Origin of the sequence: Vibrio sp. 10N.261.51.F11, assembly GCF_041471665.1 — a bacterium.
GTDB lineage: Bacteria > Pseudomonadota > Gammaproteobacteria > Enterobacterales > Vibrionaceae > Vibrio > Vibrio crassostreae_C.
Map to the genome: position 1 here is coordinate 1 of NZ_JBFROW010000004.1, position 109,909 is coordinate 109,909.

Annotated in this window: 86 protein-coding genes and 2 tRNA genes; 40 read left to right on the forward strand and 48 right to left on the reverse strand. The window is 45.1% G+C overall.

Going from position 1 to position 109,909, the window contains the following annotated elements; genetic code table 11:
• Both AB4351_RS01570 and AB4351_RS01575 read left to right on the forward strand, forming a co-directional pair.
• Positions 1–504 (forward strand): hypothetical protein (locus tag AB4351_RS01570; protein ID WP_372111985.1); only part of this gene is annotated, 504 nt, incomplete at its 5' end.
• A gap of 96 nt (positions 505–600) precedes the next feature.
• On the forward strand, positions 601–1,314 hold the full coding sequence (locus AB4351_RS01575; protein WP_372111984.1) for a hypothetical protein: 714 nt from the start codon (positions 601–603) through the stop codon (positions 1,312–1,314).
• On the opposite strand, the gene AB4351_RS01580 is transcribed toward AB4351_RS01575, so the two are convergent.
• From AB4351_RS01580 to AB4351_RS01605, 6 genes are all read right to left on the reverse strand, one after another.
• Positions 1,311–2,141, reverse strand: coding sequence for a LysR family transcriptional regulator (locus AB4351_RS01580; protein ID WP_136989294.1), 831 nt, complete (start codon positions 2,139–2,141; stop codon positions 1,311–1,313). The genes AB4351_RS01575 and AB4351_RS01580 overlap by 4 nt on opposite strands.
• A gap of 106 nt (positions 2,142–2,247) precedes the next feature.
• The gene (prfC, locus tag AB4351_RS01585) at positions 2,248–3,828 is read right to left on the reverse strand and encodes a peptide chain release factor 3 (protein ID WP_017059244.1); all 1,581 of its coding nucleotides are present in this window, start codon (positions 3,826–3,828) and stop codon (positions 2,248–2,250) included.
• Positions 3,829–4,000: 172 nt separating this feature from the next.
• The gene (gene rimI, locus AB4351_RS01590; RefSeq protein ID WP_017063281.1) at positions 4,001–4,456 is read right to left on the reverse strand and encodes a ribosomal protein S18-alanine N-acetyltransferase; all 456 of its coding nucleotides are present in this window, start codon (positions 4,454–4,456) and stop codon (positions 4,001–4,003) included.
• Positions 4,449–4,847: a DNA polymerase III subunit psi gene (locus AB4351_RS01595; protein ID WP_017063280.1), complete on the reverse strand. Its 399-nt coding sequence runs from the start codon at positions 4,845–4,847 to the stop codon at positions 4,449–4,451. Before AB4351_RS01595 ends, rimI begins: the two co-directional genes overlap by 8 nt.
• 198 nt (positions 4,848–5,045) lie before the next feature.
• The gene (locus AB4351_RS01600; RefSeq protein ID WP_017063279.1) at positions 5,046–5,549 is read right to left on the reverse strand and encodes a GNAT family N-acetyltransferase; all 504 of its coding nucleotides are present in this window, start codon (positions 5,547–5,549) and stop codon (positions 5,046–5,048) included.
• Positions 5,533–6,060 carry an SCP2 domain-containing protein gene (locus tag AB4351_RS01605; protein ID WP_029235120.1) on the reverse strand — a complete coding sequence of 176 codons (528 nt, stop codon included), beginning with the start codon at positions 6,058–6,060 and terminating at the stop codon, positions 5,533–5,535. The genes AB4351_RS01600 and AB4351_RS01605 overlap by 17 nt, the downstream gene beginning before the upstream one ends.
• Positions 6,061–6,318: 258 nt before the next feature.
• Here AB4351_RS01605 and AB4351_RS01610 point away from each other — a divergent pair, with 258 nt between their 5' ends.
• From AB4351_RS01610 to AB4351_RS01625, 3 genes are all read left to right on the forward strand, one after another.
• Positions 6,319–8,358 (forward strand): bifunctional diguanylate cyclase/phosphodiesterase, encoded by a 2,040-nt coding sequence (locus AB4351_RS01610; protein WP_017068226.1) that lies wholly within the window; start codon positions 6,319–6,321, stop codon positions 8,356–8,358.
• 168 nt (positions 8,359–8,526) lie between these two features.
• On the forward strand, positions 8,527–9,540 hold the full coding sequence (locus tag AB4351_RS01620; RefSeq protein WP_017068227.1) for a peptidase U32 family protein: 1,014 nt from the start codon (positions 8,527–8,529) through the stop codon (positions 9,538–9,540).
• Between the two features lie 18 nt (positions 9,541–9,558).
• Complete coding sequence (locus AB4351_RS01625; RefSeq protein WP_016767826.1) at positions 9,559–10,437, forward strand: U32 family peptidase; 879 nt, start codon at positions 9,559–9,561, stop codon at positions 10,435–10,437.
• 84 nt (positions 10,438–10,521) lie between these two features.
• On the opposite strand, the gene AB4351_RS01630 is transcribed toward AB4351_RS01625, so the two are convergent.
• The 17 genes from AB4351_RS01630 to rlmE form a co-directional block, all read right to left on the reverse strand.
• On the reverse strand, positions 10,522–11,859 hold the full coding sequence (locus AB4351_RS01630; RefSeq protein ID WP_136981643.1) for an MATE family efflux transporter: 1,338 nt from the start codon (positions 11,857–11,859) through the stop codon (positions 10,522–10,524).
• An 89-nt stretch (positions 11,860–11,948) separates the two neighbouring features.
• Positions 11,949–12,356, reverse strand: a complete 408-nt coding sequence (locus tag AB4351_RS01635; RefSeq protein WP_017056675.1) for a MarR family winged helix-turn-helix transcriptional regulator — start codon at positions 12,354–12,356, stop codon at positions 11,949–11,951.
• Positions 12,357–12,509: 153 nt separating this feature from the next.
• Positions 12,510–13,433, reverse strand: coding sequence for a lipoprotein NlpI (gene nlpI / locus AB4351_RS01640; protein WP_017059235.1), 924 nt, complete (start codon positions 13,431–13,433; stop codon positions 12,510–12,512).
• Between the two features lie 124 nt (positions 13,434–13,557).
• On the reverse strand, positions 13,558–15,678 hold the full coding sequence (gene pnp / locus AB4351_RS01645) for a polyribonucleotide nucleotidyltransferase (protein ID WP_017059234.1): 2,121 nt from the start codon (positions 15,676–15,678) through the stop codon (positions 13,558–13,560).
• Positions 15,679–16,056: 378 nt separating this feature from the next.
• Complete coding sequence (rpsO, locus tag AB4351_RS01650; protein WP_010436144.1) at positions 16,057–16,326, reverse strand: 30S ribosomal protein S15; 270 nt, start codon at positions 16,324–16,326, stop codon at positions 16,057–16,059.
• Positions 16,327–16,539: 213 nt separating this feature from the next.
• The gene (gene truB, locus AB4351_RS01655; protein WP_017059233.1) at positions 16,540–17,493 is read right to left on the reverse strand and encodes a tRNA pseudouridine(55) synthase TruB; all 954 of its coding nucleotides are present in this window, start codon (positions 17,491–17,493) and stop codon (positions 16,540–16,542) included.
• Positions 17,493–17,906, reverse strand: coding sequence for a 30S ribosome-binding factor RbfA (gene rbfA / locus AB4351_RS01660; protein WP_017065964.1), 414 nt, complete (start codon positions 17,904–17,906; stop codon positions 17,493–17,495). The genes truB and rbfA overlap by 1 nt, the downstream gene beginning before the upstream one ends.
• 134 nt (positions 17,907–18,040) lie before the next feature.
• Positions 18,041–20,731, reverse strand: coding sequence for a translation initiation factor IF-2 (gene infB / locus AB4351_RS01665; RefSeq protein ID WP_017059231.1), 2,691 nt, complete (start codon positions 20,729–20,731; stop codon positions 18,041–18,043).
• Between the two features lie 22 nt (positions 20,732–20,753).
• On the reverse strand, positions 20,754–22,241 hold the full coding sequence (gene nusA, locus AB4351_RS01670) for a transcription termination factor NusA (protein WP_017059230.1): 1,488 nt from the start codon (positions 22,239–22,241) through the stop codon (positions 20,754–20,756).
• A gap of 35 nt (positions 22,242–22,276) precedes the next feature.
• The gene (gene rimP / locus AB4351_RS01675; RefSeq protein ID WP_004738265.1) at positions 22,277–22,732 is read right to left on the reverse strand and encodes a ribosome maturation factor RimP; all 456 of its coding nucleotides are present in this window, start codon (positions 22,730–22,732) and stop codon (positions 22,277–22,279) included.
• A 234-nt stretch (positions 22,733–22,966) separates the two neighbouring features.
• Positions 22,967–23,043, reverse strand: a tRNA-Met gene (locus AB4351_RS01680).
• 53 nt (positions 23,044–23,096) lie between these two features.
• Positions 23,097–23,181 (reverse strand) — tRNA-Leu (locus AB4351_RS01685).
• Between the two features lie 16 nt (positions 23,182–23,197).
• A complete protein-coding gene (secG, locus tag AB4351_RS01690) occupies positions 23,198–23,530 on the reverse strand; it encodes a preprotein translocase subunit SecG (RefSeq protein ID WP_017059392.1) in 333 nt (110 codons plus the stop codon).
• A 294-nt stretch (positions 23,531–23,824) separates the two neighbouring features.
• Positions 23,825–25,165: a phosphoglucosamine mutase gene (glmM, locus tag AB4351_RS01695; protein WP_102393176.1), complete on the reverse strand. Its 1,341-nt coding sequence runs from the start codon at positions 25,163–25,165 to the stop codon at positions 23,825–23,827.
• A gap of 21 nt (positions 25,166–25,186) precedes the next feature.
• Positions 25,187–26,017: a dihydropteroate synthase gene (folP, locus tag AB4351_RS01700; RefSeq protein ID WP_102319906.1), complete on the reverse strand. Its 831-nt coding sequence runs from the start codon at positions 26,015–26,017 to the stop codon at positions 25,187–25,189.
• A gap of 88 nt (positions 26,018–26,105) precedes the next feature.
• Positions 26,106–28,073 carry an ATP-dependent zinc metalloprotease FtsH gene (gene ftsH, locus AB4351_RS01705; protein WP_017068905.1) on the reverse strand — a complete coding sequence of 656 codons (1,968 nt, stop codon included), beginning with the start codon at positions 28,071–28,073 and terminating at the stop codon, positions 26,106–26,108.
• 107 nt (positions 28,074–28,180) lie between these two features.
• Positions 28,181–28,810, reverse strand: coding sequence for a 23S rRNA (uridine(2552)-2'-O)-methyltransferase RlmE (rlmE, locus tag AB4351_RS01710; RefSeq protein ID WP_017059396.1), 630 nt, complete (start codon positions 28,808–28,810; stop codon positions 28,181–28,183).
• 114 nt (positions 28,811–28,924) lie between these two features.
• On the opposite strand from rlmE, the gene yhbY reads away from it, so the two are divergent.
• Positions 28,925–29,221: a ribosome assembly RNA-binding protein YhbY gene (gene yhbY, locus AB4351_RS01715; RefSeq protein WP_004738252.1), complete on the forward strand. Its 297-nt coding sequence runs from the start codon at positions 28,925–28,927 to the stop codon at positions 29,219–29,221.
• 125 nt (positions 29,222–29,346) lie between these two features.
• Here the strand turns inward: yhbY and greA are convergent, their stop codons facing one another.
• Positions 29,347–29,820, reverse strand: coding sequence for a transcription elongation factor GreA (gene greA / locus AB4351_RS01720; RefSeq protein ID WP_017059397.1), 474 nt, complete (start codon positions 29,818–29,820; stop codon positions 29,347–29,349).
• 511 nt (positions 29,821–30,331) lie between these two features.
• Here greA and AB4351_RS01725 point away from each other — a divergent pair.
• Together AB4351_RS01725 and dacB are read left to right on the forward strand one after the other, a co-directional pair.
• Positions 30,332–31,387 (forward strand): porin, encoded by a 1,056-nt coding sequence (locus tag AB4351_RS01725; RefSeq protein WP_372124919.1) that lies wholly within the window; start codon positions 30,332–30,334, stop codon positions 31,385–31,387.
• 111 nt (positions 31,388–31,498) lie between these two features.
• Complete coding sequence (dacB, locus tag AB4351_RS01730; protein WP_372124921.1) at positions 31,499–32,932, forward strand: serine-type D-Ala-D-Ala carboxypeptidase; 1,434 nt, start codon at positions 31,499–31,501, stop codon at positions 32,930–32,932.
• Positions 32,933–33,067: 135 nt separating this feature from the next.
• Here the strand turns inward: dacB and AB4351_RS01735 are convergent, their stop codons facing one another.
• Positions 33,068–33,913 carry a magnesium transporter gene (locus tag AB4351_RS01735; protein WP_102331940.1) on the reverse strand — a complete coding sequence of 282 codons (846 nt, stop codon included), beginning with the start codon at positions 33,911–33,913 and terminating at the stop codon, positions 33,068–33,070.
• A gap of 381 nt (positions 33,914–34,294) precedes the next feature.
• Positions 34,295–35,482, reverse strand: coding sequence for a tyrosine--tRNA ligase (gene tyrS, locus AB4351_RS01740; RefSeq protein WP_017059402.1), 1,188 nt, complete (start codon positions 35,480–35,482; stop codon positions 34,295–34,297).
• A 129-nt stretch (positions 35,483–35,611) separates the two neighbouring features.
• On the opposite strand from tyrS, the gene AB4351_RS01745 reads away from it, so the two are divergent.
• Positions 35,612–36,901 carry a peptidoglycan DD-metalloendopeptidase family protein gene (locus AB4351_RS01745; RefSeq protein ID WP_065584911.1) on the forward strand — a complete coding sequence of 430 codons (1,290 nt, stop codon included), beginning with the start codon at positions 35,612–35,614 and terminating at the stop codon, positions 36,899–36,901.
• An 84-nt stretch (positions 36,902–36,985) separates the two neighbouring features.
• On the opposite strand, the gene AB4351_RS01750 is transcribed toward AB4351_RS01745, so the two are convergent.
• The 3 genes from AB4351_RS01750 to erpA form a co-directional block, all read right to left on the reverse strand.
• The gene (locus tag AB4351_RS01750; protein WP_372124923.1) at positions 36,986–40,078 is read right to left on the reverse strand and encodes an efflux RND transporter permease subunit; all 3,093 of its coding nucleotides are present in this window, start codon (positions 40,076–40,078) and stop codon (positions 36,986–36,988) included.
• A gap of 10 nt (positions 40,079–40,088) precedes the next feature.
• Positions 40,089–41,213 (reverse strand): efflux RND transporter periplasmic adaptor subunit, encoded by a 1,125-nt coding sequence (locus tag AB4351_RS01755; protein WP_372124925.1) that lies wholly within the window; start codon positions 41,211–41,213, stop codon positions 40,089–40,091.
• Between the two features lie 271 nt (positions 41,214–41,484).
• Positions 41,485–41,826, reverse strand: coding sequence for an iron-sulfur cluster insertion protein ErpA (gene erpA / locus AB4351_RS01760; protein WP_004734539.1), 342 nt, complete (start codon positions 41,824–41,826; stop codon positions 41,485–41,487).
• Positions 41,827–42,122: 296 nt separating this feature from the next.
• Here erpA and hemL point away from each other — a divergent pair, with 296 nt between their 5' ends.
• The 14 genes from hemL (at position 42,123) to AB4351_RS01830 (ending at position 64,921) form a co-directional block, all read left to right on the forward strand.
• Entirely contained in the window at positions 42,123–43,418 is a 1,296-nt protein-coding gene (gene hemL / locus AB4351_RS01765) for a glutamate-1-semialdehyde 2,1-aminomutase (RefSeq protein ID WP_010436060.1), read from the forward strand.
• A 343-nt stretch (positions 43,419–43,761) separates the two neighbouring features.
• Complete coding sequence (locus AB4351_RS01770; protein ID WP_017059406.1) at positions 43,762–44,847, forward strand: AI-2E family transporter; 1,086 nt, start codon at positions 43,762–43,764, stop codon at positions 44,845–44,847.
• 110 nt (positions 44,848–44,957) lie between these two features.
• Complete coding sequence (gene rsmC / locus AB4351_RS01775) at positions 44,958–45,980, forward strand: 16S rRNA (guanine(1207)-N(2))-methyltransferase RsmC (protein ID WP_017066801.1); 1,023 nt, start codon at positions 44,958–44,960, stop codon at positions 45,978–45,980.
• A gap of 216 nt (positions 45,981–46,196) precedes the next feature.
• A complete protein-coding gene (locus tag AB4351_RS01780) occupies positions 46,197–49,586 on the forward strand; it encodes a response regulator (RefSeq protein ID WP_372124927.1) in 3,390 nt (1,129 codons plus the stop codon).
• Positions 49,587–50,297: 711 nt separating this feature from the next.
• Positions 50,298–51,980, forward strand: a complete 1,683-nt coding sequence (locus tag AB4351_RS01785) for an ABC transporter substrate-binding protein (RefSeq protein WP_017056650.1) — start codon at positions 50,298–50,300, stop codon at positions 51,978–51,980.
• Positions 51,981–52,149: 169 nt separating this feature from the next.
• Positions 52,150–53,136: an ABC transporter permease gene (locus AB4351_RS01790; protein WP_017059409.1), complete on the forward strand. Its 987-nt coding sequence runs from the start codon at positions 52,150–52,152 to the stop codon at positions 53,134–53,136.
• Positions 53,137–53,138: 2 nt separating this feature from the next.
• The gene (locus tag AB4351_RS01795) at positions 53,139–54,164 is read left to right on the forward strand and encodes an ABC transporter permease (RefSeq protein WP_017056648.1); all 1,026 of its coding nucleotides are present in this window, start codon (positions 53,139–53,141) and stop codon (positions 54,162–54,164) included.
• A gap of 2 nt (positions 54,165–54,166) precedes the next feature.
• On the forward strand, positions 54,167–55,150 hold the full coding sequence (locus AB4351_RS01800) for an ABC transporter ATP-binding protein (RefSeq protein WP_017063265.1): 984 nt from the start codon (positions 54,167–54,169) through the stop codon (positions 55,148–55,150).
• A 74-nt stretch (positions 55,151–55,224) separates the two neighbouring features.
• A complete protein-coding gene (locus AB4351_RS01805; RefSeq protein ID WP_372124929.1) occupies positions 55,225–56,220 on the forward strand; it encodes an ABC transporter ATP-binding protein in 996 nt (331 codons plus the stop codon).
• A gap of 98 nt (positions 56,221–56,318) precedes the next feature.
• Positions 56,319–58,040, forward strand: a complete 1,722-nt coding sequence (locus AB4351_RS01810) for a glycoside hydrolase family 9 protein (RefSeq protein WP_372124931.1) — start codon at positions 56,319–56,321, stop codon at positions 58,038–58,040.
• A 2-nt stretch (positions 58,041–58,042) separates the two neighbouring features.
• On the forward strand, positions 58,043–58,927 hold the full coding sequence (locus tag AB4351_RS01815; RefSeq protein WP_372123784.1) for a BadF/BadG/BcrA/BcrD ATPase family protein: 885 nt from the start codon (positions 58,043–58,045) through the stop codon (positions 58,925–58,927).
• A 12-nt stretch (positions 58,928–58,939) separates the two neighbouring features.
• A complete protein-coding gene (locus tag AB4351_RS01820; protein ID WP_372124933.1) occupies positions 58,940–60,901 on the forward strand; it encodes a beta-N-acetylhexosaminidase in 1,962 nt (653 codons plus the stop codon).
• A 127-nt stretch (positions 60,902–61,028) separates the two neighbouring features.
• On the forward strand, positions 61,029–63,434 hold the full coding sequence (locus AB4351_RS01825; RefSeq protein ID WP_017066806.1) for a GH36-type glycosyl hydrolase domain-containing protein: 2,406 nt from the start codon (positions 61,029–61,031) through the stop codon (positions 63,432–63,434).
• Positions 63,435–63,508: 74 nt separating this feature from the next.
• The gene (locus tag AB4351_RS01830; RefSeq protein WP_372124936.1) at positions 63,509–64,921 is read left to right on the forward strand and encodes a phosphoglucomutase/phosphomannomutase family protein; all 1,413 of its coding nucleotides are present in this window, start codon (positions 63,509–63,511) and stop codon (positions 64,919–64,921) included.
• Positions 64,922–65,071: 150 nt separating this feature from the next.
• Here the strand turns inward: AB4351_RS01830 and AB4351_RS01835 are convergent, their stop codons facing one another.
• From AB4351_RS01835 to hrpB, 10 genes are all read right to left on the reverse strand, one after another.
• A complete protein-coding gene (locus AB4351_RS01835; protein ID WP_372124937.1) occupies positions 65,072–66,100 on the reverse strand; it encodes an ABC transporter ATP-binding protein in 1,029 nt (342 codons plus the stop codon).
• Positions 66,100–67,725, reverse strand: a complete 1,626-nt coding sequence (locus AB4351_RS01840; protein WP_017059418.1) for an iron ABC transporter permease — start codon at positions 67,723–67,725, stop codon at positions 66,100–66,102. The genes AB4351_RS01835 and AB4351_RS01840 overlap by 1 nt, the downstream gene beginning before the upstream one ends.
• 244 nt (positions 67,726–67,969) lie before the next feature.
• Positions 67,970–68,983, reverse strand: coding sequence for a Fe(3+) ABC transporter substrate-binding protein (locus AB4351_RS01845; RefSeq protein ID WP_016790767.1), 1,014 nt, complete (start codon positions 68,981–68,983; stop codon positions 67,970–67,972).
• Positions 68,984–69,278: 295 nt separating this feature from the next.
• The gene (locus tag AB4351_RS01850) at positions 69,279–70,508 is read right to left on the reverse strand and encodes an ammonium transporter (RefSeq protein ID WP_017059420.1); all 1,230 of its coding nucleotides are present in this window, start codon (positions 70,506–70,508) and stop codon (positions 69,279–69,281) included.
• A gap of 27 nt (positions 70,509–70,535) precedes the next feature.
• A complete protein-coding gene (gene glnK, locus AB4351_RS01855; protein WP_004738200.1) occupies positions 70,536–70,874 on the reverse strand; it encodes a P-II family nitrogen regulator in 339 nt (112 codons plus the stop codon).
• 238 nt (positions 70,875–71,112) lie between these two features.
• Positions 71,113–71,481 (reverse strand): YacL family protein, encoded by a 369-nt coding sequence (locus tag AB4351_RS01860; protein WP_019824378.1) that lies wholly within the window; start codon positions 71,479–71,481, stop codon positions 71,113–71,115.
• A gap of 298 nt (positions 71,482–71,779) precedes the next feature.
• A complete protein-coding gene (gene acnB, locus AB4351_RS01865; RefSeq protein WP_017072021.1) occupies positions 71,780–74,368 on the reverse strand; it encodes a bifunctional aconitate hydratase 2/2-methylisocitrate dehydratase in 2,589 nt (862 codons plus the stop codon).
• Positions 74,369–74,640: 272 nt separating this feature from the next.
• Positions 74,641–76,974: a patatin-like phospholipase family protein gene (locus AB4351_RS01870; protein ID WP_372124939.1), complete on the reverse strand. Its 2,334-nt coding sequence runs from the start codon at positions 76,972–76,974 to the stop codon at positions 74,641–74,643.
• 38 nt (positions 76,975–77,012) lie between these two features.
• Entirely contained in the window at positions 77,013–79,412 is a 2,400-nt protein-coding gene (gene mrcB / locus AB4351_RS01875) for a penicillin-binding protein 1B (RefSeq protein ID WP_136977814.1), read from the reverse strand.
• The gene (gene hrpB / locus AB4351_RS01880; RefSeq protein ID WP_372124941.1) at positions 79,409–81,907 is read right to left on the reverse strand and encodes an ATP-dependent helicase HrpB; all 2,499 of its coding nucleotides are present in this window, start codon (positions 81,905–81,907) and stop codon (positions 79,409–79,411) included. The genes mrcB and hrpB overlap by 4 nt, the downstream gene beginning before the upstream one ends.
• A gap of 34 nt (positions 81,908–81,941) precedes the next feature.
• Between hrpB and sfsA the strand changes: the two genes are divergently transcribed.
• From sfsA to panC, 7 genes are all read left to right on the forward strand, one after another.
• On the forward strand, positions 81,942–82,667 hold the full coding sequence (gene sfsA, locus AB4351_RS01885) for a DNA/RNA nuclease SfsA (RefSeq protein ID WP_017066814.1): 726 nt from the start codon (positions 81,942–81,944) through the stop codon (positions 82,665–82,667).
• 135 nt (positions 82,668–82,802) lie between these two features.
• Positions 82,803–83,249 (forward strand): RNA polymerase-binding protein DksA, encoded by a 447-nt coding sequence (gene dksA, locus AB4351_RS01890; protein ID WP_004738189.1) that lies wholly within the window; start codon positions 82,803–82,805, stop codon positions 83,247–83,249.
• A gap of 218 nt (positions 83,250–83,467) precedes the next feature.
• Positions 83,468–84,343, forward strand: coding sequence for a tRNA glutamyl-Q(34) synthetase GluQRS (gene gluQRS / locus AB4351_RS01895; protein ID WP_017072017.1), 876 nt, complete (start codon positions 83,468–83,470; stop codon positions 84,341–84,343).
• Between the two features lie 183 nt (positions 84,344–84,526).
• The gene (pcnB, locus tag AB4351_RS01900; RefSeq protein ID WP_017059432.1) at positions 84,527–85,882 is read left to right on the forward strand and encodes a polynucleotide adenylyltransferase PcnB; all 1,356 of its coding nucleotides are present in this window, start codon (positions 84,527–84,529) and stop codon (positions 85,880–85,882) included.
• A complete protein-coding gene (folK, locus tag AB4351_RS01905; RefSeq protein WP_004735459.1) occupies positions 85,879–86,364 on the forward strand; it encodes a 2-amino-4-hydroxy-6-hydroxymethyldihydropteridine diphosphokinase in 486 nt (161 codons plus the stop codon). Before pcnB ends, folK begins: the two co-directional genes overlap by 4 nt.
• Positions 86,365–86,386: 22 nt before the next feature.
• The gene (panB, locus tag AB4351_RS01910) at positions 86,387–87,181 is read left to right on the forward strand and encodes a 3-methyl-2-oxobutanoate hydroxymethyltransferase (RefSeq protein ID WP_017059433.1); all 795 of its coding nucleotides are present in this window, start codon (positions 86,387–86,389) and stop codon (positions 87,179–87,181) included.
• A gap of 8 nt (positions 87,182–87,189) precedes the next feature.
• The gene (panC, locus tag AB4351_RS01915; RefSeq protein WP_372124943.1) at positions 87,190–88,080 is read left to right on the forward strand and encodes a pantoate--beta-alanine ligase; all 891 of its coding nucleotides are present in this window, start codon (positions 87,190–87,192) and stop codon (positions 88,078–88,080) included.
• Between the two features lie 86 nt (positions 88,081–88,166).
• Here the strand turns inward: panC and AB4351_RS01920 are convergent, their stop codons facing one another.
• The 3 genes from AB4351_RS01920 to AB4351_RS01930 form a co-directional block, all read right to left on the reverse strand.
• A complete protein-coding gene (locus AB4351_RS01920; protein ID WP_010435987.1) occupies positions 88,167–88,937 on the reverse strand; it encodes an ABC transporter permease in 771 nt (256 codons plus the stop codon).
• Between the two features lies 1 nt (position 88,938).
• Entirely contained in the window at positions 88,939–89,856 is a 918-nt protein-coding gene (locus AB4351_RS01925) for an ABC transporter ATP-binding protein (protein WP_017059435.1), read from the reverse strand.
• 350 nt (positions 89,857–90,206) lie between these two features.
• Complete coding sequence (locus AB4351_RS01930) at positions 90,207–91,838, reverse strand: SulP family inorganic anion transporter (protein WP_170960822.1); 1,632 nt, start codon at positions 91,836–91,838, stop codon at positions 90,207–90,209.
• A 286-nt stretch (positions 91,839–92,124) separates the two neighbouring features.
• Here AB4351_RS01930 and can point away from each other — a divergent pair, with 286 nt between their 5' ends.
• On the forward strand, positions 92,125–92,793 hold the full coding sequence (gene can, locus AB4351_RS01935) for a carbonate dehydratase (RefSeq protein ID WP_017063246.1): 669 nt from the start codon (positions 92,125–92,127) through the stop codon (positions 92,791–92,793).
• Between the two features lie 74 nt (positions 92,794–92,867).
• On the opposite strand, the gene hpt is transcribed toward can, so the two are convergent.
• On the reverse strand, positions 92,868–93,398 hold the full coding sequence (gene hpt, locus AB4351_RS01940) for a hypoxanthine phosphoribosyltransferase (protein WP_017059438.1): 531 nt from the start codon (positions 93,396–93,398) through the stop codon (positions 92,868–92,870).
• 337 nt (positions 93,399–93,735) lie between these two features.
• Here hpt and AB4351_RS01945 point away from each other — a divergent pair, with 337 nt between their 5' ends.
• A complete protein-coding gene (locus AB4351_RS01945) occupies positions 93,736–94,341 on the forward strand; it encodes a LuxR/HapR/OpaR family quorum-sensing transcriptional regulator (RefSeq protein WP_019824386.1) in 606 nt (201 codons plus the stop codon).
• A 203-nt stretch (positions 94,342–94,544) separates the two neighbouring features.
• Here AB4351_RS01945 and lpdA read toward each other — a convergent pair whose 3' ends face one another.
• From lpdA to ampD, 5 genes are all read right to left on the reverse strand, one after another.
• Positions 94,545–95,975 carry a dihydrolipoyl dehydrogenase gene (gene lpdA / locus AB4351_RS01950; RefSeq protein WP_017059440.1) on the reverse strand — a complete coding sequence of 477 codons (1,431 nt, stop codon included), beginning with the start codon at positions 95,973–95,975 and terminating at the stop codon, positions 94,545–94,547.
• Between the two features lie 242 nt (positions 95,976–96,217).
• Positions 96,218–98,122 (reverse strand): pyruvate dehydrogenase complex dihydrolipoyllysine-residue acetyltransferase, encoded by a 1,905-nt coding sequence (gene aceF, locus AB4351_RS01955; RefSeq protein WP_372124946.1) that lies wholly within the window; start codon positions 98,120–98,122, stop codon positions 96,218–96,220.
• Between the two features lie 26 nt (positions 98,123–98,148).
• Positions 98,149–100,812 carry a pyruvate dehydrogenase (acetyl-transferring), homodimeric type gene (gene aceE / locus AB4351_RS01960; protein WP_017059442.1) on the reverse strand — a complete coding sequence of 888 codons (2,664 nt, stop codon included), beginning with the start codon at positions 100,810–100,812 and terminating at the stop codon, positions 98,149–98,151.
• Positions 100,813–100,874: 62 nt separating this feature from the next.
• Entirely contained in the window at positions 100,875–101,636 is a 762-nt protein-coding gene (gene pdhR / locus AB4351_RS01965) for a pyruvate dehydrogenase complex transcriptional repressor PdhR (protein WP_372124947.1), read from the reverse strand.
• Between the two features lie 483 nt (positions 101,637–102,119).
• Positions 102,120–102,719: a 1,6-anhydro-N-acetylmuramyl-L-alanine amidase AmpD gene (gene ampD / locus AB4351_RS01970; RefSeq protein WP_372124949.1), complete on the reverse strand. Its 600-nt coding sequence runs from the start codon at positions 102,717–102,719 to the stop codon at positions 102,120–102,122.
• A gap of 83 nt (positions 102,720–102,802) precedes the next feature.
• On the opposite strand from ampD, the gene nadC reads away from it, so the two are divergent.
• The 8 genes from nadC to yacG all read left to right on the forward strand — a co-directional run bounded on the left by nadC (position 102,803) and on the right by yacG (position 109,890).
• On the forward strand, positions 102,803–103,693 hold the full coding sequence (nadC, locus tag AB4351_RS01975) for a carboxylating nicotinate-nucleotide diphosphorylase (RefSeq protein WP_372056204.1): 891 nt from the start codon (positions 102,803–102,805) through the stop codon (positions 103,691–103,693).
• A 252-nt stretch (positions 103,694–103,945) separates the two neighbouring features.
• A complete protein-coding gene (locus tag AB4351_RS01980) occupies positions 103,946–104,359 on the forward strand; it encodes a prepilin-type N-terminal cleavage/methylation domain-containing protein (RefSeq protein WP_372124951.1) in 414 nt (137 codons plus the stop codon).
• A 1-nt stretch (position 104,360) separates the two neighbouring features.
• On the forward strand, positions 104,361–106,046 hold the full coding sequence (pilB, locus tag AB4351_RS01985; RefSeq protein WP_372124953.1) for a type IV-A pilus assembly ATPase PilB: 1,686 nt from the start codon (positions 104,361–104,363) through the stop codon (positions 106,044–106,046).
• A 15-nt stretch (positions 106,047–106,061) separates the two neighbouring features.
• Entirely contained in the window at positions 106,062–107,291 is a 1,230-nt protein-coding gene (locus AB4351_RS01990; RefSeq protein ID WP_017065898.1) for a type II secretion system F family protein, read from the forward strand.
• 66 nt (positions 107,292–107,357) lie between these two features.
• Positions 107,358–108,227 carry an A24 family peptidase gene (locus AB4351_RS01995; protein WP_017058945.1) on the forward strand — a complete coding sequence of 290 codons (870 nt, stop codon included), beginning with the start codon at positions 107,358–107,360 and terminating at the stop codon, positions 108,225–108,227.
• A gap of 2 nt (positions 108,228–108,229) precedes the next feature.
• Positions 108,230–108,844, forward strand: a complete 615-nt coding sequence (coaE, locus tag AB4351_RS02000) for a dephospho-CoA kinase (protein ID WP_048612337.1) — start codon at positions 108,230–108,232, stop codon at positions 108,842–108,844.
• Between the two features lie 26 nt (positions 108,845–108,870).
• Positions 108,871–109,611 (forward strand): cell division protein ZapD, encoded by a 741-nt coding sequence (gene zapD / locus AB4351_RS02005; RefSeq protein ID WP_017063237.1) that lies wholly within the window; start codon positions 108,871–108,873, stop codon positions 109,609–109,611.
• A gap of 81 nt (positions 109,612–109,692) precedes the next feature.
• Positions 109,693–109,890: a DNA gyrase inhibitor YacG gene (yacG, locus tag AB4351_RS02010; RefSeq protein ID WP_004735515.1), complete on the forward strand. Its 198-nt coding sequence runs from the start codon at positions 109,693–109,695 to the stop codon at positions 109,888–109,890.
• Positions 109,891–109,909 lie beyond the last annotated feature (19 nt).

The following is a 109,909-nucleotide window of genomic DNA, read 5'->3' on the forward strand; positions in this document are numbered from 1 at the left end:
GTAGACGGGGAGACCGTGCGCGTTCCACAACATGAAATCTCGATTACCGATAACATCGTATATTACGACGGTAAAATGTATGGCTTTGATGGCAAATCTTTTTATCTAGTTTCTGGTGACCGTCCTATCACACCACCAACAGATGAACTCCCTTTAGAACCAACACCTCCAGGTCACGGTCATCACACTGTGTCAGTTGATATTAACGATGGCTATGTTGAAATCACGGTAAATGGCAGATCCCAAACGACTGACTACACAGCAGAGGCTGATGATCGTGGTGTGGTTCACATCAAAGATCGTCATGGAAATATTGTGGGTGAAGGCTACATAGATGAAGTAAATGGAACAGTCACTTTTGGGAACGGTATTGTTGTAAATGACCGAGGTGATGTAACACTTCCTCCAGCGGTTAAAAACAACGTAAAAGACAGAGTGCAATCTATCGACCCAACCAAGCTACAAAAAGCTAAATCAGCAATTCAACAGCGTTTGCGCGGTTAATCTAAAACCAAGTTAAATCCTCTCACCCGATAATAGTGAACGCTATTATCGGGTGTTTTTACTCACTAGCTAAGGAAAGCGATTCGGAATTTGAATATGAAACGCCTTCTATTAATACTTGCTTTGACTTTCCCTTTTTACTCGTCTGCAAATGACACCCTTATTGAATCTATTGAGCGTTTTACAGATATCTTTTCCGTCAGCTTATCTCAAAGCCCAGACAATGATAAGACAGTCGCCACACTTGATATAAACTATCAAATCAATGATAAATTGCGTGTTTTTGGAGAGGTTGATACTCAAGACTATTGGCAAGCAGGGTTGGGATATTCATTCTGGCAAGGGGACACGTACTACACTGAAAACACCGTAAAAGTCAGCGAACATGAGATCACAACAGGCATTTTTGTTGCTAAGTTGATTCATGAAAATTGGACACTGCTTGGCGATATCAACTACAACTATATGGACAGAGATTTCGATGCTTGTCTTCCAAACTTATGCATGGAATATAAAACCTCTGACACATTCGATTATAGTGCAGGCGCTCTGTGGAGCCCGATTCAATATGCTGACTTTCTTTACAAATTCAACCAAGAAATCGGATTCAAAAAAGATACCCAAGACTTTTATATTAAAGATGAGACTACTACGAGATCTAGACATATCAGAAATGAAACTAGGACCAACATTCATTATCACGAAGTAGCTGTATTCTTTAACTTGAAGTACGTAAAACCGTCCGTTACCTATACCATATACCCTGAAACCAAAAACTATGTGGAATTCGGTTTAGCCTTCGATTTCTAGCTATTTAATAACTGTTTAAGCTCATCTCGTAACTCTTGATGTTGCCCATTAGTTTGATACTTCTTGTGATAGAAAAACTCAAACTCCACGGGACGCATTGAGAATGGAGGCTCATGAATTTGTAAGCCAATGATTTTTGCTAAATGGATCATGCTAACCGGAACAGCTGCAATATAGTCAGTCCCTTTTACCGCCAATATCAAGTTAGTGATGTTTCTTACTTCGATAGCAACATCACGAGTAAAGCTCTTTTCGGAAAGAAAGTCGACTATTTGAGTATCTTGGCGAAGTAACTTCAAGGTTACATGCCGTGCTTCAAGAAACTCATCCATCGAAATCTTCTCACCAAATTGACTGTTTTCAGGATCACTCATAAGAAGCAATCTATCAGTAGTTGCAAATTCAGACGCTAAACTTGACTGTTTAGGTAAACCAGTATCGACCACTAAATCTACTCGATTGAGTCGGATATCCTCGACAACATTCTCTACAGAAATTGGGGATTCAACTAACTGAACACCATTGAGCATGGGCATTTTGTGGAGCAGATTCGCAGGCATATAAACCGTAAAATCACGCTTTCTTGATACTGCACCTTCCATCAACTCTAAAGCATCAGATAATTGACCAGCCAGTTTGTGAGACATTGACGTTGGTTCTATTGAACGCCCTACTCTTACGAACAACGCATAGCCTACCACCGCTTCAAACCTCTTGATTGCAGCACTAACCGCAGGTTGAGTTAGCTCTAACGATTCAGCCGCTTTGGTTATCGATCTTTGTTGATATACAGAGAGGAATGGCTTTACTAAATTGAGATCAAACACGCTTTACTCCATCAAAACGGTGTACTCTTAGTGTAACAAAAAAGCCGAATGCTAGAAGCAATTCGGCTTTAATATTATCCAACAATGTTATGTAGAACTGTCGCTATTAGTGCTCGCGCGTCGCTCGGAATTGAACTTCAGGGAAACGTTCAGAAGCTAGGTTCAAGTTCACCATAGTTGGTGCGATGTAAGACAGGTTGTCACCGCCATCTAGCGCAAGGTTAGATTGGTTCTTACGTTTGAATTCTTCTAGTTTCTTAGCGTCATCACATTCAACCCAGCGAGCTGTTGCAACGTTAACACCTTCGTAGATAGCTTCTACGTTGTATTCCGCTTTCAAGCGCGCTACAACCACGTCGAACTGAAGCACACCAACCGCACCAACGATCAGGTCGTTGTTTTGCATAGGACGGAATACTTGTACTGCGCCCTCTTCTGAAAGCTGAACTAATCCTTTTAGAAGTTGCTTCTGCTTCAGTGGATCGCGTAGACGGATACGACGGAATAGCTCAGGCGCGAAGTTAGGAATACCAGCGAACTTAAGGCTCTCACCTTGAGTAAAGGTATCACCAATCTGGATAGTACCGTGGTTATGTAGACCGATAATATCACCCGCGTATGCTTTTTCAGCACGTGCACGGTCACCCGCCATAAAGGTTACCGCATCAGAGATACTTACACTCTTGCCTGTACGAACATGGTTCATCTTCATACCTTGGTTGTAAGTACCCGAAACGATACGCATGAATGCGATACGGTCACGGTGTTTAGGGTCCATGTTTGCTTGGATCTTAAATACGAAACCAGAGAACTTCTCTTCTGTCGCTTCAACATCACGCTCGTTCGCTTGACGCGTTTGAGGTGCTGGAGCCCATTTCGTTAGACCATCAAGCATGTGGTCAACACCAAAGTTACCCAATGCAGTACCGAAGTAAACCGGCGTTAGTTCACCCGCTAGGAATAATTCATGGTCAAACTCAGGACAAGCACCGATAACAAGCTCTAGCTCTTCACGTACGCTTTCCGCAAGATCAGCACCTACTGCTTCATCTAGCTCAGGGTTATCTAGACCTTTGATGATACGAACTTCTTGGATCTCGTGGCCGTGGCCAGATTCATACAAGATCGTTTCATCACGGTGAATGTGGTAAACACCTTTAAACTCTTTACCGCAACCAATTGGCCATGAGATTGGAGCACAAGCCATACCTAGCTCGCTCTCTACTTCATCAAGCACTTCCATTGGGTCACGAACGTCACGGTCAAGTTTGTTCATAAACGTTACGATTGGCGTATCACGCAGACGTGTTACTTCCATTAGTTTACGAGTACGATCCTCGACACCTTTCGCAGCATCGATAACCATCAAACATGAATCAACCGCTGTTAGCGTACGGTACGTATCTTCCGAGAAATCTTCGTGTCCTGGAGTATCTAGTAGGTTTACTAGGCAATCATTGTATGGGAATTGCATTACCGACGTAGTTACCGAGATACCACGTTCTTTTTCCATCTCCATCCAGTCAGATTTAGCGTGCTGGTTAGAGCCACGGCCTTTTACGGTACCCGCTTTTTGAATCGCGTTTCCGAATAAAAGAACTTTTTCAGTAATCGTGGTTTTACCCGCATCCGGGTGAGAGATAATCGCAAACGTTCTACGTTTGCTCACTTCTTGTTGGAAAGACATAGTCGCCCTTTGCTGATCTAAAGCGTAAAAAGGGCAAGTAGATAATACTTGCCCTTGAATTCTGTGTGCGGATTATACAGAAAGCGTATCACTTTCTAAAGGGTCAGTTTACACCCTATTTTTTGGCTAATTTTGTGATTAGCTATCTAGTTAGCGAAAAGACGTAACATGACTAGCTAAAAGACATAAAAAGATAGCTCATAATGATGGCATCTTCGTTGCCTTGTTTAGTTGGATAGTAATTACGACGGCGATCAACTTCGTTGAAGCCTGCCTTTTCGTAAAGATTAAACGCGTTCACATTACTTTCGCGAACTTCTAGCCAAGCACTTTCCGCGTCAGCTTGCTCACACATATCAAGGAAATGTTCCGTTAACGCTTTTCCATACCCTTTGCCTTGCTGGCTTGGGTCTACCGCGATATTAAGCAATGTGACTTCGCCAACGATGTTTTGCGCGAAGAAATAGCCCACCACTTGTCCATCAACTTCAAGGACATGATGACAAGCGCCTCGGCTATCAAGATCTCGGATCATATTTTCAGACCAAGGGTGAGAATGCGCGGCCTGCTCTATCTTCCAAATGGCGTCTAGGTGTTGTTGTGAAGTCGGTAAAAATTGATTAGTCATAAGCACAAATTTGTTGCCATAAGTCGCGGCGGTGTTGGTTGTTACCGTTAATGTCAGACAGTAATGGCGATTGAAGTGTTTTAGCCTTCAGCTCTTGAGCCGACTCACAACCAGCAAACCATATCCACTCAACCGAACCTAAATCCACAGTAGACAAGTGTTGCGGTTGAAGGTGTAAAGCCTGAGATAAGTCGAGCTTGATACTTTTGAGTACTCGCTCAAACATCACGGCGAGATCTTCCTGAGGTTTTTCAGGCGAAACCAACAGTAACTTGCAATCGCTCGAGAGCGGAGTCAATTCAGATTCATAACCTGCTAAACGCTCTGGGTGACTTAGTTCCCATTGGCTAATGCCCATCTCATGTAGGTATTGCGCGTGTGTTTGTGACATATCTAGCGGTAGTAACCTTAAGTTTATTGGAGCCAAAGTTTATTGAAACCAGAAGTTTGTTAGAACTAGTTTTGTGAAAGCTGCCTCTATTGAAAGAGCGCTTATTAGAGCAGGGCTGATACTAACAAAAAATAAAGGAGCATCAAGCTCCTTTATTTAGACTAAATCAGTTTGTATCTTGTTGCGTGATAAATCAGCTTATAAGTCGTTGAACTCGGGGCTGTAAGCAATCTCACCAGCATGTCCAGCAAACGCACCGTTTACCAATTCAATCGCTTGGAAAGCACCTTCAGGCACATCCCAAACACAACTCAGGCCAAACTCGCTCGCAGCCTTGAAACCAAAGCGGCTGTAATAAGCAGGGTCACCCAACACAACGCAAGCTGGGTAACCAAAATCAACCAAAGTGGAAAACGCATCTTCAACTAGAGATTTGGCAATGCCTTGGTTGCGGAACTCTTCTTTCACAGCGAGAGGCGCAAGCCCTTGCCAGTTATGATCGTCGCCATCAAGAGTGATAGGGCTAAACATCAGGTGACCAACCACCTCGCCTTCATCAGAACAAGCCACCAGCGATAGCGTTAAATGGCTATTCTCACGCAAGCTCATAACCAAGTTAGCTTCTGCATCTGTTTCAAAAACAGATTTCAATAAACGATCAATGACAAGTATATCTGCCGGTGCTTCAGTTCGAATAAGCATTCATTACCTCACTTTGTGTATCTGGGGATTGTACTCCCTTCTGCACAAAATCAGCTAATTGATTTAACAAAGTTTTCATAGGAGTCGGCAATAAGTCCAAATCTACGCTATCCATCAAGTTTTTAACTTCTAAACCGAGCTCGGTATCGCCTTCAATAGACAGTCTACGTTGGAAGAAAAGCGTATCTGGGTCTTCTTTACGCCCCGCAATCAACACAAGATCGTTAAGATTGCCGCTAAAGCTTACATCTTCAACCACCTCTTTATCAGCTACAACCAGTTGCTCATTTTTGTAGCTAATACACCAACTTAACCCCATGTCTTTTATTGAGACTTTCAGCCATTTGTCTTCTAAAAACTCAAAGTCACCGTCCTCTAAAGCTTCCTTGAATACATTCTTAAGCGCCTCCAATAAGGCTCTTTTTTGTACTGTTTTAGGCAATAACTGGACTGGAGATCGCAAAATTGATGCGGCATTTTGAACTAGTTGAGTGCGAATCTTGTTTATCACGTGACTTATCCGTAACTTTGTCAATAATATGGAATGCATCATAGATGATGTTGAGATCTCAGTTACTGTTATGTATCAAATTAACTTCTGTTTGATACTCGACCTTTAATATCCTGAAAATCACAGTTATAGTAACTCAGGTAATGAGAATTACAGCGGATCGCTGCACTCACAGGTAAATATCGATAGCCACACAAAAAGTAATAAATATTTATCGATAGTGAATATTCAAGCTCTTGGAGAATTGGTAGTACTTTGATGCCTCCCCAACAACTACAACATTGGTTTACCCAGCTAACTGCAAATAGTCCGTTCTTTTTTGCAGTACTTGATGCTCAACATAACTATTTTATGGTGAATGAGCGTTACTGCGATATTGCTGGTTTGAGTCAAACAGAGCTTGCAGGCATGAATGATCGCCAAACATTGGGCGAACAGTTCTACCAACATCTCAAGCCTTACTATGAGCGTGCATTCAGTGGCGAAACGATTGAGGCCGAAGTCACCCTCAACGAAACAGACCTCGATACCAGCCTTCATTTCAGCCTATCTCCGCTTACCAATGGCAACAAAACCGACTACATCGTCTTTCACGCCTTCGACACATCAGAAAACCAAGTACTTGTCCGTTCTTTAGAAGAATCCGAAGCCAAATTCCACAAACTATCTCAACTACTTCCAGATGGATTACTGCTCGTTGAAAGTGACTACATCTTGTCATCTAACCCAGCAGCAGCGCGCTTGCTTGGCTTTAACTCAACCACAGAGTTAATTGGTGAAGAGTTGGGACGCCTATTTATCGATGAACAAACCAAAACAGTCTTCAATAATAACCTCAGCTCTATTATTTCTGAGTCTGGTTTGGTTTGCTTAACGGGTGCACGATGCGGCTTTGAACGTAAGGTCCAGCTCAACATCGACTCCACCACCGTTCTTGGAAGCAACACTCAGCTGGTGCTTATTCAAGACGCACAAGAAACCGCAAAACAATACACACCAGCAAACAGTGAAGATGCCTACATAGATGCACTGACCAAACTCTACAATCGAGTTGGGTTTACTAAGCGTCTTGAGCAGTTCATTCACAACGATACGCCGGTGGTGATGCTCTACTTAGACATTGATAACTTTAAAAATATCAATGACTCACTTGGTCATCACATCGGTGACAAGGTGATTAAAGAGGTCGCTTCGCGTCTTAAACGCTTACTGCCTCGTAAGGCCGTGATTGGACATTTAGGCGGGGATGAGTTTGGTATTATCCTTCCAGAACCTGAACATCAGCGAACACCTGAAATGCTCGCTGAAAAGATCATTTCCCTGATCAATCAACCCTTCGATCTTCACCACTTTAGCAAGCGCTTAGCCTGCTCTATTGGTAGTGTGAGCTTTCCTCAAGATGGTACTGATGCTCGTATCTTGCTGCAAAATGCAGACACAGCAATGTATGAAGCGAAAGATCGTGGTCGTAATCGTCTGATCAAGTTCAACGAACAGATGAATAAAGAAGCGCGTATGCGACTGTGGCTTGAGATAGAGCTCCAAAAAGCACTGCAACAAAATGGACTTGAGGTTTGGTATCAACCGAAAGTGAATGCCCGTGATTTCACCATCAACGGCGCTGAAGCTCTGGTACGTTGGAAGCATCCTGTCGAAGGTTATATCAGTCCGGCCGCGTTCATTCCTGTGGCGGAACGAGCAGGGCTTATTGAACAACTTGGCCGAGTGGTAATGCGTGAAGTATTTGCTACGGTTAAGCGCTGGAAGATGCAAGGTATCCTTCCAGGTCGAGTGGCTATCAACCTTTCACCAGAACAGTTTGGTAACCCGAAACTGATTGATTACATGGAAAAGCTACTGCGTTCGACCGAGCTTGATCCAAGTGCGATTACGTTCGAGCTAACGGAAAGTGCGGTGATGAGTGATAGTGAACACACACTCCAAATGCTTAACGCCATCAAGAAACTTGGCTTTGCTCTCTCCATTGATGATTTTGGTACAGGTTACTCTTCACTGTCTTACCTTGCTCGCTTCCCAATTGATGAGCTTAAGATAGACCGTGCTTTCATCTCTGATATCGATACCCTACCAAAGCAAATCACCGTAATTGAAAACATCATCAACCTAGGTAAATCTCTCGATTTGACCGTGGTTGCTGAAGGTGTCGAAACCAGTGAGCAAGCAACTCTGCTATCGAACCTCAACTGTAGTTCGATTCAAGGCTTCCACTTCTACCGTCCGCAACCAAAACAAGATGTCGAAGAGTTGTTTGCCCAAAACCGCCGTCATAAGAACTAATCAAGTACCTCATATTTAAACCAAGCCAACATGTAAAACGGTCACTCGTCAGTACCTCAAACGGAGTAAAAGCAGATTTATCCATCTAAACCTGCCTTACATCAATTCCGTCATTCACAATTCTTCATAAAATGCTCGCTTCAACTTAATTCTACTGGTAGTGAGCAAATGGAACTCTTATGCCCAGCGGGTAACTTACCTGCTTTGAAAACCGCTATTGATTGTGGTGCGGATGCTGTCTATATCGGATTCAAAGACGATACCAATGCCCGACACTTTGCAGGCCTAAACTTTGCGGGTAAAAAGCTCGATCGTGCTGTGCAGTATGTGCATGACCACAACAAGAAAATTCATGTTGCCCTAAATACGTTTGCTCACCCAAATGGCTTCGACCGTTGGACTAATGCCGTAGACAACGCCGCTGCTCTGGGTGTTGATGCGCTGATCATCGCAGACATCGCGGTGCTTGAGTACGCAGCAAATAAGTATCCAGATCTCGAACTGCACCTATCAGTGCAAGCATCTGCGACCAATGCGGCGGCTATCGACTTCTACCATAAAAACTTCAACGTTAAGCGTGTCGTACTACCGCGTGTGTTGTCGATTCATCAGGTCAAACAGCTTTCTCGTAACATCACTTCTGACGTTGACCTTGAAGTATTCGCTTTTGGTAGCTTGTGCATCATGGCAGAAGGCCGTTGCTACCTCTCTTCATACATGACAGGCGAATCACCAAATACCGTTGGTGCTTGTTCTCCCGCAAAATACGTTCGCTGGCAAGAAACAGAAACTGGCCTCGAGTCTCGCTTGAACGAAATCCTTATCGATAAGTATGAAGCAGGTGAGAACGCAGGTTACCCAACGCTGTGTAAAGGCCGCTTTGAAGCCGAGATCGATGGTGAACGTAAGCGCTATCACGCACTTGAAGAGCCCACCAGCCTCAACACGCTATCCATGTTGCCTGAGCTTTTCGCGGCAAACGTTGCCTCAGTGAAGATTGAAGGTCGCCAACGCAGCCCGGCTTATGTTGAACAAGTCACTCGCACTTGGCGCGCAGCTATCGATCGCTACTTAGCGAACCCAGAACAATACCAAGTGGAACAAGCTTGGAATGCGACACTGGCGAATGTATCTGAAGGTACACAAACCACGCTTGGCGCTTATCACCGTAAATGGCAATAGAGCCAAATGGAGAACTCAATGAAATACGCATTAGGCCCTCTACTTTATTTTTGGCCAAAACAAGATGTTGAAAGCTTCTATGAGCAAGCGAAATCAAGCTCTGCCGACATCATCTACCTAGGTGAAGCCGTGTGTTCAAAGCGTCGTGAGATGAAAGCAAAACACTGGATGGATATTGCCAAAGAGCTGTCGGCTTCAGGCAAGCAAGTCGTACTTTCCACCATGGCATTGCTAGAAGCACCAAGCGAAGTCAACATCATGAAGAAGTACATTGATAACGGTGACTTTGCGATCGAAGCCAACGACGTGTCTGCGATTCAATTAGCAAGCGAAAGCAAAGTGCCTTTTGTGGTTGGCCCGGCGGTTAATACCTACAACGCACGCACTCTGAACCTGTTCTTGAAACAAGGTATGACGCGTTGGTGTATGCCTGTTGAGCTTTCTCGCGAATGGCTAAGCAACGTAATGACACAGTGCGAAGATCTTAATATCCGTAATAAGTTCGAAGTAGAAGTATTTAGCCACGGCTACCTGCCGCTTGCTTACTCAGCACGCTGCTTTACCGCTCGCGCGGAAAACAAAGCTAAAGACGATTGCGAAACCTGCTGTATCAAGTACCCAACAGGGCTACAAGTAGAAAGCCAAGAAGGCCAATCAGTATTCAACCTTAATGGTATCCAGACGCAATCAGGCTACTGCTACAACCTAGTCAATGATTTGCCAAACATGCACGACCTGGTTGATGTGGTTCGTTTAAGCCCACTCGGTATCGATACCTTCTCTGAAATCAACAACTTCAGAGCGAACGAGCAAGGTCAAAAACCGATGAAGATTGAAAGCCGCCAATGTAATGGTTACTGGCATCAGCTTGCAGGTTTAGACGTTAAGAACATCTAGTTCCTCGCATTGAACTAACCAGCAACAGATACAAAAAAGGTCTAGCATTCGCTAGACCTTTTTAATTCGACTTAAGAAACAGACCTATGCCGTCGCTGTTTCCATCGGTGAGGCATCGAGCTTCTTTAAGTCTTTGTAGAGCATTACCATCACCACCACACTTAACGCGATGTTAGACAGTGGGTACGCAATCCAGATCCCCGGCACACCGTACAACTTAGGCATGATATACAGGAACGGCAGTTGGATTAGCATATTGCCTATCGTTACAAACATCGCCTTGCTGCCCTTGTTTACCGCTTGGTAATAAGCACCCGCTACCACTAAGAAACCGTCCAGCGCCAATGCAAACATGTGTAGTCGAATACCCAACACCGTGTACTCAACTAACTGAGGTTCGTCTGAGTTAAATACTGATACAAACTCCCGTGGGAACGCGTTCAGAAGTAGCACGAACGCCACACCAATCAATACTGAACTCATCATCGCTATCTTAAGTAACTTACGGATGTTCGCTTGGTTACGCGCACCATGGTTGTAGCTCACCAAAGGTTGCATGCCGTTGGCGATACCTTCAGCCGTGAGATAATAAACCGTCACGATATAGCCCAAAATCGCGTACGCACCAATCATCAACTGGTCGCCATATTGAGAGAACAACGCATTGTGAAGCGCCACCATCATCGAACCATAAGCGTACATAAAGAAGCTTGATGTACCAATGGCGAAGATTTGTGGAATCACATCCAGCTTCAATCTCAACTGATTCCAACGTAAACGTAGGTTTGCTCGACGCGAGAAGAAGTAAGCCAAGCCGAGAGCCGTTACTACAAACTGGGCAATCGCTGTTGCTAATGCTGCACCCATCAACTCCCAGCCATAGAGAGCGATAAACAGGTAATCGAGCACGATATTAATCACCGCACCAACGATCATCAGTATCGTCGCTAAGTTCGGACTGTCATCGTTACGCAGTAGAAACGGCATCGCAATCGAACCTAGCGTGAAGACACTAGCACCAATCAGAATGTGTAAGTACTGCAGACCAAGTTCATACACTCGCCCTTCAGCGCCCTGCCAAAGCAAGAAGTTATCAGCAAACAAGAACAGCAATGCAGAGACAATAGGCGTTATCGCTAACAACAAGGTTAAGCCCGTTGCTAAGATCTGCTTAGCGCCTTGAGTATCTTTTTCACCTTGGCGAATCGAGACAAGCGCACCTGTGCCCACACCCACCAACATACCAATACCAAGAATCGAACCAATCACAGGCCACGCAACATTGATACCTGCAAGTCCATCAGCCCCCACATAGCGGCCAATGAAGATGCCATCCACCACTTGGTACAGGCCATTAACCAACATGGCCGCCACGGTAGGGATTGTGTATCGCCAAAATTGACGACTAATTGAGTTACTCATTTCTTACTCTACTTTCATTTGTGAGTCGCATATCAACAAGATATGACTCGAAAAATTAGTTAACAAGGCTAACTAAATATCTAAATTATTTACTTTAAAGCTTTATTTAATAATAGGTTTAACTGCTGAGATTCTTGCTCAGACAAACGGCTTTCCAGTATCTGTGCCATGACCTGATAGATCTTACTTTCTTCTTCCAAGCCGACTTCCGCTTTGCTGGTCAGTACGACCAACTTAGACCTCGCATCTTCGAGCGAAGCTTTACGCTCAACGAGACCTTTTCTCTCTAACCTTTGAACCATAGTAGTTGCTGAAGGCTTGGTTACTTGCATTTCAATCGCCAGATCTGTCAATCGGATCGGTTCAGGAGAGGCTTGAATGACCTTCAAATAGTCATATTCATTGAAGCTCAATTGGCAAATAGGATCTTCATTTACCTGAGTGCGCCATATCTTAGAGGCGAAGCGCTCAATCTTTTCTAAATTCTGGTTCAGCATACTCACCTAATCAAAGAATGGCATTTAGTTAGCAAGACTAACTATTTTAGTGTTGTTTAAATAAAAAGCAATCAAAACGAGATGAAGATCATAAAAAATGAGCATAAAAAAACCGCTGACAGACAGCGGCTTTTCGGAATCAAAATGTGTTGCTTACTTAGCGTTGGCTTCTTCTTCGGCCTCAGCCAGCTTAACTTGCGCTAAGTGCTCAGCTTTAAGTGTGGTGAAGATACGGCTTAACTCTAAGAAAGAGTAACGATGTTCTACGTATTCATACACGTTAAAAGAAACCGCTAACTTGTACAAAGAGATAGCATTCGCGTAATCACCATTCATATGGTAACGCTTAGCAAGGTAGAAGTACGTCTCTGTTAGACGCTGCGCAAGTAACGTGTTGTCACGAGTACCGGTTAAGATCGCCTTGAAAGCCTGCTCTTCAGTAATGTCATCAAGCATAATCGCGACTAATACCCAACCCCACTGCTCATCACGGCTCTCGTAACGTTTTTGCAAATCAAGCTTAGCCTGCTCTGGCGTCAGCTCATGCTGAATGATGTACAACCACAGAGCGCGAAACGGATCGCTAGGATCGTCGGCATAGTGCTTCATCATCTCTTCATTGGCTAAGTCGTAACGCTCGCCATAGTAAAGCGCGATAGAGCGGTTCCTTTCTGCGTAAGAGTTTGCAGGATCAAGCTCTAACGTAGAATCAAAAGATTCATAAGCCGCATCAAACTCCCCTACCTGCGTAAAGTAAACACCCAAAAGATTGAAGATATCAGGTTGAGCAGGGTTCAATGAAAGAGATTGGTTGAAGTCGAGACGCGCGAGATCACGCAGGCCAACACTGTCGTAGTAGTTACCACGTTCAAACAGCATCTTAGCTCGAACTTCATCGTTCAAATCTGGGCGCTGTAATAACTGACTAAGACGTGCAATTTGAACTTCTTGCTGAACGCTTGGTTGCAGTGGCACAGCCATCGGTGGATAAACCCAACTTGAGGTGTTATCTGATGTTGTCGCACAACCTGTTAGTACAAGCAGTAAACACATACTCGCGGTTTGAAACCATTTCACAAATAATTACTCCTGTTATGACCGCAATAAAAAAGGGGAGCGATATGCTCCCCTTTATAACATGCTTTGTTGACGATAGGTTAGAAATCACTAAAAAGCGATATCACCATCGACACACTGAGAATTACTCAGCAGCAGGTGCTTCGCCTTCAGCTGGCGTTTCAACTGCTTCTTTCATGCTTAGACGTACACGGCCTTGACGGTCAATTTCAAGAACCTTAACAGGAACTTCTTGACCTTCAGTTAGGTAGTCAGACACTTTCTCAACGCGCTTGTCAGCGATTTGAGAGATGTGTACTAGACCATCTTTACCTGGAAGGATAGTAACGAATGCACCGAAGTCAGCTAGACGAGCAACTTTACCTTGGTAAATGCGGCCAACTTCAACTTCAGCTGTGATCTCTTCGATACGACGGATAGCTTCTTTAGCAGCTGCGCCTTCAGTAGCAGCAATCTTGATTGTGCCATCGTCTTCGATTTCGATTGTAGTACCCGTTTCTTCACAAAGAGCACGGATAACTGCGCCGCCTTTACCGATAACATCTTTGATCTTATCAGAGCTGATTTTCATTGTGTGGATACGTGGAGCGAATTCAGAGATATCTTCACGAGCACCAGAGATAGCTTCATCCATTACAGAAAGGATGTGCTTACGTGCACCTTGCGCTTGGTTAAGTGCAATTTGCATGATCTCTTTAGTGATACCTTCGATCTTGATGTCCATTTGAAGTGCAGTGATACCAGCGTTAGTACCTGCTACTTTAAAGTCCATGTCACCTAGGTGATCTTCGTCGCCAAGGATGTCAGAAAGAACAACGAAATCGTCGCCTTCTTTAACAAGACCCATTGCGATACCCGCAACAGAAGCTTTGATTGGAACACCAGCATCCATAAGAGCTAGAGATGTACCACATACAGAAGCCATTGAAGAAGAACCGTTAGATTCTGTGATTTCCGATACAACACGAACTGTGTATGGGAATTCTTCAACAGAAGGCATTACTGCTTGGATACCACGTTTAGCAAGCTTACCGTGACCAATTTCACGACGCTTAGGAGAACCAACGAAACCAGTTTCACCTACACAGTATGGAGGGAAGTTGTAGTGTAGAAGGAAGTTGTCTTTCTTCTCACCCATCAGGCTGTCGATGATTTGAGCATCACGTTGTGTGCCAAGCGTTGCAGTAACAAGTGCTTGAGTTTCACCACGAGTGAATAGAGAAGAACCGTGTGTACGTGGAAGAACACCAGTACGTACGTCTAGCGCACGAACCATGTCTTTTTCACGGCCATCGATACGTGGGTTGCCAGCGATGATGCGGCTACGTACTACGTTTTTCTCTAGAGAACCAAGCATGCCGCGGATTTCGCGCTCATCTAGGTTTTCGTCTTGTGCAATTAGAGCTTCAACAACGTCGTTCTTGATTACGCCAACTTGCTCGTAACGAGCCATTTTCTCAGTGATCTGGTACGCGTCAGATAGACGAGTTTCAGCAAGTTCAGCAACTTGAGCTTTAAGCTCAGTGTTAACTGCTGGTGCTTCCCAGTTCCAAGATGGAGTTGCAACTTCAGCAGCAAACTCGTTGATTGCTTTGATTACAACTTGCTGTTGGTCGTGACCGTAAACAACAGCTGAAAGCATTTCTTCTTCAGATAGGTTATCTGCTTCAGATTCAACCATAAGTACTGCGCCTTCTGTACCAGACACAACTAGGTCTAGTTTAGAGTTTTCAAGCTCAGTATTTGATGGGTTAAGAACAAGTTCGCCGTCGATGTGACCAACACGTGCAGCACCGATAGGACCATTGAATGGAGCACCAGAGATAGCAAGCGCAGCAGATGTTGCGATCATAGTGATCATGTCTGGGTTTACGTCAGGGTTGATAGAAACAACCGTAGCGATAACTTGAACTTCGTTTTTAAACGCACTTGGGAAAAGTGGACGAATTGGACGGTCAATCAGACGAGCTGTTAGTGTTTCGCCTTCAGATGGACGACCTTCACGCTTGAAGAAACCACCAGGGATTTTACCCGCAGCGTATGTACGCTCTTGGTAGTTTACTGTTAGTGGGAAGAAGTCTTGACCTGCAACTGCTTCTTTCTTAGCAACAACAGAAACGAATACTGAAGTATCGTCCATAGTCGCCATTACAGCAGCAGTAGCTTGACGTGCAATTACGCCCGTTTCTAGAGTAACGGTGTGGTTACCGTACTGGAACGATTTTACAACTGGTTTTTCAAACATTGTATATCCTTAGCTCTAAAGTCAGACTTTAGATTAAGTGAATAATGACTCAAGACATTACCAATCGCGACTAGTGAAAAGGGACTTAGGATGGTGACTCTTTGTATGTGTTCATACGCCGAATTAAGACCAAATCCGCCTTTGAATAGTCGCGACCTATTGGCCGACATCTGTGACTGTAATCTCTTGAGAGGTTGATTGCCAAACGCTGAAAACGCTATAGGCGGGCGTAGTATAAACTATTTTTATTAGGAGATATATTTCCTATCAGAAAAAGCCAGATGATATTCTGAGCATCCAGCCTAGCATTTTCTTACAGGCACAAAAAAAGGAGCATAAATGCTCCTTTTCTTCAAACTGTCTTTGCAGACATCGCTATTAGCGACGTAGGCCTAGACGCTTGATTAGGTCTTGGTAACGAGCAAGGTTTTTGCCTTTCAAGTAATCAAGAAGCTTACGACGGCTAGAAACCATACGTAGTAGACCACGACGGCTGTGGTGATCGTGTTTGTGCGCTTTGAAGTGACCTTGTAGGTGGTTGATAGAAGCAGTAAGTAGTGCTACTTGTACTTCTGGTGAACCTGTGTCGCCTTCAGATTGTGCGTATTCTGCAACGATTGCTGCTTTAGTTTCTGCATTCAGAGACATAATTCTCTCCTGATAAGAGTAAGTTTATATTTGTAGCAGCCAATCTCTGATTCAGCCGCTACGCGAGCCGAGGATTATAGGGAAGTTTGTCAGTTGGTGCAATAACAATCGAACCCATTAAAAACGAAAAAAGCGAACCACCTAAATTAGGCGTTCGCTTTCTATCTTATTTGCTCACTTTTCACGACTCAGCGCTAAGATCCGATGTAAGCGCTACGCTTGTGGCTCTTCATCTCTGAAAACAACCAAACGCTTCGGTGCAACTCGGCCATCTTCAGCAATCTGAGCTACGCCGACAAACAGCTTCTCTTCGCCACTTGTCATACGAACCGTGCCTTCAGTTGGCGCACCAGCAACCTGAACTGGCATACCGTGCTGAACTAGGTCAGTCAGTTCCGCGTTCAGGTTTACTTCTGGTAAGTCTTCAACGGCAGTGTCCATTGGCATCAGCAGTGGATCAAGCAGCTCTTTCGGTGCAATTTCTTGCGCCTGTGCTTGCTCTAGGATCTCGTTTAACTGCTCCAAAGTCACCATACGCTCGTATGGGTACTTTGCGACACCTGTACGACGAAGCATGGTCACGTGAGCACCACAACCTAGCATTTCACCAAGGTCGTCGGTAATTGTGCGGATGTATGTGCCTTTCGAACAATGCACTTCCATTTCAACTTCATCACCTTCAAAGCGAAGCAGTTCAATAGAGTACACAGTGATCTTACGAGACTCACGAGGAACCTCGATACCTGCACGTGCGTATTCGTACAAAGGCTTACCTTGATACTTCAATGCCGAAAACATTGATGGTATCTGATCGGTTTCACCCTTGAAGCTCGCAATGCAACGTTCAAGCTGTTCTTGAGTCACGTTAACATCACGTGTCTCTACCACTTCACCATCAGAGTCAGAGGTATTGGTACGCTCACCAAGCTTAGCGATAACAACGTAGCGCTTATCAGAATCTAGAAGAAACTGAGAGAACTTCGTTGCTTCACCAAGACAAATTGGCAGCATGCCAGTCGCAAGAGGATCCAGAGCACCGGTGTGCCCTGCCTTCTCTGCAAAGTAAATACGCTTTACTTTTTGCAGTGCATCATTAGACGAAATGCCAGTCGGCTTATCTAATAGAATTACCCCGTTGATAGGGCGACCTTTACGACGGCGAGCCATTACTCTTCGCCCTTAGACTGAGTTTCGTCAGTGCGGCCAGCTTCTTCTTGCTTACGCTTGTCGTCGTTCAGAACTTCACTTACTAGGTTAGACATACGCATGCCTTCTACTAGTGTGTTGTCGTAAGTAAAACGAACTTCAGGCGTTAGACGGTGGCGAATACGCTTACCAAGAGCCATACGAACTGGCACTTCATGCTCTTTAAGAGCTTTAAGGCATGATTCCGGTGTTTGCTCACCAACACATAGGAAAGTCACGAACACTTTTGCGTAAGCAAGGTCACGAGACACTTCTACGTCTGAGATAGTTACCATACCAATACGTGAGTCACGAACTTCACGTTGTAGGATAAGCGCAAGCTCTTTTTGAAGCTGCTGAGACACACGTTGTGTGCGGCTAAATTCTTTTGACATTTTCTTTTCTCACTTAGAAAGATGGGGGGCTTGGTAATAACCAGCCCCCCATGGTGTATTCAACAACCGATTACTTATTACCTTTACTAGTAAGGTTAGTAACCTTAGTCAATATGTCGAGTCGTACAGACTGATTAGTCTAGAGTACGTTTAACCTCAACGATTTCGAATACTTCGATCTGGTCACCAACGCGAACGTCGTTGTAGTTCTTAACGCCGACACCACACTCGTAACCGTTCTTAACTTCTTGAACGTCATCTTTAAAGCGACGAAGTGACTCTAGTTCACCTTCGTAGATAACAACGTTTTCACGAAGTACACGGATTGGGTTGCTACGCTTAATCGTACCTTCAGTCACGATACAACCAGCGATTGCACCAAGTTTAGGCGACTTAAATACGTCACGAACTTGTGCAAGACCAATGATCTCTTGACGGAATTCAGGAGCAAGCATACCGCCCATCGCCTGTTTAACTTCGTCAATTAGTTGGTAAATGATTGAGTAGTAACGTAGATCTAGGTTTTCGTTCTGAACCGTGTTACGCGCAGTTGCGTCAGCACGAACGTTGAAACCAAGGATGATAGCGTTAGAAGCTGCAGCAAGCGTTGCATCAGTTTCAGTAATACCACCAACACCAGAACCTACGATGTTCACTTTCACTTCGTCAGTTGACAGTTTCAGTAGAGAGTCAGCAATCGCTTCTACAGAACCTTGAACGTCAGCTTTAAGTACCACGTTAAGCTCAGCAACTTCGCCAGCCGTCATGTTCGCGAACATGTTCTCTAGTTTCGCTTTTTGTTGGCGAGCTAGTTTAACATCACGGAATTTACCTTGACGGTAGTTCGCAACTTCACGTGCTTTACGCTCATCACGTACAACAGTCGCTTCATCGCCTGACGAAGGAACACCAGAAAGACCTAGAATTTCTACAGGAATAGATGGACCTGCAGTTTCGATGTCTTTACCGTTTTCATCACGCATTGCACGAACACGGCCGTACTCTTGACCACAAAGAACGATATCGCCTTTGTTTAGAGTACCAGACTGTACTAGTACTGTTGCAACTGGACCACGACCTTTATCAAGACGAGATTCAACAACAACACCAGACGCCATGCCTTCTTTAACCGCTGTAAGTTCAAGAACTTCAGACTGAAGAAGGATTGCTTCTAGAAGACCATCGATGTTTGTACCCTGTTTAGCAGAGATGTGAACGAAGATGTTCTCACCACCCCATTCTTCAGGGATAACGTCGTATTGAGCTAGCTCATTCTTAACGTTGTCTGGGTTTGCACCCTCTTTATCGATCTTGTTCACAGCAACAATCAGAGGAACGCCTGCCGCTTTCGCGTGCTGGATTGCTTCGATTGTTTGTGGCATTACGCCATCGTCTGCTGCAACTACAAGTACAACGATATCTGTCGCTTGAGCACCACGAGCACGCATAGCTGTAAACGCCGCGTGTCCAGGAGTATCAAGGAAAGTGATCATACCGTTGTCAGTATCTACGTGGTAAGCACCAATGTGCTGCGTGATACCGCCAGCTTCGCCAGAAGCAACGTGTGCTTTACGAATGTAATCAAGTGTTGAAGTTTTACCGTGGTCAACGTGACCCATGATAGTAACAACAGGAGCACGACCTTCAGCGATAGCATCGCTATCACGGTCAGCTAGTACTGCTTCTTCAAGTTCGTTTTCTTTACGTAGGATTACCTTGTGACCCATTTCTTCAGCAACAAGTTGTGCTGTTTCTTGGTCGATCACTTGGTTGATAGTCGCCATAGCGCCCATCTTCATCATTACTTTGATAACTTCAGTTGCTTTAACTGACATTTTGCTAGCCAGTTCAGAAACAACGATAGTTTCGCCGATAGCAACGTCAGATTTAGCAACAGTTGCTGACTTATCGAAGCCTTGCTGCATTGAAGTTGGTTTAGCAAGCTTACCTTTACCGCCACGACCACGCTGGTTACGACCACCACGGTTGTTTGCAGGTTGGTTAGCAGGAGCTGCTTTCTTCTTGCGACGACGAGGTGCTTTCTCATCTTTCTTATCTGCCGCATCTTCAGCTTCACGAGCGTAAGTAGAAGTAGTCACATGGTAATCCGCAGATTTCTCTTGCTCTTTCTTCTTCTTCTCTTCTTCAGACCAACGTTCTTGGTTCTCTTCTGCTAACTTACGAGCTTCTTCAACAAGCTTAGCTGCTTCAGCTTCTGCTTTACGAGTTGCTTCTAGCTCTTGACGAGCTTTAAGTTCATCCGCTTCTTTTTTCGCTTGTGCGTTAGCGTCTGCATTTTTTGAATTCATGTCTTTTTTAGCCTTTTCAGCTTGTGCGCGTTGAGCCTTCTCTTCAGCTTCACGTTTTGCATCCGCTTCACGTGTTACTTTTTCTTCAGCTTCGCGCTGTGCTTTCTCTGCAGCATCACGTTTCGCTTGCTCTTCAGCATCGCGTTGTGCTTTCTCTTCCGCTTCACGATTAGCTACTTCCTCAGCTTCACGTTTCGCTTCATCTTCAATAGTGCTGCGCTTCACGTAAGTACGCTTTTTACGTACCTCTACTTGAACATCCTTACTCTTACCGCCTCCAGCGGCAACACTTAGCGTGCTGCGGGTCTTGCGTTGAAGAGTTAAACGAGTCGGTTCTGTTTCGCCTGAAGTATCGCCGTGCTCCTTTTTAAGGTGCGTTAGCAATGTTTGCTTCTCTGAATCAGTCACTTGATCCGACCCTGCTTTCTTCATGCCTGCATCAGCAAGTTGTTCAATTAAGCGGTCAACTGGCGTACCAATCTCTTCACTCAGTGCTTTAACTGTTAATTGTGTCATACCGCTTTCTCTCCTTGCTGAATTATTCTTCGTCGCCGAACCAACAGATGTTACGCGCAGCCATAATTAGCTCGCCTGCACGCTCTGCAGTTAGGTCTTCGATGCCTTCTAGTTCATCAACGCCTTGGTCAGCTAGGTCTTCCAGTGTCGCAACGCCTTTTGCTGCTAGCTTGTAAGCCATTTCACGCTCAAGACCTTCAAGTGCAAGTAAGTCTTCAGCAGGCTCAACACCGTCGAAAGTTTCTTCTTTCGCTAGCGCTAGAGTAGTCAGTGCGTCTTTTGCGCGGTTACGTAGTTCTTCAACGATACCTTCGTCTAGACCGTCTACTTCAAGAAGCTCGTTCACAGGAACGTATGCTACTTCTTCAAGCGTAGAGAAGCCTTCTTCAACAAGCATTTGAGCAAAGTCTTCTTCAATGTCTAGGTGCTTCATGAAGTTTTCAATAGAAGCAACTGCTTCTTCTTGGTGCTTCTTCTCAAGATCAGCAACAGTCATTACGTTCAGTTCCCAACCAGTAAGTTGAGACGCTAGACGTACGTTTTGACCGCTACGGCCAATCGCTTGTGCTAGGTTATCCGCTTCAACAGCGATATCCATAGAGTGTGCGTCTTCATCAACGATGATTGAAGCAACATCAGCAGGAGCCATTGCGTTGATTACGAATTGAGCCGGGTTATCATCCCAAAGAACGATATCAATACGCTCACCACCAAGATCGTTAGAAACAGCTTGTACACGTGCGCCACGCATACCAACACACGCACCAACTGGGTCAATACGTTTGTCGTTTGTTTTCACAGCGATTTTAGCACGAGAACCAGCGTCACGTGCAGCACCTTTAAGTTCAATTAGCTCTTCACCAATCTCAGGCACTTCAACACGGAATAGTTCAGCTAGCATTTCTGGCTTCGAACGAGTAACGAAAAGCTGGAAACCACGAGCTTCTGGTTTAACTGCGTAAAGAAGACCACGAACACGGTCACCTGGACGGAAGTTTTCACGAGGAAGTTGGTCATCACGAAGGATTACCGCTTCAGCGTTGTTACCTAGGTCTAGAATAATAGTGTCACGGTTAACTTTCTTAACTGCGCCAGTTACTAGCTCGCCTTCGTTATCGATGAACTGCTCAACGATTTGAGCGCGTTCAGCTTCACGTACTTTCTGTACGATAACTTGCTTAGCCGTTTGAGTCGTAATACGGTCAAACGTTACTGATTCGATATCATCTTCAATGAAACCGCCAAGTTCGATCTCTGGGTCATCGTACTTTGCAGCTTCAATAGAGATTTCTTTTGTTGGGAATTCAACTTCCTCAACAGCTTCCCAACGACGGAAAGTTTCGAAATCACCCGTTTTACGGTCAATTTCAACACGAACTTCAATTTCTAGTTCGCTTTTCTTTTTTGTTGCCGTTGCAAGCGCGATTTCAAGCGCTTCAAAAATACGCTCACGAGGAACTGCTTTCTCATTTGAAACAGCTTCTACTACCGCCAAAATTTCTTTGTTCATTAATCTAGCCTCTTAAGCTCTTCTCTCTAGGAGAACTAAAATTTAGGGATCAGGTTAGCTTTCGCAATATTGCTCAGGACGAATTCTTCTTCTTGTCCTTCAACCAATACTTTCACTGTCTCGCCTTCGATAGATTGGATATCACCTTTCCATTTACGACGGTTGCCGACAGCCATTTTCAAAACGATGCTTACCTCGTGACCAATAAATTGTTGGTAATGCTCTGCTTTGAACAGTGGTCTCTCTAAACCTGGTGAAGACACTTCAAGGTTATAAGCCACTGAAATTGGATCTTCAACGTCCATTACGGCACTTACTTGGTGGCTAACTTCAGCGCAATCATCTACATTGATACCGTTTGGTGAATCGATGTAAATACGTAGCGTTGAGTGCTCACCAGCACGAATAAATTCTAATCCAACTAACTCATAACCTGATGCTGCTACTGGAGCGTCAAGCATTTCAGTAAGTTGTCTTTCTAAACCAGTCATTTAACCACTCCAGAAACAAAAAAAGGGCTCAAAGCCCAATTTAAATTCCAAGCAAACATTATCTAAATACATTTACAAATGCTTAGATAACAAAAAACCCCGTATAAGCCGGGGTTTTTGTTGCTGGACCCTTATATGTTAAGTGCCATCACATTCGATATCGCACCTAACTCACAGTGAGGTTCACACTGTGCAAACTTGCTACCAATACAAGCTATATAATAGCATTGAAATTGGTTGCGGGAGCCGGATTTGAACCGACGACCTTCGGGTTATGAGCCCGACGAGCTACCAAACTGCTCCATCCCGCGTCCGACTTGCGAGCATTATACGCCCAACAAGATGTTTTACAAGTTTGTAAACATGGTGCCGAGAGAGGGACTCGAACCCTCACACCCTAAGGCACTAGCACCTCATGCTAGCGTGTCTACCAATTTCACCATCTCGGCATCAAATCTTTACAGATTATTGTGGAATTTCGTCGCCTTGCGCCGGAACTTCACTCACTGCATCATCAGCTTGTTGAATCACCTGACCTTGGGTCGGGTCAATCCATTGTGACTCAGTTTTATGTGTAGACATATTACCAAGCACTAAGCTAAGGATAAAAAATGTAGTTGCAAAAATTGCAGTCATTCGGGTAAGGAAATTTCCTGAGCCACCAGCACCAAACACAGTGTTTGAAGCGCCAGCACCGAAAGAGGCTCCCATATCTGCGCCTTTACCTTGTTGAATCAACACTAGGCCAATTACACCAAGCGCTGCCAACAGGTAAATCACAAGTAGAACTGTAAACATTTTTCCACCTATGTTCCTAATTGTTGAGCCAGCGCCGTTCAAAAAACTATTTTTAAGAACAAGGCTAGCGACCTCCTAACTGAAGGCCGAGCAATACTAGCGAATGCGACGATGGCTGACAAGGAGAATTTGCTAAAAAATAAGCCTTTACCAAGTGAGTGGTCAAAAAAAGGTCAAAAGCGACACAAAACTCATTTACGTCTCTCTTGACCGTTATATCTTTTGACCGTGAGATAACTCAATCACTTCTAATCACAGGCGCTATTCGTTACGCCGGCTAAGTAAAAGGTTAAATTAGCAGTTTGCTTTTACTGCATCTGCAATCTTAAGCGCTGATGCTTGAACAAGCTCTGCATCTTCGCCTTCAACCATGACACGCAGTAGTGGCTCGGTACCAGACTTGCGTAATAGCACACGACCTTTCTCGCCAAGCTCAGCTTCTACTTCAACAACCGCTGTTTTTACCGCTTCGGCTTCTAGTGGGTTTGAATCTCCGCTGAAACGAACGTTTTCTAGAACTTGAGGGTACAACGTCATGCCCTGAGACAACTCATTCAGTGTCATTTCGCTATCAACAACTGAAGCCAAAACTTGCAGAGCAGCAACGATAGCATCACCCGTCGTCACTTTATCTAGTAGGATAACGTGCCCCGAGTTTTCAGCGCCGATCTTCCAGCCTTTAGCAAGAAGCTGTTCCATTACGTAACGGTCACCAACAGCAGCACGTACAAACGGAATACCTAACTGCTTAAGGCCGTTTTCCATACCCAGGTTGGTCATTAGTGTACCAACAACGCCGCCTTTCAACTCACCGCGACGCAGTGCATCACGAGCAATAATGTAAGCGATTTGGTCGCCATCAACTTTGTTGCCTAGCTCGTCAACCATGATGATACGGTCACCATCACCATCAAAGCCAAGACCTAATGCCGCTTTTTCTTCAAGCACTTTTGCTTGCAGAGCACGTACATCCGTCGCACCGACTTCGTGGTTGATGTTAGTACCGTTTGGCTCAACACCAATCGCAACGACCTCAGCACCCAGTTCTTTAAATACAGCAGGCGCAATGTGGTAAGTCGCACCATGTGCACAATCGATAACGATCTTCATGCCAGCTAATGTCATTTTATGTGGGAACGTACTTTTACAGAACTCGATGTAACGGCCAGCCGCATCGTTCAAACGTACTGCTTTACCTAGCTCTGAAGAATCAACACATTCGATGTCTTTATCCAACTCTGCTTCAATTGCCAACTCGATATCGTCCGGCAGTTTTGTTCCTTCAGAAGAGAAGAACTTGATACCGTTATCGTAGTATGGGTTGTGTGATGCAGAGATAACAATACCGGCTTCAGCGCGGAAGGTTTGAGTTAGGTAAGCCACAGCAGGTGTTGGCATTGGGCCAGTAAACGTAGCCTGAAGACCAGCAGCAGCAAGGCCAGCTTCTAGCGCTGACTCAAGCATGTAACCAGAGATACGAGTATCTTTACCAATGATGACTTTCTTTGTGCCTTGCTTCGCAAGAACACGACCCGCAGCCCAGCCAAGCTTCAGAACAAAATCAGGTGTAATCGGGTACTGGCCTACTTTGCCACGTACACCATCTGTGCCGAAGTAACGTCTCTTATCAGACATATTGATTTTCCTTAATTATGATTAGTGATTGTTATTCATCACTTCGATTATCTTCATCGCTTCCAATGTATCTTCAACATCATGAACGCGAATAATTTGTGCGCCTTTGATTGCAGCGATGGTAGCGCAAGTGACGCTAGCAACCATGCAATCTGCTGGAGCTTTGTCTAGTAGCTTAAAGATCATCGACTTTCTCGACATCCCCGCTAAGACTGGCAACCCAAGCCTGTGAAACTTTTCAAGGTGCGCTAATAGGTGGTAATTATGCTCAATGGTTTTACCAAAACCAAAACCAGGATCCAGAATCAGCTGATCTTTTGATATACCAACAGCCTCACAAGCCTCCACCCTTTCTTTTAAGAACGCTTCAACATCCATTAGGACATCATCGTAATTAGGGTTAGCTTGCATGGTTCTTGGCTGACCTTTCATGTGCATCAGGCAAACGGGCACATTAGCATCGGCGGCCGCTTCTAAAGCTCCGGGCTCTTGCAGTGCGCGCACATCATTGATCAAATCAGCCCCCGCTTCAACGGCTTGGCGCATCACTTCAGCTTTACTGGTATCAATGGAGATCCACACATCAAACTTAGCGCGAATTGCTTTAATGGCAGGAATAACGCGAGCGAGCTCTTCTTCTAAAGGAACGTCAGGCGCTCCCGGGCGAGTTGATTCACCACCAATGTCAATAATGCTAACACCAGCTTGAATCATTCGCTCTGCTTGCAGTAAAGCATTATCTAATGAATTGAATTTTCCGCCATCAGAGAAAGAGTCAGGCGTAACATTGAGGATACCCATCACATGTGGGCGGTCTAAAACGAGCGTTTTATTATGTGCTTTTAATATCATGGAAGGTGGGTCTTAAAGGTAAAAACATCTAGGGCTAGAAACAGAAAAACCCTGAGCGTACTCAGGGTTTTAATTTAAAGCTTAGCAATTAAGAATCTTTGTTTTGAGCATCATCTGTTTCAGATTTAACTTCTTCAACTTTCGACTCTTCAGCTTTTGGTTCCGCTTTAGCTTCTTCTGCCTTAGCTTCAGGTTTTGCTTCTTCCTTTGTAGGTTCAGCTTTTACCTGATCACCCCAACCAGCTGGATCACGAATCTCTTGCTTACGCTCCATCAAGTCATCAATTTGACCTGCATCGATCGTTTCGAACTTCATTAGAGCGTCTTTCATCGAATGCATGATATCCATGTTATCTTCAAGAATCTTCTTAGCTCTATCGTAGTTACGGTCGATAAGGATACGAATCTCTTCATCGATAAGCTTAGTCGTGTCATCAGAAACGTGCTTAGCTTGGCTCATGCCGCGACCTAGGAAAACTTCACCTTCTTCTTCTGCGTAAAGAAGAGGACCCAATTTCTCAGAGAAGCCCCACTGCGTAACCATCTTACGAGCAATATCAGTTGCACGTTCGATATCGTTAGACGCACCAGTTGACACTTTGTCTTTACCGTAAATAAGTTCTTCAGCAAGACGACCACCGTACAGGCTAGAAATCATAGACTCTAGATGTTGGCGAGACATGCTCACACGATCTTGCTCTGGCAAGTACATGGTTACACCAAGCGCACGACCACGTGGAATGATTGACACCTTGTACACTGGATCGTGTTCAGGTACCAAACGACCAACAATTGCGTGACCCGCTTCGTGGTAAGCCGTTGACTCTTTCACTTCTTCAGACATAACCATTGAACGGCGCTCTGCACCCATCATAATTTTGTCTTTCGCAAGTTCAAACTCAACCATAGATACATTGCGCTTGTTACCACGAGCAGCAAATAGCGCCGCTTCGTTCACAAGGTTCGCAAGATCTGCACCAGAGAAGCCTGGAGTACCACGAGCGATCAGCGACGGTTCAACATCACCTGATAGTGGCACTTTACGCATGTGTACTTTAAGAATCTGTTCACGACCACGTACATCCGGTAGACCAACCACAACTTGACGGTCAAAACGACCAGGACGAAGTAATGCAGGGTCTAGTACGTCTGGACGGTTAGTCGCAGCGATAACGATAATACCTTCGTTACCTTCGAAACCATCCATCTCAACCAACATTTGGTTCAGTGTTTGTTCACGTTCATCGTGACCACCACCAACACCAGCGCCACGTTGACGACCTACAGCATCAATTTCATCGATAAAGATGATACAAGGTGCCGCTTTCTTCGCTTGTTCGAACATGTCACGCACACGAGATGCACCAACACCAACAAACATTTCAACGAAGTCAGAACCAGAGATAGTAAAGAACGGTACTTTCGCTTCACCGGCAATCGCTTTTGCAAGCAATGTTTTACCCGTACCAGGAGGACCAACCAACAGGATACCTGTCGGGATCTTACCACCTAGCTTTTGGAAGCGGCTTGGGTCACGAAGGTAGTCCACAAGCTCTTTCACGTCTTCTTTTGCTTCGTCACAACCAGCAACATCAGCAAACATGGTTTTGATTTGTTCTTCGCTCATCATTCGAGCTTTACTCTTACCGAAAGACATCGCGCCTTTACCGCCGCCGCCGCCTTGCATTTGACGCATGAAGAAAATCCATACACCAATCAGTAAGATCATTGGGAACCATGAGATGAAGATAGTGCCAAGCAGGCTCTGCTCTTCAGGTGGTGTACCCTGAACTTTTACGTTTTGATTAATTAAGTCATCAAGTAGCTTTTGATCATAAACAGGCATGTAAGTTACATACTTAGAACCACCACCACGACGTGTGAAAGTGATTTCGCTGTTATTGAACTGTGCGTCTTGAATCTGGCCTTGGCCAACTTCCTGTACAAACGTGGTGTAATCTACTGCTCTGCCGTTACTTTCCCCAGGGCCGAAGCTCTGGAATACCGACATCAACACTACCGCGATAACAAGCCACAGAATTAAATTTTTTGCCATGTCACTCAAGGTGTAAGCCTCTCGATAACTAATTGTAATTAAAGGTAGGGTACTACAGTTTGTAACCTGTAGCCATGTTGTTAACTCTCACTCTTGGAAGAGAATCGTTAACCTTTGTAACCAGTGGCTACGATAAACACTTCACGAGATCGAGCTCGAGAAGAGTCGGGTTTTCTAACTTTTACTGTTTTAAACATCTCACGGACGTCCTTAACGTATTGGTCAAACCCTTCGCCTTGGAATACTTTTACAACAAAACTACCATTGGTAGCTAGAACTTGTCGACACATATCCAAAGCTAATTCAACTAAATACATAGCTCTTGGCTGATCCACAGAATTGTTGCCTGCTATATTAGGTGCCATATCTGACATCACGACATCAACCATGTTTGGTTGTATACGTTCCAACAAGGCATCTAGCACAGCTTCTTCGCGGAAATCGCCTTGTAAAAAGCTAACACCAGCAATCGGATCCATTGGTAACAAGTCACACGCAATGATTTGTCCGTTGTCTCCAACAATCTTAGCAGCATATTGAGACCAACCGCCAGGTGCTGCACCCAAATCCACAATGGTCATCCCAGGAGACAGCAATTTATCTTTCGTTTGAATCTCTTCCATTTTGAAATAAGCACGTGAACGATAGCCTTTCTTTCTTGCTTCATTTGCGTACTTGTCGTCGAAGTGTTCCTTCAACCAACGGCCTGAACTGGCCGAGTGTTTCTGTTTGCTCATTGGATACCTAAATTGGAGGAAAGTACTAATTGCTGAATAAATTATAGTCTTCAGCTTTAGATGGCGTTAAAATAGGTTTTTTCAACCCTAATAGTAAAGAAAATTGGCCGCGTAATGAACCTAAGTACCAAACAAAAGCAGCATCTAAAGGGCCTAGCTCACAGTTTAAAACCTGTTGTGCTAATGGGCGCAAATGGACTTACTGAAGCTGTTCTAGCGGAAATCGAATTAGCTCTAGACCACCACGAACTGATCAAGATTAAAGTTGCATCAGAAGACCGTGAGACTAAGCAACTGATTATCGATGCAATTGTACGTGAAACTAAAGCTGAGAAAGTACAGACTATCGGTAAAGTTCTAGTACTGTTCCGCCAGTCAGAAGCACGTAAAATCGAGATTCCACGTAAATAAGCGAGTTTGATATAAGCTAACTTCACTAATAGGAAGCCACAGCGCTTATCTTTTAGTGTAGCGTGAGAAACGAAAAAGGTCGCATTTAGCGACCTTTTTACTTATCAGAAACAAAGAAAATTCAATTAGATATATTCTACTTTGTCGATTTCGAAGTCTTTGTCACCACCAGGGGTAGAGATCATGACTTCGTCGCCTTCCATTTTACCGATAAGACCGCGAGCAATTGGCGATTTCACAGAAATGCGACCCGTTTTGATGTCTGCTTCGTCTTCTGAAACGATTTGGTAGCGGAACTCATCATCGGTATCCACATCAATCAGTGTCACTGTCGTACCAAAGATAATCTTGCCCGTATTATCCATTTGCGTTACATCGATGATCTGAGCCAGTGATAGCTTATATTCAATATCACGGATCTGAGCTTCACAAATACCCTGCTCTTCACGAGCGGCGTGGTATTCAGCATTCTCTTTCAGGTCACCTAGTTCACGTGCTTCACCAATAGCTGCTGAGATAACAGGGCGTAGCTTAAGTAGGCGATCTAATTCGTCACGTAGCTGCTGAGCGCCACGTACTGTCATTGGAACCTTTTCCATTTTTTACCTCTATGCCAAAGCTTTCTTTGGCCAACATAAATACACCCAACGTATTTATTGGGTGATAGAAACAAAACGATTTGGCTTAGTGTAAACAAACTTTATGGCTAAATCACCTTTATTCCACTTTGCGTTATAAAAGCTTTATCTAGGTCTAAATTACAGACATCACAAAAATGAATAATAACCTCCCCATCAATAAGTGGAGAGCTAAATACCTAAAAAAACAAAAAACAAACAAAATAAACACAGATCACACTTTTATAAAATACACTCAAAAACAACCACTTAAACAAAAAAGATATAATAAAACAGTGTTCATTTTTTAGTTTTATATCATTTTACTAACTGACCATGGAACTTTAGAGGTAAAAAGTAACCCATGGATTGCACTGGCATTTTCAGACTTCTGTTCTAATCATGATTATGAAGCCTGATTAATACAGGCAATACACAAAAGGGTTCAAATCCTTAATAAAACTTCTATGGACAGTAATTAGGAAATAATAACATGAACAAGACTATGATCGCGCTTGCTGTATCTGCTGCAGCTCTTGCTACTAACGCAGTGGCAGCCGACGGTAAACAAGCTGGTGATATTGCCGGTACTTCTGTATACAGCTCAAACGGCACTTCTCTAGAAATCGGTGGTCGTGCTGAAGCTCGTCTATCTCTAAAAGATGGCAAAGCTGAAGACAAAACACGTGTACGTCTTAACTTCCTAGGTAAAGTTGAAATCCAAGACGGCCTATACGGCGTTGGTTTCTACGAAGGCGAATTCACAACTAACGAAGACGGCGGCGCGACTGATAACAGTGATAGCAGCGATATCACTAACCGTTACACATACGCAGGTATCGGCGGTGACTTCGGTGAAGTAACTTACGGTAAAAATGACGGTGCGCTAGGTGTTATCACTGACTTTACCGATATCATGTCTTACCACGGTAACTCAGCAGCACACAAAATTGCTGTAGCAGATCGTTCAGACAACATGGTTTCATACAAAGGTCAATTCCAAGACCTAGGCGTAAAAGCAAGCTACCGTTTTGCTGACCGTCAAGAAGGTGTTGTTAATGGTTGTAACATCGGTGAGTACTGTGACAACGACGCTGATGGCTACTCTCTATCTGGTATCTACGCTATCGGCGACTCTGGCTTTAAGCTAGGTGCTGGTTACGCAGACCAAGCTGACCAAAACGAATACATGCTAGCAGCTTCTTTCCGTACTGACGCTCTATACTTTGCTGGTACATTCACAGACGGTGAGCTAGCGAAAGATAACGGTGATTACACTGGTTACGAATTCGCAGCAGCATACACACTAGAAAAAACTGCATTCACACTAACGTACAACAACGCAGAAACTGACGGTGAAACTTCAGCTGACAACGTTGCAATCGATGCGACTTACTACTTCAAGCCGAACTTCCGTACGTACATCTCGTACAACTTCAACCTAATCAGTGAAAATGACACAATTGGTACTGTAGGTTTGGGTAACGGTACTGCATCTAAAGCAGACGCTGAAGACGAGCTAGCTCTAGGTCTACGTTACGACTTCTAATTCTGATTATCTAATTGATTAATTAGTTAATTGAGAATCAAAACGCCCGCTATCTAGCGGGCGTTTTTTATATCTGTATACTGAAAACATCAGCCACCCAAGAAATCTTCTATGCGCCTTCTATCCACACTACTGGTATGTAGTTTTTCCATTAGCGCTTTCTCAGTTAACGCTTTCGCTTACCCCCCTCTAGATAAACTGCCTGATGGCAGTAGCACCAGTGTAATTTTGGAATCCCTGAAAGGCGATTCAAACAAACTGAATTCCAATAGTGATGGCTTCTATCCACCCGCCAGTACTTTGAAGCTGGTGACAGCTTTGGCGGCTAAGTTGGAGTTAGGGGATGACTTTCACTACACGACCAGCATTGTTCGTTCTGGTAATGACTCTATCATTTCATTTAGTGGCGACCCAACGCTGCAACGAGAACAGCTTAAAAGCCTTTTGGCTCAATACGCTAAGTCTCAATCAAGAACCATCAAAGGCAACTTATACCTCGATAACTCGACTTTTACGGGCTATCAGCGAGCGGTGGGGTGGCCTTGGGACATTCTAGGGGTTTGTTACAGCGCGCCTTCGAGTGCGATGACCTTAGACAGCAACTGCGCACAAGCCTCTATTTATACAAAAGATAACGGCAGCACTCGTGTCTATATTCCCGCTCACTATCCGATAGACGTGACAACCACCGCCGCCACGGTAACTCGATCAGGGCAGAAGGCAACACAATGCGACTTAGAGCTCACCACCACACCAGATAACGCTTACAAGCTCTCTGGTTGCTTGGTTGAGCGTAAAAAGCCACTGCCACTCAAGTTCGCGATTCAAAATCCAGAACTTTACACCTATCAAGTCGTTACATCGCTTCTCAAAGAACTGAAAATAGAAGTAAAAGGTGATGTGATTATTGGTAAAAAAGCGCAAGCAGACAAAACCACGTTAGTCGCTAGTCACAACTCAGAAAAGCTTCCTGAACTGCTCGATATCATGCTCAAGAAGTCAGATAACCTTATCGCAGATAATCTAACTAAAACGCTAGGAGCAACATTTTATGTTCAACCGGGCAGCTTCAATAACGGCACTGAAGCAATAAAACAGATACTGCTGACCAAGGCTAATATTGACCTCAGTAAAGCGCAGCTCGTCGATGGTTCAGGGTTATCCAGAAATAACCGAATGAGGTCACAGACCATGGCTCAAGTGCTTCGTTATATCTGGGAAAACGATCAACAGCTCAGCCTGATTGAGGCTATGCCTACATCTGGCACTGATGGAACGCTCAAATACCGTCAGAGCATGAGAAAAGCACCGATTCAAGGCAACATTATCGCCAAGAGTGGTTCTCTATACGGCAGTTACAACATGGCGGGATACGGATTAGATAAAGCGGGAAAACCAAACTCTCTGTTTGTACAATTTGTCCGTGATTACTTCCCTGAAGAACAAGATCCAGACAAACCAGTGGAAGCACCTATCACCCAGTTTGAGCGTGCTTTCTACAAAGATGTAGTTGAGTTCAGTCAAACACAAAGCAAATCTAAGTAATGTTTAGCTCTCTGTAAGCTTCTACTTAAACAATAAAAATGGCGCTGAAGATTTAAGATCTTCAGCGCCATTTTTCTTCCTAAGATGTTTTTCTTCGGCGGTGCTTTTTATTTTCAGAGTCTTTATTTAAAAGCGTTAAGCAATACCCAAGAATGAATTCACTACCGTGAAGTAAATCCACATCCCTGAAATATCCACTATCGAAGCAAGCACTGGGCTCACTAACACCGCTGGATCAAGCTTAAATAGCCTAGCAACTATCGGCAATCCGCCACCCAGCACGGTTGATATGGTCACCTGAATAAACAGCGCTACCGCAATAGCTAACGCAATCATGTTGATATCATAACCACCTGTAGCTTGGTTTTCACTAAAGAGCAAAATACGTCCAATCATCACTACAGCAATCGCTAAAGCTAAACAAATAGCAACTCTAAACTCTTTCCATAGAACGTTAGCCCATTGGCGTTTTTTCAACTCACCTGTGGCTAAGGCTCGGATCACCAAAGTCGCTGCTTGTGTTCCGGTGTTACCACCAGCAGCAGCAATTACCGGCATGTAGATTGCCAAAAGTACCAACTGACTGAGAATGTCTTCATACTGAGCAATGATAAGCCCTGAGACGATTCCCAATAGTGCTAACGAAATAATCCAACCGATACGCTGCCTGACGTGGCTCATGACGCCAGTCGAAAGGTAACCCTGTTGAGGTTCTACCTCAGAGTAGATCAGCCCTAGTTGGTGAGCTAGATGTCGAGAGCGCTTCTCAAAGCCCTGCTCTTCTAGCTCACTAAGTAAAGTCTGAATCGTACTCAAAGAGCATTGCCCCAGCACTAGCACCGCATCTTCGAGCGGCATTCGATTCAAAAGATTAATTTGTTGTTCACGTCCGTACTGTTGAAATGCATTCGATACAGCTTGGATGTCTTGCTCTGAGTACAGAGCTTCAATAGACAAAAAAGTGTTGTTCATTACCGTCATGGCGAATCTCCCGATTGGCAAAGGTAACGACCATCAAAACAAATAGCCTATAGCTAATACACCAAGAGCGTACAGCTAAGCGCACCAAGAGCTGAAAGCTACTGATGTGTCTACTTGTTAGAATCTAGTGTGTGGAAAAGAATGCGGGGGAAAACAAAGATACCCTACCTGAACGGCAGGACAATAGATCAATACCGAGACAGGTTATTCTTCTCCATTCAAACTAGGAGGATGGTCGGTATTGTTCATAAAAATCTCCAGAATTACTGTCAATTTGACAGCGCGCATAGTGTAGCAATAGGCGTTTCAAAGTTTCGTCAATTTTAAGTCAATAAAAAAGGCATCCGTGGATGCCTTTGGTTCAATTATTGATGTGCATTATTACTTAATAGTAATACGAGCAAACTTACGCTTACCTACTTGGTAAACGGCAGTACCTGCTTCAGGCACGAATTTGCTGTCTTCAATCTTCTCGCCTTCAAGCTTAGCAGCGCCTTGCTTGATCATACGCATCGCATCAGAAGTCGAGTTTACAAGACCCGCTTCTTTTAGAACGTTCGCAATTGGCAGGCCTGCTTCGAATTCAAACTCCGGCATTTCATCAGGAACTTGGTTCTTAGCAAAACGGTTAACGAACTCTTGCTCAGCGGCTTCAGCATCTGCTTCACTGTGGAAACGAGCGATGATCTCTTTAGCAAGAAGCACTTTAACGTCACGCGGGTTCTTACCTGCATCAACGCCAGCTTTCAGTTCCGCAACTTCTTCAAGAGGACGGAAAGACAGCAGCTCGTAGTAGCTCCACATTAGATCGTCAGAGATAGACATGATCTTACCAAACATCTCGCTTGGTGCTTCGCTGATACCGATATAGTTATGCGCAGACTTAGACATCTTCTTAACACCGTCTAGACCAACAAGTAGTGGCATCATCAGTACCGCTTGTGGTTTTTGACCTGCCGCTTTTTGCAGTTCACGACCCATTAGAAGGTTAAACTTCTGGTCAGTACCGCCAAGCTCAACGTCGCTCTCTAGTGCAACAGAGTCGTGACCTTGTAGAAGTGGGTACATGAATTCGTGGATTGCGATCGGTTGACCACCAGCGTAACGCTTTTTGAAGTCATCACGCTCAAGCATACGAGCAACAGTTTGGTTAGAAGCAAGACGAATCATGCCTTCAGCGCCAAGCTCAGATAGCCATTCAGAGTTGAAACGAATTTGCGTCTTCGCAGGATCTAGAATCTTGAATACTTGCTCTTTGTAAGTTTCAGCATTCTTCAATACGTCTTCGCGGCTTAGCGGTGGACGTGTTGAGTTTTTACCTGATGGGTCACCAACCATTGCAGTGAAATCACCGATAAGGAATGTCACTTCATGACCAAGCTCTTGGAAAGCACGAAGCTTGTTAAAGATAACCGTATGGCCTAGGTGGATATCTGGAGCTGTTGGATCGGCACCCAGCTTAATGCGTAAAGGACGACCTTCTTTTAGTTTTGCAATCAGTTCGTCTTCTGGAATCAGTTCTTCTACGCCACGTTTGATCTCGGCTAGTGCAGCTTCAATACTCGCCATTCTTGTTCACTCCCACAGATTTGGCAAAAATACATTAATTAGACATCTTACTTGAATAGCGATGTATTTTGAAACCAGTTACACTATTCCGTCGTCGATTTTCATAATATTTACAGAACGAACCGGAACATGTTGTCTATTTTTGCACGCCTTCCTATTTTGCACCGGGCTTTTATCGCATTTTTTAGTGCCATAATTTTCGTCGCGATTTTCTTACTCCCCGACGTCAACAGTTTGCGTGACGATTCGGGCGCTTTAGTTGTGGGAAAACATTACCCACTGACTATCAATGCCTCTGCACTTATTAGCTCAAGTGACGCTCCACCGACGGCAGTGCTCAATTGGGAGAAATACACCGTTCGCTCTGGCGAAAGCACCTCTGTTTTATTTGAACGTATTGGCCTCTCATACCGTCTGCTGATCACGCTACTCAATACCAATAATGATATTAAGAAGCAGCTGTCTAACCTAAGACCTGGTGATGTCTTGCAGTTCGGCTTTGATGAAAACAACGACCTTATTCAGTTAAAACGACAACTTAGTGCGTTTGAAAGCTTCAAGATCACTAAATCTGGCGATTCTTTCTCATCAAGTTTCGACAAAAAAGAAGTGGTATACCAATACAATTATGCCGAAGCCAACATCACCTCTAACTTCTGGAACGCTGGCGTCAGCGCAGGTTTAACCGCAAACCAAATTATGGAACTGGCCGGCATCTTCGGTTGGGATATCGACTTTGCGTTAGATATTCGTAAGAACGACAGCTTCAAAATCTTATACCAAGAGAAAGTGGTTGAAGGTGAAGTAGTTGGTCGAGGTAAGATCATGGCAGCCGTATTCAAAAACCAAGGCGATTCATTTACCGCGGTATTGGATGATAAAAGCGGCAACTACTTCGATGAAAATGGTCGTGCGATGAAGAAGGCGTTCTTGCGCTCACCAATTGATTTTCGTCGCGTAACATCGAACTTTAACCCTACCAGGAGACACCCAGTAACCGGTAAGATTCGAGCTCACCGCGGTACTGACTACGCAGCCCCTGTTGGCACGCCTATCTGGGCAGCCGGTGACGGTATTGTTCAGAAGTCAGGTTACAACCAATTCAATGGTAACTACGTGTTCATCCGCCACAGCAACACCTACATCACCAAGTACCTGCACATGAAGCGACGTATGGTGAAAACCGGTCAGCGCGTAAAACAAGGCCAAACCATTGGTACTTTGGGCGGTACAGGCCGTGTGACTGGCCCGCACTTACATTATGAATTCTTGGTTAATGGCGTACATAAAAATGCGCGTACCGTGAAATTGCCTCAATCCAAGTCGTTAACTGGTAAAGCAAAAGCAACCTTTATTGCCAACTCAGAGATTCGATTAAGAAACCTTGAGCGATACGGTCAGTTACTAGCGACTAACTAGGCGTTTGTAGCTTCACTGCAAAATAGAAAAATGCAAAGAGCGCCCATCAAGGCGCTCTTTTTTATGCTCACATACCACAACTAGCTACTGTTTTTCAGGTTTGTTGTTCCGTCCAAGCATTAACAAACAAGGGGTTAATACTAAAGTCAGCACCGTGGCAAACGCCAAACCACCAGCAATAGCGGTCGCAAGCTGTGACCACCATTGTGTACTTGGCGCGCCAAACTCTATCTTTTGATTAATCAGGTCGATGTTCATCTCTAACACCATCGGCATTAAACCTAAGATAGTCGTAACCGTCGTGAGCATTACTGGCCTTAAACGCTGAACACCGGTTCTTAGAATCGCATCTCGCTTGTCCAAGCCTCTTTTGATGAGCTGATTATAAGTATCAATCAACACGATGTTGTTGTTCACGACTATGCCGGCGAGCGCTATTACCCCAATTCCCGACATCACAATGCCAAACGGACGTTGGAAGATCAGTAAGCCAACGAACACGCCAACGGTCGAAAACAATACAGCACTCAGAATCAAAAACGCTTGATAGAAGCTATTGAACTGAGTAATCAGAATCAAAGCCATTACCGCCAAAGCAACCAAGAAAGCACTTTGTAAAAAGGCTGACGAGTTTTCTTGTTCTTCGTTTTGACCACGGATGCGAAATTCCACGCTACTCGGCAGCCCTAGCTCACTCAATGCTTGTTCGATCTTTGGTAGTTCGAGAGCAAGGTTATACCCTTCTTCCATATCCGCCATGATGTTCACCACACGCTTGCCATCAAGGCGTTTAATGGTGTCTTGCTTATGGTCGGGAACGATCTGAGCGAAATTAGTAATAGGTACTAAACCTGCTGGCGTTTTCACCCTAAGCTGGTCGAAGCGCCCGATATCACGCTTATCATTAGGGTAGCGCACCAAGATATCGACCTCTTCTGAAGAGTCATCGGGCAGATAATCACCAATCTTGAGACCATTAGTCACGAATTGAACGGTATTACCCACTAAGGTCGCATCAGCTGCAAAGCGCGCAGCATCGTCGCGGCGAATATCCACCTTCCAATCGATGCCATCTTTACTCGCAGTATCGCTGATATTGGTCAGTGCTTTATTTCCATCAGCCCAACCTCTCACAATTTTTGCAGCCTGATTGAGCTGCTCTGGAGTTCTTGCCGACAGCTCAATCACTAAGTCATTTTCAACCGGAGGCCCAGCATCAGGGAACTTATATTCAATCTCAACACCAGCGTATTGATCGGTTTGTACCTTCAACTCATCAATAATCGCCTTAACGCTGCGTCGATATTGCCAGTCAACAGGCGTAATTGAGATCAAACCAATCTGGTCGTCACCACCAGTACGCGTGTAAACGGTATCGAACTCATCATGATTGAGCATCATCAGTTCAATATCACGCATGATGTCATCCTTTTCTTGGATAGACAGATCCCCATGCGAGCGAACTTTGACATTAAAGAATGGCGGATCAACTTCTGGGAAGAACTCTGCACCTAGACCCGCTTTTGAATAAGTAAAACCAACTGCAACCGCGAGCAGTGCCGCACTGAACAAAATCTTAAAGGGGTGTTTAATCGCTAAAGAAAGCGTGTGGTAGTAAGCCTTGGTTAAACCAGTAGCCTGTGAAAAGTCACCATTATGCAGTGCGACCATTCGAGCTTGGCTTTTAGACGATACGTATTGAGGTTTGCCAATCAAACCGCCCAGCACGGGCACAAACAACAACGCCATGATCAATGATGCAGTTAAAGTCGCGATCAGAGTTAGTGGTAAGAACTTCATAAATTCGCCCGTCACATCAGGCCAAAACAGTAACGGAGCAAATGCGGCTAAGGTTGTGGCAGTCGATGCGGTTATCGGCCACGCCATCCGTTTCGCTGCATCTCGGTAAGCGGCTTTGCGCCCTTCACCCTCTTGCATTCGCCTGTCTGCAAATTCGGTCACCACAATCGCACCGTCTACTAGCATCCCCACCGCCATAATCAGAGAGAACAGCACTACGATGTTGACGGTTAAGCCAAACACCGAAAGAACCAATAACCCGGTTAGGAATGAGCCTGGAATGGAAATACCCACTAACAAAGCGGTACGCACACCAAGAATCGCGATGATAACGATCACCACCAGAATAATGGCGGATAAGATATTGTTTTGCAGATCATTAAGCATGATCTTCACATCTTTAGATTCATCCCAGGTGTATTTGACCAACAGGTTATTTGGCCATTCCGCTTGCTGCTGAGCACCAGCCATTACCGCTTTGACTAGCTCAACGGTTTCGATGATGTTCTCACCTGCACGCTTCTTGATATCCAACACCACCGCAGATTTGCCATCTAAACGAGCAAAACTTTCAGGATCTCGAAACGCTCGACGAACCGTAGCGACATCGCCAAAAGTGACCACCTGCTTGCCATCCACTTTAATAGGCAACTCAAGCACGTCTTTTAAGGAGTTAAATACCGAAGGGACTTTGACAGAAAAACGTCCGTAGCCAGTATCAACAAAACCTGCGGCCACCACTCGATTGTTCAGAGCGATCAGATTATAGATGTCCGCTTGATCTAGGCTGTAACTCTCCATCAACAGCGGATCGACAATGATCTCGACGATGTCATCGCGATCGCCCGCAATATCGACTTCAAGGATCTGACGATAACTTTCGAGCTTATCCCCAAGTTCTCGAGCAATTTGCACTATGGTGCGCTCAGGCACGGTACCAAACAGAACCACAGACAACACCGGCTGCTCAGAAGCGAGGGTAACTTCATTTACAGTCGGCTCATCGCTATCTTCTGGCAATTTGGGCTTAGCCAGATCAACAGCGTCACGAACATAAGCCATCGCTTTAGTAAGATCGACGCCAACATTAAACTCTAACACCACAGAGGCGTGCCCTTCTGCTGCGGTTGCTGTCATCTCTTTTACGCCTTCGATTGACCTAAGCTCTTGCTCAATAGGTCGAACCAATAAACGTTCTGAATCCGTTGGCGAGATCCCTTGATGCCCGACTGAAACGTAGATAATTGGGATGGTGATATCTGGGCTCGATTCTTTGGGTATCGTGATATAGGTAATCACACCTGCGACTAAGATGAGCGCCAAAAGGGAGAGCATTGTTCGAGCACGAGACAAGGCTGCATCAATAATTGAATACATCGGCTATCTCCTACTCTGCAGTTACGTTAGAGAGTTCAGCACCTTGCTCAACAGCAATCACCGAATCACCATCACGAACAAAACCTTGCCCTACCGTGATGATATCGACGCGTTGTCCAAGTCCTGTGAGCCACACTCCATCTTGTTCGGCCTTTACTAGCTGAATGCCTACAAACTTCACCGTTGGTGAGTCATCGACTGAAACCAAGGTTTTGACCCCTAGGTTACCCGCCTCATCCAATGCTAGCATCGCCGGTGTTATCTTTATTGCATCTCTTGTTTCTAGGTTGAGTTTAACTTCGGCACTGACACCTGCTGGTAATAGGCCTTTAGAGTTATCGATTTCTATCTCGATTGGGAAGGTATTAGTAGCAACAGAAGAGATACGAGAAACATAGCGTAAACGGCCTTCCGCTTCTTCTCGCCCTAACAAACGAACCAAAGCAGATTGATTGACTAGCAAATGTTGGATATGACGCTCACTGACATCCGCCTCAATAACCAAAGGATCGAGGTCAATCACGCCAGCAACAGGATCGCCAACACTAACGAAATCACCGAGCTCCACCATCAAATCTTGAACCACACCCGAAAAAGGCGAAGTAATCACAGTATTCTTTAAAGCCAATTCCGCATTGCGCATCATGGCTTTTGCTTCTGTTAATGAAGCCTCAGCTGTGGTGTAGGCGATTTCACCTTGCAGTCCTCTTTTCTTCAGTGACTGGGCCGCTTTGAACTCTTTCTGCTTCAAACGATATAACGCAGATGCTCGCTCTAGTTGAATCTCTAAATCACCCTTATCTATCTGGGCAATGGCTTGTCCTGCTTTAACCATCCCCCCCTTAACAACATTCAATCTGACAATCTTACCCGCGACTTCTGCACCTAGACGAGCATGCCTATCGGGCGCCGTTCTTCCATAGAGATCAATCGTTTTAAAGGTCGGTGATGAGGTGAAGGTTTGAAAGGAAACCTTAGCCAGCGGAATTTCTGTTGCCTTTTTTTCAGGTGACTCTTCTGCTTGCCCTACGCCTAAACCAAGCCAGATCGACAACAACACGACTAGAGTCAGAGAAACCAGCCACGGCTGCTTCAATTTCTGAAAAAGTGGTGAGTTAGAAAATAGAGTGGGCATAACAAATCCTTTTGTCCGATGTCATTCAGGCGCGCTAGTTGGCTTAATAGCGTGATGTGCAACTTCCTTATGCACAAAGGTAACCTTAACAGACCAATCCTCAACGAAGTTGGACGCTATCGACAGTTTAAAAAATATGCCGTGTACTAAAAATGAGAGGAATGCTTTGAAAAGTAATAAGTTACTAAGTAAAAACAAAAACGCCGAACATAAGTTCGGCGTTTGAAATGTATCTAATACAGCTTTGAGCTCAAGCTATTTTCAACTCATGCTATACGCTGAATGATGCGCCACAACCACATGTTGTTGTAGCGTTCGGGTTGTTCACAAAGAAGCGTGCGCCTTCTAGGCCTTCAGTGTAATCAACCATGCCGCCCATTAGGTATTGTAGGCTCATTGGATCAACAACCAGCGTTACACCGCTGTTTACAATTGTAGTGTCGCCATCATTTACTTTTTCATCAAATGTGAAGCCGTATTGGAAACCGCTACAACCACCACCTGTAATGTATACACGCAGTTTTAGTTCTGGGTTTTCTTCTTCAGCAATTAGCGTTTGTACGCGGGTAGCTGCTGCATCAGAAAAAGACAATGGGATATTTACTTCGCTCACGACAACCTCTCTTACCTGTGTCAAAAACAACATGATACAAATCTAATTCGAGACCATAGTTGTTGAGTATTTTCTTATATTCCGGTGATTATCTAATACCTGACTGAAACGTTCAAGTATTCACCACAGGATCGGTCCTTTTACTGTCGTAAACTCGCCAATATCTAACAATTAAAACGTGTAACCACACAAAACAACCAGATTCGGGTGATTATCTGGGCGAAAGCATTCCTAGTTGGATTAGGGATAGGTACAATGCGTGCCAATTGGTCCGACAGTCAAAAGAGGATATATCAATGACCAAATCAGCAGAGCTGTACGAAAAAGCACAGCAAACCATTCCTGGTGGCGTAAACTCTCCAGTTCGTGCATTCAATGGCGTAGGTGGTTCTCCAATCTTCGTTGAACGCGCTGATGGCCCACTTATTTTTGATGCTGATGGTAAAGCGTATATCGATTACGTTGGCTCTTGGGGTCCAATGATCCTTGGTCACAACCACGCGGTTATTCGTGACGCAGTTATTGCAGCAGCTCAACGCGGCCTTAGCTTCGGTGCTCCAACCGAAACTGAAATCAAAATGGCTGAACTGGTATCTGAGATGGTTCCATCAATGGAACAGCTACGTATGGTGAGCTCAGGTACAGAAGCAACAATGAGCGCGATTCGTCTAGCTCGTGGCTTCACTGGTCGTGACAAAATTCTTAAGTTTGAAGGCTGCTACCACGGCCACGCAGACAGCCTACTTGTAAAAGCTGGTTCTGGCGCACTGACTTTAGGTCAACCAAGCTCTCCAGGCGTACCGGCTGATTTTGCGAAACTAACGCTAACAGCAACCTTCAACAATCTAGATTCAGTACGTGAAATCTTCGCAGCAAACAAAGGCGAGATCGCTTGTATCATCGTTGAGCCAGTAGCGGGTAACATGAACTGTATCCCTCCTGTAGAAGGCTTCCACGAAGGTCTACGTGAAATCTGTGATCAAGAAGGTGCATTGCTAATCTTTGATGAAGTAATGACAGGTTTCCGCGTTGCTGAAGGTTGTGCTCAGGCTTACTACAACATCAAGCCAGACCTAACGTGTCTTGGTAAAGTGATTGGCGGCGGCATGCCTGTCGGTGCTTTCGGTGGTCGTAAAGACGTGATGCAATACATCGCACCAACTGGCCCTGTTTACCAAGCGGGTACGCTTTCAGGTAACCCTGTTGCAATGGCTGCTGGCTACGCATGTTTGAACCTTCTACGAGAAGAAGGCAACGAAAAGCGTCTAGCTTCAAAAACTAAGCAGTTGGCAAAAGGCTTCAAGCAACTTGCTGACAAGCACGGCATCCCGATGCTAGTTCATCAAGTTGGCGGTATGTTTGGTTTCTTCTTCACTGACCAAGAAACTGTGACGTGCTACGAAGATGTAACTAAGTGTGATGTAGAACGCTTCAAGCGCTTCTTCCACCTAATGTTAGATCACGGTGTTTACCTTGCACCTTCAGCATTCGAAGCAAGCTTTACTTCTCTTGCTCATGGTTCAAAAGAACTTGATGCAACACTAGAAGCTGCTGACCGCTCTCTTGCGATCATTGCTGCTGAAAGCAAATAATCGAAAGCACTTTATAAGTCGCTAACCGATTGAATTTAGGGCTGCATTAAATGCAGCCCTTTTTATATATCGCGCTCACCAGCCAAAAAATATGACAGCTTATTTAGCCGTCGACTAAGGCTAAAGCTGAACCAAAAGCGATTAACGTTCCCAGAAAAGAAAAACCAACAACATCAAGGTACCAAGGAACATTCTGAACCAAGGGATCTCTTTTTTTGTTTGCTGTTCTTCGTCTTGGCATTTCTTATCTTTATTACAGCATCCCATTATCAAAACTCCTCATTGCTAACTCTCTGTTTTGCAGCCATTATAAACTCAGAACGCAAATATAGAGACCATTACCGTGTCAGAAAAACTCAAAATCAATTCCAGCCACTGGGTGATCATCATTGCCCTACTCGCGGCGGCTTATGCTTGTTACTTGCTTATCGAGCCATACGTTAACTCTATCGTGATGGCCTTTATCATTTCACTATTGATGTTCCCAATCCATGAGTGGCTTGAAAAAAAGCTCCCGAATAAAGAAAACATCGTCTCTCTGCTGTCTTGTATCATACTGACCTTCATTATTGTTATCCCTTTATTGGCAGTATTCGCAGCAATTGTTCAGCAAGGTTCTCTGTTCTCTCAGAATACTTACCAATGGGTGACCCACGGTGGCATTCAGACTCTGTTTGCTCATCCGTTAGTGGTCAAAGCGCTGTCATTTGTGAATAACTACCTGCCTTTCGACAATATTGAGCCCCAAGCCATCGCACAAAAAGTCGGTGAGTTTGCGACAAGCTTTGGTTCTAAGCTAGTTGGTATCAGTGCCAAAATCTTAGGTGACGCGACCAATTTCTTGATGGATTTCTTCTTGATGCTGTTCGTTTTGTTCTTCTTATTAAGAGATCACGACAAAATCATCAGTGTGGTTCGTCATATTCTGCCGCTGTCTCGTAGCCAAGAAGACAAACTTCTAACAGAGATAGAGCAAGTATCTAAATCAGCAGTAATGGGCTCATTCTTAACCGCAATCGCGCAAGGTTTTGCCGGCGGTTTAGGTATGTGGATTGCTGGTTTCCCAGGTCTATTCTGGGGCACAATGATGGGCTTTGCCTCTTTCATCCCAGTAGTGGGTACTGCATTAATCTGGATCCCAGCAGCAACCTACTTGTTCCTAACTGGTGATACCACGTGGGCGATTTTCCTAACGGTTTACTGTGTAGCGATTGTTGGTTCAATTGATAACCTGCTACGTCCGCTGCTGATGCAAGGCAGTGCAGGCATGAATACCCTGATGATCTTCTTCTCACTATTGGGTGGTATTCAACTGTTTGGCCTAATTGGTCTTATCTACGGACCATTGATTTTTGCGATTACCATTGTCCTATTCAACATCTACGATGAAGAGTTTAAGGACTTTTTAAACCAGCAAGACAAGAGTTAACGAACTTGACGTCAACTTGATTGGCGAACCCGTATTAAACACTTCAAGCTTTGGGCGGATTATGCGAAAATCCGCCCTCATTTTTTGCTAACGATTCAACAGAGTGTCCTATGTCAGCTTATATTGCACCAAGCCAGATTGCTCAACGCCAACTCGCCTACTTTGAAGGCAAACATGTTTTAGTTGCCGGTGAGGCAGAAGACTTGTTCCCTGTTGAGTTAGCGAAGCATTGTGAATCTGTCTCTGTGTTTACTTCTAATTACAGCTACTACCGTCAATTAGAAGGCTACAACACCATCCAACGTTTTTATGGTGCGGAGTTTACCGAAGAGACTAAAGCCGACTTAGTGATGTTGTACTGGCCAAAAGCCAAAGCGGAAGCGGAATTTTTGTTGGCGATGCTATTTGCCAAGCTAGGCAAAGATACCGAGATCGTCGTGGTTGGTGAAAACCGTTCAGGCGTGAAAAGCATCGAGAAGATGTTTGCTCCTTACGGCAAAGTTGTTAAATACGATTCAGCGCGTCGTTGCTCTTTCTACTGGGGTCAATGCTTCGAGCAACCACAAGCGTTCAACCTGCAAGACTGGTTTAAGACCTACACGGTTAACATTGGTGAGCAATCACTTACGGTAAAAAGCCTTCCTGGCGTCTTCAGTCACGGTCAATTCGATGTCGGTAGCCAACTTCTGTTGGATACTCTGCCAAAACTAAAAGGCAAGGTACTGGATTTTGGCTGTGGTGCAGGCGTATTGGGCGCGGTGATGGCATCTCGTAACCCAGATATCGAGCTAGAAATGTGCGACATCAGTGCATTTGCCGTGGCATCAAGCCAAGCAACGCTAGAAGCGAATGGTTTAACGGGTAAAGTCTTCGCATCCGATGTCTATTCTGATACTGCAGAAGACTATCAGTTCATCATCAGTAACCCACCATTCCATTCAGGTTTAGACACTAGCTACAGCGCGACTGAGACCTTACTTTCTCAGGCTCCTAAGCATTTGAAGCGTTCTGGTGAGATGATTATTGTTGCGAATAGTTTCTTAAAATACATTCCAATTATTGAACAAGCGTTTGGAAAATGCGCGACTCTAAATAAGACCACTAAATTCGCGATCTATCACGCAAACAAATAACCTCTCTAGCACAGCGCAGGGTCATTATCTGCGCTGTCTGTTCATATTTTTGTCAAAACTCTATAAAAATGAGCTTTTGCACACGCTTTAAATACCACTTACTTGTCAAAGTAAAAAAACTCGTTAATTTCGTTAAATTGGAACCCGTTAATTCTATTCTCTGTACTTGTTTTCGCCCCTTTTAGCAGTACATCAAAGGAAAGTAGTACCCAATTTATGTTTAGATTCTATCGTAAGCAGAAGTTTAAGCGCCTTCAAAATACCCTAATGCTGGCATTTCTTGTCCTCAGTATTACCCCTGTGACACTTATCGCGATATTTTTCCTCCAATCGCACAGTCAGGATCTCCAGGAACAAAGCACCTCACACCTTGTTTCGGTTCGTGATACTAAGCAGCAGCAAATTGTCGATTACCTACAAGCTCAAGAATCCCAAGTGATGGGCTTTGTTCGCTCAGAATTGGCCAATGCCAGTGGCGGGCGATTTTATGGTTTGATCAATGCATTTCAACGATTGGGGTTAGATATTGACGAGGCACGCAGTAATGCACAGCAGCGCTATATTCAAGGCTCTGGCGATCAAATCAAAACGTCGATCCTCCCTGAATCCAGCAGCTTTATTGGCAGCGAGCGTTATCGCCTGCTCCACAAGCGCTACCATAATGCTTACCTAGAACTGCTTAAACGCTCTGATTTTGACGATATTCTCTTAGTTGATATCAACGGTAACGTCGCTTATTCCGTCTTTAAAAATGACGATTACGGCACCAATCTGCTGACAGGAAAATACAAGGACTCCAACCTAGGTATTACCTTTCAACGACTAGCCAAAGACGTAACCGACCGACGCAAATCTAACGAAGATTACACGCCAGTTATCGTTTCTGACTTTAAAGACGAGAATGGCAAACAGACCGCATGGCTAGGCGCACCTATCGTTCAACAAGGCTACCTACACAGTTACGCGATGTTTAGGCTACCAATCAACGGCATTACTAAGTTGATTGCGGATCTCAACAAGAGTTCGAATATTCAAACGCTGCTTGTAGGTGATGATCACCTGCCGCGTAGCCTTGCTCATTCACAAGAATCTATCAACTTGAGCCTTGATGTTGTCGATAAAGCATTGGCTGGCGAAACAGCGGTTGGCACCTTCGACAACACCCTAGATCAAGCGATCATCGCGGCATATACGCCAATTGAACTGAAATACGCAACATGGGCTCTTGTCGTAGAGCTGCCAGAGAAAGAGGCGTTTGCCCGTATTCATCAGTTAGAAAAGATCTTCGTGATCGTGATGCTAACGGCGATCATTCTGGTAGTCGTTGCATCGCACTATCTGTCTAACTTCATCACATCCCCACTGCTTAAACTGACGTGGGCTGCAGAAAAAGTATCGGCGGGTGATCTCGATGAAACCATGATCAATACCGAGCGCAAAGATGAGATAGGCCGACTCGCGGTGAGCTTCGAAAGAATGCAGCGATCTATTCGTGAAAAAATGCAGCTCATCAAAAGCCAAAACGATGAGCTTGAGGACAACCTTAAGACCATTCAAAAGCAAAACGAAGAGTTACAACTGGCCAATAAACTCAAAGATGAGTTCTTAGCGACTACTTCACATGAATTGAGAACACCACTGCATGGCATGGTGGGTATCGCTGAAGCGTTGATATCTGGAGCTAACGGCCCTATTCCTGCTAATCAGAAATATCAGTTGGATATCATCATCAATAGCGGTCAGAGATTGGCGACCTTGGTTGATGATCTGCTTGATTATCACAAGATGCGCTATGGCAGCTTAGATATTAAGAAATCAGCCGTTGATTTGTCGGCAGCCACCAGCTTGGTCCTAGAGTTGTCTCATCACCTATTGGGCAATAAGCCAATCCGTATTATTAACCAAGTCCCAAGTGATTTAGGTCTGGTTTCATCGGATCCTCAACGACTTGAGCAAGTGATGTATAACTTGGTCGGCAATGCCATCAAGTACACCTCAGAAGGTAAAATTGTTATCTCTGCCAGCGTTATCGATGACAACATTCGTGTGCAAGTTGTCGATACTGGCCAAGGTATACCGGCCGAGTACCTTGAGCACATCTTTGAGCCATTGATTCAAGCAGGCCAAGATGCGAGTAACTACCGCCAAGGTGCAGGGCTTGGACTATCGATCAGCCGTCAGTTGATCGAGCTAATGGGCGGTTCACTGTACGTAAGTAGCCAACCAATGCTTGGCACTACGTTTAGCTTTACCCTGCCCCTAGCGACTCAAGGTGAGCTGGACAGTTACAACGAATCCGGCCATTACTTGCACTTCCAAGCGCCTGATTTAATTGATAACAGCCAACAAGAAAACAGTGTTATCAGTGAAAACCCAGATGGCCCGTTATTGGTTATCGCCGATGATGAGCCGGTTAACCTGCGAGTATTAGACAGCTTCTTGAAGTTAGAAGGTTATCGAGTACGTACTGCATGTGATGGCCCTGAAACCATTGAACTGATTGAAAAAGAGAAGCCAGAGCTGCTTCTACTCGACATCATGATGCCAGGAATGAGCGGCTATCAGGTTTGTGAAGCACTGAGAAAGCAATACGATCATGCTCAGTTGCCAATCATCATGCTAACGGCACTCAACCAAGCAGAAGACCGTGTTCGAGGTTTCGAAGCGGGTGCCAATGACTACTTGTCTAAACCGTTCAACAAACAAGAACTGGCGGCTCGAATTACAGCACATCTATCAGCAAGCAAAGCTGAACAGAGACGCCTTGAAAACGATCAACTGCAACTCGAACTCAAACATAGAGCGATGGTTGAAGCTAACTTGTTAGAAACTCAAGGCCGCTTATTAGAGCAGCTAGAATCGGCACCTGAAGCCATCATCTGTATTCGCGATGACCAACGCATTCGTTTTGCTAACGAAGCCGCGGCGAAGCTATTCAGACGCGGACAGGAGCAACTCAAACGCTCAATGGCTGACGAGATCATTGCACCTAAATACCTTAAGGTAGAACAAGCCCACTACTGCGGTGATATTGATATCTATATAGACGATACACGTCAGCGCATACCAAGTGACATCCTTAAGCTGCCTGAAGGCTCAGGGCTCGACACCATGTATATCTTTAATGTAGGTGGTGGTGTTAACTCAAACCGAATCAATAACCTTGAAACGGCGGTTGAGGCTCTCTCTAGTTATGCCTTTGAAGGCGACAAAGATAAGTTACAGCAGCTGAAAGAGCTTGGCGGAGAATTTACTCGTCTTGCTGACAAGGCAACCGGTGAAGGTAAAAACAAGCAAGAGTTAATGCGTGAGGTACTGGTCGATGCGATGACGAATGCCATCATCTACTGGGAATCGGTGACTGGTGAAACCAAGTTTGCTTTCGCCGAGAAGAGTGGCTTGTGGCGCGTCTACTTAGACCGCAGTACGCTGCAAACTCGAACGCTAGACAAATACCTACGCGTAGAAACCCTACCGAAAACGCCTCGCTGGCGAACGGTACTGAGCTCAATCGAATTCATTCTGGAACACTGCAAAGAACAGACGCCAGAAAGAACCCATATTGAGATGCTGAGGGATAAACTTCAGAAACTACTGACCAGTTAAACCCTGAACCAACATCACGATACTTTGAATAATGGAGCCCACCTAGCGTGGGCTTTTTTGTACGCCTTATAATCACAAAAAGTAGAATCCCATCGCTTGCAACGCACTTTTTTTACGCCCTTAAACAAGGAAGAATTCACGCCAATCACGTACAGTGTGAGCTGGTAACCGTCAGTACTTTTCGTTCTATTCTCAATCATATCTGACCGTTATCTGACTCTTTGTTGCAGTTTGAGAAGCGAGTCACAACAGAACGGCAGATTTAATTTTCTAGGGAAATTTAACGTAAAACTGGCAAGTGACCGAGATCTACAATTATACCAACTTAGGGTAAAGCATTATAATAAAAAGCCTTTAAAGTTAGTGACCACTTACAACCTGCAAGAACCTCAAAACCAAATGCGAGTCACATCACCTTAACAATTGCGTACAAAAAACCACCAAAGCAACCTATTTTGACGTTAATGACGTGGGGTTGTGTGTTTTTAACGTTTTTGACGGGAAACGAGTTTGATTAATTCATCGATAAGGTGTTTTCTTACTCCTGCCAAAGGCCTACAGGCCACTCTTACCACTTCTCAGAATCAACGATGAATCTGGAGCAACGAAGAAGAGGTAGGCCTTTAACCAGAGTGTGTATCTACTAAACAATTTAGCGACAGATAACATTCAATCCATTAGTGAAATGAAAGCAAATAGTAAGGAACAGCTATGCTTGCCAATATAAAAAAAACAGCAATAGCAACAGCAATTATTGCAACTGCTACAACAGGTTTTGCATCAGTAGCAACCGCTGCAGAACGCAGTGAACTGACCGTTCACCCGAAAGAGTACACTACATTCGTACGTAACTTTAACCCGTACCTTGGTGCTACTAACCTACATACTACAACTGACTTCATGTATGAGCCGCTAGTAGTATTTAACGAAATGCACGGTAACACTCCAGTGTTCCGTCTAGCTGAAAACTTCAAGATGTCAGATGATCTGATGAGCGTTGTTTTCGACATTCGTAAGGGTGTTAAATGGTCAGACGGAGAAACTTTCTCTGCTGATGATGTTGTTTTTTCTTTCAACCTTGTAAAAGAGAAGCCAGAGCTTGACCAATCTGGTATCAACTCTTGGGTAACTTCTGTAGAAAAACTGAACGACAACCAAGTTAAGTTCACACTAACAGAAGCAAACTCAAACGTACCTTACGAGATTGCTAAAGTACCTGTAGTACCTAAGCACATCTGGAAAGACGTTAAAGATCCATCAACGTTTACCAATGAGAACCCGGTAGGTTCTGGTCCATTTACAGAAATCGATACGTTTACAGCGCAGCTATACATCCAGTGTGCAAACCCGAACTACTGGGATGCAGACAACCTAGATGTTGACTGTCTACGTGTTCCACAAATTGCGAACAACGACCAATTCCTAGGTAAAGTTGTAAACAGTGAAATGGACTGGACGTCTTCTTTCGTTCCAGATATCGATCGTACATACGCAGCAGCTAGCCCTAAACACCACTACTGGTACCCGCCAGCAGGTACACAGGCATTCATCGTTAACTTCAAGCACCCTGATGCTGCGAAGCATGAAGCATTGAGCAACGTTGACTTCCGTCGTGCTTTCTCTATGGCTCTTGACCGTCAAACTATCATCGACATCGCATTCTACGGTGGCGGTACTGTAAACGATTTCGCATCGGGTCTTGGCTACGCGTTTGAAGCTTGGTCTGATGAAAAAACTCATGACAAGTACAAAGGCTTCAACACTTACAACGCTGAAGGCGCGAAGAAGCTTCTTGCTGACGCTGGCTTCAAAGATGTAAACAAAGATGGTTTTGTTGACACTCCATCAGGCAAGTCTTTCGAACTAATGATTCAATCGCCAAACGGCTGGACTGACTTCAACAACACAGTTCAACTAGCGGTAGAACAGCTAAACGAAATCGGTATTAAAGCAAAAGCTCGTACACCTGACTTCTCTGTTTACAACCAAGCAATGCTTGAAGGTACATACGACGTAGCATACACAAACTACTTCCACGGTGCGGATCCATACACGTACTGGAACAGTGCTTACAACTCATCACTACAATCTGGTGATGGTATGCCTCGTTTCGCAATGCACTTCTACAAAAACGACAAGCTAGATGGTCTTCTAAACAGCTTCTACAAAACAGCTGATAAGAACGAGCAGCTAGACATTGCACACGGTATCCAGCAAATCATCGCTGCAGACCAAGTGACAATCCCTGTGATGTCTGGTGCTTACATGTACCAATACAACACAACTCGCTTCACTGGTTGGTGGAACGAAGAAAATCCAAAAGGCCGTCCAAACATTTGGGCTGGTATTCCAGAGCGTCTACTTCATGTACTGGACCTAAAACCAGTTAAATAAGTAATCGTTCAATCCTTGCGGCGTAACCTCTTACGCCGCTTATAAAAATCCCCACACTCTCAATTGAAAGTATGGCGCTAGTCGTCAGGGGATTTTTCGTTCCAAATTTCGCTAGGAGCGACCTGAATCCAGAAACAGGGAAACAATCTGGGTGAGTAAGGTGTGAGTTATGGGTTATTTTTTAAGACGTTTGTCATTTTATTTTGTCGCGCTATTAGTTGCTGCGACGTTAAACTTTATTATTCCAAGAGCAATGCCTGGTGACCCAGTTACCATGATGTTTGCGAACGCTTCTGTACAAGTTACTCCAGAGCGTATTGCTGCAATGAAAGAACTATTAGGCTTCGTTGATGGTGGCTACTTAGTTCAATACGTGGCGTACATGAAGAACATTCTTAGCTGGGAACTTGGTACATCAATTCAATTCTACCCACTTTCTGTAAACACACTGTTGGGTGGAGCATTCGGTTGGTCGCTTTTCTTAGCCGGCACCGCAGTTATTCTTTCTTTCTCGATTGGTTCAATCCTAGGTATTTTCGCAGCGTGGAAACGCGGCAGTAAGTACGATGCCTTCGTAACGCCAGGGATGCTGATTCTACAAGCCGTTCCTCAAGTTGTTATCGCGATGATTGCACTATTTACCTTTGCAATTGGCTTGAAGTGGTTCCCAACAGGGTATGCCTACACCGCTGGTACTATACCTGATTGGACAAGCTGGGCATTCATTAAAGATGTCGCTTACCACGCCTTCTTACCACTGTTCTGTGCTTCTGTTGTTCAAATTGGTGGCTTCCTAGTAAACATGCGTAACAACATGATCAACCTATTAGCCGAAGACTACATCACCATGGCGAAAGGCAAAGGCCTGAGCGAAAACCGAGTGGTATTCAACTACGCAGCTCGTAACGCGATGCTACCTAGTGTGACAGCCCTGTCAATGTCGCTAGGTATGGCAATCGGCGGTCAGTTAATTATCGAAATCATCTTTAACTACCCAGGTCTTGGCAGCGTACTTTTCAACGCAATTAACGCTCGTGACTACCAAGTACTGCAAGGTCAGCTGCTTATCATGACGCTATTCATGCTGTTCTTTAACCTAGTTGCAGACATGCTTTACGTTGTTCTTGACCCTCGTCTTCGTAAGGGTGGTAAATAATCATGAAAGACTTTTTAAAACTCATTTGGCGTAACCCGATGGCCCTAACAGGCGTCATCATCCTAAGTATTTTTATTCTTGGCGCGATTGCAGCTCCATTAATCACCAAACATGTACCAGACAAGCGTACAGGTAACCCACACGAATATCCTGGTTTCGTGGTGAAGTCTGCACAAACTAACCCTGATGGCTGGGTTGCTCAAAATCTAGCAGACGACCGTCGTACATTGATCATGTCTAAAAAGGCAGACCACGTACTAGGTACAACTCGTATGGGTCGTGACGTTTGGTCTCAAGTGGTATACGGCGCACGCGTATCTCTTGCTGTAGGTTTTGGTGCGGGTCTAACCGTATGTTTACTCGCAACTGTTATTGGTGTTTCTGCAGGTTACTTCGGTGGCCGTGTCGATGACGTTCTAACAGCCGCAATGAACATCATGCTGGTAATCCCTCAATACCCATTACTGTTCGTAGTAGCAGCCTTTATCGGTGAGGCAGGGCCACTCACCATAACCTTGGTTATCGGCTTTATGTCTTGGGCTTGGGGTGCCCGTGTTGTTCGCTCCCAAACCTTAGCACTGCGTGAAAAAGAGTTTGTAAAAGCCGCTGAAGTTTTGGGTGAATCTTCATTCCGCATCATCTTCGTAGAGATTCTGCCAAACCTTATCTCTATCGTTGGCGCAAGCTTCATCGGTTCGGTGATGTACGCAATCATGATGGAAGCAACCATCTCGTTCCTAGGTCTTGGTGACCCGAACACAATCAGCTGGGGCATCATGCTTTACAACGTTCAAACCTCTTCATCAATGCTGATTGGCGCTTGGTGGGAACTGCTGGCTCCTTGTATCGCACTGACACTACTTGTAACTGGCCTTGCTCTACTTAACTTCGCGGTCGATGAAATTGCTAACCCGCAACTGCGTTCTCACAAAGGCATGAAGCGTTGGAAGAAACTAGCAGCTCAAGACAAAGAAGAACGTGAACCAGAACTACCACCACAAAATGCACTTTGGAGCGGAGATAAATAATCATGTCTGAACCACTAATTTCTATCCGCAACTTATGCGTGGATTACATCACAGAGTCTGGCGATGTTCGTGCGTGTAACAACGTAAGTTTCGACATCGCTCCAGGTGAAGTCTTCGGCCTAGCTGGTGAATCTGGCTGTGGTAAATCAACGGTCGCTTTCTCTCTTATGCGTCTTCATAAGCCGCCCGCTTACATCAGTGGTGGTGAGGTTATCTTCAACGGTGAGAACATCCTTGAATACAGTGATGACCGTATGCAGTCGTTCCGTTGGAGTGAGATGTCGATGGTATTCCAGAGCGCGATGAACGCACTCAACCCAGTACTACCGATGGAAGAGCAGTTCTGTGACGTAATCATGCGTCACACCAACATGACTCGCGAGCAAGCTAAGCAGCGTGCTGAAGGTCTACTTGAAATCGTCGATATTCACCCGAGCCGATTGAGTGACTATCCTCACCAATTCTCTGGCGGCATGCGTCAGCGCTTGGTTATTGCTATCGCGTTAGCACTGAATCCAAAGCTGATCATTATGGATGAGCCGACAACCGCACTTGATGTGGTTGTGCAACGCGAAATCCTACAAAAGATCTATGCACTAAAAGAAGAATTTGGCTTCTCAATTCTGTTCATCACCCATGACTTGTCATTGATGGTCGAGTTCTCTGACCGCATCGGCATCATGTACTCAGGTGAGCTAATCGAAGTGGCTAACTCTCAAGATATTCTAGAAAACCCTTACCACCCTTACACCAAAGGGCTGGGAAGTTCTTTCCCTCCACTGACAGGGCCAAAGACAAAGTTAGCAGGTATTCCGGGTAACCCTCTGAACCTGTTAGAGATCCCTGAAGGGTGTCGTTTCCAAGCTCGTTGTGACCGTGTACATGAAAAGTGTACCAAGGTGCCAACCAAGCTGCGTTCTATCGACCCGGGACATTTGTCTAACTGCCACCTGTACGGTGACCCAATAGTACAAAGGAAGCTATAGCTTGCGTGAATAACGAACAAGGCGGCTCGACCGCCTAAAAACAAGCAAAGCGAATAAGGATTCTGGAGACAATTATGAGCAAAGATTTCGGTCAATTATTGGTAGAAGGCAAGAATGTCGTAAAAGACTTCCCAATAAGCAGTACCACCATTCAAACCCCAATGATGCGTGCGATTAACGACGTGTCATTCAAGATGTACAAAAGCCGTGGCCTAGCAGTGGTTGGTGAGTCTGGTTCAGGCAAATCAACAACCGCAAAAATGATCGCAAAAATGTACGCACCTTCAGGCGGCACGATCGAATACAAAGGTCGTGATATCCAAGAGATCTCAAGCAGAAAAGAGCTTATGCACTACCGTGAAGGCGTGCAGATGGTATGGCAAGACCCGTTTGGTTCATTGAACCCAACACACAATATCTTCCACCACATTGCTCGACCACTGTTGATCCACAAGAAGGTAACCCCGGGCAATAAGAGAGAACTAGAAGAACGTGTTTACGATCTTTTAGAGCAAGTGGGCCTGATCCCACCAAAAGAGACGGCGAAGAAGTACCCTCACCAACTGTCTGGCGGCCAACGTCAACGTGTCAACCTAGCCCGCAACATCGCGGTAGGTGCCGAAGTTGTACTAGCCGATGAGCCAACTTCAATGCTTGATGTATCGATTCGTGCCGGTGTTTTGAACCTGATGGAAGAGATGAAGTTCGAGAAGCAAATGTCTCTGCTTTACATCACTCACGATATCGCAACCGCTCGTTACATCGCTGAAGACCTTTCGGTGATGTACGTGGGACACATGGTGGAATGGGGCGATACCGATGACGTGATTGCTAACCCTCAGCACCCATACACCCAATTGCTTGTTTCGGCCGTTCCAGATCCTAAGAAGTCGATCCACGAGCAACTTGCAGGCAACAAAGGTGAGATTCCTCTGTGGACACCAGTATCAGCAGGCTGCCCATTTGCAGGCCGATGTACTCACGCAATGGATAAGTGCAAAGAGCAGCTACCAGGGGTTACGCAGCTCGCTGATAACCACTTTGTGCGCTGTTACCTACACGAAAGCTAAGCAATAAAACCCAAGTTAGGGTCTTCGGACCCTAACTATTTATATCCAAAACATTCAAGTACCTAGCCAATAGAAACTAGGACTGTCGGAGAATATTGATGCTGTTATTGACCAACCATATTGGCTATGAGTCCACAGGCCCGAAGCAAGCTATCCTACAAACTAAGAAAGCTCGCCTATCAAGCACTACGGCTCTACTCGTCTGTGCTGACAACCATATGACTGTCGGAAATTTTGATGTGGTTAAACAAGGCCGCGTAGCAAATTGGCATCAAGGGCAATTCTTCACTATTGATTTCAGTTCAGTCACTGAATCTGGTCGCTACTACCTACGTTTTGACAACCTGCGTTCAGAAGTATTTGAGATTGGTAGCAACCTATTAATGAACCACACGTTTTCTGATGTGCTTCATTACTTTAAGTCACAACGCTGTGGCGGGATTTTCGACAAAAAAGATCGACAAGCACAAATTCTAGGTACCGACCGATACGTCGATGTCCACGGTGGATGGTATGACGCATCAGGTGATGTCAGTAAGTATTTTAGCCACCTGTCTTATGGTAACTACCTAAACCCACAACAAATTCCGATGGTCGTTTGGAACATGCTAAAAAGCGTACGCTTGACTGGCCATAACCCAGACTTCCCGAAATTCTCCATGACTCGTCTAACGGAAGAGGCTCTGTTCGGTGCCGACTTCTTAGTGCGTATGCAAGACGCTGACGGATACTTCTATATGACGGTATTCGACAAATGGAGCAAAGATATCAACCAACGCGATATCTGCGCTTATGCGACTCAAGAAGGTCATAAATCAACGGACTTACAAGCGGGCTACCGACAAGGTGCAGGTGTTGCTATCGCAGCATTAGCCGCAGCTTCTGAGCTTGAAATCTCTGGTAGCTACTCGAGCCACACATACCTTGAAATGGCGGTTAAGGGTTACTGGCATCTAAAAGAGTACAACCTCCAGTATCTAAACGATGGTGAAGAGAACATCATCGATGAGTATTGCGCCCTACTCGCAGCCAATGAGCTGTATCGCGTAACACAAGACCAGCAATACCTATCAGAAGCAAGAACTTGGGCGACTCGTTTAATCTCTCGTCAGCAATCCGATGATTCATTTGAGCACTTCTGGTCGGCAAACTCTGATGGCTCTCGTCCATACTTTCACGCAGCTGAAGCCGGTCTTCCTGTGATTGCACTATGTGAATACATCGACAACGAAACCGATGCTGAATTAAAAGAACAGGCGCGCACAGTTGTTGAACAAGCTTGTCAGTTCGAAATCAACATCACCGACAAAGTCACCAACCCATTTGGCTATCCAAGACAATACGTTAAATCTGTCGATGGTGATAAACGTGATGCCTTCTTCGTCGCTCAACAGAACGAAACCGGTTACTGGTGGCAAGGCGAGAATGCACGCCTTGGCTCACTCGCAACCATGGCTTACCTAGTTCAACCGCACATTAAAGATAGCGAACTTCAAGAGCGCTTAATCCAGCTTTCACAAAATAGCCTTGATTGGATCTTGGGCCTCAACCCATATCACATGTGCATGCTCGATGGTCATGGCCATAACAACCCAGACTACCTACCTCAGCTTGGTTTCTTCAATGCGAAAGGCGGTATCTGTAATGGCATCACAGCTGGTTTTGAAGATGAACAAGACATTGCGTTCAACCCTCCAGCACAAAAAGATGACATGCTTCAAAACTGGCGCTGGGGCGAACAATGGATCCCTCACGGCGCTTGGTTCCTATTAGCCACAGCGGCACAGTTCAGCTTCCTAGCTCAGCGTAAGGAGCAATAATAATGACTCTTTACTACGTAGGTATTGATGGTGGTGGTACTTCTTGTCGTGCTCGTATTCGTGACGACCAAGGCAAATTGATTGGTGAAGCGAAAAGTGGCAGTGCCAACATCCTTTTGGGTGTTGATGTTGCGATGAGCTCAATTATTGATGCCATTACAAAAGCAGCACAACAAGGGCAACTCAACTCAGACCATTTTTCAAATATGCATGTTGGCCTAGCACTGGCTGGCGCTGAGCAAAAATCAGCATGGTTCGACTTCATGGCTCAACCACACCCTTTCGCAAGCATGACACTAAATACCGACGCTTATGGCGCTTGCATTGGTGCTCACAATGGCCAAAACGGCGCAATCATGATCGGTGGTACGGGTTCTTGCGGTATCTTCCTAAAAGACGGTGAGCAATATGTGGTTGGCGGTCGTGAATTTCCGATTTCAGATCAAGGCGGCGGCGCAGTCATGGGCTTACGTTTGATTCAACAAGTCTTGCTTGCAGAAGACGGTATTCGCAACAAAACCCCGCTGACTCTACATGTGATGAATCACTTTAATAATGATGTGGATGCCATTGTCGAATGGTCAAAAGGTGCTATTCCAAAGGATTACGGTCAATTCTCACCAGTTATTTTTCAACTCGCTAATGAAGGTGACGAACTGGCTATCGAGATGCTCAAGCAAACCGCCGCTGATATCGAAATGTTTGTACTAGCACTGCATCACAAAGGTGCGGACAAGGTATGCCTGATGGGAAGTATCGCAGAGCGAATTCTCAACTGGCTATCACCACCAGTACAGCAATGGATCGTTAAACCTCAATTCGACGCTATAGAAGGCGCATTGATGTTTGCCGGGAAACCACAACACAACTTGTATCAACAGGCTTAGCAGGGAAGTTATATGAATTATCGCATCGACTTAGCTGTTCTTTCTGAACAAAAAAATAACTGCCGATTTGGCCTTACGGTACATAACTTAAGTGACCTCGACGTAACAGATTGGTCTCTGCACTTTGCATTTGATCGATTCATCCTTCCAGAAAGTTTATCGCAAGGTGAACTGACTCAAGTTGGAAGCTTTTGTTCGTTCAAACCAAGTTCGTCAGTGTTAAAGGCGAACAACCATTACTACCTTGAATTCAGCATTCAAAGCGCCCCATTCCGTTTTTATTCTGACGGTCTAAACGATGCCTTTATCCAAACGCATCACCAAGGCGAAACCTCGGTGCTGCCAGTCGCGATATCACCTATTGTTCTGGCGTCACCATACCGTGAACGCAATCAAATACCTGAAGTTAACGCTGCTGAGATTGCATTGATTCCTCAGCCTAATCAGATCGAATTTCAGCAAGGTAGTTTCGCGCTAAGTAACTTCGCGCTAAATAACGACTGCAGAATTGAGGTTCAATCTCATCTTGCTGATAAGGCAGTCTCTTGGTTCCAGCAAGAGTTGCTCTCGACCTTTGAGCTGTCTCTTTCGACCGCGCTTTCAGCTGAACTTTCAAAAGACGAAAGCGGCAACATTCTATTTCGCAGCAACCCGACGTTAGATGAAGCCGAATACAAACTGACCATCACTGCACAACAGATTATTGCTGAATCAGGCAGCCAGTCGGGCTTTACACACGCTGTGGCAAGCTTGATTCAACTAGTTCAACAACTGGACGCAGAGAACTTCTCTCTACCATGTTGCAAGATAGCCGACCAACCGCGCTTTAAGTACCGCGGCATGATGTTGGACTGCGCTCGTCACTTCCACTCAGTAGAGCAAGTGAAGCGTTTAATCAATCAACTGGCGCACTACAAGTTCAACGTATTTCATTGGCACCTAACTGACGATGAAGGTTGGAGAATTGAGATAAAGAGCCTGCCACAGCTAACAGAAATTGGCGCTTGGCGTGGCCCTGATCATGCACTAGAGCCGCAATATACCCACATTGCGGAAAACTACGGCGGCTTCTACACGCAACAACAAATTCGTGAAGTCATTGAATATGCAGAGCAACGCAGCATCACGGTGATCCCAGAGATCGATATTCCGGGACACTGCCGTGCCGCAATCAAATCACTGCCTGACATGCTGGTAGAGCAAGCGGATACCACTCAATACAAGAGCATTCAGCACTACAACGACAATGTACTAAACCCAGGTTTGCCCGGTACTTACCAATTTCTAGATGCAGTTATTGAAGAAGTCGCAGAGCTGTTCCCGAGCGAATTAATTCACATGGGTGCAGACGAAGTGCCACCGGGAGTGTGGAGCAACAGCCCTGCTGCTCAAGCGTTGATGAAAGAACACCAGTACCAAGACAGCAAAGACCTACAAGGTCACCTATTCCGCTATGCCGAAAACAAGCTTAAGCAACTCGGCAAACGCATGGTCGGCTGGGAAGAAGCACAGCACGGCGACAAAGTGAGTAAAGAGACCATCATCTACTCATGGCTCAGTGAAGAAGCGGCTGTCAATTGCGCTCGCCAAGGCTTTGATGTGGTGTTGCAACCTGCACAGTTTACCTATCTCGACATGACCCAAGATTATGCACCGGAAGAACCGGGCGTAGATTGGGCTGCCGTTATCCCATTAGAACAAGCTTATACCTACGAAGCACTTGCTGAGATATCCGACACCGACCCAATTCGTAAGCGGATCCGCGGAATTCAGTGTGCTCTATGGTGTGAGATCGTCACCAACCAAAAGCGTATGGATTACATGGTATTCCCAAGAATTAGCGCTTTAGCTGAAGGATGTTGGACACATAAAAACAACCGAAACTGGCTAGATTACCTATCTCGCCTAAAGGGGCATCTGCCATTACTCGACAAACTCAATGTTGATTATCGCAACCCTTGGAAAGCTCAATAAAACAAACCAAAGCGACACTCATATCGAGTGGTTGCTGACTCAAATTAAGGTGCTCAGTTAGATACGACTCAGCATCACTATTTAAAAATTAGCTGCATAGATGCAGTTTGTTAAAAAGGAAATGACAATGAAATACGGCTATTTCGATAACGACAATCGCGAATACGTCATCACTCGCCCTGATGTACCAGCACCTTGGACAAACTACCTAGGTACTGAAAAGTTTTGTACCGTGATTTCGCACAATGCGGGCGGTTACTCGTTCTACAATTCTCCGGAATACAACCGTGTTACTAAGTTCCGTCCAAACGGCACCTTTGACCGTCCTGGACACTATGTGTACCTGCGTGATGATGAGACAGGTGATTACTGGTCTATCTCTTGGCAACCAGTGGCAAAGAGCCTAGATGAAGCGAACTACGAAGTTCGTCACGGCCTGTCATACTCAAAATTCAAATGTGAATACAGCGGCATTACCGCAACCAAGACGCTATTCGTACCTAAGGGTGAAGATGCAGAAGTTTGGGACGTTGTATTAAAGAACAACACTGACAAGCCACGTACCATCAGCACTTTCTCGTTTGTTGAGTTCTCTTTCAGCCATATTCAATCAGACAATCAAAACCATCAGATGTCTTTGTACTCTGCGGGCACGTCTTACCAAGAAGGTGTTCTGGAATACGACCTGTACTACAACACTAACGACTTTGAAGGCTTCTACTACCTAGCTTCAACTTTCTCACCAGACAGCTACGATGGCCAACGTGACAACTTCCTTGGTATGTACCGTGATGAAGCAAATCCAATTGCGGTTGAAAACGGTAAGTGTTCTAACAGCGCTCAAACTTGTTACAACCATTGTGGTTCTCTGCACAAGCAATTTACGATTCAACCCGGTGAAGAAGTTCGCTTTGCGTATGTACTCGGTATCGGTAAAGGCAACGGTGAACGCCTACGTGAGAAGTACCAAGACACAGCAAACGTAGACGCCGCTTTCCAAGGCATCAAAGATCACTGGGACGAGCGTTGCAACAAATTCCAAGTTAAGTCGCCAAACGAAGGCTTAGACACAATGATCAACACGTGGACGCTATACCAAGCGGAAACCTGTGTGGTTTGGTCACGCTTTGCATCATTCATCGAAGTTGGCGGTCGTACTGGTCTTGGTTACCGTGATACGGCTCAAGATGCTATTTCAGTACCCCATGCCAACCCACAAATGACCAAGAAACGTATTATCGACCTGCTTCGCGGCCAAGTGAAAGCGGGCTACGGTCTACACTTGTTCGATCCTGACTGGTTCGATCCAGAGAAAGCCGACGTTGAGCCATCAAAATCACCAACAGTTGTTCCAACACCGTCAGATGACGACAAGATCCACGGCATTGAAGACACATGTTCTGATGACCACCTATGGATCGTTCCGACCATTATCAAATACGTAATGGAAACCGGTGAGCACGACTTCTTCGATGAAGTGATTCCATACGCAGACGGTGGCGAGGCGACAGTTTATGAACACATGAAAGCGGCACTGAACTTCTCTGCTGAATACGTGGGTCAAACGGGTATCTGTAAAGGTCTTCGAGCTGACTGGAATGACTGTTTGAACCTAGGTGGTGGTGAATCTTCAATGGTTTCATTCCTACACTTCTGGGCGCTACAAGAATTCCTAGATCTTGCTAAGTTCCGTAATAACGATGCTGATGTTGCGAAATACACTGAAATGGCAGCTAACGTTCGCGAAGCGTGTGAAACGCACCTTTGGGATGACGAAGGCGGCTGGTACATCCGTGGTCTAACTAAAAATGGCGACAAGATCGGTACCGCTCAACAAGCTGAAGGTCGTGTACACCTTGAGTCAAACACGCTAGCCGTTCTATCTGGTGCTGTATCTCAAGAACGCGGTGAGAAAGCGATGGACGCTGTTGATGAGAACCTTTTCTCAGAATACGGCCTACACCTAAACTCTCCTTCATTTGCAACACCAAACGATGATATCGGTTTCGTAACTCGCGTTTACCAAGGCGTAAAAGAGAACGGCGCAATCTTCTCTCACCCTAACCCATGGGCCTGGGTAGCAGAAGCGAAACTAGGCCGTGGTGACCGTGCGATGAAATTCTATGACGCACTGAACCCATACAACCAAAACGACATGATTGAAACGCGTTACGCAGAACCATACTCGTACGTGCAGTTCATCATGGGTAAAGATCACCAAGACCACGGCCGTGCAAACCACCCTTGGTTAACCGGTACCTCTGGTTGGGCTTACTTCGCGGTAACCAACTTCATTCTTGGTGTTCGTACAGGCTTTGAAGGCTTAACGGTTGATCCTTGTATCCCGACTGATTGGCCAGAATTCGAGGTTACTCGTCAATGGCGTGGCGCAACTTACAACATCACAGTGCAAAACCCGAATGCAGTAAGCAAAGGCGTTGCCTCTATCACTATCAATGGTGAATCAGTTGAAGGCGCTATCCCAGTACAAGCAGAAGGCAGCGTGAACGATGTTGTCGTTGTTCTAGGCTAGTCACGCAATTTAACGAACAGCTCTTGTCTCAAGTCTTTACAGGCTTGAGACAATGAGACTAAAAGGATTTTCTAATGATTAAATTTGGTACAGGTGGCTGGCGCGCTTTCATTGGTGAGGAGTTCACTAGAGAAAACGTCCGTTTGGTAGCGCAAGCACTCGCTAACATCATCAACAACGAAGATGCAGCCAAGAATGGGTTTGTGATCGGCTATGACCGTCGTTTCCTTTCCGATAAAGCCGCATGTTGGTTTGCAGAAGTACTTGCGGCGAACAACATCAAAGTAAGCTTCATCGATAAGTTTGTTCCAACACCTATCGTGATGTTCCAAGCAAAAGAGATGGGATGCACCTACTCGGCGTGTATTACCGCCTCTCACAACCCAGCCGATTACAATGGCATCAAGGTATTCATTGAAGGTGGCCGTGATGCTGATGAGATCATCACAGAGAAGATCGAACAGCAAATCGCAACACTGACCAACGAAGATATTATTCGTGTCGATTTCGAGCAAGCATTAAACGACAAAGAAATCGAGATCATCAACCCGATGAACGACTTTGTTGATTCAATCATCAACTTCATCGATATCGATTCGATCAAGAAAGCTAACCTACGTGTACTGATTGACCCAATGTTTGGCGTTGCAAAAAATGCTCTGCAAACCGTGCTGATTAACGGTCGCTGTGATGTCGACGTCATCAACGATGGCAAAAACCCAGATTTTGGTGGCTTAATGCCGTCGCCAAATGCTGCAACGCTGTATCGCTTGAAGCACTTAGTTGCAGCAGAAGGCTATGACATTGGTATTGGTACTGATGGCGATGCTGACCGTTTGGGAATCATCGATGAGAAAGGTCACTTCATTCACCCTAACGAAGTGCTACTCCTACTTTACTACTACTTGCTGGAATACAAAGGCTGGAAGGGCTCTGTCGTTCGTAACATCGCAACCACACACCTACTGGATAAAGTGGCGGCAGATCATGGTGAGAAGAGCTTTGAGGTTCCTGTAGGCTTTAAGCATATCAGCTCACAAATGGAGGCCGATGACTCTCTGATTGGTGGCGAAAGTTCAGGTGGTTTAACCATTCGTGGTCACATCAAAGGTAAGGATGGCGTATTTGCTTCAAGCTTACTGGTTGAGATGATCAGTGTGACAGGCAAGAAGTTGTCTGAATTACTTGATGAGATTTACTCTAAATATGGCTATGCCTACACCGCAGAAGGCGATTATAAGTTTAAACCTTCAGAGAAAGAAGCGCTCTACACTAAGATCTACGTCGAGAAGCAACTGCCTGAATTTGAATACGAAATTGAAAAAGTAAGCTATGAAGATGGTGCCAAGGTGTACTTCAAGAATGGCGGCTGGGTGATTGCTCGCTTCTCAGGAACAGAGCCGTTACTACGAATCTTCGCAGAAATGGAAGATAAAGACACTGCAGAACGTGTTCTTCAAAAAGTGAAAGACTTCCTCTCTCTATAGGCTTATAGAGTGCAGCAGTTTTGTATGGGACTTAACAAATCACTGCCTTGTTAAAGCCTATAAGTGAAGAACTCTTGCCCAGTACTTTGATTAAAGTGCTGGGCTTTTTTATCGCGATTCTTGTAACGATTAGTATCGCGTTATATCTCTTTAAAAAGCCAATACGCCTTTGGTATCGACTTTTACGTTGACCGGCATACCCACTTCAAGTGCTTCTGACGAGGTTGCTAATAACTTCTGACCATGCGCTTCGATTACATAACGACAGTGATCACCCATAAATTGCTGTTCTAGCACCGAAATAGCACTATCTTGCTCGTAACTTGCTTGGATATGCTGGGGCCTTAGCAGAAGCTCACATGTATTGCCGAACTCAATCTCCGTTTGCGGTTTGGCTTCAACCATACCCAAACTGGTTTCAAATTCATGCTCCGAAATACGCTGTGCATTGAGGTAGCTACCGCCACCCAAAAAGTCTGCAACAAACTTACTTGAAGGATGGAAATACAACTCAGATGCCGAACCATACTGCTCAATCACACCATGGTTCATTACTGCCATTTTATCTGCAAATGCGAACGCTTCTTCACGGCTGTGAGTTACGAAGATAGCTGTAACACCCTGCTTCTTAAAAATCTTGCGAATCTGAGAAATCAGCTCATGACGAACCTGAGTATCGATGTTTGAGAATGGTTCATCTAACAGTAGCAAGTCTGGCTTGTACGCCAAAGAACGAGCAATAGCGACACGCTGCTGTTGACCACCTGAAAGTTGATGTGGGTAGCGGTCACCGAACTCATCTAAGTGAACCAGCTCCAGCATCTCTTGAACTTTGTCTTTCTTTTGCTGCTCAGAAAGGTCTTTCAAGCCAAAGCCGACATTCTGGTTTACCGTCAGATGCGGAAACAGGGCGTAATCTTGGAAAATCATACCAATGTTACGCTGCTCTGGTGGCAACCAATTCTCGCCATCATCAATGGTTTGACAGTTCAAACTCATCACACCGCTACTTAATGGAAGTAAGCCTGCAATCGCCTTCAGTAAGGTCGTTTTACCGCAGCCACTCGCACCAAGAAGACAAACAATTTCACCATGCTCAACTTCTAACGAGAGCGCTTCCAAAATGGTTTGCGACTCATACTTACAAGTCAGATCTTTAATTGATAATGCACAACTCATTAGTTTTTCTGCTCCAAGGAACGGTTTACGATGATCAGAGGAATTAAACCCACCAACACCAATAATACAGCAGGCATCGCCGCCAATTCTAGGTGCTCATCTGAGGCATAGTTATAAACATAAGTCGCCAATGTCTCGAAGTTGAAAGGACGCAGCAGCAAGGCCGCATTCAACTCTTTCATTGATTCGATAAACACCAGTAAGCCAGCGATCAATGCGCCACGTTTAATCAAAGGTAAATGAACACGGCGTAACATCTGATTGGTATTGCAGCCCATGGTTTTAGAAGCCATATCCAATGAAGGGGATACTTTACTCAAGCTGCTTTCAATACTGCCAATTGCCACTGCAGAGAAACGTACGACCATGGCAAAAATTAGCGCGAACATGGAGCCAGAGAAGATCAAACCAGGTCGCCCCCACTCCATCACTTTCGCAATGTCATTGACCAAGTGATCCATGAACAAAACAGGTACCATCACACCAATCGCTAACACGGTGCCTGGGACGGCATAGCCCATCGAAGCGAGGCGCATATAAGCCTGATTCTTCTTACTCGGACTAACGCGTTGGTTAAAGTTAACAATCATCGCGATAATCACGCCAATAATCGCAGCAGCTACCGAAACGTAAAGGCTGTTGATGGCATATTCTCTGAATTCAGGGGTCCAGCTTTGAGCAAAATATTTGTAGGCGTAAATAATGAGCTGGCCAAGAGGGAATAAGAACGCAACGCAAACTAATCCCCAGCACCAGAATAGTGCCAGCCATTTTTTCCAACCAGAAAGGTCGTAACGAAAATCTTCGCGGCTGCTGAACTGATTCTGGAATAGCTTCTGCTTACGGCGACTGTATCGCTCTGAGCTCAACAGTAGGATCACGATAACCAGCATGATTGCCGATATTTTCGCAGCTGCCGTTAAGCTTGAGTAGCCTAGCCAAGTATCATAAACCGCAGTCGTTAAAGTATTTACCGCAAAGTAACTCACGGTACCAAAGTCACCGATGGTCTCCATAGCAACAAGCGATAAACCGACCGCCATTGATGGACGAACAAGTGGTAAGGAGATACGACGGAAGCTTTCCCAAGGCGAGCATTTTAGCAAACGAGCAGATTGTAATAAGGAGACGTTTTGCTCCATAAATGCCGCGCGGCACAGCAAATAAACATAAGGATAGAGAACGAGAGACAGAACAATAATAGCGCCGGATAAGGTTCTAATATCTGGGAACCAATACTCACCGGGTCCCCACCCAGTAAGATCTCGCAGTAGAACCTGAACAGGGCCGGCAAAGTCGAACCAATCGGTAAAGATATAGCCAACAATATAGCCTGGCATTGCTAATGGCAGGACGAGTGCCCACTGCAAAACACGCTCTCCCGGAACACGGCACATTGCCATAACCCAGGCCGACGGAATACCAAAAACTAAAGACAGAAACATGGTTCCTATGACTAAAACCACCGTGTTGTAGGCATAGGTAGGCATCACTGTGGACATCAGATGAGAAAATAGCTCATCTGTTTCTCCAACAGCCGTCGTAAAAATCGCTAAGATCGGTAAAACCAGTAATACAGCAATAATGCCGCTACTGGTGTTCCATAAATAATTCTTTTCTTTCATCGCCTAACTACAACGAGGCTTAATGAAACACAAATGCATTTGCAAATACATCTCATATCCTTTTAATGGTGGGGTTATTTATACCCATATACTCTAATGACTTCAAGGTGAGATGCTAATAACTCAAGGGATCAACGGGGTGCTTTGTATCAAAAAGTGATTTTCCAATAACAAACAACCCCAAGTAACCAAAATGGCGACTTGAGGTTGTCATTTTACTTAGGCCGGAGCCTACCGTAATAAATTATAGATCGAACTTAACTTCGTCTAATAGCTTGATTGCAGCCGCGTGGTGGTTTGCAATTTCATCTAGAGAAATAGTATCCGCTTTGAACTCGCCCCATGAAGCAACAAGCTCAGAAGGTTTAACGTCTGCTTTCACTGGGTATTCGTAGTTCACTTCTGCGTACATGCTTTGTGCTGTGTTACCAGACAGGAATTCCATCAGCTTAACGGCATTCTCTTCATTTGGAGAGTATTTAGCCATTGCCATACCAGAGATGTTTACGTGAGTACCTGTAGTCTCTTGGTTAGGGAAGTTAATGTAAACAGAGTCAGCCCAAGCTTTTTGCTCTTTATCATTAACCATCTTACCTAGGTAGTAGCTGTTACCAAGAGCAACATCACATAGACCTTCTTTAATCGCTTTAACTTGCGCGCGGTCGTTACCTTGAGGCTTACGTGCTAGGTTTGCTTTTACGCCTTCTAGCCATTCTTTCGTTTCAGCTTCACCTTTGTGAGCAATCATCGAAGATACTAGAGAAACATTGTATGGGTGCTTACCACTACGAGTACAGATTTTGCCTTTAAATTCAGGCTTAGTTAGATCTTCGTAAGTGAACTCTTCACCTAGACGACCAACACGGTCACGTGAAGAATAAACGCTACGTGTACGAGTTGTTAGAGCGAACCACTCGTTATCTGTATCTTGGTATTGAGCTGGGATGTTCTTTTCAAGTACATCGCTCTCTACAGATTGAACTAGACCTTGTTTAGTTAATTCAGATAGACGGCTGATATCTACAGTTAAGACAACGTCAGCTGGGCTGTATTCACCCTCTTGAGCTAACTTCTCTGCTAAACCTTTTTTAGCAAACTTAACGTTTACTTTAATACCAGTCTCTTTTGTGAACTCTTTGAACATTGGCTCAACAAGGAAAGGTTGACGGTAAGAGTATACGTTTACTTCTTCCGCAGCCATTGCTGTCGGGGCAATTACACCACACGCTAGAGCTGAAAGTGTTAGCAGTTTCTTCATTGTAAAATCCTTTATATCGAAATGATAATGTCTATCAGTTGCGTTATTATATTCATCATTAACATAATTACAATGACGACCAACAAAAAATCCGTCTACTCAGACCATTCAAACTCTCACTTTTGTAACAAACCATTTCAACTTTGTGTCTTGTCGTTCCCCTTAAACAATGAGCCTAACTTCAACGTTCGTGTTTATATATTGTGCAACCGTAAATACAACAAAGCCCCGCAACAAGAGTTGCGGGGCTTTCTTTGTCCAACCTAACCCATTCAGATTAGGCGACGACTGTTGATTATTTTACTGATACAAACTCAGGGTAAGCGCCGACACCACAATCGTGCATGTCCATACCTTCAAGTTCTTCATCTTCCGTTACTCGGATACCGATTGTTGCTTTAAGCACCGCCCATACTGCTAGGCTAGCACCGAATACCCATGCAAAGATGACTGCTGCACCCATTAGCTGAGCACCAAACGTTGCATCAGCGTTGCTTAGTGGCACAGCCATTAGACCGAAGAAACCACATACACCGTGTACAGAGATAGCACCTACTGGATCATCAATCTTAGCTTTGTCTAGAGCGATGATGCTGAATACAACCAATGCACCAGATACCGAACCAATCGCTACAGCAAATAGAGGTGATGGTGATAGAGGGTCTGCAGTGATTGCTACTAGGCCAGCTAACGCGCCGTTAAGAATCATTGTTAGGTCTGCTTTACCCCAAGTTGTTTTACATACTAGTAGTGCTGCAATTGCGCCTGCTGCTGCTGCTGCGTTGGTGTTAAGGAAGATTTGACCTACTGCTGTTGCGTTCTCAAAATCCGAAACCATCAGTTGAGAACCGCCGTTGAAACCGAACCAACCGAACCAAAGGATAAATGTACCTAGCGTTGCAAGTGGCATGTTTGAACCAGGAATCGGGTAGATTTCACCGTTCTTACCGTATTTACCTTTACGAGCACCGAGTAGTAGAACACCAGCTAACGCTGCTGCTGCACCAGCCATGTGTACGATACCTGAACCTGCGAAGTCACTGAAACCCGCTTCTGATAGGAAACCACCGCCCCAAGTCCAATAACCTTCAACAGGGTAAATGAACGCTGTTAGTACTACAGAGAAGATTAGGAATGACCAAAGCTTCATACGCTCAGCAACCGCACCAGATACTACAGACATTGCTGTTGCAACGAATACTACCTGGAAGAAGAAGTCTGATTCTAGAGAGTGATCTGCGCCTTCACCTTGTGTACCAATTAGAGTACCAAATGATGGCAACCAACCGCCTTCACCGTTGTCGACATACATGATGTTGTAACCAACCACTAAGAAAGCTGTACAAGCAATTGCGTACAAACAGATGTTCTTAGTTAAAATTTCTGTGGTGTTCTTTGAACGAACTAGGCCAGCTTCTAACATCGCGAAGCCTGCTGCCATCCACATTACCAACGCACCTGAAATGAGGAAGAAAAAAGTGTCTAGTGCGTAACGTAGTTCCGTTACTGTTGTTGTAAGTTCCATATTAAAGTCTCCAGTCCTTGTAATTCTTTAAAGTGCTTCAGCATCCATTTCACCAGTACGAATTCGTACGGCTTGGCTTAGGTCATACACAAAAATTTTGCCGTCGCCGATTTTTCCGGTGTGTGCCGCTTGGCTAATAGCTTCAACAACTCGGTCAACATTCTCAGCTTGGGTAGCAATCTCTAGCTTCACCTTTGGTAGGAAATCCACTTGGTACTCTGCACCACGATACAATTCAGTGTGTCCCTTCTGACGACCAAAGCCTTTCACTTCAGAAACAGTCATACCTTCAATACCCACATCAGAGAGCGCTTCGCGTACATCGTCTAATTTGAATGGCTTAACAATGGCATTTATTAATTTCATATTCGTTCCTTAAATTCTTACTTAATCCATTAATTCTCTTATTACAATCCAAGTAGCGTGCCAAAAAGTTAAGTGCTTGATTTTAAATAAGATGAAGATAATAAGGTCGTAATAACGAAAAAGGCCGCACCAACATGGTGCAGCCTTTTCACTATCTTAATGCGCGATGCTCTTATTGCTCCAGTTTTGGGCAACGGAGCCTTCAAAGCTCTGAATGACTAACAAATAGGTCTTAGGACTAGTAACCTAAAAAATCCATCCAGCGTTCGATGAGCAGTTCGAAATCGTCGATTCCACAGCTTGCTTGGCTTTCACAGTTATAGAAGTCGAACTCACTGCCCTCTTCCATCTCTTGCTCATGCGCTAACACGTTTTCTTGAATCGTAACTTCATCTTCATTGATCGCAAGGCTAATCTCCTTGCCAAGCAACGTCACTTCATTGCTCAGGTCCTGTCGAGATTGCTCAATCAACGCCATCACATGATCTAGCTTCTGCTTATCTTTACCAATCTCTTCTTGAAGCCAACGGCCAACAATCTCATGGCCCATGCTGCATTTCACATAGTATTCACCCATTAGAGTGTTTCTAGTAAATTCGAATTCCATAAGGCTCCAAAGCTCTAATAAAAAGAGACTCAATAAAAGGGTTGTGGCAAAAATGAGGCGAGAGTATATAGCGAAGTCATCAAGAGATCGAGTCGCTCGTCGTCCAGTATTCAGACATAAAAAAACGCCTACCGAAGTAGACGTTCTATCATTTGGGTTCCTCTAAATAGTTGGAGTTGCAGTTAGGCGACAAGTTCGTTCATCCCTATGAGCATAGAAGCTCTATGTAATTAGGGCGGCCGGCGCTCCGGTGAACGTACGCAGTCAACAACGCTGCAGCTACAAATATAACGAGGAACTAAGCTGGTTCTTGGAAGATAACCGTGTCTGCTTTTTCCGTGTACTGACCCATTTTATGGAAGTTCAGGTAACGGTATGTATCAGCAGCCGTTGCATTAATCTTCTCAGCGTACTCTAAGTACTCTTCTTTCGTTGGGATGCGACCTAGAATCGCGCCAACAGCAGAAAGCTCAGCAGAAGCCAGATAAACGTTCGCGCCATTACCTAAGCGGTTCGGGAAATTACGCGTTGACGTCGACATAACCGTCGAAGCATCAGCAACACGAGCTTGGTTACCCATACATAGTGAACAGCCAGGAGTTTCGATACGTACCCCAGCACGACCGAAGATGCCGTAGTAGCCTTCTTCTGTCAGTTGGTCTTTATCCATCTTCGTTGGCGGAGCCACCCATAGGCGAGTATTTAGCGAGCCGTTAAACTCTTCTAGCATCTTACCTGCAGCACGGAAGTGACCGATGTTCGTCATACAAGAACCGATGAACACTTCTTGAATCTCTGTGCCTTGAACGTCAGATAGAAGACGAGCATCATCTGGATCGTTTGGTGCACATAGGATTGGTTGATCGATGTCAGCAAGATCAATCTCGATAACGTGCGCGTATTCCGCATCTGAATCAGCAGATAGCAACTCAGGGTTCTCTAGCCACTCTTCCATTGCTGTAATACGACGCTCAATCGTACGAACATCACCGTAACCTTCAGCGATCATCCACTTCAGCATCACGATGTTCGAGTTCAAGTACTCAGAGATAGACTCTTCAGAAAGCTTAACGGTACAACCTGCAGCAGAACGCTCAGCAGATGCATCAGAAAGCTCAAATGCTTGCTCAACAGATAAGTGCTCAACACCTTCAATTTCTAGTACACGACCAGAGAATTCGTTGATCTTACCGGCTTTCTCTACCGTTAGTAGGCCTTGCTTGATGCCGTAAAGAGGAATGGCATGTACTAGGTCACGTAGCGTGATACCCGGTTGCATTTCACCTTTAAAGCGAACCAAGATAGATTCAGGCATATCAAGAGGCATAACGCCTGTTGCTGCAGCAAATGCTACCAAGCCAGAACCCGCAGGGAATGAAATACCTAGAGGGAAACGAGTATGCGAGTCACCACCTGTACCTACAGTATCAGGAAGAAGCATACGGTTTAGCCATGAGTGGATAACGCCATCACCCGGACGAAGTGAAACACCCGCACGATTCATGATGAAATCAGGTAACGTATGGTGAGTGTTTACATCGACTGGTTTAGGGTATGCCGATGTGTGACAGAAAGACTGCATTACAAGGTCTGCAGAGAAACCAAGACACGCCAGATCTTTAAGCTCATCACGAGTCATAGGACCGGTCGTATCTTGAGAACCGACTGTCGTCATTTTAGGTTCACAGTACTGACCAGCACGAACACCTTCAACGCCACATGCTTTACCAACCATCTTCTGAGCTAGCGTGTAGCCTTTATCAGATGCAGATGGATCGATTGGTTTAGCAAACAGATCCGTTTCAGCTAGACCTAGAGCGTCACGAGCACGACCCGTTAGACCACGACCGATGATCAGTGGAATACGGCCACCAGCACGCACTTCATCAAGAAGTACTTTGCTTAGCTCAAAGTTTGAAATCACAGAACCGTTCTTGTGAACAACACCTTCGTACGGGTAGATATCAATGATATCGCCCATGTTCATGTCTTGTACGTTCAGTTCAATGGGTAGTGCGCCTGAATCTTCCATTGTGTTGTAGAAGATTGGTGCAATTTTACCACCAAGACAAACACCGCCAGTACGCTTGTTTGGTACGAATGGGATATCTTCACCCATGAACCAAAGTACTGAGTTTGTTGCCGATTTACGTGAAGAACCTGTACCAACAACATCACCAACGTAAGCCAGTGGAATGCCATCTTTTTGCATTTCTTCAATTTGTTTGATTGGACCAACGCTACCCTGTTCATCAGGAGTAATGCCATCACGTTCCATCTTCAGCATCGCTTTCGCGTGTACTGGGATGTCAGGACGTGACCATGCATCAGGCGCTGGAGATAGGTCATCGGTGTTCGTTTCACCAGTGACTTTAAATACTTTTACTGTGATTTTTTCTGCTACTTTATCTTTCGCTGTAAACCATTCAGCATCAGCCCAAGATTGAAGTACTTGTTGTGCAGCAGCATTGCCAGCTTTCGCTTTCTCTTCTACGTCATAGAACGCATCGAACATCAGTAGAGTATGAGATAGCGCTTTAACAGCGATTGGAGCAAGCTCAGCATCGTCTAGTAGAGATACTAGAGATTCGATGTTGTAACCGCCTTGCATGGTACCAAGCAGTTCTGCAGCTTTTGCTTTGCTTACTAGTGGCGAAGCTACTTCACCTTTAGTGATAGCCGTAAGGAAGCCAGCTTTTACGTAAGCAGCTTCATCTACACCCGGTGGAATGCGATTTTCTAGTAGGTCAAGAATGATTTCTTCTTCACCTTGAGGTGGATTCTTCAGAAGTTCAACTAGGCCAGCTACCTGCTCAGCATCTAGTGGTTTTGGAACAACTCCTTCGGCAGCACGTTCTTCGACGTGTTTACGGTAGGCTTCAAGCACGACTTTTTTCCTCTCATTGCGGTTCACTTCTTCCCTTCATAATTGTTAGTAAAATAAAGAAGTGAACATCCTTGGAAACTTGGCTCTCCATTGCCATTTTTGTCATTCAATTTGTATTGATGAGCGGCGTCATAGAGGCCAAACTGTGGGCGGTAGAATAGCAAATTTAACGTTAAATTAAAATCTTATCATTTTGACCAACATAGCAAGTTAAGACGAAAGTCCCACTATTTTTGCCTAATTACGCACTTAAATGGCGACTCTGCGCATGATTATTTGTAGGACGTACCTACAATCAGATACACCGAATCGAAATTATCTTCGGTTCGGCCATAAGCTAAAATGATCGGCCCGATTGGAGAATCAACACCCGCGAAAACAGAACCCGCGGTGTACATTGGCGCTTCATCAATACTCAAATCATTGTTCGACCAAACACCACCATGCTCAATGGATGCGCCCACGTAGAATGGTGATTCAAAGAGTCCGAAGTCATTTTCAAACCACTTATAACGATAAGTAAGACTGGTATAAGCCAAGTTCTGACCAATCATACTGTTCCTTGGAATACCTGACAGGTTTAAGAAGCCACCAAGCTCTTTAGGATCAATAGGGAAAATCGAATTTTTGCTCTCTACAATGCCGTAATCAACCTTTCCGACTAAAGTATGTCGTTCATAACTTTTTGCAGCCATGAAATTAGCCGAAAATTCGTAAACAGTATCGCTTTCAGCCGCTAGCTCCGGGCTATCTCCAGACGTGTTGACCTCAAAATCATCATGAGAAACAAGGTACTCAAGATCAACAAAGTAACCTTCCGTTGGCAAACTAAAATTATCTAAAGTATCGAGTCGATAACTAATAAACGCACCTATACGTGCATACGCTCCGTTACCAAAAGATGGTAGCGAAGAAACCTCAAAATCCCCATCAGTATAACGAGCACCAAATTTCAGTTCTTGCCACAAGGTAGGCTGATAGCCTAAAGCCAATTCACTAACATATTGACTATAAGTCAGTGGAACATAGTCTATAGTCGCATCTAATGTCGGCTCTCCAACCTCCCCCTCAACCACTGGCAAGTTTCTGTTTTCCTTACTGTAAACAATCGATGCAGAAGTGAACAGTTTTTGACTCGAAAAGAAGGGCGAGTAAAGTTCCGCTTCAATTCGTTTGTCAGTACCCATCTCGACGTTAGTTCTTAGCTCTGCACCATGCTTATTAATATCGGTAAAGTTGGCTGAAACACCGATCGAGTACTGACTGGTAGTAGAGAAGTCATCTTCAAGAAAGAATCGAAAATTGAGGTAGTTTGGCCCCCAAGATTTTTCGTTCACATCGACTAGCAGTTGCTCCTCGCCATTCACTGTGTCAAATTCATAAGTCACCAACTCGAATCTATCTAGCGCATAGAGGTCTTGTACTTTAGATTCAATTTCACTGGTCTTCAGAACCTTACCTGAATCAAGGTTTAAACGGTTTTCGATCAGCTTATCGGAATAGTGGGTATTGTTATTAATAACGACTCGGTCAACGACGGTCTGATCGCCGTGTTTAAGCTGTCTGCGCGCTTTTTGTTTGTCCTCGATATAATACTGATAATCGGCATTTGAGAGCGATAGCTTAGAAAGTTCATCAGTATGCTGCTTAGCGACTTCATAGCCCGCGAGGAAAGCCGATGGCATTTTATCAAATTCTGTCGTCTCCATTTCCCCAACATCTGGGCGCAGGAAGACATCATCGTCTGTTAAAGTTTCAGCTTGCTCTTGGGTGCTGCGTTGAACAAGATAATTAGAGAGTTGGTCAGCTGCGGCTAGAAAATTCGTGAAATCATCTTTGCCTTTGTAGTTGGTACTGATATCCACCGCAATGACGATGTCTGCACCCATCGCTCTGGCTACGTCGACGGGCATGTTATTGGTGACACCACCATCAACCAGCATTCGACCATCGAGGTCATAAGGGGGAAGCGCGCCGGGAACTGACATACTCGCCATCATGGCATCAACAAGGTGGCCATGATCGATGACCACCTCTTCAAGTTCGATAATGTCAGTTGCGACTGAACGGTATGGGATAGCAAGATGGTCGAAAGAATCGAATGAGGATAGATTACCCGTGGTCTCACGCAGAATACGCAACATATTCTGGCCTTGCACCACCCCTTTCCTTGCTTTGATTTCGCCCCAACCTAAGCCGAGATCGGTGTTCAGTTGGTAGCGGTCTTCATATTCTTTGTCACGTACACGGCGATCACTACGGTTAACGCGATCACGATAACCGCGATTCCAATCAACCGTATAAATAAAGCTCTCGATCTCGTCTGCGCTCATCCCTGTCGCATAAAGACCACCAACGTATGAGCCCATACTGGTACCGGTAATGTAATCAACCGGGATTTGCATCTCTTCTAGAGCTTTAAGCACACCAATGTGAGCTGCACCTTTTGCCCCACCACCAGCAAGAACGACAGCAACGGTTGGCCTTTTATGAGCTTGTTCAGCCTGCTGAGATTGATCAATCTGTGTCGCGGTGGATGCAAACAGCTGAAAACTGATCACAGTACCGACAACACCTAAGCCACTCACTAACCAACGAGAAATCATTATTTTAACTGTCCTTGTCATTCTTTCTTGTTACGACTTTACCACTGAAAAAGCTTCTTTAGCCACTGTTTTGGTTGACTTTCACAGCCCTTTTTAATGTTTCCATCCTCATCCCAAAGTGGCAGTTTAACTGCACCATCACAATCAAACTCTAAAGCCCCTTCAGAAGTTCGAGTAAAGTTAGCGGTGACAATTCCTGTCGGCCAAGGCAGTAATAACTGCTCGGGTGTTCTCTGTTTGAGATAATCGGCATAAACACGTAACGCACCACTCGAACCAGTAAGCTTAGTCGGCTTATTATCATCACGTCCTAGCCAGATGGTCGTCACTTCACGACCATCTACGCCCACGAACCAACTGTCTCGGCTGTCATTACTAGTGCCAGTTTTACCAGCTAACCCTGCCCATGCAAACTGACCTTGTAGGAAACGGCCCGTGCCTTCCGACACGCCACGTTTCATTGCATAGGTTGTAAGCCAAGCGGCTTGCTGGTCAACGCTTTGTGATACACGAGGGATCGACTGATACAGAACCTCGCCATCGTTATCAACAACTGAGCGAAGCGCAGACAAAGGTGCTATACGCCCAGAATTGGTAATGGTTTGATACATCTGCGCAACTTGGAACGGAGTCAGTGAGAACGAACCCAAAAACATCGACGGCACTGGGCGAATCTCATTTTTATCGACCCCCAGTTTTCCAATCGTATCCGAGACACTATCAATGCCTAATTGCATGCCTAAACGAACAGTAGGTACGTTGTAAGACTTAGAAAGCGCCACATACAAAGGCACATCGCCACGGAACTTACGATCGAAGTTTCTCGGGCTCCACACGCTACCTTTACTGCCTTTCAAGCTCAGTGGCGTGTCTTTCAATGTTGTCGCCAACGTGTACTTCTGAGGCTGCTCTAGTGCGGTTAAGTAAATTGCAGGCTTGACCAAAGAACCAATTGGGCGACTCGCGTTCAAGGCACGGTTAAAGCCATCGTAGCCAGTACGCTTACCACCGACCATCGCCCGGATTTCACCGGTATTTCTATCCACGGCAATAGCTGCTGCTTCCAGCTTATTACCTGCGGTTTTCGATAAATCAGGCACCTTACGAGCAATCGACTTCTCTAACTTGTCTTGAGATACCGGATCCAGAGAGGTAAAGACTCGAATCCCTTTTTTCGCCTCAAATCGATCGCCGACATACTTCTTAAGCTCAATGTTTACTTGTTGGAAATAAGCGGGCTGACGGCTAGCAATGCGTGGGTTGTCTTGAATATCCAAATCACGACTCGCCGCCTCTTCGTATTGTCGCGGAGTTAAGATGTCTTGTTGCATCAATAAGCGAAGAACCAGATCGCGTCGAGTCTTAGCACGCTCAGGATAGCGAACCGGATTGTAATACGACGGTCCTTTCACCATACCCACCAGCAGTGCTAGCTGATCGATGCGCAGCTCTTGAATAGGTTGACCAAAATACAAACGAGACGCTAAACCGAAGCCATGAATCGCTTGCCCACCATTCTGTCCAAGATAAACCTCATTTAAGTAAGCCTCTAGGATACGGTCTTTGCTGTAACGATGGTCTAAGATAAGTGCAATGTAGGCTTCACGAACCTTACGCCACAATGTACGTTCACTGGACAGGAACAGGTTTTTTGCCAACTGTTGTGTCAGCGTACTACCACCTTGTACCGTTCGCCCAGCTTTGACGTTAACGACCATTGCACGAGCGATGGCCAGTGGCGACACACCATCGTGTTGATAGAAGTTTCGGTCTTCGGTTGCCAGTAAGGCATCAACCATCACTTCTGGGAACTGATTGCGTTTTAAGAACAGGCGCTGCTCATCGTTACTTTTCTCAAGCATGCCAAGCATTTTCGGTTCAACACGCAGGTAGCCCATGTCGCCTTTCTTCTCCAGCGACTGAATGCGAGTTAATTCGTTACCATTGAAGTGCAGCATCACATGACGATCCGCTTCCGGTCCATCAACAAACTCGAACGGACGACGAATCATTTCAATCTTGGTCGAAGAAGAAGAGTATTCGCCTGGGTGACGAGGCGCGTTCACCTTACGGTAATTAAGTACATCGAGCTCATTCTTAACCTGAACCAAACTCACCGGAGTTCCCGGAGACAGGTCTAGCACTCGCGCATAAACCACGGTTGGCAAATCAAACAGCTGACCTTCAAAGCGCTGTTTGACCACAGAATCAAGATAAATACCGACGAACAACAGCAATGCCGCAAGCGCTAAGCCCGCTTTCCAAGAAATGCCCCATAGGATCTTCAACCAACCTCTTTTGCCAGATTTCTTAGCCTTAGGTTTGGTCTTTTTCGCAGCCGCTCTTGGTTTTCTTGGCTTGGCTTTGGTCGCTGGTGACTTCTTTGCTGGCGCTTTTTTAGGTGGTGCCTTTTTTGGCGTTAACATTTTGGTCATCATCGATTCAACTGTCGTTTGGTTTTAGTGGTTGCTACATGGTTAGCAGGGTCATCCGGCCAAGGATGTTTTGGGTAACGGCCCTTCATCTCTTTTTGTACTTCTTTGTACGCGCCAGCCCAAAAGCCAGCTAAATCTTGAGTAATTTGTAGTGGTCGCTGTGCTGGAGAAAGGAGCTCAAGCACTACTTTTTTACGCCCTTGCGCGATCAATGGCGAGTCTTGTTCGCCAAAGACTTCCTGCATTCGCACTGAGATCACTGGTTCAGATTGATATTGATAACGAATGGCCTTCTTGCTGCCTGTTGGCATCAGATAGTGCGTTGGCAACCATTGGTCGATTTCTTGATTCAAAGGCCAACCAAGATAAGCCGACAATGCTTGCTCAATCGAAACACTAGCCAGCCCTTTTGCCGACTTAATGCCATTCAAATATGGAGATAGCCACTCATCAAGGTGTTCAATCAAACTCGCATCGTCCATCGCTGGCCAATCATGCTCAGGCATCCAAAGTGCTGCACAGCGCACACGCTCAACCAACTGCTTAGCCGAAGCTGTCCAATTTAAGCGATCCAGCCCGCATCGAGCGACATAATTGAGCAGCGCTTGGCTCGCCTGATTCGCATCGGGATCAGGTAAAGCTTTGGTGCTGATAATCAACTTGCCCAGAGACACTCGCTGCTCGGCAACTAAACGGCCACGTTTCTCATCCCAATCGGCATAATCGGAACGCACAAACAGCTTTGGAAATTCAGCTTCTAACTGCGCGATATCAACCGCGGTGGCTAAGAAAATTTGACTGGCTCGCCCTGTACTACGCATCAAATCAATCACTACGATATAGTCATTGTTCGCCAGTGAATCATCATCACGAACCTCAGCGCCGTGACCATTCGCCAAAAGGAAAGCACTGCTGCTCGCGCTTCTCACTTGTGCAATCCGGTCTGGGAAGGCAAAACAAAGCACTAATGGTAGCAATGATTCGTCAGCTTGTGACAAATCTAAGTGATGATTGAGTTTGCTCGCGAGACTTTTCGCTCGCTGCATCACAACGCTATTTTTGGAATGTTTTCTTTGCTTAAGTCGATGCAAAGAGTGTTGAATATCCGTCACATTGCGCTCCGGCTCTTCCAGCAAAGCAGCAGCAACAATCGCGACATTCAACAGAGCAGAACTACCTTGCTGCGCTTTAACCAACATGCTGGCAATACGAGGCTCTAGACCTAAACGTTGGACCTGTTTTCCTAATGCCGTAAATTGACCATTATCGTCTAACAATTCAAGAGTCTGTAAGAGTTGCTTGGCTTGCCCGATAGAAGCTTTGGGTGGAACGTCTAACCATTGCAGTTCATCAGCACTCGCAGCCCCCCATTGCGTCAATTCAGACACCAGCGAAGACAAATCAGAATGAAGAATTTCAGGTTCTGGTATAGCTGGTTGCTGCATCAGCTGCGTTTCGCTGTACAAACGAACGCACAAGCCCTCTTCAATTCGTCCCGCACGGCCCGCTCGTTGTTCAGCAGAAGATTGCGAGATCTTAACTTGCTCAAGCTTAGTAATACCGGTTTTCAGATCGAACTTCGCCACACGTTCAAGCCCAGAATCAACCACCAATCGAATACCTTCAATCGTCAAAGAAGTCTCAGCAATATTGGTCGCTAACACCACCTTTCGACGCCCTTTCTCTGATGGCGCGATCGCTTTCTGCTGTTGAGAAAAGCTGAGTTGCCCATACAGAGGACACACATCGATATCATTGGCGAATTGTTCTAGTTGAGATTCCACCTGCTTAATCGCAGAAACGCCCGGCAAAAAGGCCAGAAGTGAGCCTGACTCTTTCTCCATCAGAGAGCGAATCACGTTAGCCATTTTAGGGGCTAGATATTCATTTGCACTAAGAGGCTGATAACGGAAATCGACCGGAAAGGTGCGACCTTGTGATTCAACGTATTTGGCATTCGGCAGCAAAGTTTGCAGAGCTTGTTGATCTAAAGTTGCCGACATCACTACCACTTTCAGATCGTCACGCAACGCCTCTTGGATCTCTAAGCTAAACGCCAATGCGGTATCGGCGTGAATACTGCGCTCGTGAAATTCATCAAAGATCACCATATCAACCCCAGTTAATTCAGGGTCGGTTTGGATCATTCTTGTCATGACCCCTTCAGTAACAATCTCTAAGCGAGTCGCACTGCTGCTTTTAGATTCACCACGAACTCTAAAGCCAATGCTCTCTCCCACCTTTTCTCCCAATTGGCTCGCTAAGTAAGTAGCAATATTCCTTGCAGCCAAACGCCTCGGTTCAAGCATGATGATTTTGCCTTGAACGGCGTTGGTCTTAACTAACTGTAAAGGGAAGAATGTTGACTTACCCGCACCGGGAGCGGCCTTTAGAATAAGTTGAGTGTGTGTTTCTACGCCAGCGAGCAGATCTGGCATCACAGCTTCTATGGGCAGTTGTGGCAATGGGAGAACCTTGTGGTGTAATGTTGGCAACATTGTACATAAAAACCTACCTGTCTAAATAAGTAATATGCACTTCAATCCGCCATTAGAGCCTGCGACTCTTATTAAACGCTATAAACGTTTCCTCACTGACATCCAACTTCCTGACGGTAGCGAGCGTACTATTCACTGCGCTAACACTGGAGCGATGACAGGATGTGCGACTCCTGGCAATACGGTGTGGTACTCAACCTCCGATAATGCAAAGAGAAAGTACCCAAACAGCTGGGAGATCTCAGAAACAGACAAAGGTCATCGTATTTGTGTAAATACTGCGCGGGCAAACCAGCTAGCAGTGGAAGCAATTGAAAATGGGACTATAGTTGAACTCTTAGGTTATAACGCGTTACGAACCGAAGTGAAATATGGCAGTGAGAATAGTCGCATTGATATTCTGCTTGAAGATAACGAAAAGCCGCCTTGCTATATCGAAGTGAAAAGCGTCACTTTGCTCGACGAGCAAGAAACGTCAACTAAAGGGCAAGGTTTTTTCCCTGATGCGGTCACAACCAGAGGCCAAAAACATCTGCGTGAACTCACAGAAATGGTCGAATCTGGAAATAGAGCCGTACTTTTATTCACTGTTTTACATTCAGGTATTGAAAAAGTGTCTGCGGCACACCATATAGACGCCAAATATTCGTTATTACTAAAACAAGCACAAGACGCTGGAGTTGAAGTGCTTTGCTATAAAGCAGAGCTCAGCAGTACTCAAATACAACTAAAACAAGCTGTTGAATTTATCAATAGCTAAGCAAAGATGCTGAACTAATCACATTGATTGCAAGTTTGAATAAGAGTATTTGCCACCATTCGTTCTTTCTGCTATAGATACCCGCCTTAAAATTAGCTGCTTTGCAGTTGACTAGGTGTAAATAGGAGATGCTGTATGCCAGAATCTAAGAAAAAAGCGCTAGGCATCCTAGCCATCGCAGGTGTTGAACCGTACCAAGAGAAGCCAGGTGAAGAGTACATGTCACCTGAGCAAACGGAACATTTTACAAAAATTTTAGCAGCTTGGCGCAACCAGCTCAGGGAAGAAGTTGATCGTACTGTGCACCACATGCAGGACGAAGCAGCGAATTTCCCAGACCCAGTTGACCGTGCTTCTCAAGAAGAAGAATTCAGCTTAGAGTTACGTAACCGTGACCGTGAGCGTCGTCTTATCAAAAAAATTGAGAAGACATTAGACAAGATCGAAGAAGACGATTTCGGCTTCTGTGATTCTTGCGGTATCGAGATTGGCATTCGTCGCCTTGAAGCTCGTCCAACTGCTGATCTTTGTATTGACTGTAAAACACTTGCAGAGATCAAAGAAAAACAGATGCAAGGTTAATTCTTGCAGATGTAAAGAAAGGGAGCCTTGGCTCCCTTTTTTGTTTGTTATCCAAGCGAAGTATTTCACACGCTTGATAGTAAATAGCAGCTTTAAGCCTTAGTTCTATACATCAAACCTTGTTCTATAGATTGAAGCTTAGCTCTAGGCATTAAAGCTCTTGTCAAACGTCTTAAGAATCGGCTACTGCGGTACCATTTAGATTAGGTTGTTCACTCATGAATTATATCGGGCGCTTTGCACCATCACCGTCAGGTCCTCTTCATTTTGGCTCACTTGTTGCTGCTCTTGGTAGCTACTTTCAAGCGAAATCTAACCAAGGAAAATGGTTAGTTCGTATGGAAGACCTCGACCCGCCAAGAGAAATGGCCGGCGCTGCAGACCTCATTCTTAAGACGCTTGAGGCTTACCATCTATTCTGGGATGGTGAAGTCGTTTATCAAAGTCAGCGTCATGGCTTGTATCAAGCTCAAATCGATCAATGGGTCGCTGACAATCAAGCCTACTACTGCCAATGCACCCGCAAGCAGATAAAGGCTTTGGGTGGTTTTTACAATGGTCATTGTCGAGATGCAGGCTTAATCGATTCAGGCGAACAGGCGGTGCGCTTGTGCATGGACTTTCCAGTGGAGTCCTTTGATGATGTTCGCCACGGCACCATTCAAATCCCTAAAGCACTAGCTGTAGAAGATTTTATTATTAAACGCAGAGATGGATTGTTTGCCTATAACTTGGCCGTTGTCCTTGATGACATCGAACAAGGAGTAACAGAAGTCGTAAGAGGCGCAGATCTGATAGAACCCACCGGTCGACAAATCAGTTTGTATAAGACGCTCAAGCAAAAAACAGTGAGCTACTTGCACTTACCATTGGCAACCGATGGCTTGGGGAATAAACTGTCAAAACAGAACCATGCCACCGCGATAGATCTAGACAACCCAAAACCAACGTTACTCAACGCGATGCGATTCTTAGGTTTTGATATCCCGACGGCCCTTTATGAGGCTTCAATGGATGAGATTTTATTGTGGGGCTGCCAACAATGGAACGTCAGTCAGTTACCTGATAGTTTACAAAAAGAGCACTGTAATTAGCTCGAAACTCACGGCAAATAGCAAAAACGACACATAAAAATGCCATAACCAACCACTGTGGTTAAGCAGACGATGTTCTCAAATGGCTCGCGCTAAGCTATTATTAGCCGCAATTAAACTCTGCACTACCACTTTGGACTAAGAGAAAAACAAAGTTGGCGATACCTACTTTGTTCTAAACTAATGAATACAAACGACAATACCCCAAGCGAACAACGCGGATTCCACGAATTAGCTCTGAATATTTATACTCGTCAAGAGCACAATATTTCACGCAAGCAGATCAGCGACAACGCACTAAAAGTGCTATATCGCCTGAATGGTGCGGGTTTTGACGCATTTCTAGTCGGTGGTGGTGTGCGCGATATCTTATTAGGCTCTCAGCCAAAAGATTTTGATATTGCGACCAACGCAACGCCAGAGCAGATCAAACACCTCTTCAGAAACTGTCGCCTTATCGGTCGCCGTTTCCGCTTAGCACATATCATGTTTGGTCGTGACATCATTGAAGTGGCAACCTTCCGTGGTCACCACCAAGAACCATCAAAAAACGTTTCTGCACAATCGAAAGAAGGCATGCTGCTGCGCGATAACGTGTACGGCAGTGTTGATGAAGATGCAGAGCGTCGTGATTTCACAATCAACGCGATGTACTACAACATTGCAGACTACAGCATCCACGATTACGCGGGTGGTGTAGAAGATTTAGAAGATAAACTGATCCGCCTGATTGGCGATCCAGAAACGCGTTACCGCGAAGACCCAGTACGTATGCTACGTGCAATGCGCTTCGCCGCTAAACTGGATTTCGACATCGAAGAAGACACGGCTGACCCGATTGAAGAGTTAGCTCACCTTCTAAGAGATATCCCAGCAGCGCGCCTTTACGAAGAGTCTCTGAAATTACTGCAATCAGGTCACGGTTTAGAAACCTACCACTTGATGCGCGAGTACAATCTATTCCAACAGATGTTCCCAGCGGTAGCGGAGCACTTCACCGAAGATTACGACTCACACACAGAGCAGATGCTTGATTTGGTTCTCGATTCAACCGACCTTCGCATCGAAGATGGTAAGCGAGTAAACCCAGCATTCATGTTCGCAGCGATGCTTTGGTACCCAATGAACAAGCTGGCAGACAAACTTGTCGCTGAACAGGGTATGGCACACTACGATGCGATCATGGAAGCGAGTAACATCATTCTAGATCAGCAAGTAAAGTCTATTGCGATTCCTCGTCGTCACACAGCAACTATTCGCGAAGTTTGGCAACTGCAACTTCGACTGCCTCGTCGCAACGGTAAACGCGCTGTTCGTCTAATGGAATTAAACAAATTCCGTGCAGGCTACGATTTCCTAGAAATGCGTGGTGAGATTGAAGGTGGCGAAACCAAAGAGTTAGCAAAATGGTGGGAGCGTTATCAGACTGCAGGTCGTAACATGCGTCAAGCAATGGCTAACGACGTTGCAGCACCATCAAAGTCAGGCCATCGTCGCCGTAAGACTTACCGAAACAAAAAGAGTAAGCAATCAGAATGATAACTGCTTACATTGCGGTCGGCAGCAACCTTGCCGACCCAGTTAGCCAAGCAAATTTGGCTATCGAAACGCTAAAAAGCCTACCGCGATCAACGTTTATTGCGACCTCTCAGCTATATAGTAGCACTCCAATGGGACCGCAAAATCAACCAGACTACATCAACGCGGTAGTCGCTATCCAAACCGAATTAACGCCAATTGAACTGCTTGATTGCACTCAAAAGATCGAACTAGAGCAAGGGCGCGTCCGTAAAGACGAACGTTGGGGACCAAGAACCTTGGATCTCGACATTGTGCTATACGGCAATGAGGTGATCGATTCAGAGCGCTTAATCGTTCCTCATTATGGAATGAAAGAACGAGAGTTTGTACTCTACCCGCTTGCTGAAATCGCACCAAGTTTACAACTCCCTGATGGGACTGAGCTGACAGAACTACTGAAAATAGTAGATAAGAACGGGCTCAATGTTTGGCAACAATAGCCAAGCGCATTAAGGAAAACCAATGAAAAAAGTAACCATTAACGACCTGATCAAATGCAAACGTGAAGGCCGTAAATTTGCGACTTCGACAGCTTATGATGCGAGCTTTGCTCAATTATTCGAAAGCCAAGAAATGCCAGTTCTGCTTGTCGGTGATTCACTGGGTATGGTTTTACAAGGCCATAACGATACATTACCAGTAACCGTTGAAGACATTGCTTACCATACTCGCTCAGTGCGTGCTGGTAGCCCAAATTGTCTTCTTATGGCTGACATGCCTTTCATGAGCTACGCGACGCCAGAACAAGCTTGTGAGAGCGCAGCGACTTTGATGCGTGCTGGTGCGAACATGGTAAAAATCGAAGGCGGAAGCTGGTTGGTTGATACTGTGAAGATGCTAACAGAACGTGCAGTACCAGTATGTGCACACTTAGGCTTGACGCCCCAGTCTGTGAACATTTTTGGTGGTTACAAGATTCAAGGTCGTGACGACGAGCAAGCCGACAAAATGGTTGCTGACGCGTTAGCACTGCAAAACGCAGGCGCTCAAATCGTTCTACTTGAATGTGTGCCAGCTTCATTGGCAAAACGAATTACAGAAGCTTGTGACGTACCGGTTATCGGTATCGGCGCAGGTAATGTTACCGATGGTCAGATCTTGGTTATGCATGACATGTTCGGTATTTCTGCGAACTACATGCCGAAGTTCTCTAAGAACTTCCTAGCAGAAACAGGTGATATGCGTAAGGCAGTAGCTCTATACAAAGAAGAAGTAGAGAGCGCGCGCTTCCCTGATGAAGCTCATACAATCGCTTAGGAGTAAGTATGCAAACTTTTGCTGAAATAGCGGCTCTTCGTGAGCAGATTAAACAGTTTAAGCGTGATGGACGTACGGTTGCTTTTGTACCGACAATGGGAAACCTGCATGAAGGCCACCTGACTCTGGTAAAGAAAGCTCGTGAACTGGCCGACATCGTTGTGGTAAGCATCTTTGTAAACCCAATGCAGTTTGACCGTGCAGACGACCTAAACAACTACCCTCGAACGTTAGAAGCAGATTTAAGCAAACTAACAGGTGAAGGGGTTGAGCTAGTATTTACACCAACGCCAGAGGTGATGTACCCAGATGGATTAGACAAGCAGACGTTTGTTGAGGTCCCTGGCATATCTCACATGCTTGAAGGTGCCTCTCGTCCAGGTCACTTCCGTGGTGTATCAACCATTGTCACTAAACTGTTTAATATCGTTCAGCCAGACTTTGCATGCTTCGGCGAGAAAGACTTTCAGCAACTTGCTGTTATTCGCCAGATGACCACTGATTTAGCATTAGACATTGAAATTGTCGGCGTTGCGACCGTTCGTGAAATGGATGGTTTGGCAATGAGCTCTCGCAATAGCAACCTAACGATTGACGAGCGCCAACGAGCGCCCGTTTTAGCGCGTACTATGCGCTGGATCAGCAGCGCTATTCGTGGTGGTCGCGATGATTACGCATCAGTGATTGAAGATGCTACTGACCAGCTACGCGCTGCAGATCTTCAACCTGACGAAATCTTCATTTGTGATGCTAAAACTCTGCAAGCGATCACTTCAGAATCAACTCAAGCAGTGATTCTAATGTCGGCTTTCCTAGGTAAGACGCGTCTTATCGATAACCAAGTTCTCGATTTGGTAACGGAAACCAAAGAAGAAGTGAAAGAAGAAACGACTGAATAGTCGGCTTCTGCTCTTAACGCAAAACAAAAAAAAGGTCGATGTTATATCGACCTTTTTCTTTACCTGTTACTTAAATGAACCAAAGGTTAGCTACGTAAGCCAATACCCTTTGTCACTAGGTAGTGTGCAATGCCATACAACAGCACGATAAACACACCTAGTACGCCAAACGACGTCACGATCCCCACATCAGACACACCCAAGAAGCCATATCTGAACGCGTTAACCATGTACACGATAGGGTTCAACTTCGATACACCTTGCCAGAATTCAGGCAATAGACTGATCGAGTAGAACACACCACCAAGGTACGTCAGCGGCGTTAAGATAAAGGTTGGGATAATAGAGATATCATCAAACGTGCGTGCGAATACCGCGTTAATCAAGCCACCCAAAGCGAATACTACCGACGTTAAAAATACCGTCGCAATGATCACGCCCCAATGGTCAACTTGTAAGTCGACAAAGAACAACGACACGAAGGTTACTATGGTACCCACTAACAATCCACGAACCACACCACCCATTACGAAGCCGGCGATAATCACGTAGTTAGGAACAGGCGCTACAAGCAGCTCTTCAATGTTCTTCTGGAACTTGGCACTAAAGAACGATGAAGCAACGTTGGAATATGAGTTGGTGATCACCGACATCATGATCAGACCGGGAACAATGTATTCCATGTAACTAAAGCCGTTCATTTCACCAATACGCGCACCAATCAGGTTACCGAAGATGATGAAGTAAAGCGTCATGGTAATCGCTGGCGGCACCAGAGTCTGCACCCAGATACGAGTAAAGCGATTGATCTCTTTGGTCAACAAACTGCAGAAAGCGGTCCAATATAGGCTGTACATATTATTTACTCCCCTCACGGACGATACTCACAAATAGCTCTTCTAGACGGTTTGCTTTGTTACGCATAGAGAGGACTTTAACCTGTTGCTCGCTCAATTGAGCAAAGATGGTATTCAAACCTAGGTTCTTGTCGATTTCGATTTCTAGCGAGCCATTGACCATCACTTGGCTATTCACGCCTTCAAGCTTAGGTTCAGTCGTGCCCTCTTCCAGATCCAGAATAAAGGTCTCAGCACTCAATTTGCCCAACAGCGCTTTCATTGTTGTGTTCTCAATCAGCTCACCGCGATTGATGATACCAATGTTGCGACACAGCATTTCTGCTTCTTCTAGGTAGTGCGTGGTCAAGATAATGGTAATGCCCTGCTTCTCATTGATCTCTTTTAGGAATTCCCACATTGAACGACGTAGTTCAATATCAACGCCTGCTGTCGGTTCATCAAGGATCAACAAATGAGGTTCATGCATCAATGCACGCGCGATCATCAAACGACGCTTCATACCACCAGACAAGTTACGCGCGCGTTCGCCACGCTTTTCCCACAGATCGAGTTGAGATAGGTACTTTTTCGCTCGCTCTTTCGCTAATGCTTTTGGCACGCCGTAATAACCCGCTTGTTGCAGCACGATCTGTTCAACGGTTTCAAACGGGTTAAAGTTAAACTCTTGAGGCACAAGGCCTAAGTTCTGCTTCGCCAATTCCAGATCGGTATCAATGTCGTAGCCGAACACTTTAACCTTGCCTGACGTTTTATTTACCAGTGAAGAGATAACACCAATGGTGGTTGATTTACCCGCACCATTGGGACCAAGTAGTGCGTAAAAGTCGCCTTTTTCTACTTGTAAACTAACGCCCTTAAGAGCCTCGAAGCCCCCAGCATAAGTTTTTCTTAATTGCTCAATTTCTAATGCATACATAGAGATAGACTGCCATTTGCTATAGATAAGATGTAGACGACCGAGCTTGAGGAAGAGAGTAATGCTTAAAACGAGCTAGCAGAAAACTAACCCAAACTTGTTAACTCGGCCATTTTGCAAACAAGTTTATCGTTGATTGACGATTAATACAAATATCGTGTGAGAGTTTCTTTCGAAAACAAATAAGCGTCTTGGCTACGTGAAGACTAAATCAACGTTCAATAAATATAAAAATGCCGCTAAGTGATTCACTTAACGGCATTAATGATCAGTCTTGAAGTGAGCGTCTATAGCTTATTCATATTAGATTATTCATATCAGGTCATTCATATCAGCTTATTACTGAAAAATTAAACTGACTCAAATTGATGCTCATCTCTGTCGACATAGCTTGTTGCTGCCGTCAGGGCTTCATATCTGAATCGATAAGTGTTGGATTCAGGTACTAGGTCAATCACGTGGAACTTCTCTAGTTGTTGACGAGTATTCTCATTAGGACACAGCAGATACACCTCACACTGCGCATCCAATGCATCTTTAATCGCATTCTCTAGCGCTAGGCCAACAGTGACATCAATCATAGGTACATCTGTCAGGTCTAGAATCATCGCTTCATAGTCAGAGATACTTGAGTGCTGACGTGAAATCGCCTTTGAAACGCTGAATATCATCGGCCCTGATAGGTAGAAGAATAGCACCTTACCATTGGCACTATCGAGTAACTGACGTTCGCTATCAGTCAATGGGATATCGTCTTCATCATCACCATCACTGATCGCCTTAACTTGTCTGGCTTGCTCTCGGCTTAATCTTTCAATAATCAGAATATTCGAGATAAACACACCCAGTCCAACGGCAATAATCAAGTCAACAAACACAGTCAATAGCATCACGCCGTACATCACGCCCATGCCGGCATAGCTAACCTTGTGCGCGCGCTGGATAAAGCTCCAATCTAGGATATTGAAACCAACATACATCGCGATACCAGCCAGCACTGCCATAGGAATCGGTTCTGTTAAACCACCTGCAACCAATACCACGAGCGCAAGTACTAAAGCTCGAATAACACCTGAAAGCGGAGAACGCGCTCCCACCTGAATATTGGTTACAGTCCCCATAGTAGCACCCGCGCCAGGTAGTGCACCAAACAGGCCAGAGATCATATTGGCAATGCCTTGGCCACGAAGCTCTTTGTCTGAGTCATGCTCTTTACGAGTCAATGAATCTCCGATAACCGCGGTCAAAAGCGTATCAATACAACCTAATGTACCAAGCACCAAGGCATCGATAACCATAGTAGTAAACTGTTCAGCGCTGATCGTAGGGATAACGAGGGAAGGTAAACCAGCTGGGATTTCACCAATACGGCGAATAGAGTCGGTATCAAAAATAATGACGGACAAGAGCGTTACAGCCACTAACGCGACCAGTTGAGCAGGCACATACTTACGATACTTAGCGGGGAAGCCAAAAAGAATACCGAGTGTCAGAGCACCTAGAAATAGCTCGCTGATTTTAAGATTAGCCAATGTATCTGGAAGTGCAGAGAGCGTGCCCATTACACCACCGGATGGAGCGGCATGCCCTAACAATGGAGACAGCTGCAAGATAATCAGAATAACGCCAATGCCCGACATGAATCCGGAGATCACGCTATATGGCATCAAAGTGACGTATTTTCCTAGCTTTAACGTACCAAGTAATATCTGGAATGCACCGGCCATCATCACGACAGTAAAGGTCATTGCCATACCCGTTTCAGGATATTTAGCAACCATACTCGTCATTACGGCAGTCATGATCACCGTCATCGGGCCGGTAGGTTCAGATATCAAACTACTCGAACCGCCAAACAATGCTGCAAATAGGCCAACCATAATGGCGCCCCACAAGCCAGCTTCAGCTCCCGCGCCAGAAGCAACACCAAATGCCAATGCTAAAGGTAACGAGATGATGGCTGTAGTTACACCGCCAAACATATCCCCTTTGAGATTGATATCCGTAAAACGACTTCCAAACAAAACACACCTTCCTGATGATGAAATGACAAACCTTATCACTTTAGCAAATGTATCAAGTATTCAGAAAGTGTTAATTCAATCACATTATTCATGTCTTATAACCGGATTATTGATAGTGGGCTAAGTTTATGATTTTCCTTACTAGAACACGTCAGATGAGTACATTTTGACGCAGTTTTTACGAGATTGAATTTGTAACATTGTGTATAGTTAAGCATCTTAATTGAGGGATGTAAGAAGCAAGATGCCAGAAATAAAACAGCTTTTTGAGAACAATTCCAAATGGTCTGAAGAAATTCGCTCTGAAAGACCTGAGTATTTTACAACGCTTGAAGAGGGTCAAAGCCCTGGTTTTCTATGGATAGGTTGTTCAGATAGCCGAGTTCCAGCCGAGCGCCTGACTGGCTTATATTCTGGAGAACTGTTTGTTCACCGAAACGTGGCCAACCAAGTGGTTCATACAGACCTAAACTGTCTATCTGTTGTTCAGTACGCAGTAGATGTGCTTAAAGTGAAACACATTATTGTCTGTGGTCACTACGGTTGTGGCGGTGTTAACGCGGCGATTGATAACCCTAAACTTGGTCTTATCAACAACTGGTTACTGCACATCCGTGACAATTACCTAAAATACCGCAAGCAAATCGAGGGGCTTCCTCGTGAGCAATGGGGTGACAAGTTATGCGAAATTAACGTCGCAGAACAGGTTTATAACCTAGGTAACTCAACCATTATGCAAAATGCGTGGGAGCGTGGCCAAGACGTTGAAATCCATGGTGTGGTTTATGGTATTGGCGATGGCAAGCTACAGGACCTTGGCGTACGTTGCTCAAGTAACGATACTTTAGAGAACAGTCACTTAGATGCATTAAACAAGATCTTAACGACGCCTCTTCTTAGTCAACAAAGCTAACCCATTCCGTCATATATACAAAAAGCCCGCATCAAGCGGGCTTTTTAATGACTTCTAAACCACAAGCGTAATGATTACTCTTGAGGTACTACCTTACCGATGTACGGTAGGTGACGATATTTTTGTGCGTAGTCGATACCAACACCAACAACAAACTCGTCTGGGATCTCAAAACCAATCCATTTTGTATCGACAGTCACTTCACGGCGAGAAGGCTTGTCTAATAGCGTACAAATTTCGATAGACTTAGGACCACGTAGGCTCAGAATCTCTTTTACTTTAGTCAGCGTGTTACCTGTATCGATAATATCCTCTACAAGTAGAACGTCTTTACCTTGGATATCATCATCAAGATCTTTCAAAATACGAACATCACGTGAGCTTTCCATGCCGTTGCCGTAGCTAGACGCGGTCATGAAATCAACTTGGTGAGTTAAATCGATAGCACGAGCAAGATCTGCCATAAAGACAAAAGATCCACGCAATAAGCCAACTAAAACTAGATCTTCACTACCATTGTAGTGTTCCGTGATCTGTTTGCCTAGTTCGTTCACTCGATCCTGAACTTCTTGCTCAGAGATCATGACTTCAACTGTATGCTTCATACTGCTCTCATTCTATTTGGTGATTGCGACGAATGTTGACAGTTTCGTCAGTTGTGTCGCTCAATTTTGTGCGTAAGTCTAGCACTGCTCAAATACCCACACCACCTTATGGTTCGAATTTACTGTCAGATTCTCAACGAAATGTGCGCTGGTGCCTTATCCAATACTCGTCTCCTTTCACATCAATGCTGATCACGCTTTATGTATCAAGTTTGATGTAACTGTCTATAAAACAAGCTGAAAGGATTGACCATTCGCATATGCACCATTACACTCATCTTGGCTTAAATAATAATAAAATCATTAATATAAAAATTTCGTTGGCAAGGAAAATAAAATGGACTCAATATCTAAGAGACCTAGAACTAGGCTTTCACCTTTAAAAAGAAAACTTCAATTGATGGAAATCGCTCTTGAGGTATTCTCTCGCCGCGGTATCGGTCGTGGTGGACACGCTGATATTGCAGACATCGCTCAGGTGTCTGTCGCAACTGTATTTAACTACTTCCCTACCCGTGAAGATCTGGTTGATGAAGTACTAAATCACGTTGTACGCCAATTCTCTAACTTCCTTTCAGACAATATCGATCTGGATATTCACGCAAAACAAAACCTACATAATATTGCGACTGAAATGGTGACGTTAGTGGCTCAAGATAGCCATTGGTTAAATGTGTGGTTCGAATGGAGCGCTTCGACTCGTGATGAAGTATGGCCGCTATTCGTAACAACGAACCGCACTAACCAAATGTTAGTACAAAACATGTTTAGCAAAGCGATTGAACGTGGCGAAGTTTGTGACGATCACGATCCTAAACATCTAGCCAATCTATTCCACGGCATTTGCTACTCGCTATTCATCCAAGCAAAACGTGTAGAAACGCCAGAAGAGCTTTCAAGCTTAACGGATAGCTACTTGAACATGCTGTGCATTTATAAATAGATTTGAAATTCGGTCTTCGAAAAAAACTTAGGGATTGGCGTATTGCGTCAATCCTTTTTTGTTTTTAGCACTCGCTCTTCGTATCCCGGAGCGCAGCGTACTCGCATCTCGGAGTGGAACGTTACTGCTCTTTTCTTCAGACATAAAAAAGCCGCTGACAAATCAGCGGCTTTTAAAAACATTAGCGAGTGACTAAGAAAGAATTACTTCTTCTTTTTCACTGCTTTCTTATTTGGAAGGTCAGTGATTGAACCTTCGAATACTTCCGCAGCTAGACCAACAGACTCGTGTAGAGTTGGGTGAGCGTGGATAGTAAGTGCGATATCTTCTGCATCACAACCCATTTCGATCGCTAGGCCGATTTCGCCAAGAAGTTCACCACCGTTAGTACCAACAACAGCACCACCGATTACGCGATGAGTATCTTTATCGAAGATCATCTTAGTCACGCCGTCTGCACAGTCAGAAGCGATTGCACGACCAGAAGCAGCCCAAGGGAAAGTAGCAACTTCGTAATTGATGCCTTCAGCTTTCGCTTCTTTCTCAGTCTTACCTACCCAAGCAACTTCTGGCTCAGTGTACGCAATTGATGGGATTACTTTAGGGTCGAAGTAGTGCTTCTTACCAGAGATAACTTCAGCAGCTACGTGACCTTCATGCACACCTTTGTGAGCAAGCATTGGTTGACCAACAACATCACCGATCGCGTGGATGTGAGGAACATTAGTACGCATTTGCTTATCAACATTGATGAAACCACGCTCATCAACTTCGATACCCGCTTTTTCAGCGTCGATAAGTGCACCGTTTGGAACACGACCGATAGCAACAAGAACAGCATCGTAGCGTTCAGCTTCAGCTGGTGCTTTTTTGCCTTCCATTGAAACGTAGATACCGTCTTCTTTTGCTTCAACAGCAGTCACTTTAGTTTCAAGCATTAGCTTGAACTTGTTCTTAATGCGCTTAGTGAAAACTTTAACGATGTCTTTATCCGCAGCAGGGATAACTTGATCGAACATCTCTACAACTTCAACTTTAGAACCTAGAGAGTGGTAAACCGTACCCATCTCAAGACCGATGATACCGCCGCCCATGATAAGCAGTTTTTCAGGTACTTCGTTTAGTTCTAGTGCATCCGTAGAATCCCAAATACGTGGGTCTTCATGTGGGATGAAAGGAAGTTTGATTGGGCGAGAACCCGCAGCAATGATTGCGTTGTCGAAGTTAACAGTTGTTGCTTCGCCTTCGCCTTCAACAAGAATGCTGTTAGGACCAGTGAACTTACCGAAACCGTTAACAACAGTAACGTTACGCATCTTAGCCATACCGCCAAGACCGCCAGTTAGTTGATCAACTACTTTTTCTTTCCAGATACGGATCTTGTTGATGTCCGTTTGTGGCTCGCCGAATACAACGCCGTGCTCTGCCATCGCTTTAGCTTCTTCGATTACTTTAGAAACGTGAAGAAGTGCTTTTGATGGAATACAACCAACGTTTAGACATACACCACCAAGAGTGCTGTAACGTTCAACTAGTACTGTTTCTAGACCTAAATCCGCACAACGGAATGCCGCTGAGTAACCAGCAGGACCTGAACCAAGTACAACAACTTGGGCTTTAATTTCTTTGCTCATTGTGACCTCTTGTAGTCATTATCCCTAACAGGCTGAGTAGATGTTCTTAAAATTATTGGGCTTTCAAACAGGAAACATTTTACAGAGATGTTAACAGTGTGAAAGTAGCTTTAAGTTAGCCTGTGAGCTAGACAACAATTCCCCATCAGATTATGAGAAATGCAGGAAACTGTTGTCTAAAAATAGTCTTTATATAAAGAATTAAGGTGACCCGAAAGTCACCTTAATAATTACTTTCTCAATTACAGTACTAGACGACGAATGTCAGATAGTGCGCTGTTTAGGAAAGTAATGAAGCGTGCACCTTCAGCACCATCGATCACACGGTGGTCGTATGATAGAGACAGTGGAAGCTGTAGACGTGGTTGGAACTCTTTACCATTCCAAACTGGCTTAATTTCAGACTTAGATACACCTAGGATACCTACTTCTGGAGCATTTACGATTGGAGTAAATGCAGTGCCGCCAATACCACCAAGGCTAGAGATTGTGAAACAACCGCCTTGCATGTCTGCCGCTGTTAGCTTACCAGAACGTGCTTTCTTAGAAACAGCCATTAGCTCTTCAGATAGCTCGTAAATGCCTTTCTTGTTCACGTCTTTGAAGACAGGAACAACTAGACCGTTTGGTGTATCAACAGCGATACCCACGTTTACGTACTTCTTAAGAATGATGCTTTCGCCATCTTCAGAAAGAGAAGAGTTAAACGCTGGGAATGCTTCTAGCGCTTTAGCAACAGCTTTCATGATGAACACAAGTGGAGTGATCTTCATGCCAGTGTCTTTCTTCGCTTCGATTGCGTTCTGTTCTTTACGGAATGCTTCTAGCTCAGTGATGTCTGCGTTGTCCCATTGTGTAACGTGAGGGATCATTACCCAGTTACGGTGCAGGTTAGCACCAGAGATCTTCTTAATCTTAGAAAGCTTCTGAACTTCAGTTTCGCCGAACTTGCTGAAGTCAACTTTTGGCCATGGTAGTAGACCAAGAGCAGAACCGTCGCCGCCTTTGCCAGATGCAGCTGCACCAGACTCAAGACGCTTAAGTGCATCTTTAACGTAAGACTGAACGTCTTCTTTAAGGATACGGCTCTTACGACCAGTACCTTTAACCTTAGAAAGGTTAACGCCAAATTCACGAGCTAGACGACGAACTACTGGAGAAGCGTGCGCGTAGTCACCGTTCTCTTGGAAGTCGCCAGCTGCTGGAGCCGCTGCAGGTGCTTCTGCTTTAGGAGCAGGTGCCGCCGCTGGAGCTGCTGCTTGTGCAGGTGCTGCAACAGGAGCAGGCGCTGCGCCTTCAACCGGAGTGCCGGCCACGACGAAAGTCATGATTAGAGAGCCAGTTGACACTTTGTCGCCAGCTGCAATCTTGATTTCTTTTACTGTACCAGCGAATGGTGCAGGAACTTCCATTGAAGCTTTGTCGCCTTCAACAGTAATTAGAGATTGCTCTTCTTCTACTGTATCGCCAACCGCTACCATGATTTCAGTAACTTCTACTTCGTCACCACCGATATCAGGAACGTTTACTTCTTTCTCAGCAGATGCTGCTGGAGCAGCTGCAACTGGTGCTGCCGCCGCAGGAGCCGGAGCTGCTGCAGGTGCTGAACCAGCCACTTCGAATACCATTACTAGAGAACCAGTAGAAACTGAATCACCAGAAGCGATCTTGATTTCTTTAACGATACCAGCGAATGGTGCAGGAACTTCCATAGAAGCCTTGTCGCCTTCAACAGTAAGAAGAGATTGCTCTTCTTCTACTGCATCACCGATTGCAACCATGATTTCAGTTACTTCAACTTCATCACCGCCGATATCTGGTACGTGAACTTCTTTAAGCTCAGCCGCCGCTGCAGGAGCTGCAGCAACTGGTGCCGCCGCTTCAACTGCTGGCGCAGCCGGTGCTGCAGCAGCACCTTCCGCTTCGAAGATCATGATAAGAGAACCAGTAGAAACAGAATCGCCTTCTGCTACTTTGATTTCTTTAACGATACCCGCTTGAGACGCAGGAACTTCCATTGAAGCTTTGTCGCCTTCAACAGTGATCAGTGACTGCTCTTCTTCAACCTTGTCGCCAACGTTTACAAGAATCTCAGTTACTTCAACCTCGTCAGCACCGATGTCTGGTACATTAATTTCGATTGTCATTGTATTTACCTACCTTAATGCCAGTCTTATGCGTATTGCGGGTTAGTTTTTTCAGTGTCGATATCGAATTTAGCAATTGCTTCAACAACTACAGATTTCTCGATGTCACCACGTTTAGCCAGTTCAGTTAGAGCTGCAACTACGATGTAGCCAGCGTTAACTTCGAAGTGACGACGTAGGTTTGCACGGCTGTCAGAACGGCCGAAACCATCTGTACCAAGTACTTTGTAAGACTCAGTTGGCATGTACGCACGTACTTGCTCAGCGTAGTTCTTCATGTAGTCAGTCACTGCGATTGCAGGTTCTTTACCAAGAACAGTCGTGATGTACGGTACTTTCTCTTCAGCTTCTGGGTGAAGCATGTTGTCACGCTCTACCGCTTGGCCGTCACGAGTTAGTTCGTTGAACGACGTTACAGAGAATACGTCAGATGCTACGCCGTACTCTTCGCTTAGAATTTCAGCCGCTTTACGCGCTTCGTTCATGATAGTACCAGAGCTCATTAGTTGAACTTTGCCCTTAGCACCAGCGTGAGATTCAAGCTTGTAGATACCTTTACGGATGCCTTCTTCAGCGCCTTCTGGCATTGCTGGCATTGCGTAGTTCTCGTTCATTACTGTTAGGTAGTAGTAAACGTTCTCTTGCTCAGGACCGTACATGCGACGGATACCGTCTTGCATGATTACCGCTAGCTCGTAAGCAAACGTTGGGTCGTAAGAGATACAGTTCGGGATAGTGTTCGCTTGGATGTGCGAGTGACCATCTTCGTGCTGTAGACCTTCACCGTTCAGTGTTGTACGACCTGCAGTAGCACCTAGTAGGAAGCCACGAGCTTGTTGGTCGCCTGCTAGCCATGCCATGTCACCAATACGTTGGAAACCGAACATTGAGTAGTAGATGTAGAACGGGATCATCGGTAGATCGTTTGTGCTGTATGAAGTTGCAGCAGCAACCCATGAAGCCATAGAACCTAGTTCGTTGATACCTTCTTGAAGAACTTGACCAGACGTTGCTTCTTTGTAGTAAGAAACGATGCCTTTATCTTCAGGTGTGTATTCTTGACCGTGTGGGTTGTAGATACCAACCTGACGGAATAGACCTTCCATACCAAATGTACGAGCTTCATCACAGATGATAGGAACGATGTTCTTACCAATGTTCTTATCTTTAAGAAGGATGTTTAGCGTACGTACATAAGCCATAGTTGTAGAGATATCACGCTTCTGCTCACCTAGTAGAGGTGCGAATGCGTCTAGCTCAGGAACCTTGAACTCTTGAGTAAACTTAGGAAGACGTGCAGGTGTGTAACCGTGTAGAGCGTTACGACGAGCGTGCATGTATTCGTACTCAGGCGTACCTTCTTCCAGTTTCAGGTAAGGAAGTTCAGCGATCTTCTCATCTGAAAGGATGTCTTCTAGGCCTAGGCGATCACGTAGGTGTTGAACATGAGTCATGTCCATTTTCTTAACACCGTGTGCAATGTTCTTACCTTCAGCTGCATCACCCATGCCGTAACCTTTAACAGTCTTAGCTAGGATTACAGTTGGCTTGCCGTTTGTCTCTTTTGCATTGTTGAATGCAGCAAACAGTTTAGAAGAATCGTGACCACCACGCTTAAGAGCGAAGATTTCGTCATCAGTCATGTCTGCAACTAGTGCAGCTGTTTCTGGGTACTTACCAAAGAAGTGCTCACGTACATATGCGCCATCTTTAGATTTGAATGTCTGGTAGTCACCATCGATAGTTTCGTTCATTAGTTGAAGAAGCTTACCAGTCGTGTCTTTAGCCAGTAGAGAATCCCAGTTGCTACCCCAGATAACTTTAACAACGTTCCAACCTGCGCCTTTGAATAGGCCTTCAAGTTCTTGGATGATGCTGCCGTTACCCATTACAGGGCCGTCTAGACGCTGTAGGTTACAGTTGATTAGGAAACATAGGTTGTCTAGCTTCTCACGCGCAGCGAAAGAGATAGCACCACGTGATTCTGGCTCATCCATCTCACCGTCACCTAGGAACGCGTATACGCGTTGCGCTGAAGTTTCTTTCAGGCCACGGCCGTCAAGGTACTTAAGGAAGCGCGCTTGGTAGATAGCAGAGATAGGGCCAAGACCCATAGATACTGTCGGGAACTGCCAGAACTCAGGCATCAGTTTCGGGTGCGGGTAAGAAGGGATACCTTTACCATCAACTTCTTGACGGAAGTTATCTAGCTGTTCTTCAGTTAGACGACCTTCAACGAATGCACGAGAGTAGATACCAGGAGAGATGTGACCTTGGTAGTAAACTAGATCGCCACCGTCTGTCTCGTTTGGAGCACGGAAGAAGTGGTTGAAACATACTTCGTAGAACGCTGCTGCTGACTGGTAAGAAGCCATGTGACCACCAAGGTCTAGGTCTTTCTTAGAAGCACGCAATACGATCATGATTGCGTTCCAGCGAATAATCGAACGAATACGACGCTCAAGAGTTACGTCACCAGGGTAAGCTGGCTCTTGTGCTGCTGGAATTGTGTTGATGTAGTTTGTGTTGATGCCTGTAGCCATATCAACACCATCTAAACGCGCTTTATCTAGAACTTGTTCTAGTAAAAACTGTGCACGTTCTACACCTTCTTCACGTACTACTGACTCAAGAGCTTCTAACCAATCTTGAGTTTCCAGAGCATCAACGTCATGCTTCATGTCAGACATGGCGATCTATCCTTTTTGTTAGTTGGATTCTACTAAACACGTAAATAGCCGAAGTATTACGGCTATTTACCCTGTTGAATTCGACGTAGAGAACGTTCGCGGCGCGACTCTTCTTTGGTCAAATCCATCAATGTTTCTTCGATGTAAGCTAAATGAGAGTGTGACATTTCACGTGCCTGTTCTGGCTGTCCTGAAACGATCGCATCCACAATGTTAGCTCGATGTATACTCACTTTCTCCACAACGTCTTTACGACGATGCAACAGCTTTAAATTTTCTAAGACGTTTTGTTCGAGTAACGGAGCCAAGCTACGAACAATGTGCAATAACACCACATTGTGCGCTGCCTCTGTTAAAGCAATAAGAAAAGCCATCACTGCTGCAGATTCGGCTTCAATATCACCCTTATCTTGCGCATCGCGAATTTTTTCTTGGCATGCTTGAATTCGAGCAAAGTCTTCATCAGTGCCACGCAATGCCGCGAAGTAAGCCGAAATCCCTTCCATCGCATGACGCGATTCCAACAAGTCTAGTTGGGTTTCAGAATGGGACGACAACAAATTAAGCAAAGGATCTGAAAAGCTTTTCCAGATATTTTCGCTAACAAACGTACCTCCACCTTGACGGCGAGTAAGCAAGCGTTTTGCTTCTAAACGTTGTATCGCTTCTCGGATCGAAGGACGAGACACATCGAACTGTTTCGCCAGTTCGCGCTCAGGCGGCAGCTGCTGCCCTGGAGCCAGTGTTCCTTCCACTATCAACCTTTCTAACTCTTGTTCGATAACATCGGAGAGTTTTGGCTGACGAATCCTTTGATAAGCCATAGTTTGTTGTTCTTCTTTTTCTTCGCTGACAATTGGTAATACCAATTTTAAGTTGGGCAGAAATTAACATAATTAAAACGCCACTGTCCAGCCTAAAATTGACCTGCATCATAGAATACAGCGTGAATTAACCATGATTTAACAAATGAAATTTAAAACAGCAACCAAATTGGTCTTACCATTTACAGGGGTAATACTTTTGGGGAGTGTTCGTGCTAGAAAGTTTCAGGATAAAAATGAATTGTTTCAGAAAGATTAGCGTCACTTGTTTAAAAATCGAACCAAGCGCACATTTAGGGTGGAAATTCTGTTCATAAGTTTTAATAAATGAGTGTTTGATAAGCTCGTCACACTCTCAATTTATTGATGCTCCCCGTCCGACCACTTCCTTTACAAAAGCACAACAAAAATTCACAAACAATTATGCTCATCGTTGATTATCTAGAGCCCTTCAATGAGCAGAGTCTTGTTGTGAATTCGGATTTAGAAACTCAGTTGGCCTTGATATTTCTTCCAATCAAAAACCAAACCGGGGTCAGTCTTTCGTAGCGGAGCGATGTATTGATGGCCAGTGATACGCTGACGCGTAATCTGCGGGAAGTTCGACACCAATGTCTCCGTTAATTGAGCCAAAGATTGGTATTGCTGCTCGGTATAAGCAACAAAGTCACTGCCTTCCAGTTCAATGCCAATAGAGTAGTCATTACATCTTTCACGGCCAGCGAAGCTCGATTGACCCGCATGCCAAGCTCGGTCTAAGAAAGAGACGAACTGCACCACTTCCCCATCACGACGAATCAAGCAATGCGCCGAAACGCCCATTTGGTGAATCACCTTAAAAAACGGATGTTCGACAGGGTCGAGTTTTCCCGTAAAAAACTGTTCAATGTAAGTCCCACCAAATTGACCCGGAGGCAAGCTAATGTTGTGAACCACCAGCAGAGAGATATCGTCGGCACTAGGCCTTGCATCAAAATACGGGGAAGGAACATGCCGAGCGTTGTCGTACCATCCGTTGGAGCTGATCGTCATCTTGGTCTCACTTTCTTTTCTGCTAGCACAATAAGATGTGACCTTGCCCATAGAGCAGTCGCGCTAGCCTCTTTAATTTGAAGTTAAGCAAGAGTATCATTCCATTCCCACTCCCTTTCAAGATTAGATTTGCGATGAAAAACACACATAACAGCCACCAACGCCTTGACTACTTAAAAGAGCAACTGCCTCTAGAGATCACTCGTGCAGTAGCCGAGACTATCAAAGAAGACCTAGGTGGCACGTTAGATCCAGCGGCTGACATCACAGCAAGTCTAATCCCAGCAGACGCAATCAACAGCGCAACCATCATTACTCGTGAGCACGGTGTGTTCTGTGGTAAAGCTTGGGCTGATGAAGTGTTTAAGCAACTGGGCGGTGAAGTGACTATCGAGTGGAATGTAGAAGATGGCGACAAGGTTGAACCAAACCAAACACTTTGTACCTTAACAGGTCCAGCACGCGCGCTATTAACGGGTGAGCGCAACGCAATGAACTTCATTCAAACGCTATCTGGTTGTGCGACTACGACGGCTACCTACGCGGACAAAATCAAACACACAGAGTGCCGCCTGTTAGATACTCGTAAAACGATACCTGGCCTGCGCAGCGCACTAAAATACGCAGTCGCTTGTGGCGGCGGTTTCAACCACCGTATTGGGGTTTTCGATGCTTACCTAATCAAAGAAAACCACATCATCGCTTGTGGTGGTATTGAGAAAGCTATTTCAACAGCAAAAGAGCTAAACCCGGGTAAGCCTGTAGAAGTGGAAACTGAGAGCCTAGAAGAGCTAGAGCAAGCGATCAGCGCTGGCGCAGACATCATCATGCTAGATAACTTCACCACAGACATGATGCGCGAAGCTGTGAAAATCAACGCAGGACGTGCAGCACTAGAAAACTCTGGCAACGTGACTCTAGATACCATTGCTGAGTTCGCTGAAACAGGCGTTGATTACATCTCGGTAGGCGCATTAACTAAGCACCTAAAAGCAATGGACCTATCAATGAGATTCAAAGCGTAATTGACTGAATAATAAATAATTCCCGTAAAGGCACTGTTGATAACGGTGCCTTTTTATTGCCTGAATTATCAGTATTTCAAGCAGTTATTTAAGCTGATCGCATAAATTTGCGCGCTATATGAAACACTACACCAATAAATACCAAACCACTCGCGACCACACCTGAACACCATTCCACTGCCCCATCTCAACTTCTATTCTTTCCATCAACCAGTGCCTGCACTGAAACAAACTAAACAATGGAATTAGACAATGAATAACAAGAACAAAAGAACGAACCAAAAAGGCTTTACGCTGATTGAATTGATGATTGTGGTGGCGATTATTGGGGTGTTATCTGCGATTGCTGTGCCTGCTTATAAAGACTATGTAACAAAAAGTCAGGCATCGTCTGCATTAGCAACATTAAAATCTTTAGTAACACCAGCGGAGTTATTAATCCAACAAGACGGAGTAATTAGTGGTGGTACGAGTGCACTAGGTATTTCATCTGCGGCAAATACTCTAGGGACTATCTCTGCCTCAGGCACTTCGATTTCATTTACATTTGATGAAGGAGCTTTAAACACAGGTGTTATTACGATAACACGTTCAAGCACTGGTTGGGCTTGTGCTCGTAGTATCAGCACTAAGTTGACAGGATTAACGCTAGAAGGCTGTAACTAGTTTGCTAACCAACCTCCCAACTGTTCTCCGTCAAGCTGACTTACTTAGCCTGACTCAAGAACAAGCCGTTGCGGAACATATATATGCTTCAGGTGTATCTACACCTGAAGCTTTGATCGTTCTAGATTTCTTCACAGGCAACTCCTTAGCAAACAACATTAAAACCATCTTCGGCTTACCGTTAGTACAACTTGCCAATATGGACTATGAGACACTATGTGACCAATTAGGGCTTCGTGAACTGATTACCAAATATCGTGCTATCCCGATTTCAGTATCTAGCTCGACTCTCACACTCGCCTCTGCCGACCCGACCGATTTACAAGCGGAAGATGACTTTCGATTTGCGACGGGATTACAGATTGAACTGGTTGTCGCCAACTACTCTGAATTAGAAGGTGCGATACGCAAGCTGTATGGCCGCTCTATTTCAGGGCAAGACTCTAAACGCAAAGAGATCACTCAAGATGAACTCGCCAGTCTTGTTGAAGTGTCTGACGACGAGATAGCATCGATAGAAGATCTCAGCCAAGACGATTCCCCTGTCAGCCGCTTTATCAATCAGATACTGGTTGATGCGGTACGCAAAGGCGCATCAGATATCCACTTCGAACCTTACGAAGAGCACTACCGAGTGCGACTGCGTTGTGATGGTATCCTTGTTGAAATACAGCAACCCGCCTCTCACCTAAGTCGTCGTCTATCAGCTCGCTTAAAGATCCTCGCCAAGCTTGATATCGCTGAACGCCGCTTGCCTCAAGACGGTCGTATTAAACTGCGTCTAAATGACGACTTGGCGATTGATATGCGGGTATCAACGCTGCCGACCTTGTGGGGTGAAAAGATCGTTCTTCGACTGCTTGATAGCAGCGCGGCCAATCTAGATATCGATAAGTTAGGTTACACCGAAGATCAAAAAGCACTCTACCTCAATGCCCTGAAGCGCCCACAAGGGATGATCTTAATGACAGGTCCAACTGGCAGCGGAAAAACCGTCTCCCTTTATACTGGCCTTCGAGTGCTCAACACTACTGAACGCAACATCTCAACAGCCGAAGATCCGGTGGAAATTAACCTATGTGGTATCAATCAGGTACAAGTGACACCTAAGATCGGCTTTGGGTTTGCGGAAGCGCTACGATCATTTTTACGACAAGACCCCGATGTTGTAATGGTTGGAGAGATCCGAGACTTGGAAACCGCAGAGATCGCGATCAAAGCATCGCAAACCGGTCATTTAGTACTTTCAACACTGCACACTAATTCCGCCGCAGAAACCGTCACCCGACTCGCTCATATGGGGATAGAACCCTTTAACCTCGCTTCATCATTGAGTTTGATTATCGCCCAACGACTGGCAAGGCGGTTGTGTAACCATTGTAAAGAAAGTGACGATTCACCAGACATATTTCTGCGTCACTCCATTCCTAACAGCCAAACCATCTACAAAGCGAGTCCTAAAGGTTGCAATGAGTGCAACCAGGGTTATTCGGGGCGAGTGGGTATCTATGAAGTGATGCCGTTTAGCGATCAACTGAAAAGCAGCCTGATCGACAAACCGAACGCGTTGGCCATTGAAAACTTGGCTCGCCGAGAAGGCATGAGAACTCTGCAAGAGTCGGGGCTAGATAAATTGCTTGAAGGCACCACCAGCTATCAAGAGCTGCAACGTGTTCTGTACATATAAACCAATGGAGCACCAATGAGTAGCAAGTCCAAACAATCACAATTAAAAAGCTATCACTGGAAAGGCATTAACAGCTCAGGCAAGAAAGTGTCTGGGCAAACGTTAGCGCTCACCGAATTGGAAGTACGAGAAAAGCTCAAAGAACAGCATATTCAGATTAAGAAAATCAAAAAGAAAAGTATTTCAGCCGTCACTCGTTTAACCCATAGAGTAAAAGCCAAAGACATCACTATTTTGACTCGGCAGCTTGCTACCATGCTGGCCACTGGTGTGCCTATCGTACAAGCCATCAAGTTGGTGTCGGACAATCACCGCAAAGCTGAAATGAAATCGATTCTATCGCATATCTGCAAAGGTGTAGAAGCCGGAACGCCAATCTCAAAAGCAATGCGAACCGCAAGCCGTCACTTTGATGACCTATACACTGATTTGGTCGCCACAGGCGAGCTCTCCGGTAACCTTGCACAAGTATTTGAACGCTTGGCGACCTATCGTGAAAAGAGTGAGCAACTAAAATCCAAGGTTATAAAGGCTCTCATCTACCCAGCAATGGTTGTAGCGGTCGCCCTTACCGTTTCCTACTTAATGCTGACCATGGTGATTCCAGAGTTTGAGTCGATGTTTTCCGGCTTTGGCGCCGACCTGCCTTGGTTCACTCAACAAGTACTCTACCTTTCCCATTGGATGCAGGCTTACAGCTTTTATACTGCCGTAGGCATAGGGCTTGTTGTCCTGATTATTTACCAACTGTGTCAGCGTTCCCACTCGATCAAACTGTCTGTTAGTCGGCTAGGATTACGCTTTCCTGTTCTTGGTGGCGTATTAGCCAAAGCCTCTATTGCCAAATTCAGCCGAACCTTATCAACCAGCTTTAGTTCTGGCATTCCGATTTTAATGAGCCTTAAAACCACAGCCAAAACCGCAGGCAACCTGCATTATGAATCGGCCATCATTGAGGTTCACCGAGAAACGGCTGCTGGCATGCCAATGTATATCGCAATGCGCAATACCAACGCCTTTCCTGAAATGGTGTTACAGATGGTGATGATCGGTGAAGAGTCAGGAAACCTTGATGATATGCTCAATAAAGTAGCCTCCATTTACGAGTTTGAAGTCGACAACACCGTCGACAATTTAGGCAAGATTCTAGAGCCACTGATCATCGTATTTTTAGGGACAGTTGTTGGCGGGCTTGTGGTTGCGATGTACTTACCGATCTTTAATCTTATGAGTGTGTTAGGATAGTTAAAAGCAACTAAACACCCATGAGCAACAATCTCTGCTCACCTTGATTAAGTGGTAAAGGACACTATGGAAGTATTTCACTACTATCCTTGGCTATTCCCCGTATTAGCTTTCATTTTTAGCCTTCTTATCGGCAGCTTCCTCAACGTAGTCATACACCGTTTGCCAATTATGATGGAACGTGAATGGCAACAAGAGTGCTCGGAATATTTCTCTCAATATAAAATTCCAGCGCCAGAGGGAAAGTTCAACCTCAGCATTCCTCGCTCTACCTGCCCGAAGTGCAAAACCCAATTAAGAATCGTCGACAATATCCCAGTCTTAAGCTGGTTGTTCTTAAAGGGTAAGTGCCATAGCTGTGCTAATCCAATCAGTGCTCGCTACCCTTTGGTCGAACTGCTTACCGCAATACTTTGCACAATGGTTGCTAGCCACTTTGGTTTCAGTTACTACGCCATTGCTTTGATTTTTTTCACCTTCGCACTGATTACCGCGACCTTTATCGATCTCGATACCATGCTGTTACCCGATCAAATCACCTTGCCTTTAGTATGGTCCGGTATCGCTTTAGCATTGTTTAATATCAGCCCAGTATCGCTGCAAGATTCCGTGGTTGGCGCAATGGCTGGTTACCTCGCTTTATGGTCTGTTTATTGGTTGTTCAAACTGCTAACAGGTAAAGAAGGCATGGGTTACGGTGACTTCAAACTCCTGGCTGCGCTTGGTGCATGGCTTGGTTGGCAACACCTACCGATGATCATCCTTTTATCTTCGCTGGTAGGCCTTGTGTTTGGTTTAATTCAACTTCGCCTGAAACAGCAAGGCATCGATAAAGCCTTTCCATTTGGCCCTTACCTTGCAATTGCGGGTTGGGTAAGCTTGATGTGGGGTAACGACATCATGGGTTGGTATTTCACTTCTGTACTAGGAATTTAACGATGGCAATCATTATCGGATTAAGCGGCGGTATCGCCAGTGGCAAAACCACGGTCGCTAACCTGTTCAATGAGCATTTTAATATTGATATTGTTGATGCTGATATCGTGGCACGTGAAGTGGTTGCGCTGGGCAGTGACGGTTTAAAACAGATTACAGAACACTTTGGTGAGTCTATCTTGCTTGAAGATGGAACTCTCAACCGAAGTCGACTGCGTGAGCTGATCTTCTCTGATCCTAAAGAGAAGCAGTGGCTCAATGATCTTCTTCATCCCATGATCCGTGACAAAATTGACAGTGACCTGTCTAAAATCACATCCCCGTATGGTTTATTAGTTGCACCGCTATTGGTGGAAAACCAAATGCAAGGCATGGCCGATCGCGTATTAATTGTTGATGTGCCAGCAGAAGTTCAAATAGAACGTACGATGAGTCGTGACAATGTTTCTAGGGAACAAGTTGCATCAATTTTAAAATCACAGGCTTCAAGAGAACAACGCTTAGCAGTTGCAGATGACGTGATTAAAAACCATACTAAAAACCAAGAACTTTTGCCTCAAATCACAGATTTACATCAAAAGTATCTGGCAATCAGTGCTGTAGATGGGTCAGAATAGAACAATGTTGAATGAAGGTTTGCTCGATGATCACCCATAAATTTGAACATCCTCTAAATGAGAAAACACGCATCTACTTAAGAGTCGAATCACTCTTGAGGCAGCTACACTTGTCTTCTACATTTTCTGATGCTCAACAGTATCAACTCTTTTTCCGTTCCATCTTTGATCTGATTGAAATCTTCGAACAGATCCAACTCAAGAGCGAACTCGCAAAAGATATTGAGAAGCAACGTGTAACCTACAAAAGCTGGTTGGATGTTGAAGGTGTCGATCAAGAGATGCTGACATCACTACTTAATGACATTGGTAACATCTATCGTGATCTGATGCAGGCAGAACGTTTTGGCCAATCACTTAAAGAAGACCGCTTCCTGAGTGCGATTCGCCAGCGCTTTAATCTTCCAGGTGGCTCATGCTGCTTTGATTTACCGGCACTGCATTATTGGCTGCACCTTCCTCTTGATAAGAGAATGCGAGATGCTAAAGCTTGGATGGACAGCTTACAGCCTCTGTATGAAGCGCTAACACTGTGGTTGAAGCTCACCAGAGAAACGGGTCACTTCAAAGAGCAAATCGCTCGTGCTGGCTTCTTCCAGAGCGATGCAGATGAAGCGAATATCCTTCGTCTTTCTATTCCGATGCAATACGGTGCCTACCCGATGATCTCCGGTCACAAGAACCGCTTTGCTGTTAAGTTCATGAGCTTTGAAACTGGGCAAGCCTGTACTCAAGACATCGAATTTGAATTGGCAATCTGCACCTAATTAATTTCCTTTTATAGTTTGGCTTGAGTCCTCACTCGAGCCTAAACTCACTATTATTACACCTTCAAATTAAGAATCACTATGTCGAAGAAAATCACCATCGTTAAATGCCCTCAATGTAATGCTGACGTTGAATGGGGCGAACAAAGCCCGCACCGCCCGTTTTGCAGCAAGCAATGTCAGATGATTGATTTCGGTGAATGGGCAGACGAAGAGAACAGCATCGCTGGCGCACCAGATATGTCAGATAGCGATGGTTGGTCGGAAGATCCGCACTAAGCGAGTAGCGAGTAGCGAG

What these genes read in the sequence shown, in the direction of transcription:
- AB4351_RS01575 (WP_372111984.1), top strand. Translation starts at nt 601, where the DNA reads ATGAAACGCCTTCTATTAATACTTGCTTTGACTTTCCCTTTTTACTCG.
- prfC (WP_017059244.1), bottom strand. Translation starts at nt 3,828, where the DNA reads ATGTCTTTCCAACAAGAAGTGAGCAAACGTAGAACGTTTGCGATTATC.
- rimI (WP_017063281.1), bottom strand. Translation starts at nt 4,456, where the DNA reads ATGACTAATCAATTTTTACCGACTTCACAACAACACCTAGACGCCATT.
- AB4351_RS01595 (WP_017063280.1), bottom strand. Translation starts at nt 4,847, where the DNA reads ATGTCACAAACACACGCGCAATACCTACATGAGATGGGCATTAGCCAA.
- AB4351_RS01600 (WP_017063279.1), bottom strand. Translation starts at nt 5,549, where the DNA reads ATGCTTATTCGAACTGAAGCACCGGCAGATATACTTGTCATTGATCGT.
- AB4351_RS01610 (WP_017068226.1), top strand. Translation starts at nt 6,319, where the DNA reads ATGCCTCCCCAACAACTACAACATTGGTTTACCCAGCTAACTGCAAAT.
- AB4351_RS01620 (WP_017068227.1), top strand. Translation starts at nt 8,527, where the DNA reads ATGGAACTCTTATGCCCAGCGGGTAACTTACCTGCTTTGAAAACCGCT.
- AB4351_RS01625 (WP_016767826.1), top strand. Translation starts at nt 9,559, where the DNA reads ATGAAATACGCATTAGGCCCTCTACTTTATTTTTGGCCAAAACAAGAT.
- AB4351_RS01630 (WP_136981643.1), bottom strand. Translation starts at nt 11,859, where the DNA reads ATGAGTAACTCAATTAGTCGTCAATTTTGGCGATACACAATCCCTACC.
- AB4351_RS01635 (WP_017056675.1), bottom strand. Translation starts at nt 12,356, where the DNA reads ATGCTGAACCAGAATTTAGAAAAGATTGAGCGCTTCGCCTCTAAGATA.
- pnp (WP_017059234.1), bottom strand. Translation starts at nt 15,678, where the DNA reads ATGTTTGAAAAACCAGTTGTAAAATCGTTCCAGTACGGTAACCACACC.
- rpsO (WP_010436144.1), bottom strand. Translation starts at nt 16,326, where the DNA reads ATGTCTCTGAATGCAGAAACTAAAGCAGCAATCGTTGCAGAATACGCA.
- truB (WP_017059233.1), bottom strand. Translation starts at nt 17,493, where the DNA reads ATGGCTCGCCGTCGTAAAGGTCGCCCTATCAACGGGGTAATTCTATTA.
- rbfA (WP_017065964.1), bottom strand. Translation starts at nt 17,906, where the DNA reads ATGTCAAAAGAATTTAGCCGCACACAACGTGTGTCTCAGCAGCTTCAA.
- infB (WP_017059231.1), bottom strand. Translation starts at nt 20,731, where the DNA reads ATGACACAATTAACAGTTAAAGCACTGAGTGAAGAGATTGGTACGCCA.
- nusA (WP_017059230.1), bottom strand. Translation starts at nt 22,241, where the DNA reads ATGAACAAAGAAATTTTGGCGGTAGTAGAAGCTGTTTCAAATGAGAAA.
- rimP (WP_004738265.1), bottom strand. Translation starts at nt 22,732, where the DNA reads ATGACTGGTTTAGAAAGACAACTTACTGAAATGCTTGACGCTCCAGTA.
- secG (WP_017059392.1), bottom strand. Translation starts at nt 23,530, where the DNA reads ATGTTTACAGTTCTACTTGTGATTTACCTGTTGGCAGCGCTTGGTGTA.
- glmM (WP_102393176.1), bottom strand. Translation starts at nt 25,165, where the DNA reads ATGTCTGATAAGAGACGTTACTTCGGCACAGATGGTGTACGTGGCAAA.
- folP (WP_102319906.1), bottom strand. Translation starts at nt 26,017, where the DNA reads ATGATATTAAAAGCACATAATAAAACGCTCGTTTTAGACCGCCCACAT.
- ftsH (WP_017068905.1), bottom strand. Translation starts at nt 28,073, where the DNA reads ATGGCAAAAAATTTAATTCTGTGGCTTGTTATCGCGGTAGTGTTGATG.
- rlmE (WP_017059396.1), bottom strand. Translation starts at nt 28,810, where the DNA reads ATGAGCAAACAGAAACACTCGGCCAGTTCAGGCCGTTGGTTGAAGGAA.
- yhbY (WP_004738252.1), top strand. Translation starts at nt 28,925, where the DNA reads ATGAACCTAAGTACCAAACAAAAGCAGCATCTAAAGGGCCTAGCTCAC.
- greA (WP_017059397.1), bottom strand. Translation starts at nt 29,820, where the DNA reads ATGGAAAAGGTTCCAATGACAGTACGTGGCGCTCAGCAGCTACGTGAC.
- AB4351_RS01725 (WP_372124919.1), top strand. Translation starts at nt 30,332, where the DNA reads ATGAACAAGACTATGATCGCGCTTGCTGTATCTGCTGCAGCTCTTGCT.
- dacB (WP_372124921.1), top strand. Translation starts at nt 31,499, where the DNA reads ATGCGCCTTCTATCCACACTACTGGTATGTAGTTTTTCCATTAGCGCT.
- AB4351_RS01735 (WP_102331940.1), bottom strand. Translation starts at nt 33,913, where the DNA reads ATGACGGTAATGAACAACACTTTTTTGTCTATTGAAGCTCTGTACTCA.
- tyrS (WP_017059402.1), bottom strand. Translation starts at nt 35,482, where the DNA reads ATGGCGAGTATTGAAGCTGCACTAGCCGAGATCAAACGTGGCGTAGAA.
- AB4351_RS01745 (WP_065584911.1), top strand. Translation starts at nt 35,612, where the DNA reads ATGTTGTCTATTTTTGCACGCCTTCCTATTTTGCACCGGGCTTTTATC.
- AB4351_RS01750 (WP_372124923.1), bottom strand. Translation starts at nt 40,078, where the DNA reads ATGTATTCAATTATTGATGCAGCCTTGTCTCGTGCTCGAACAATGCTC.
- AB4351_RS01755 (WP_372124925.1), bottom strand. Translation starts at nt 41,213, where the DNA reads ATGCCCACTCTATTTTCTAACTCACCACTTTTTCAGAAATTGAAGCAG.
- hemL (WP_010436060.1), top strand. Translation starts at nt 42,123, where the DNA reads ATGACCAAATCAGCAGAGCTGTACGAAAAAGCACAGCAAACCATTCCT.
- rsmC (WP_017066801.1), top strand. Translation starts at nt 44,958, where the DNA reads ATGTCAGCTTATATTGCACCAAGCCAGATTGCTCAACGCCAACTCGCC.
- AB4351_RS01780 (WP_372124927.1), top strand. Translation starts at nt 46,197, where the DNA reads ATGTTTAGATTCTATCGTAAGCAGAAGTTTAAGCGCCTTCAAAATACC.
- AB4351_RS01785 (WP_017056650.1), top strand. Translation starts at nt 50,298, where the DNA reads ATGCTTGCCAATATAAAAAAAACAGCAATAGCAACAGCAATTATTGCA.
- AB4351_RS01790 (WP_017059409.1), top strand. Translation starts at nt 52,150, where the DNA reads ATGGGTTATTTTTTAAGACGTTTGTCATTTTATTTTGTCGCGCTATTA.
- AB4351_RS01795 (WP_017056648.1), top strand. Translation starts at nt 53,139, where the DNA reads ATGAAAGACTTTTTAAAACTCATTTGGCGTAACCCGATGGCCCTAACA.
- AB4351_RS01800 (WP_017063265.1), top strand. Translation starts at nt 54,167, where the DNA reads ATGTCTGAACCACTAATTTCTATCCGCAACTTATGCGTGGATTACATC.
- AB4351_RS01805 (WP_372124929.1), top strand. Translation starts at nt 55,225, where the DNA reads ATGAGCAAAGATTTCGGTCAATTATTGGTAGAAGGCAAGAATGTCGTA.
- AB4351_RS01810 (WP_372124931.1), top strand. Translation starts at nt 56,319, where the DNA reads ATGCTGTTATTGACCAACCATATTGGCTATGAGTCCACAGGCCCGAAG.
- AB4351_RS01815 (WP_372123784.1), top strand. Translation starts at nt 58,043, where the DNA reads ATGACTCTTTACTACGTAGGTATTGATGGTGGTGGTACTTCTTGTCGT.
- AB4351_RS01820 (WP_372124933.1), top strand. Translation starts at nt 58,940, where the DNA reads ATGAATTATCGCATCGACTTAGCTGTTCTTTCTGAACAAAAAAATAAC.
- AB4351_RS01825 (WP_017066806.1), top strand. Translation starts at nt 61,029, where the DNA reads ATGAAATACGGCTATTTCGATAACGACAATCGCGAATACGTCATCACT.
- AB4351_RS01830 (WP_372124936.1), top strand. Translation starts at nt 63,509, where the DNA reads ATGATTAAATTTGGTACAGGTGGCTGGCGCGCTTTCATTGGTGAGGAG.
- AB4351_RS01835 (WP_372124937.1), bottom strand. Translation starts at nt 66,100, where the DNA reads ATGAGTTGTGCATTATCAATTAAAGATCTGACTTGTAAGTATGAGTCG.
- AB4351_RS01840 (WP_017059418.1), bottom strand. Translation starts at nt 67,725, where the DNA reads ATGAAAGAAAAGAATTATTTATGGAACACCAGTAGCGGCATTATTGCT.
- AB4351_RS01845 (WP_016790767.1), bottom strand. Translation starts at nt 68,983, where the DNA reads ATGAAGAAACTGCTAACACTTTCAGCTCTAGCGTGTGGTGTAATTGCC.
- AB4351_RS01850 (WP_017059420.1), bottom strand. Translation starts at nt 70,508, where the DNA reads ATGGAACTTACAACAACAGTAACGGAACTACGTTACGCACTAGACACT.
- glnK (WP_004738200.1), bottom strand. Translation starts at nt 70,874, where the DNA reads ATGAAATTAATAAATGCCATTGTTAAGCCATTCAAATTAGACGATGTA.
- AB4351_RS01860 (WP_019824378.1), bottom strand. Translation starts at nt 71,481, where the DNA reads ATGGAATTCGAATTTACTAGAAACACTCTAATGGGTGAATACTATGTG.
- AB4351_RS01870 (WP_372124939.1), bottom strand. Translation starts at nt 76,974, where the DNA reads ATGATTTCTCGTTGGTTAGTGAGTGGCTTAGGTGTTGTCGGTACTGTG.
- mrcB (WP_136977814.1), bottom strand. Translation starts at nt 79,412, where the DNA reads ATGATGACCAAAATGTTAACGCCAAAAAAGGCACCACCTAAAAAAGCG.
- hrpB (WP_372124941.1), bottom strand. Translation starts at nt 81,907, where the DNA reads ATGTTGCCAACATTACACCACAAGGTTCTCCCATTGCCACAACTGCCC.
- sfsA (WP_017066814.1), top strand. Translation starts at nt 81,942, where the DNA reads ATGCACTTCAATCCGCCATTAGAGCCTGCGACTCTTATTAAACGCTAT.
- dksA (WP_004738189.1), top strand. Translation starts at nt 82,803, where the DNA reads ATGCCAGAATCTAAGAAAAAAGCGCTAGGCATCCTAGCCATCGCAGGT.
- gluQRS (WP_017072017.1), top strand. Translation starts at nt 83,468, where the DNA reads ATGAATTATATCGGGCGCTTTGCACCATCACCGTCAGGTCCTCTTCAT.
- pcnB (WP_017059432.1), top strand. Translation starts at nt 84,527, where the DNA reads ATGAATACAAACGACAATACCCCAAGCGAACAACGCGGATTCCACGAA.
- folK (WP_004735459.1), top strand. Translation starts at nt 85,879, where the DNA reads ATGATAACTGCTTACATTGCGGTCGGCAGCAACCTTGCCGACCCAGTT.
- panB (WP_017059433.1), top strand. Translation starts at nt 86,387, where the DNA reads ATGAAAAAAGTAACCATTAACGACCTGATCAAATGCAAACGTGAAGGC.
- panC (WP_372124943.1), top strand. Translation starts at nt 87,190, where the DNA reads ATGCAAACTTTTGCTGAAATAGCGGCTCTTCGTGAGCAGATTAAACAG.
- AB4351_RS01920 (WP_010435987.1), bottom strand. Translation starts at nt 88,937, where the DNA reads ATGTACAGCCTATATTGGACCGCTTTCTGCAGTTTGTTGACCAAAGAG.
- AB4351_RS01925 (WP_017059435.1), bottom strand. Translation starts at nt 89,856, where the DNA reads ATGTATGCATTAGAAATTGAGCAATTAAGAAAAACTTATGCTGGGGGC.
- AB4351_RS01930 (WP_170960822.1), bottom strand. Translation starts at nt 91,838, where the DNA reads ATGTTTGGCGGTGTAACTACAGCCATCATCTCGTTACCTTTAGCATTG.
- can (WP_017063246.1), top strand. Translation starts at nt 92,125, where the DNA reads ATGCCAGAAATAAAACAGCTTTTTGAGAACAATTCCAAATGGTCTGAA.
- hpt (WP_017059438.1), bottom strand. Translation starts at nt 93,398, where the DNA reads ATGAAGCATACAGTTGAAGTCATGATCTCTGAGCAAGAAGTTCAGGAT.
- AB4351_RS01945 (WP_019824386.1), top strand. Translation starts at nt 93,736, where the DNA reads ATGGACTCAATATCTAAGAGACCTAGAACTAGGCTTTCACCTTTAAAA.
- lpdA (WP_017059440.1), bottom strand. Translation starts at nt 95,975, where the DNA reads ATGAGCAAAGAAATTAAAGCCCAAGTTGTTGTACTTGGTTCAGGTCCT.
- aceF (WP_372124946.1), bottom strand. Translation starts at nt 98,122, where the DNA reads ATGACAATCGAAATTAATGTACCAGACATCGGTGCTGACGAGGTTGAA.
- aceE (WP_017059442.1), bottom strand. Translation starts at nt 100,812, where the DNA reads ATGTCTGACATGAAGCATGACGTTGATGCTCTGGAAACTCAAGATTGG.
- pdhR (WP_372124947.1), bottom strand. Translation starts at nt 101,636, where the DNA reads ATGGCTTATCAAAGGATTCGTCAGCCAAAACTCTCCGATGTTATCGAA.
- ampD (WP_372124949.1), bottom strand. Translation starts at nt 102,719, where the DNA reads ATGGGCAAGGTCACATCTTATTGTGCTAGCAGAAAAGAAAGTGAGACC.
- nadC (WP_372056204.1), top strand. Translation starts at nt 102,803, where the DNA reads ATGAAAAACACACATAACAGCCACCAACGCCTTGACTACTTAAAAGAG.
- AB4351_RS01980 (WP_372124951.1), top strand. Translation starts at nt 103,946, where the DNA reads ATGAATAACAAGAACAAAAGAACGAACCAAAAAGGCTTTACGCTGATT.
- AB4351_RS01990 (WP_017065898.1), top strand. Translation starts at nt 106,062, where the DNA reads ATGAGTAGCAAGTCCAAACAATCACAATTAAAAAGCTATCACTGGAAA.
- AB4351_RS01995 (WP_017058945.1), top strand. Translation starts at nt 107,358, where the DNA reads ATGGAAGTATTTCACTACTATCCTTGGCTATTCCCCGTATTAGCTTTC.
- coaE (WP_048612337.1), top strand. Translation starts at nt 108,230, where the DNA reads ATGGCAATCATTATCGGATTAAGCGGCGGTATCGCCAGTGGCAAAACC.
- zapD (WP_017063237.1), top strand. Translation starts at nt 108,871, where the DNA reads ATGATCACCCATAAATTTGAACATCCTCTAAATGAGAAAACACGCATC.
- yacG (WP_004735515.1), top strand. Translation starts at nt 109,693, where the DNA reads ATGTCGAAGAAAATCACCATCGTTAAATGCCCTCAATGTAATGCTGAC.